A 115343-nucleotide genomic window follows, 5' to 3' on the forward strand; every position below is an offset into this window, starting at 1 on the left:
CCGGAGATGAAAAACTGATGCTTCTGGATAAGACTACTGACCAAAAGTCAATTTTAAAACACTTTAAGTGATTATGGGTGTCCCAATGATGAAGTCAGGTGACCAGAAAAATTAGTTTTTATTGTAAAAAAAAGCCATGAAACACTGTTTCATAGCTTTAGTCAATTAACAATAAACCCAAAATAACCTGCTGTAGGAGAAGGAGTCGAACCTCCACGGAGCAGTTAGGCAAAATACGAGCTCGCTATTTGCTTTTTCCTTTGACCTCCACCCCCGAGACAGGAGGGCATGTCTGCCAGTTTCATCATCCTACTGTATCTTGTCAAATATCCCGGTAGCCAGAAGTTTCTTTGCTTCACCAGGTCAAGACCAATTGTCTTTAATCGATGTTTCAAAGTTAATAAAGAAGTAGGTTTAATAAAAATGATTAAATTTTACATTTATTTTATTTTTTGTGTATTTTAATTAAATAAAATGTAATTGAGAAGCTGTATAAAACGCTGTTGATTGCAATTTTTTTAATAAAATAAAATATGGGTTATCTCGAGGGTTTAATATCCTTCAGTATTCGAATCCACCCTGCCCCAAAATGTCCTGTAGACAAAATAACTGTACAAGAGTACCAGCGGACCTCCAACGGCTACAAAACCCATCATGATTTTTAAGGTTTTGGTGGAAGCTGCAGCATTGTATATGGTAATACTATTTTCCTCAATGGAATTGGACCACAATAATCTTGGATAAAGTTCAAAAGCAACAATTACCAGCAATAATGCAATGGTAAGACTTGTGAAAATAAATGCCCAGCCATATTGTTGCTTACTCGCAAGTCTTGGTACGTTGGCAATACTCAAAAACACAAGAAGTGGCACGACAAACAAGATTCTATTTTCTAAAAAAACAACCAATAAGTGCTCCAGATTATAAAAACCGTATGCAGTAGTAATAAGGTAAGAAACGATAAAAAAGGCCATTCCTTTTTTCAAGAAACCCTCAATCCTTTGATAGAGTCGTCCCTGAGTTTTCAACAATAAATATATGGCACCGTGCATCATAAAAAGAGCCAGGCTGCTTACCCCCACCAGTATAGCAAATGGATTAAGAAATTCGAAGAAACCACGACCCGTATATTCGAAATTTTCATCAAGCGGCATGCCATTAAGGATATTGCCTAACACCACACCCAGTAAAAAAGCCAGCATGATGCTGGATATGGAATATCCCCAATCCCACATTTTTCTCCACCAGGGCATCTCCTCCATATTTCTGAATTTGATAGAAATTCCCCTGAAAATAATGAACAATAAGAAAAGTATAAATGGGGTATACATGGCAGAAAAAAGCGTTCCATAAAATACAGGAAAACCAGCAAATAAAGTGCCGCCACCTATTACCAACCACACCTCATTGCCATGCCATGTAGGGTCAATGGCTTTCAAAGCGGTTTCTCTGCTACTGTTTTTTTTAAAAAACAAATGCCATGCCCCCGCTCCGAAGTCAAAACCATCTAATATGGCATATCCGGAAAAAAGTCCTCCAACTACTAAAAACCACCAGGTGGGATAATCTAATCCAAGTAAGGTTTCCATTCGACTATTATTTTGAAATTACATTTGAAATTTCATTATTTAAACTGCCCTCATTATAATCAATATCGCTTGTCGGTCCTTTTTTTATGGCTTTGTTCATCAAATAGACAAAGAGTAAGAAGAGTACTGTGTAAACGATAAAGAATAAGATCAAAGAAAACAAAACCTGGTTGGCCTGCACACTTTTTGAAAGAGCATCTGATGTCCTTAACAGACCATAAACTACCCAGGGCTGCCGTCCCATCTCAGCAGCAAACCAACCAAACTGATTGGCCAATTGAGGTAATATAGCAGTGAACACAAAGGTCCACATCAACCATTTATTGTCAAATAGTTTTCCACGGCTCCACTGCCATAAAGCAAACATGCTCAAGGCAATCAAAAACATTCCTATGGCTACCATCAGATGGTAAAATTGGAAAACAGCATTGACCTGAGAAGGCCTGTCTTCTTCGGGAAAAGCATTGAGGCCCTTTACTGGGGTCTCAAAATCCTGATGCAGCATAAAGGTCAGCCCTGCCGGAAGTCTAAGACCGGTTACTTCTTGCTTTTCCTTATCTACCCATCCAAATAAATAGAGGTCGGCTGGTGCTGCTTCCTTAAAATGACCCTCCATGGCGGCCAGCTTAGCCGGTTGGTTTACGGCAACGCCTTCTGCAGAACGATGCCCGGTAAATAATTGAGCCAGGGATGCAACCGCGGCAACTACCAGGGTGATTTTAAAAGCTTTTTCAGACATATTAACAAACCGGCCTTTGATAATGTAATAAGCATGAACGCTTAGGATCAAAAAAGCTCCTGCCAGGAAGGCACCAAGCCAGACATGGGTAAGGCGATCTACGGCGGAAGGGTTAAAAACCATGGCCCAAAAATCCACAATTTCTGCTCTTGCCCGCATGCCTTCACCTACAATATGGTAACCAGCCGGAGTTTGTTGCCAGGAATTTGCCACTACTATCCATACCGCAGAAAACATGGACCCTAAAAACACAGCCCATGTCGCTAAAAGATGCACCCATGGTTTGACCCGGTTCCAACCAAACAACAATACCCCCAGGGCACTGCTTTCCAAAGCAAAGGCAAAAATACCTTCCGCAGCCAGTGCACTACCAAAGATGTCTCCCACATAACGGGAATAGGTAGCCCAATTGGTGCCAAATTCGAATTCCATGACAATTCCCGTGACCACCCCTATGCCAAAGGTGATGGCAAAAATCTTGGTCCAAAACCTGGCCAATACTTCATACTCCTTTTTTCTTGTGCGCAAATAGATACTTTCAAAAACAACCATTAAAAGTCCTATACCAATACTTAAAGGGGGATAGATATAATGGAAGGCTATAGTAAAGGCAAATTGAATACGAGATAAAATTTCAACATCCATGATACTTTTATAATTGGGTATGATATTTTCAACCCTGGACTTTGAAAAGAAAGCATTTCAAAAAGATCCAGGCTACTTTCAAAACTAGCTCAAATATAAGAAGTTACAGGTGACCTAACTCACATAAAAGTTGCTTTTTATTATTTGTGCTTTTTCGCTTTATTTCTGCTATTCTATTGATCTGGTTGTATGATGGAACTGGCAACTTTCCCCATAAAAAATCACAATTTCCATAAATTCATTACCCAAAAATAATTTTTATCTAAAAATCAGTATATTTTTTTTAGCCCATTCCATGAGCATTTCTGACCAACGCAGGGAGAACAAAGTACCCTGGATTACATAATGGATGTCCAATGGAAGAATGGATGCTGGCCTCAACACTATTCTATCAGAAAAGGTTATTATGAACACCTCACATTTAATGAGGGAGTGAACTAAGAGACTAAGATACGTTGGGAGGGGGAGAGGGGGTGATTTGGAGATGGGATGATTTGTACAATTGATTAACCATTAACGACAACGGTTGTTTCCAAAGTTAAGGGTGGATGCCAGACAGCCACCATGAATACCTCAGAAGGTATCTTGCCGCTTTAACCCTTAACCGACACGGATGAACCCAAATTAAGACAGGGAATCAGAGGGACAGGTGACGGAGGGAGGTCCAATGTCAAAAAAAATGCTCAGTGACCTCTGAGCCTCCTTGGTGATCTCTGTGACCAAAAAATTAGTTTTTCGATGCAAGAAAAAAGCCATGAAACACTGTTTCATAGCTTTAGTCAATTAACAATAAACCCAAAATAACCTGCTGTAGGAGAAGGATTCGAACCTCCACGGGGCAGTTAGGCAAAACACGAGCTCGATATTTGCTTTATACTGTGCTCCCCACCCCCGAGACAGGAGGGCATGTCTGCCAGTTTCATCATCCTACAGTATATGAATGACTTTAGATGCAGGAGTGAGAAGTTAAAGGAAATTACCCCTTTTTAATTGCCTGCCGTAGGCAGGTTTCATCACCCTACAGTATTGTTTCAAAACTTCTGGACTTCAGCAGCATGCTTTCTGACCAGATCAAGACCGTTTGTCTTTGTTTGATATGTCAAAGGTAAATAAAAGGACCTAAAATTAAAAATAAATCAACAAAAAGGTTTAAAAAATACATATTAATTAATTTTATTGATAAATTAATGTAAATTCCTTAAATTAAATTGTAAAAATAACTTTGTTTTTGTCATATTTTCAGTGATATAAATTAAGCTAATGCTGGTTTTAAGGTTGGGTTACCACAAGAAATGGGGAGCCAGAGAATTTTAGATTCATGCTCGAAAAAATTTACTTTTAAAATGCTAGCCTTCATGGAAAGTTATCGAAATTAAAAGAAGCATTTTCAGCCGTTAATCAAAGGTTTTGGAAGAGTCCGCCACCAGGGCATTTAATTCGTCCAGTTCTTTAGGACTTAGGTCCCTCCATTTGCCTACCGGAACGTCAAGTTGGATATGCATGATCCGGGTCCTTTTCAGGGCAACCACCTCATAGCCCAGAAAATCACACATCCTTCGGATCTGTCGGTTGAGGCCCTGCGTAAGGATGATTCTGAAAGTAAATTTCCCGGTTTGCACCACCTTGCATTTCTTAGTTACCGTATCCAAAATGGGAACCCCCTCCCGCATTTGCCGGATAAAATCCGCCGTAATGGGCTGCCGAACTTTTACCTGGTACTCTTTCTCATGGTTGTTTTTGGACCTTAGAATCTTATTCACAATATCCCCATCACTGGTGAGCAGGATCAGCCCCTCACTGGGTTTATCCAGTCGCCCAATGTGAAAAATCCTTTTCGGATGATTGATATAATCAATGATATTGTCCTTTTCCCCTTCCGTATCTGTGGTGCACACGATGCCCACCGGTTTGTTAAAAGCAATGTACACATGCGTTTCTTTTGGTGCGGCTATCAAGGCACCATCCACCCGTACCTCATCCCCGGAACTGATTTTGGTTCCCATCTCCGGAACCTTCCCATTGATGGTGACCCGACCGGCATCGATGAGTTTATCTGCCGCCCGCCGGGAACAGTAGCCCACCTCGCTCAAATACTTGTTGATCCGTACCTGGTTTTTATCCTCCATTTAGGTCCACATTTCCTCTATCAACTCGGTATAAAATTCCTTTAGTGTTTTTCCCGTTGCCCGAACCTGCTGGGAAATCAGGCTGGTTTCCGTCTGTCCGGGTACGGTATTGATCTCGATAAAGAAAAACTTGCCGGTATCCTTTTCCAAAAAATAATCCATACGCACCGATCCCTTGCAATTGAGTTTGAGGTATACCTTTTCTGCTATTTGTTTTACCCTTTCCACTTCCCGTTCCTCCATCCGTCCCGGAGTGATCTCCTCCGATACACCCGGGCTGTATTTGGCTTCAAAGTCAAAAAACTCTTTGGAACTGATGATTTCTGTAGCAGGCAATACATTCACCTGGCCTGCGGTTTTATATATTCCTATGGAAAACTCCCTGCCTGTCACAAATTCCTCTACCAAGACCTGTTTGTCCTCCTGAAAGGCCTTGCTCAAAGCATCTTCCAGCTCCTCTGTCGTTTTCACCTTGCTCATGCCAATGCTGCTGCCTCCATTATTGGGTTTTACAAAATATGGCAGGTTCAACTGTGCCAGCACTTCCGAGGCGGCTTCCGCGCCATTGGCAAAAAGCTGCAGAGAGCGGGCCATGTACAGATCGGGTATACCCTCCAGGATCGCTTTGGTATAGCCCTTGTTCATGGTAATGGAAGAAGTCAGCGCATCGCAGGTGGTATAGGGGATGCCCAGCATGTCAAAATATCCCGCCAGTTTCCCATCCTCCCCTGGTGAGCCATGGATGATATTAAAAATGCCATCAAAGGCAACTTTCTCCCCTTTAATCTCTACGGTAAACGCATTTTTGTCCACCGGCCATTGGGTTCCATCTTCTGCTTCCAGGTACCAATTTCCCGGATAGATGTGCAGGGGATACACCTCATAGCGGTCACGGTCCAGGTGTTGGGCCACCACGGCAGCACTTTTTTCGGAGACCACCGCCTCCCCCGTATAGCCGCCCATGATCAGGGCGATTTTTTTCTTAGTCATGGATAAAGATTTACTGGTACGAATTACAGGAATTTTAATTTAAAATAGAAAAGTTAATTAACGGGAAAGGAAATTAATAGCTGTTGAGGGTGTTGGAATCCCTTTAAATAGGTAAACGAGGCTTTGGCTGTCCGAGATTTGTAATGTCGGACCAAAGATAATCAGGATTTGTAATCCTGGTTTTTTTCGCTTTAAAAAATTGAAAAATTCACCTCACAGGAAGCCTGGACTTTGCCCAACCTACTCAGACATTTAGTGGTTCCTGAACTTGACAAAGGAACTGCTATATTCACTTTATATTACTTATAACCTTTACATCGTTTGGTATTTTTTATAGCAAGGGTAACAGGATGGCTTAATTATGGAAGTGTTGGAATTTTTTCCACATTTATGGCATGACTGTTCTTGATATTCCGGATTTGAAAATTGGGACCAAATAGAAAAGCAATGGCGGCAATAGGGTCTCTCAAAATCCAAAGGTATGTCTGACTTGCACCTAATACAAAATCCAGTAAGGGGTTTTTGATAGTTGTATTTACTTTGGCTATAGTCGTTAAATTTCTGAGACGCTCGTTTGAATCCATACCTTGACCAAAAACTGTCTTATTTGAACAAAAAAATTATTTAATGTTTCCGTCTACTTTTCAGAATCTCCAAGTACTCAAAATTTATCTGAATCCATCAAAATATTTTTTCTGTTAGCACCATGACGACATGAGCAAAAATATGTGCGAGAAACGCACTTTCCAATCCTTTTTTCCAATAGAGCCATCCGAAAACAAGCCCTCCAATAGTGTTGCCCAAAAGCACGTAGGTTATCATAATGATGCTGGGATTTCCTACAGTTTGAAAGACTACGGGGAAATGGCCTATAGCAAAAATAAGGGAGGAAATGATTATACCCATCCAATATATTTGGGACTTGATTCCCTTTGAAAGTTTGGCTCCCAACCAAACCAACAGCGTCATCAAACCAAAACGCATGAAGATTTCTTCCGTTATGCCACCATATAAAAACCTTGCCGGAAGTGTAAGTTGCAGTTGACCGCTGAGGAGTTCAAATTCCGAAGGAGAGAGTAACCTGAAAAGTCCGAGTAGGCTCAATATAATTCCTGTGAGAATTCCCCCTGAGATCCCAAATAAAAGTATTTCCCTAAGTTGGATGGAATCTTGTTTGATGCCCAAAAACTTCTCAATTATTGGAACGCTTAGGTTTACTTTTTGGTAAAGTAAAGTTCCCACAAGTACGGCCAATATCAAAATAATGGTAGGGTTAATCAATATCAACAGCTTAATCTGGGATGGCGTAAACTGATCCTCCAATACAGATAATATCTCCCCCGGCAATGGGATATCCATGGTCAAAATGGACAACATGCCCAACATGCCAAGGACAAATAGGATAAGGGCGAGGTAAAACTTCTTTTTTTTCATTGCTATCCATTTTTGTTACTCAATATATCATTTGAGAAAATGGTAAAACTCCTGCTGCCCCTGTCATGCAGGCACCTTTTCTGGGCTATATATTCTGCTTTACCGCAAAAAGCTGCTGAAGAAATATCATTCTTTAAATGGTCAACTCTAACCTAATAAACCCCAATTCATCTGCTATATTGGCAAAAATCCCAATATCGCCCTCCCGGACAAAGTAACGCACCGGATTAGTTACCAGTTGGGGTACAGGGGCTTCGGCCACCAAGTCAAAGTCTTTGTTGTAAACTGAAAGATATATGTTCCTATCGATAGCTTCAGGAAACAGATCACCGGCTTCTTTTTCTTCCGCAAACTCAATCTTATAGGAAAAGCGGTAATACCGCTCATTTTCATCATCCCAAACCGGTGGTGAAAAACTAACTTGTTCCAATACTTTTTGATAATCCACCATCAGTTCATCCATCGAGGCATATTCTCCCCGGTAATTCCCCGTCTTTTCATTGGCCGTCAATTGGAGTTGGTTCTTTTTGGAAATCAGTGAATCCCCAATGGGGTCGTAAAGATGGATTTCATTGGTGATATTAGTGGAAATAATCAGCTTGCCGTTTTCCGAAGATAAGAAAACATACGGTCTAAAAATAGGGTCATTGGAAAGGGCAGGCACCTTAAAAGAGAACGTTGGAAGTTTACCCTCTGCATCAATCTCAAATTTAGTAATCCGGTTTTGCCCGAAATCCATTTTTCTCAAATTATACGTCTTGTCTTTCCAGTTGGAAACCAGGACAAACACGGTTTCAGGTTGCCCGGGAATAATGATATTGCTGTGCAAATGTTCGAATTCGGTAAGTACATCCCCTTCCAGACCATTGTTTAGCAAGTCATAGGTAGCTGTTCTGATCCCATTTAAATTAAATTTTCCCAGGTTCCATTTATCTGAGAGGTAGACATGGTTTTTGTCCAGCATATTCAAATGATAGATAGGACTTACGGTTCCGTTTGGGCCCTCCTTTTCAAAGGGCAGCTTTTCCAGTAGCCGAAGTTCCTCCAGGTCTATTTTTTCCAGCGTATGGTTATACTTGTTGAAGTTATACAGGTATTTACCATCTGGGTCAAGGGCAAAATCGCCTCCTTCCAGATACAGTATTTCCTCTCCTGCATCCACCATCAGGGTGTCCACTTCAAATTTCAAACTATCGGTAGTGCTGGTTTCCGGCTTGTTTCCACAGGAAAAGCCGATCATTGTCAAAATGAGCAGCGGTAATTGTTTCATCATATCAAATTTAGGACAGTGTAAATTAAAAATACTTTATGGGAAAGCGAGGTTAAAAAAGGTTAAGATCAGGAGAATAACAGGAACCCGAATCCCTGGCAGAACAGGTAAAAAAAGCGCATCAGGAGGGATTTAATAGGTATATGGTTTGAGGATGTGCCAATGGAAGAATATGCTGATTGTGATGGTAAGATGACATTTATCGTTATTAATGCCTGGCCTTTGCAAATGACCTGATGCCATATGGTCTCCCGATTTATATTTTTGAAGGCATCCGGGGATTACAAATCCCCTTTTATCTGTCCACGGAATTACAAATTCCGAGGAGCGGGTATCAGGGATGAAATGGCAAATTTCACCCAGCACCTAATTTTCACTCCCCCACTAATCCCCTCTTAAAATTAGATCGGCATGAACCGCCTGATATCCGGTGGTATCTTGCCTAACGGCCGGTCCAATCCTTCGGATATGCACGTAATTGGCCCTGTAGTTTTTGTCTCCGGTAAACCATGCCTTTAGAGCGGTTTCACCTGGTTTTAAATGCACCAGAAAGCCGGCAGCTCTCATATCAGGATTCACTTCCGCCTGCCGCTCCTGATTGCCAATGATCAAATGGGCGGTATTGATAGCTGCTGTACCAGGATCAGCGTTGGTTTCAATACGAAAGCGATCGTCCTCCAAAGTGGATGTGGGGGAAAGGTTGTGCCGAAAAGTGGCTCCTTCATTTTCTACGATTCTCCTGCCGGATTCGATGGGCCAGCGATAAAGCTGGAACTCATACAGCCCTTCCTGATCCACATCGACCGCCCAGACCAATCCTTCCTCAGACCGGAGGGCATCATGGGCATAGATGGTGGAGGGGTTTTCATGCTCATTTCCGATAATTATGTGATTGTACCGGTCAAAATCAGTGGATATGTGCCGCCACCAGGCTTCATATTCTTTGGTCAGGGAATCCACCACATCTTTGTTTCGGCCCGCTATATCCTGTCTTTGTCCCGGATCCGATTGGATGTCATACAGTTCCTTTTTATCGCGTCCTTCCAATCTCCATTTCTCGGTCAACACCTGGAAATCCTTGTATTTTTCCGGGTATTGCAACCGTTGGTTGTGAACAAAGAGCATGCGATCTTCCCATTCTTCCTGCGAACCAGTCAACAAAGGTCGCAGGCTCCGCCCATCATGTTCCAATTCTTCAGGTGCATCCAGGCCGGCCAGGTCAATGAGGGTTGGCAGTATATCAATGTGCCCGGTAAGTTGATCCACATCCCTGCCGCCGCCAATCCCTCCCGAAGGCCAGCGAATAAAGAATGGCACCCGGTGCGCCCCTTCGTATCCCCTTATTTTTCCTCCCCGCATGCCGGCATTAAAGCCCTCCTCTACAAATAGGTCCTCATCGAGGATAATCCCTCCAAACCAGGGGCCAGGACCATTATCCGTCATAAATATCACAATGGTATTTTCCCGCAACTTCATCTGGTCTATCTCTTCTAGAAACCTACCCAGATCCTCATCGAACTTCGCGAGCATGCCGTAATAATTGGCAATCCGGTCTGACAAATCCGATTTATAAGGAGCAGAATAGGCTTCATCTACCAGTAAAGGGGCATGGGGAATATTGGAAGAGATGTAGGTAAAAAAGGGCTTGTCCTGGTTTTTTTCAATAAAGGTCAGGGCTTCCTCAAACCAAACGGTATTTGCATAGCCTTCATATTGTTTAAATACGCCGTTATGCCGGTACACATCATCAAAATAATCATTCCCCCAATAATCGGGATGGATGGCAGATGCCCCACCCCCGTGGACCAGCGTTTCCTGGAAGCCCCTGTCCATCGGGCGAAAAGGGTAATTTTCACCCAAGTGCCATTTGCCAAAATACCCGGTTTGATAGCCGGCGTTTCGGAATAGGCCAGCGATCGTCACTTTATCCTGCTGCAGCAGTGACCTGCCACCGATGGTATGCCATACGCCTGACCGGGATGAATATTGCCCCGTAATGATGGCCGCCCGGGTAGGCGAACAACTTGGGTCCACATGAAAATCCGTAAGGCGTACACTTTCCTGATAAAGCTGATCCAGATGGGGGGTTTTCAGGTAAGGGTTGCCATGCGCCCCGATATCTCCATAACCCTGATCATCATTCATTATCAAAATCACATTTGGACGCTCCTGCGCCGGGGTACTATCCGCATTATTATCCGTGCACCCGTATAAAAGCGCAGATAGCAGTCCAACATGCATAAGAAAATACAGTTTATTTACGCCAGGTTTCGTAGGCTGCATAAAATTTCTGGTTATTTAGGTTGGAAAGAAAATTCAACCATCAAGATCCCGATCAATCGTGAAAGTAGCAGTTTAAAGGTACAGCTATGCCTTTCCAACTGCCAACCAATTTGTTAACCAAATCATGTACTATGTTAGCTCCATTACAAGGCGTTTAATGTTGGTATTATATCCCGTGATGGCTTTGTGATGAGATCATGTGAAGATGTAAGTAAAGACCAGGGGATTACAAGCAATAAGAATTGAGCCAATTAGTAAGCCTTTCTCATGAATTTTTATACCTTTATCTGATAGAAGTATACATATAATGCAATTTTTAGACAGGCTATTTGTTCTATTACGAATTATAACTATAAATTAAAATATTTTCCAATATTTCATATTATAAAAATAAACAACATGAAAATATTTATAAAACATGTAGGATTACTTTTTCTCTTTGCCATAATACTCTCTTGTTCTAGTGACGATGATAACGGAAGAAACCCGCAAGATCCCACAGATGAATATTTTATAAAAGCCAATATTGATGGTGAGGAAAAGGTTTTAAATTTCGAAAATTTTATGACAGCTGAATTGGGAACGTTACCAATAAATGATCTGTATAAATTGGTTTTGAGTGCTTCAAGACCAGGAGGTTCCGGGGAGGGAATTCAGGAAAGTATAAGTATCGATTTTAGTTTGGATAATCCTATAACAGTCGGTGTTTATAATCAACCAGAAGATTTACCGGTAGGTTTTTTACACGCACTTATTAGTTATCAAAATGTTAATTTAAGTGATGAGATTGGGGAAACAATTTTTGTAACCGATATCAATAATCCCGTTTCCTCTCTTGAAATCACAGAGCTTACCGAAAATACTGTTAAAGGCACATTTTCCGGCATCGTACAAAACCCTTTAGTGGAAGGTAACATCAATATAACTAATGGTGAGTTTTTTCTAAACCTTGTCGTAATAAATGAGTAAAAAGAATTTAATCTCGGACAACTTTGATTTGAAATGATTACCGGGGCTGGATTATATTTTACACGGTAAGTTGGTCTGGCATGCAGCATATCATTGATTTTTTCGATACCATTTACAAAGTCTCTGCCGATGCAAAACAGACATTGCAGGAAATAATCAGGGAAAAGACCTATTCCAAAAAAGAAATCATTCAGGAAATTGGAAGCCGCTGCCGGACAGTATATATAGTAAAAACAGGAGGTGCTCGTATTTTCTACTACAAAGATGGCAATGACATTACCGAACACTTTGCCTTTGAAAATGACCTCATTGTGAGGGCTGAGAGCCTTTTTACCGGAAATCCTACCTCAAAAGGCATCCAGGCCATTGATGAAACCAGGATGGTGGCCATTGATTCGGAAAAGCTCTTTCACCTTTACGACCAACACAACGATCTGGAAAGGCTCTTTCGTCTCATTTTTGAGCGGGAATACGTGAATACCGTCAAGCGGCTGGAAAGCTTGCAATTTAAATCCGCAAAGGAACGGTACCTGGAACTGCTGGACACCACCGATTTTGTTCAAAAGATCCCCCTGAAGTACATCGCCTCTTACCTGGGAATCACCCAGGTGTCCCTCAGCCGCATCCGTTCCGGTCTGGGTTGATCTGTGCCGACCAAACCAATCGTTTGGGATGGGGCTATGCCTGCCAAGATGCCGCAAAGCTGTCTGCCACCGGTAAGACTGAAAAAAATCAAACCAATGATTCGGATTTATGAAAAACGTTTGTATCTTTGTTAGTGATTATTCACTTACATATGGAATTATCTGACAGACAACTGGAAATCATCGAAACGGCGGGTAAAATTCTGGCTAGTTCCGGATTGAGTGGGTTAACCACCAAAAATCTGGCCAGGGAAATCGGTTTCTCGGAAGCCGCATTGTACCGGCACTTCGCCAGTAAGGAAGAGATCATTCTGGCCCTGCTCCGTTTCTTACATGCCGATATGGATCAGCGCCTGAGAAACGTCTACCGAGCCGATCAAGACCCTGTGGCCAACTTCAGGGCGCTCTTTGAAAGCCAATTCCATTTCTTTTCCCAAAACCCCCATTTTGTGGTGGCCGTTTTTTCGGATGGCCTATTGGAAGAAAGCGAAAGCATCAATCAGGCCATTCTGAAGCTCATGCAGGTTAAAATGAACTACCTCATGCCTATCATAACCCAGGGCCAACAACAGGGAATATTTACCCAAGCACTCGGCAGCGAGGAACTCATCCATATCATCATGGGCTCCTTTCGCTTGCAAATGTACAAGTGGCGAATCGCCAACTTCAAATTTGATATACTCCGGCAGGGAAAATACATGCTCGAAGCCTTACTAACCCTCTTGAAACCATAAAAAAATTTATCCTATTATGTTAGTAAACATTCACCTACATTATCTGACTTGGATTATTTTATTCCTGCTTAGCATTCAGGTCCAGGCACAGGCTCCCGTCTGGTCACTGGAAGACTGTATCGACACGGCTTTGTCGCACAACAAAACCATACAGATCGCTCAAAACCAGGGGAAAATTGCCCGGCTTAAAAACCAGGAAGCCAACGCACAACTTCTCCCCAAGCTTTTCTTTCAGGGGGACTACCGGTATTTTACTGAATTGCCTTATCAACTGATGCCCCAATCGGCATTCGGGGGTCCGGAGGGGGTCTTTCGGGAGGTGCAGTTTGGGGTACCGCATAACGTCAGTGCCAACCTAAGCCTTAAAATGCCTTTATACGACCCTCAGGTCATGGGCAGCATCAAGGCTTCCCAAACCTTCCAGGAGCTCAGCCTGCTTCAGGAAGCCAAAACCAAGGAACAGGTGTACCTGGAAGTAGCCAACTTGTATTACAATGCCCAGATTTTGAAAAACCAGTTGGCCTTTATCCGTGAAAACCTTGTCAACAGCCGAAAACTGGAGAAAAATACCCGACTCCTTTACGAACAAACCCTGGCGCAGCGTACAGATTGGGACAAGGTGCTGCTGCAAAACCAACAACTGGAAAGCAGCGTGACGCAGGTCGAAAGTCGGTATGAAACAGTCCTGAATGCCTTGAAATTTGTGATGGGGCTACCCCTGCATTCCCCAATAGACGTTGCACTTGATATTAGCCAGACCGAGAAGGAAGCGGGTTCCACCCGGAGCACCCTGGATGAACGGGTGCAGGAGAAAAAACAGCAACTAGCCCTGCAGGAACTTTCCACCCTTAGACACAGCAAGATTCCGTCCCTGTCCCTTATTGGAAATTACGGTCGCACGGGATTTGGCTATACCGGTAATCCGGAATCCTTCCTGAATTTCTATCCGGTAAGTTTTGTAGGAGTCCAATTGAGTGTCCCGCTCTTCAACGGGACTGTAACCAATAAAAAGGTCAATCAAAAGAAAATTGAAGTGCAAAATAGCCAGTTGCAACAGGAGCTAATCACGGAACAAGCGCACATGGCATACCAAAATGCCTCGCTGCAAAGCCAGGTAGCTGAAAACCTGCTACACACCAGTCAACAACAAATCGACCTGGCCGTTTCCGTTTACCAAAAAACCCTAATCCAACAACAAGAAGGTATGGTAAGTCTGACCGAGGTACTTTTGGCAGACAATGCCTTGCGGGACGCCCAGCAACAGTACCTGAATGTTTTGGTAGACTACCTCAAAGCAAATCTCGAACGCAAAAAAAACAGTGGAAACCTCTTGAATTGATACCCCATGAAAAAAATCCTATATATCCTGATTCCATTAGTCCTGCTGGGCCTGGTAGTGGCCAAACTACTTTCCAACAAGCAAATCGCTGAAGCGCAGGTTTACCAGTATGACCGGGAGCAACCTATACCAGTCAGTATCCTGCAGGTCGAAATGGCAAAGATCCAATCTGAATACGCTTTTACGGGCACCTTTGCCCCGGATAAAGAAAGCCGACTCAGTGCCGAAATGCAGGGCAAAGTCAACCGCATACTGGTAGACGCAGGGGCAACGGTCAAAAAAGGACAGGTGTTGATTATGCTGGATGATGCCTTATTGCAATGGCAGCTTAAAGCTGCAGAGGTACAGGTAAAAGGCCTGGAAGCGGACCTCAACCGGTACACCATTTTGGTAGAAAACGAAGCCATACAGGGTATACAGCTCGAAAAAACGGCATTGGCTTTGGAAACGGCCCGGGTACAGGCAGGTACCCTCCGGGAACAAATCAACAAGACCCAGATCCGGGCTCCCTTCGATGGCATCGTCACGGCCCAACTTACCGAGGAAGGGGATTTTGCGGCACCAGGAAAACCCCTGTTACAGCTTACCGACATTGGCCGCATCAAATTGGAGATTCAGGTAACGGAACAGGACCTGAAACTTTTCGAAGTGGGCAAAAAATACCTCGTCAGTATTCCTTCCCTTCCAGCTGAACTTACCGGTACAGTCCACATGATCGGTAGTCGGGGCAATGCCGCCAATAGCTTTCCGGTGGAAATCGTCGTTGCGAATATGCCAGAAAAGGAAATTAAAGCAGGCATGTTTGGTCAACTGAACCTCCACACGAATACCGAAATAGAAGGAATAATGATTCCTTCCTCAGCCATACTTGGCTCTGACCTGGCACCACAGGTCTATGTGATCAAAGCCGGAAAAGCAATCATCCGGGACATTCACATCGAAAAAAGAATGCAGGACAAAGTGCTTGTCCGATCCGGCCTCGGGGAAAAAGATACCCTCATCGTAGGAGGCCTGATCAATGTCTTTGACGGTGCCTCTGTAATTGCCAACCACTAAACCAAAAGTCATGAACATTACCTCCATATCCATCAACAGGCCTTCGCTGATCATTGTCCTTTTCAGCCTGTTCATCCTTCTGGGCTACATTGGCTTCACCAATTTATCCTATGAATTGATGCCTGATTTCAACCAACCGGTGGTGGTAATCAAAACGGTTTATCCTGGGGCCGAACCGGAAGAAGTGGAAAGTTCTGTTTCCCAAAAGATTGAAGATGCACTTTCCAACCTGGAAGGCGTGGATTACCTGGTTACCAAGTCCCTTCCCAATGCTTCAGTAGTGATTGCCAACATGAAATACGGTGTGGATTTGGATCAGACCATGCTGGATGCCCAGCGATACATCGACAACATCCGAAAAGATTTACCCGAGCAGGTGTTGTCGCCCGAAATGAGCAAGGTTTCTCCAAACGACCTGCCTATCCTGTCCATCACAGCGACCAGTAGCCTGAGCAGTGCGGCCTTTTACCAAAACCTGACCGATGACTACCTTCCCCAGATCCAACAGCTCAAAGGAGTCGCTGAAATCTCCGTATTGGGCGGTGAGCAACGAGAGATCCAGGTAAAGGTGGATCAGGAAAAACTGCGGCACTACCAGCTATCCCTACAGCAGGTGGTAGAAGCCATCAACCGCTCCGGTTTGGACATTCCCGCCGGTTTGGTTCAGACGGAAAAGAATCAACAAGCAGTACGGCTGACTGGAAAATTCACCAAACTGGAAGATATTCAACAGGTTCAGGTGGCCATGCCGGTACCGGGAAGTCCGGTCTATGTGCGGGACCTGGCCATCGTAAAAGACGGTATCCGGGAAATCACTTCTGTAAGCCGCTATAACGGGCAGGAAGGAATTGGCCTGATGCTTAAAAAACAAGGCGATGCCAACGCAGTGGATGTGTCCCGGGCCGTTCGGGAAAAATTAGCGCAAATCGAAGAACTGCATGCTGCCGATGGGATTCAATTTATCATTGCCGATGACAGCACAGACAACACGATTGCTGCCGTTAACTCGGTGGTGTTTGATTTGATTCTTGCGGTAGTATTGGTTTCACTGGTGATGTTGTTGTTTTTGCGAAGTTTCAGGAATTCCCTGATCGTTCTGGTCGCCATTCCTACCTCTCTGGTAACAGCATTTGCCGTGATGTGGATTTTGGGTTATACGTTAAACCTGATGACCTTGCTGGCCATGTCGCTGATCATTGGGATCCTGGTGGACGATGCCACCGTGGTATTGGAAAACATCCAGCGACACCTGGACATGGGCAAAGAAAGACGCAAAGCCGCCATGGACGGCAGGATGGAAATCGGATTTTCCGCCCTTTCCATCACCCTGGTCGACGTGGTAGTATTCCTGCCCATACTCTTCCTGCAGGTATTTGTGGCAGACATGCTCAAGCAATTTTCCGTGGTGGTCATCACCTCCACCCTGACCAGTTTGTTGGTTGGTTTTACCCTGACCCCCTGGATGGCTTCGCGAATAGGTAAATCCGAAGACCTGCAACCCAGTACCGCATTCAACCGTTTTTTGATCTGGTTTGAACACCAATTGGATCGCTTTATCGCCTGGTACGGCAGGCAACTGGCATGGGTGCTGGATCACAAACTGGCCTTTGCCGGCATCATTCTGGGGCTTTTTGCCCTTACAGGCGTCATTATGCGACAAGGAATCATCGGAAAGGAACTGATTGCCACGGGTGATCAGGGAAAGTTCCGGATGTACCTGGAATACGACAAGTCCACCAGTATCAAAGAAAACAACATCCGTACCCTGGAAGTAGAAAATTTCCTGCTTCAGCAGCCCGAAGTAGCTACCGTTTTCAGCAATGTGGGCGGACCATCCACGGGTATAGGAAGCTTGGGGGTCGGTTCAGCCTATAAGTCAGAATTGACAATTCAGCTAAAAGCGTCCAACGAACGAAATACGGTACCGACTGAAACGTACATGAAAAATGTACGGGAAGCACTTAAAAAAGAGTTTCCCGGGTCCAGTTATTCCATGGCGGCTTTGGGTCTTGTTCCCCGGTCTGCACCTATAGAACTGACCCTCAGCGGTCCGGACCAGGACAGGGTACTGACCGAAGCAAAAAGTTTAAAAACAACCATTGAAAACATTCCGGGTGCAGACCATGTCAAATTATCTGTAGAAGAAGGAAGCCCTGAATTTCAGATCATTCCTGATCAGGATAAATTACAACGTCTGGGATTGACCAATGCCTACCTGGGACTAAACGTCCGCAATGCCCTGACCGGAAACGACGATGCTACCCTCACCCAGGCCGGGACGGAATACCCGATACGCATTCAATTGGATAATTTTAACCGGCAAAATTACGATGATGTCAATCGATTGATCCTGGTAAATCCCATCGGCATGCCCATCACGCTGTCCCAGGTGGCAAAGGTCGTACAGGACAAATCCCCCTCCTTGCTAGAGCGAAAGGACAGGCAGCCTGCAGTCACGATCACGGCCGATGCGCTGGGACGACCTTCCGGAACCGTAGCCGATGATGTGCTGGCCTATTTCAAGGAAAATCCGCTTCCCGAAGATATCAGCTATGTTTGGGGCTCGGATATCAAAAGGCAAAACGACAGTTTTGGCGCACTCGGTTCCGTTTTATTGATTTCCTTCCTTTTGATCTACCTGATCATGGTGGCCTTGTATGACAGCTTCATCTATCCTTTTGTGGTTTTATTTTCCATTCCAGTAGCCGTTATTGGCTCCTTTCTCGCACTGAATCTATCCATGAACCACCTCAGTTTATTTGCACTATTAGGGCTGATTATGCTAATGGGATTGGTCACTAAAAACGCCATTCTGATTGTGGATTTCACCAATCAGCTGAAAGAAAAAGGTCTTCCGGTAAGAGAGGCCCTTATGGAAGCAGGAAAAGGCAGGATGCGGCCTATTCTGATGACTACTTTATCCATGGTATTTGGCATGCTTCCCATAGCCCTGGCCGCTGGAACGGCATCGGAATGGAAAAACGGACTGGCATGGGTAATTATCGGAGGGCTACTTTCTTCGCTGATATTGACGGTTTATTTGGTGCCGGTAGTATATGAAGCAATGGAACAACTCAAACAGTGGATCCAGGGAAAACCAAAACCAGCTATCAGGGCAAAATTTCCATTAACAGACTCCTAAATTATCTCCAGGCAAATAAATCTATCTTTCTGAGCCCCTGTGATTGGATTAATTCTGCGCCTGAGCCTGTGGAGATCTAACCCTACCTTTACCAGCTACGGACTTAAACTTTAGCCGTATTCGATTTTTTAACATTTGTAAAAGGTATTGTCTCCCCATCGCCTGACCTTTGTCAGACTAATTATGCGCGAGATGAATACAGATAGCATACAACTTGGATTAAAAGAAAACTGGAAACAGTTTACCATTCTGGTCATTGTAAACGCCTTTGTGGGTGGGATGATCGGCATGGAAAGAACCATCATTCCCCAATTTGCGGAGATGGAATTTGGTATTGCTTCAAAAACAGCCATTCTTTCCTTTATCACGGCCTTTGGTATCACCAAAGCCATTGCCAATTATTATACAGGACGACTTGCCAACCGATTCGGGAGAAAAAATCTGCTTTTGTTTGGTTGGTTCCTGGCCATGCCCATACCGTTTATGCTGATTTATGCAGGCAGCTGGAACTGGGTGATTTTTGCCAACGTACTGTTGGGGGTAAGTCAGGGACTCACCTGGAGCAGTACGGTGGTCATGAAAATTGACCTGGTGGGTGAAAAGGACAGGGGCCTTGCCATGGGCTTAAACGAATTTGCCGGCTACTTTGCCGTAGGGCTGGTAGCCTTTCTGACAGGCTATGTAGCCAATAAATACGGCATTACGCCCTATCCCTTTTACATTGGAATCTTTATCTCCGTGATCGGATTTGTGTTGACGGCCCTCTGGCTGAAGGACACCCGGGCATTTGTGCACAAAGAGACTGCTATCGATACTACCGAACAGCTGAAAAATGTTTTTGTGGAAACCACCTTCAAAAACAAAACCTTAAGTTCCGTGACCCAGGCGGGGCTGATAAACAACCTGAACGATGGCATGATCTGGGGCTTGCTTCCGATCATTCTGGTTTCACTGAATTACAACAATGAAAACATAGGCATCATTACCGCCATTTACCCAACCGTTTGGGGTATAGGGCAACTTTTTACCGGTAAAATGTCCGACCATTATTCCAAAAAGGCCATGCTCTTTTGGGGCATGCTGGCGCAGGGCCTGGCCATTTTACTGATTCCCTACAGCAGTGAATTTTACGTGTTGGCTTCCCTTTCAGCCATTTTAGGATTGGGAACGGCACTGGTATATCCCACCTTCCTCTCCACCATTGCCCAGGCGAGCAGTCCCAAACAGCGGGCTGAAAGCATCGGAACGTTCCGGCTATGGCGGGACCTGGGTTATGCCTTCGGAGCGGTAATTTCAGGAATCACAGCGGACCTATTTGGCATTGACTACGCCATATTACTTATTGGGGTACTGACCATTGGTTCATCCCTTGTTATTAAATTCCGTATGCCGGAGAAAATTTCTAACAACTAAGGACCTTAACGGGTGCCTTAGCAGAGCCGAAGGCATGGTTTAATGGAAGGATGTGCTACTATTTTGAGGTGTTGATATGACTTTTTTTATTGCACGGAGAACGACGCAGGCTTTGATAAACTTTCAAATGGCATATGATTGATAAAATCATTATATTTAGAGGCAATGATTAACTCCTTTACCATTGAAAATTTTAAAAGCTACAAAAAAGCAGCGTTAAAGTTAGCTCCGCTGACCGTAATGGTTGGTGCCAACGCTTCTGGAAAAAGCAATGCCTTAGAAGCCATCCGATTTTTAACTTGGATGGCTCAGGGACAGAAACTATCGTCATTACAGTTTGAAGTGAATCAAAACAATGCTGCCATCCGTGGGCAAATCAAAGATATTTTTTTTAAGGGGAATAGCGAGCTCAAATTAGGTTGTCTCATGCAGGATTCAGGTTTAGGTCATTCCTGGGAACTCCAGATTACACTAGACCATAGGCTGGGAAAGGAAATTCACATATCTAAGGAGTCGATGATAAAAACCAATTCCGAAGAGATCCTTTACGAAACCACAAAACCTACATCTGGCCTGGCCACGGATATTTCTGTTGCTTTTAACAATTTTGCCAGGGGAGGGAAAAAACCACAGGTCACCTGTTCAGACCAACTGGGTATTTTTACCCAAATGAGCGCCCCGGGAAAAATTAACCCCAACTACAAAAAATCAATCCAACATGTTGGAGAGCTATCGCGTTATACAGAATCCCTTCTTTCCAGAATATTATTCCTGGATCCCTCACCACAATCCATGAGGAACTATAGCTTTATCTCAGAGTCAGCACTTCTAGGAAATGGATCTAATATTTCAGCCGTCCTATATAACTTAGTGAACGTCGATGACAATCCATTCGATGATGAGCCTGGAAGGCTAAAGAAAGAAATCCTACAATTTATTGAAAGCCTGCCTGAACAAGACATTACAGATATCGACTTTTTGGAAGGTCCAAGAGGAGAAGTGATGGTCGTTTTGACCGAGACCTTTGGAAATGAAAACCGAAAGATGGATGCGGGAGTCCTCTCAGATGGAACACTCAGGGTATTGGCAATTGCCGCAGCATTACTTTCCGCTCCGGAGGAAAGTATCGTCATTATTGAAGAGATTGATAATGGTGTTCATCCAAGCCGAGCAAAACAATTGCTTAACCAAATTAACAAAATCGCTGTGAAAAGAAGGCTACAGATCGTATTAAGTACACACAACCCGGCATTAATGGATGCGCTTCCTGATGAAGTTATTCCAGATGTAGTATTCTGCTACCGGGATAAAAAAGATGGTAGTTCTAAATTGATATCACTAAAAGATGTTCCTGATTACCCCGAATTGATTTCCCAAGGAAGTTTGGGTGACTTAGTCACAGAGGGGGCACTTTCCAATTTTGTGAAAAATTACGAAGGTCCGGATGCAAAAAAAGAAAAAGCTTTGCAATGGCTGGAATCAATAAAGTAGTTTTTAGGCGATGTCTAAACACACTATTTGGATCATTGACACTTCTGTATTTTTAAATATTCTTGATATTCCTGGTTACAATCAAAAACGAAAATCCATTATTTCAGATTTTAAAATATATATAAAAAATGGGGATACCTTCTTTCTTCCTTATTCGGCTCTTTTAGAAACAGGCAATCACATCGCCCAGTTAAATGGGAATATTAAATTTGTAAAAGCGAAGGAATACGTAAAGCAAGTTAAATTAGCTTTGGAGGACAAAGCCCCCTTTAAGCCACTTAAATTTCCTGAAAAGGAGGATCTTTTCAAGTGGATTGATGGTTTCCCAGAGAAAGCAGGCAAGGGCATAGGCTTTGGCGATTTTTCAATAATAAAAGACTGGGAAGAGCAGGTGAAAAAGTATCAGGGTTGGTCAGTTAAAATTTGGTCTTTGGACCGCCACCTACAAGGATATCACAAGTAGCATTTGCTTTATTTACGGTAGGGAAATGTTCCACTAAAGACATTTCATTACCCTGCTATTCGACATTTGTAATGTCTAACGAAAGATAAACAGTATTTGCAATCCTATTGTCGTTCACTCCCGGTGATTATAAATCCCCTATATCTGGGCCACGAAATTGCAAATTTCGCGGAGCTGTGCTGTTCGACATTTGTAATGTCGAATCACAGATAAGCTGGATTTGCAATCCCGATTTCGAGAACTTCCGGACAATGAACCTTCCTACCTATTCCTTGTGTATCTCTACGTTTCGGAACGGATAGGGATTGTCGCTGAGACGTAATTCCTTGCCACTTTCCGTGGTCACATTTTTCAGGATCACTTCTTTGGGCCGCACATGGGGGTACTTTTCCACATACGTATCGTCCGTCATTTCGGGATTGAAATTGCCGAAAATCGCCGGCCCCTGGTAATCTTCCGGATGGTTGGAATCTTTTATGTGCAGGTTTTCAATGACAATCCTTTCCGGCATATAGGTGGTGTAGCCAAAATCATGCTGCCCCGAATTGGAGCCGCCGATAAGACTGGCACTGGTGGTCCTGCCTCCTGCAGGAATGAACACGCAATCCCGGATAATGAATTCTCCCTCCCAGGTACTGCCGTAATCAGAACGTAAATTGATTAGCGTCCTGCCGTTCAGGGTGGAGTTTTCCACCAGAAAGGTGCCTGTACCGATGGCATTGATGCCCATGTGACCCAAGGTAGAATGGCGCACAGTGGCATTGGCCACGCCCATGTGGGCGTCGAAACGGGAAAAGGTGCAATGATCCAGAATCAGATTTTTGCAAAAATTAGACCCCATAATGCCCCAATAGGTGCGGTCATTGATGTCATTAGTCTGGCTGCAGTGCTCAAAGGAAACATTCAGCGAACGGCTCAAGGAGATGTCGTAGCTGCCCATAGAAACTGGTACACCAGCCGAACCGATGGTCCGGTAGGTTTTGTGTCCTGTCAATACCGTATTGCGAACCGTTACATACGCACAGTCCCGGAAATTAAGAAAGCCTCCGTAGGGAGCACCCTGTTCTCCTTCACCTGTAACCCGGTGCTCCAGGCCATCCAGCAGCACATTTGATCGCCGGATAGCAATGCCACGGCTATAATAGGTGTATTTCGATTCGTCCTGGTTGGCAATGGTCATAAAACGCCCTCCCGTAATGCTGAGCTGCTTTTCGTCCATAGGAAGGGCTGTAATTTCCGTTATCTGATCAAAATCCCAGATTATGGGGGCATCCGCATCCACCTTTCCATTCTTATCAACGATAAAAATATCGGTCTGCGGGGAACCGTCGTTTTGGTTGGGCCCATACCGAATATACCGTCGCACATTGGCATCGGTGACGGTTACCAGGCAGGAGCCAGGCAAATCGGCCTCAATTTTGTCCTGGTTCCTCTTGAGGGAAGTTACTCCTTGCAAGTCAAATGAACGCAGGGTGGAACTGACCAAAAACACATGTTTGGTTCGGTCTTCCACATTGGTATCGTCTATGATAAATTCAGCTTTTCCAAAATCGGTGTCGGTCTGGATTACTGCGGTACGCAGTTTCCCGCTAATGTAGTAAGTGTATCCATCATCTGCCTTTACTGGCAGGCCTTCCTGATTGGCCAGCGCATGGGTAGCGGCGATGGCATCCATATCGTCCGATTTGCCATCTCCTTTGGCACCCAAATCACTGTAGCGAACATGTCCCTGATTTTTTATGGCACGCAAATCCTCAGAAGAAACGTTGACCACTAATTCACCCTTTTCATTGGCATTTACCTGGGTTTGACCCGTGTTATTGGTAATCAAAACACTTTCGTGGGGGCTTGTTTCCTGGGCTTTGGCGGGCAGCAAGCCTTGAAGGGTGCATAAGAAGAGGATGATCAACAGGTTTTTCATGGCAATTGGGTTTAATGAAAATAGCAAAACGGGACTCCATTCGCTTTTGACTATAAGCTGTTCAAAATCTAAAGATTTTACGGCGTAAACCCAAAGAAATTTCGACCAGCGGAAGAAAATCCAATACAAAGGCCTATTTCACCATTGAAATAGGCCTTTACCTAAATTACTACATTTACCGAAAGTCCCCGGTTTCTCTTTTTTTATGACAATAGCTAATTTTCAAAGGGCTTCAATACGATCTATTTTTATTCCCCTAAAACAATCATCGACACAATTATTTTCCACATAGCCGCAAGTGGAGATCATCCCGTTGTTCTCTCTCTCAAAATAGGTTTCGGCGTTTTCTCTTGCCACCACCCATTCTTGTTGGGCTTTTGTATATACTTCGTCCAAGGTCATCGGTTCGGCACCTTTTTGATGGCTGCCCAGTTCGCTTTCGTTTTCCGTCCATTCCAATTCCTCTGCTGGAATCTCCTCTGACAGGTCTTCTGGTAATGTCGTATATTTAAAATGTCTTTTAGTAATGGACCCATCGATTACAGTTAGCGTGGTTTCCCAAGAAAAACCCACCCAACTTCCAAAAACGACGGTGTAGGTATAGGAATTGCCCGACGATTCCTTAAAATCCAACCAGGCTGTTTGACTTGCTTCGAATTCGTTTTGGTGTTCCAGATCATCTGATATACAAGATGAAAGCAAGTTTCCGATTAACAAAAGGGCTATAAAGTAAAAGGTGTTTTTCATTTTTTTTACACGTTTTTATAAATGATCGTTTATTCAACATTGACTGCGGTATCCGTTATTCCGGGCTTAAGTGGTTACGCGGGAATATACCGGAGTAGGGGCACACATAGACAATAACACATCATTGCATTCCGTAATAACGGCCAATTTTGATCCGTTTTCCCTGTATTCAAGGCTGGAGATTACTGGCTGGGAATCGGCATTGATTTCCATTTCAATAAGATCATCCATGGTTCCCCACGCCGCATCGTTACCGATAAAAAGATCTTGTTCAGCCTCAAAAGCAATCGTTTCTCCCTCAAGTGAAAAGCTTCCCTCCTGAAAATGGTAATAGCCAACCATGTCGCCTGTTTCAGGATCTCGATAGGTAATGGATCTTTGATAACTCCCATCCCTGTTTAGTACCAGGGAATTGACCAGGTCCAATTCATGGTCCTCATGGAAATGAATCATTTCCCAGGATCCGTATAAACCTCCATGATTGAAGTCATCCCCTGAGTCGGTACATCCCAGAGTAAGCACCGAAACAAGTAGCATAAAAAGGATAGCAATTGGTTTTTGTTTTAAAATTGGAATGAAGTTTGGTTTTTTAACCATACGTGATCAACGGTCCTTTTGTCCTGATCTGGAACTAAAAAGTTGATTATTTATAACTATTGTGGAAATATCACTGATTCCTTCCCATAAAGGTTAGCGAAAACCCAACCAATAGATACCGGCCCTTGGAATATCCGGTAGCTGGTTTCCTATAGATACCAAGAAAAAGGGTCAGACGGTTCTAAACCGTCAGACCCTTTGTTTTACATTACCAGACCCCTTCTTACAAGTTTTTACACTCGCTCCAACTTCACCGGATAGGTTTTTTGGGAAGCCCACTGGGGTACGTAGATGTTTTCATCCCGGTCCACCCAGTCCTGATTATACAAAACGGTAATGTATCCCGAATTAGAAAAGGTTTGCGAGGTGCTACGGTAAATAGCCGCATACATGTTATCACCTCGCAACACTGGTCGGATACAAGATAACGCCAGATTCGGTTAGTATTCTTTGCGGACGTGTGACTAATGTCATAAAAATCACCCAAAACATTATGTACTTTTCGGCAACACCTTGGTTCATTTAATGCCGAATACCATGCCAAAAATCAGAAAAAATATCGCCATAAGTGAATCGGGATTCGTCTTTGATCCGCTTTCGGGAGAGTCCTATTCTTTAAATCCTCTTGGATTAGAAATTATTCATTTGATCAAAAATGGGCAATCCTATGAAGATTTGTCGGAGGTACTGCTAGCGAAATATGAGGTGGACCAGGAAACGTTCGACAGGTATTTCTATGATTTTGTAGCTACACTCAAGCAATTTAACCTATTAGAAGTGGAAACAGATGCCTAAGCTCACAATAGCCCTTTCCGGGCTCAACAATATCGACAGCCCTGGCCCGGGTATTCCTGTCATCCGAGGCATCCGGGACTCCAAAATCCTTGATGCCAGAATAATTGGCCTGGCCTATGAAAATTTGGAACCTGGCGCTTACATGCATGATTTAGTGGATAAAACCTACAAAGTCCCTTATCCTTCCGACGGAGTAGAACCTTTGCTTGAGCGCTTGAAGTACATCCACGAAAAAGAACAAATAGACGTATTGATCCCCAATTTTGATTCGGAACTTTTCACCTTTATGAAGTCTGAAAAAACACTTCGGGAAATCGGAATCACTACCTTTCTACCCACGCTCAACCAATTTGAAGAAAGACATAAATCCAACCTTCCGGAGTATGGGAAAAAGTACGAGGTCAACGTACCGTACAGTGAGCCCATCAGCAGTGTGCAGGATTTTTTGCAGCATAAGGAAAAATTCGAATTTCCTGTAGTCGTAAAAGGAAAGTTCTACGATGCATACATGGCGTATGATCTGGATCAGCTCGGAATGTATTTCAACAAAATCGCCTCCAAATGGGGACTTCCCATCGTTATTCAGGAATTTGTCAAAGGCACTGAAGTCAACGTCGTGGCGTTGGGAGATGGCAACGGAAACACCATTGGGGCCGTACCCATGCGTAAAACGTATATCACGGACAAGGGGAAAGCATGGGGAGGAATTACCTTGGAGGACCCTTCAATGCTGGATCTGACCGATAAAATTATCTCCCAGACCCATTGGAGGGGAGGCATGGAATTGGAACTGATTCGCACGGCCAAAAATGAATTATACCTGATCGAAATCAATCCCAGATTGCCTGCATGGGTTTACCTGGCTGTTGCGGCCGGACAGAATCTACCCGAAGCTTTGGTTCGGCTGGCGTTGGGAGAAGAGGTAAAACCTTTTCAGGGGTATGCTTCCGGAAAAATGTTTATCCGGTATTCCTTTGACATGATTACAGACTTAGACGAATTTGAAAAACTGTCCACCAAAGGTGAACTGTAACCCCTAAAAAACCAAACCGCCATGGAAAAGCTACCATTTGAAAGACCCACAATTCAAAAAATCAGCGCTGGTATACCCAGCAAACACGGTATTTCAAGAAAGCTGGAACCGCTATCTCATATAGACGGCCTGTCCATCAAATCCCTGATTAATGATTATGGCTCACCCTTATTCATCTTATCAGAATCCAGCATCAGAAAAACCTACAAGGAAGCTTACAGGGCCTTTAGTTCCCGGTATCCCAATGTGCAATTTGCCTGGTCGTACAAGACCAATTACCTAAATGCCGTTTGCAATGTGTTCCATCAGGAAGGAGCCTGGGCAGAGGTGGTTTCTGGTTTCGAATATGACAAGGCGGCGGCCAACGGCGTTCCCGGCGAATCGATTATTTTTAATGGCCCGGATAAAAGCAAAGAAAACCTGAGAAAAGCCATTCAAAACAGTTCCCTGATCCATATCGATCACTTTGACGAACTCTATGAGATCATCCACCTATCCAGGGAGATGGACGAGAGGCCAAAAGTTGCCATTCGAATCAATATGGATGTAGGCATTTATCCAAAGTGGGATCGGTTCGGTTTCAATTTTGAAAATGGAGAGGCCTGGGATGCGCTGAACAGGATCAAGGCCAGCAAAAATCTGGATCTGATCGGGCTGCATACCCATATCGGTACCTATATGATGACGACCCAAGCCTATAAAATTGCAGCGTCAAAACTTGCCCAACTGGCTGTTAGCCTGGAAAAAAAACACGGGCACGTCATCCAGTATATAGATATAGGCGGGGGTTTTGCTTCTAAAAATACACTCCGTGGAGCCTATTATCCTGGCACAGATACTACGCCTTCTTTTGATGATTTTGCAGAGGCCATCACTTCTGCTTTGATGAGTTCTGAAATCAAACCAGATCACCTACCCATGCTCATACTGGAAACTGGTCGGGCGTTGATAGACGATGCCGGTTACCTGGCAGGCACTGTATTGGCTAACAAAAGACTATCTGACGGACGAAGAGCAACCATCATTGATACAGGGGTTAACCTGCTCTTTACGGCATTCTGGTACGAACACGATATCCGCCCCATCGAACCCATTTCAGACCAAATGGAGGATACGACCATTTATGGGCCTCTTTGTATGAATATCGATGTCATCCGGGGAAACGTCATGTTTCCCTTGCTCAAAAAAGGCGATCACTATGTGGTAAGGCGTGTAGGCGCCTACAATACCACCCAGTGGATGCAATTCATCAACCTTCGTCCCCAAATTGTGATGCTGGACATGAAAGGCAAAGCTCATCTGGTTAGAAAAGGCGAAACCCTGGATACTATTAACTCACAGGAAATAACACCGGAACATCTCCAGAATTTTAACCTCTAAAAGGCCCGGATCCATGAAGAAGCTGGAATGGTTTCCACATGCCCTGTTCAACAGTTATGCTCAGGTGTTTTTTTCGAACAACAAATGGTTTGGAATCATCTTGTTGCTGCTCACATTCGTGGACTTTTATGTGGGAATCTATGGCTTGCTATCCGTATCCACAGCCCTCCTTACCGGCTATTTCATTGGGCTAAGTGAGTACCCGATACGTCAGGGGTACTATGGATTCAATTCGCTGCTGGTAGGAGTCGGTCTGGCAATTTATTTCCAGCCAGGTCCTCTGCTTTTGTTCCTAATATTGATTTCCGGGGTATTAACGCTCTTTATTTCACTGGCCTTTGAGGGCATCTTAGGAAAATACGGTCTTCCATTTCTTAGTATGCCTTTCATACTGGTGTTTTGGCTGCTCCGCCTGGCTTCCAGACAGTTTGAAGCCCTCGGGCTAAATGAAAGAGGCATTTATGTGCTGAATGAACTTTATCTTCTGGGAGGCAATCAATTGGTGAGTCTTTATGAATGGTGGAACCAATTTCCTTTTCCTTCTTCCCTAAAAACCTATTTCCTCTCTTTAGGAGCCATATTCTTTCAGCAAAATGTGTTTGCCGGGGTATTTGCGGCAATCGGCCTGCTGATATATTCCAGAATAGGTTTCACGCTTTCCCTATTAGGATTTTACATAGCCTATGCCTTTTATTTGGTGTTAGGGGTTCCTTTTACGGGAATCTCCTACAGCTTTATAGGCTTCAATTATATCCTTACCGCAATCGCTCTGGGGGGATTTTTCATTATTCCCAACAAAAGCTCTTTTGCCAGTCTATTGATCATTATCCCGATAGTTGCTGTCCTGAGTATTTCCCTACAGGAAATCTTCAACCTGTTTTACCTACCTGTACATTCCTTCCCTTTCAATCTGGCCGTATTGACTTTCCTGTATGGGTTAAAGTTTCGGATGGACAACCGCATAGGCCTAAGCACCATTTTCTGGCAACAGAATTCCCCTGAGAAAAATCTATACAACTATCGCAACTTTATGGACAGGTTTGGTAAGGACAGTCCTATTCCTATCTACCTCCCCTTTTTCGGGGAATGGGCAATTACCCAAGGCCATAAGGGATCCTACACCCACAAAGATGAGTGGAAGCATGCCTGGGATTTTGAAATCAAAGACGAAGAAGGAAAAACCTTTAAAGATGAAGGAGACTATCCTGCTGATTATTACTGCTTTGACAAAAACGTTCTTGCACCTGCCTACGGCACGGTAGAAAACGTGGTGAACGATGTGGATGAAAACCCTATCGGGAAAAGAAACCTGGAAAAAAACTGGGGCAATACCATCGTCATCAGGCATTCGGATTTTTTATTCAGCCAATTAAGTCATTTACGAAAAGGAAGTATTGTCCCGCAAATAGGAGATAAAGTCAAAAAGGGGGACATCATTGCCCGATTGGGCAATTCTGGAAACTCTCCCTATCCACACTTGCATTTTCAGCTACAGTCTACTCCCCATATCGGTTCCAAAACAATAGATTACCCGATTTCGGATGTTTGGATGCGTTATCAGAATAAAGACTCCTTGTTGTCGGTAGCCACTCCACCTGTGGGAGCGATGGTGTCCTCATTGAATCCGCATTCAGCACTGAAAAACGCATTTTCATTTGTTACCGGTGAGCAATTAATATTTAAAAGTAAGGATGAACAGGAAATTACCTGGAATGTAAAAAAGGATTATTCACTAAACCGGTATCTGGAGTGCGAGCCGAGTGGATCCAAGGCCTATTTCAAACTGGATGAGGCCATGCTGCATTTTACTCATTTTGAAGGAGACCGAAGATCGACCCTATACCGATTTTATTTGGCTGCATACAAAATCAGTTTCGGTTTTACCAATGGCTTAGAGTTGAGGGATAGCTTTCCGATAAATATGGTCTTCCATCCCAAGAAAATCTTCTTGCAAGATTTTATCGCTCCCTTTCTCAGATATCTGAGGGGGGAATACAGACTTCGCTATCCTGAAAAAGGAAAAGGACTTTCCCTCAAGCCTATTGAATTAAAAGGAGAAATCATCAAAAGTTCTTTCGGCAGAAAACTGGACACGTATTACTTTGAATTCCTTATCGACAATACTGGAATCAGAAGTTTTCATTTTCAATCCGGAAATTCAAACTTAGAAACGACATGGATAGAATCATTATCAGCATAAGCATTATTTTGGTGCTATTCGGGTCCAATTTTGTAAATGCCCAGGAACAAAAAAGTCTACCTGAAACTGACAGGCTCACCTATGTATTATTCCAACAAAAAAATTGGGATGGATTGATCTCTGAAGGTCGAAAGGCCTTGAAATCTGGTATAGACTATTATTACCTGAGGGTCAGATTGGGCTTGGCTTATTACGAAAAACAAAATTTCCATCTGGCGGCCAGGCATTTTGAAAAAGCGTTAAAAATGAACGATTCCGAAGCTTACGTCGGCGAATACCTGTATTATTCGTATTTGATGGCGGGCAGACAGGCTGAAGCCAGTTTGTTGGCTGCTGGGTTCTCGCTAGAACTCAAGAGAAAAACAAAAACGGAAAAACGAAACTTCATTTCTGGTTTGGATCTGGCTTACAACTACACGGGAATCACTGAGACGGGTGTTTTGGACAATTTTACTACCAATATCCCCTTGGATAAAGACGGTACTCAATTCATTCCAAAACAGCATCATTATTTTTTCCTGGGCCTTCAGCATCAAATATCCTCACGTTGGTCTTTCTACCACGGATATTCCAACCTTCAAGTTAATCAACTTCGGTACACCCAGGCTTCCAATGAGTCCAAGTTGGAGAATGATTTCCAATCGGAACTGCATCAATATTACAGCCAAATGAGTTTTTTGGTTACTAAAGGACTTACCTTGTCCGGAGGCTTACATTATGTCAATTCAAAGTACCAGACATTGACTGAGGTATTGACCGGATCTCCTGGCCGGCCTTTCGTTCGCAAAGTTGCTACTACCGTCAACAATAATAATTGGGTTGGTTTTGTCTCGGTTTACAAGCGATTTGAATACATCAGCCTCGGAGCTAGCTATTATAGAGGAAACATTTCCGATTTCATTCAAAATCAAACTGACTTTAAACTGATCACCTATCCCTTGGGCAACCTCCATTTATACACCATTACAACAGCCTCTTTTCAAAACCAGGACTTCATAGACGGAAGCAATAATAACAGGCTGGTCATTGATCAACAATTGGGATTGAAGGCGACTGAATGGCTTTGGTTGGAAGCCTATGGCACCTTTGGGGAAATCGAAAACTACTTTATGAAAGACGGGTTGGTCATCTTTAACCGCATGGATTTGGTCAAGCAAAGGTTTGGTGGACGCTTAATCTTTCAAGCCACGCCTAAATGGTCCTTTACAGTGGATTATACCTACTTGAAGAACCAAAGCCAGTTTATTCAGACCCCCTTAACAGGAGAAACTTTCAATCAAAAAAACTATCAATTACATTCCCTAACTGCAATTACATCATGGAGATTTTAACATTCCCCCGCAAGAAAGGCGTCCTGGCAGCTTCAAGGCCCTTAATCAAAAGCTACTTACTGGCTTTTATGCTTTTGCTATCTTTACAAGTGCATGCGCAGGATAATGTCATCAATGCTTTCAAGCAAAGTTATGCGCTTGAAAAAACTGGGAATTACAAGGCAGCGGCAGAAGCGTTACAAGCTATCTACCAATCAGACGGCTATGAGATCAATTTGAGACTGGGTTGGCTCCAATTCCAGGCAGGGCAACTCGAAGAATCCGTGAATTATTACCAAAAGGCAGTCAACTTGAAGCCTTATGCCATTGAACCAAAGTTGGGTTTGGTTTTACCCTTATCCATGCAAGGAGACTGGAATCAGATCATAGGGATATATCAGAAAATCCTGCAATCAGATCCGCAAAATTCCCTGGTAAACTACAGGTTGGGGCTAATAAATTACAATCAGGGAAATTTTGACAAAGCGGATCCTTATTTGGAAAAGGTAGTCAATCTTTACCCCTTTGATTACGATGGTTTGATTCTTTTGGCTTGGAACAAATTAAATCTCCAAAAGACAAGAGAGGCTTCAGTACTTTTTCAAAAGGTACTGATGAACAATCCTGACGACAAATCAGCCCTGGAAGGGTTGAAATTGATTAAATAGCTTTTTAAAAGTTCAGTTGATACATTTCAGCTTATTTTCGAATAAACCGGATCGGGTACACACATAGCTGACATTACATCATTGCATTCCGTAATAATGGCCAATTTTGATCCCTCTTCCCGATATTCGAGTGTCGAGCTTAAAGGCTGGCCCCCGGAATTGATTTCCATTTCAATAAGGTCATCCATGTTGCCCCATGCCGCCTCATTACCGATATATAGGTCCTTTTCAGCTTCAAAAGCGATCGTTTCTCCCTCAAGTGTGAAGCTTCCCTCCTGAAAATGGGAATAGCCAACCAGGTCCCCGGATTCGGGATCACGATAGGTAATGGATCTTTGATAACTCCCATCCTGGTTTAGCACCAGGGAATGGACCAGGTCCAATTCGTGATCCTCATGGAAATTAATCATTCCCCAGGATCCGTAAAGACCTGCATGATTGAAGTCATCCCCAGAGTCGGTACATCCCAGAGTAAGCACCGAAACAAGCAGCATAAAAAAGATAGCAATTGGTTTTTGTTTTGACATTGGATTGAAGTTTGGTTTTTTAACCATACGTGATCAACGGTAATTTTGTACTGATCAGGAACTAAAAACTTGAATATTTTGATCCACTATTAAATTGACAGGCATTTCAGACAGGGGCCTGATTCGAAAAAGGAAAGCGGTTTGCCGGGAAGGGCAGCCTGCAGGAAAATAGAAAAAGGGTCAGCATATCGTAACCATACTGACCCTTTGATGCGGTGATTTTTGCAACTCTTGACTAATACATTACACCCGCTCCAGCTTCACCGGATAGGTTTTTTGGGAAGCCCACTGGGGGACGTAGATGTTTTCATCACGGTCCACGCAGACATCATGCGGATGCATAAAGCCCTGGAAGCTCAGGTCTTTTCGCTGTTCCTGCAGCTTGCCTCCGACATATTCGGGTGCCGTACCTCCGGGGGTGGATACTACCTTGTCATTGGCATCCAATACGGTAATGTAGCCGGAGTTGGGATAGGATTGTGAGGTACTGCGGTATACAGCGGCATAGACATGCTGTCCTCTCAGTACAGGCCTGCAAACAAATGAGCCGGGCATGGGAATGGTTTTGATGTATTTTCCATCCAGGGTAAACCGCTTATATTGCATATGGCCCCGGTCTGTAATCAGCAAGGTGGGATTGGCTTTGTCCCGGGTATCTACCAGGATACCATGACAGCAGTTGAAGGTTTCGTCTGTTTCCCCGGAACCGCCAAATTGCCGGATCAGTTTTCCTTTGGCATCATACTGGGTAACATAATTTCTGCCATAACCATCAACGATATAAATGTCTCCATTGTCCGGATTGATGGCCGTTTCGGTAGGCACAAACTGGCGCGGATAGTCGTAGTTCCCGGTTTCTTTGGGATAATCCAGCACCATGATTTCCTTTCCTTTCAAGTCGGTTTTGATGACCTGATTGCGGGTATTGTCTGCAATGTACAAGAACTCTTCTCCACCTTCATCACTGATGGTAAGCCCATGCGCACCGGGATAGCTGTTTCCCCAGGTTTCGATCAATTTGCCTGATTTATCATAAATAATGACATTATTCTTGGTCTCATTGGTCAAAAGTATCAGCCTTCCTTTGGCATCTTCTACCATTTCGTGGCAATCGTTGACAGGATTTTTTGAAGGATCCAGGTCTCCCCAGCCTTCAATGACCTTATACCGATGAGTTCCGTGTCCTAAAATGGTTTCTTTTTTCATGCCGTAGGTTTTATTGATAATGATGTTGGGAACCACAGCTCCCGCCAGGACAGAGAGGCCGGTTTTCCTGATAAATTCCCTTCTTGGGTTTAATTTGTTTTCCATTTTTTTTTATTAAGCCAGTAAATCCATTTCTGCCACTCCATCACCGTCCGGAGTGGTATAAAAAGGTCTCTTTTCGATCTCATAATTGGTCTCGGGATCTATGCCCAGTGCATGGTAGATGGTCTGGTGAAGGGCAGCAATTTTGATGGGCTTTTCTATGCTTTTACAAGGCCGCTCGTCTGCAGTTTTACCATACACATGACCCCTTTTGATACCTCCACCAAACATCAATACAGAACAACCATCCGTAAAATGCCGGTGCATGCCGTAATTTTTCATGTCCTGAATGATATCGGGTACTTCCACCTGATCTTTCACTTTGGCTCCTGGCCTGCCTTCTGTAAGCATATCGCGGCTGAATTCACTGGCCACAATCACCATGGTCCGGTCCAATTTACCACTTTCATCCAGGTCTTTGATCAATTGCGCTATGGGAGCATCAATGAGCTTTTTCATGTCCTTGAGCCGGGTATGCCCATTTTCGTGGGTATCCCAGCCCATAAATGGCTCATATTCAGATGTTACACTGATAAAACGGGCACCCTGATCTACCAACCGTTTAGCCATCAGGCAACCCAGCCCAAACTTTCCTGTATTGTAAGTGTCATATTTTTCTTTTGGCTCCTGACTGAGGTCAAAAGCCTTGGCTTCAGGAGAATTCAGCAGCATATAGGCTTGCTCCATGGACCTTTTAAGGGATTCCTTCTGGTAATCTGATCCAAATTCACCCATGGCACTTTCCTGTACCAGGCGTTCGTACAACTGATTCCGGGCTTCAAATCGTTTATTGGACATGCCCACCGGGGGCCTCACACTGTCCAGGCCGGAGGTAGGGTCAGGGATCAGAAAGGGTCCGTATTCACTTCCCAAAAAGCCGGCACTGTGGAAAGCCTTCAACTCTTCTCCTTCTCCAACCGTGAATCGCTGCCCGATATTGATAAAAGGAGGGATTACAGGATTGACAGGGCCCAGCTCTTTGGCCATCCAGGACCCCATATGTGGAACTGTCACAGATTGGGGTGGCTCATAGCAGGTATGCCAATGGTATTGGTGCCTGGTATGCAGGATATGCCCCAAATCCGCAGCTACATAGGAACGGATCAGGGTACCTTTGTCCATCACCTGACCGATATTTTCCAGGCCTTCAGAGAATGATATCCCATCCAATGCTGTCGGTACAGCATCGAAAGTACTCAATACCTCTTTGGATTCCATTCCTTTACGGAAGGGCGTATATTTTTTTGGGTCGAAAGTCTCTGTGTGGGCCATGCCTCCAGCCATGTATAACAGGATAACCGTATCGGCCGTGCTTTTGATCTTTTCCTTTGTAGAACAGGAAGAAAGCAGACCCGACATGGGTACTCCTGCAGCCATGGCGGCCATGGTCGCTGCACTTGTCTTTTTAAGAAATTCCCTTCTTCTCCAGTTATAATTCATCGCTAATTGCTTTTGATCAGTAAATTAATTGAAATTCAGGCAACAACAAAACGGCCCAGAAAAAATCCTGAATAGCAGCAGGTTCCGGATCTTCTCCCAAAACCTCCATGGCTACATTGAATTCATTTTGGTGCGGCTCTCTGCCCAGTAGCTGCCGGTAGGTTTCATGAACAATAATGTCTCCATCACCGTACTTTTCCTTCCATCTCAGGGCCCCTTCCTGCAGTGCCTCGTTCAGGGTTTCTCCATTGGTGAGCTCCAGGGCCTGAAGCAAACTGGCCTGGCTGTCCCTGTTGGTAGAAACCACTTCCCGGTTGGGTCTGCCCAGTGCTTTCAGGAAATCATTGTTGGCCACCAGGGATGCCCTGGCAAAAGTCATGGTGGACTGCTCGGAAACGGCCAGTTCATTGGGATTGTATTGGAGTTCCTCCATCTCAAATAGCGGATGAATATTTTGGCTCACCCCATCTGCAAATTGCTCTGCCGTCAGCCTTTTGGTCACCACTCCCTCAAACACAAAATCATCATCTGTCAGGATCTGAGGATCTTCTATCGCCACCGCAGGCTGCTGATAGGCCTGGGAGGTGGCTATTTTATAAATCAGGTTTTTCAGGTCATAGCCATTGTCTTCAAAATCAGTGGCCATCCAGTCCAGCAAGTCCTGACTCCAGGGAACATTATCCATTTCATCAGCCGGTTCTACCAGCCCTCTTCCCATCAGCTGTTTCCAAACCCTGTTCACTATGGTTCTGTACATCCTGCCATTTGCCGGCTGAACAAGGTATTCTGCCAGTTGCTCCAGCTTTTTGTCCCTGTTGGCTGTGCTGTCAATTTCTCCCAATTCCTCCCATAGAATTTTCGTGCTTGCCTTCTTTCCTATGGGGGTTTCACACCTGCTTACTTCAAGGGTGGTATCTGCAAAGATATTCGCAAAGGCATAGGCCTCTTCCAGCTTCCAATCGCTGATAAAACTGTCATGGCAGGAAGCACATTTCAGATTCAGGCCCAGGATCACCTGCCCTACGTTTTGGGCGGCCTGCATTTCTGTGACCTGACTGGCATTGACATCCCCTCTCCAGCGAATCCCCTCTATAAATCCTTTGGATTTTTCATCCGGATTGAGCAATTGTTTGACAAACTGATCATAGGGTTTATTTTCTCTGAGTGAGGTATATAACCAGTCCGTAATGGCAAACCTTCCCTTGGTAATGTAACCGGTACCTGTATAGTCATTCCTAAGCGCATCGTTCCAAAATGTCATCCAATGGGTAGCATAATCATCGTTTCGATTTAACAATGCTTCCACCCAGGCAGCCCGCTTATCAGGACGGGTATCTTCCTCAAAAGCCTTGTAGGTTTCCGGATCTGGCTGAAGCCCGATGATGTCCAGGTAGATCCTTCTCAAATAGGTCCTATCGTCTACCGGGTCCTTCCAGCTCATGTCTTGTTCCTGAAAATATTCATCCACCCAAATATCTATGGGTTGATCCAATCCTTTCCTCGCAGCGGGAACATTGGGTCTTCTGGGTTCAAGAGCCGCCACTCGGTATTCACTCACCTCACTGGCGGCATCTGGCCAGGGTGCACCCCTATCGATCCAAAAAGAGATCAAAGCAATTTCATCCCCGGACAATACCTTGCCTTTGGAGGGCATGGCTTCTTCATGATCTTTGGGTAGATTGATCCTTCTAACCAATTCGCTTTTCCCCGAACTTCCCGGAACGATCACCGGGCCGGATTCTCCTCCTTCAAAAACATATTCCCTTTCATCCAGCCTCAATTCACCTTTGATCTTGGCATCACTGTGGCATTTGTAACAATTATGAGCCAACACAGCCCTTACTTTACCTACCAGCTCCACCTGCTTTTGCTCACTGAGTTCTCCCTCCTCTCCGAATGCCACCAAATCTATGTTCAGATTTTCTGGAGAATAGCTGTCTTCGTTCCAGGGAAAGGTACTGGTAAGGTAATCTTCGCCATGCGTCAGGGAAGCTCCAAAATGACCGGCCACCGATACTCCTATGGCTGAGACAAATAGTACAGATCGAAAAGCCTTTACTGACTTTGGGTTACGACCCCCCTCTGTCTTTCTTAAAAAATATATCAGCAGCAGGCCAATGATAGCAGTAGCTATACCTGTCCATTGGTGCACATCCAGGGTGCTGCCTCCATAATCTTCCACCGTTGCCAGTATCCATCCGAGACTCGCAGCCAGAACTGCCCCGGCCACCCCAGCCCAAACCAGCAAGTCAATGCCCGGTCTCAGCTTATGGTTGAAATTTTTTAAGGTAAACAATTCCAACAGGGCTGCAAACAGCAATAAACTCACGGGAAAGTGAACAGCCAGGGGATGCAGGCGTCCCAAAAACTTCCATAGCCAGAAGGGTTCAGTACCCTCCGCTTGTTCCTGAAGTCCTGCAGCCAATAATCCATCTCCCAGACCGACACAGAGCAAAAGAACTGCGGTCACCCAAAAAATGGCCGTGCTTTTATATTTCATTTTGTTCATATCTTTTTACAATATCAATTGTTTTCAATCCGCCTACAGGCAACATCCCAAATCATGGGGAACGGAAAAGACGCTTCACCACTTCCGAAATCGGGATCCATGCCTCACAATAATAAATAAATTCATTAAAATTACTAGCCTGTACTATCCTGCCTATAACTCAAAATATAAATAAAGTAACATAGAATAGCAAACTGTTTTACACCTGGACTACAGTACAGTACAGGATTGGGCTTTGAAAATGATGGTATAAATTACTACTTTTAAAATCTGTGCAGAAACAAATTAGATGAAGAGCCGTAATCTGTTATTTGTATTACCCATTTTAGCGTTGGCTATTTATTGGTCATGGCCCAAGGATGACCTGGTAAGTTACAACCGTGACATACGCCCCATAGTCAATAATAAATGTATATCCTGCCATGGCGGGGTAAAGCAATCCGGAGGTTTTTCGCTGCTGTTTGAATCTGAAGCAAAAATGGCTACCGAATCCGGCAAACCTGCCATTGTTCCGGGAGATGCAGGAGCCTCTGAAATGGTAAAGCGGCTCAGCCACCATGATCCGGAGATGCGCATGCCACTGGGCAAGGAGCCCTTATCCGATCAGGAGATTGAGCTGATAAAAAAATGGATCAACCAGGGCGCCATCTGGGAGAAACATTGGGCCTATATCCCTCCAGATGGCGACATTGTCCCTCCCAGCCTTCCTGAAGAAGTTGACGCCAATAACAAGATTGACCATTTTATTTTCAGTAAACTGAAAGAAATGGAGCTCCGGCCCAATCCGGAAGCTTCCAGAGAAATCCTCCTGAGGAGATTGGCACTGGATATCACGGGCATTCCTCCGAGCCTGGAGGATTATGCTTCATTTAAGGAGGACGACTCTCCCGATGCATATGAAAAGGTGGTGGACCAATTACTCGACTCCCCCCATTTCGGTGAAAAATGGGCAGCCTTTTGGATGGACCTGGCCCGGTATGCTGACTCCAAAGGATATGAAAAAGACCTGCACCGGGAAATCTGGAAATACCGGGATTGGCTGATTGAGGCTTTCAACGATGACATGCCGTATGATGCCTTTTCCATTGCCCAAATCGCCGGGGACTTGTTGCCCAATGCCGGTGAAAAAGACCTGCTGGCTACTGCATTTCACAGAAACACCATGGCCAATGATGAAGGAGGAACCAACGATGAGGAATTCAGGGTTGCCGCTGTTATGGAAAGGGTAGGCACCACCTTTGAAGTATGGCAGGGCACCACCATGGCCTGTGTACAATGTCACAGCCATCCATACGACCCCATCCGACACGAGGATTTTTATAAATCCATGGCTTTTTTCAACAATACCCGCGACAAGGATCTGTACAACGAACAACCCAAGGTATTTACTTATGAACCCGCCGAAAAGGAAAAAGTCAAAAAACTCCTGAGCTGGGTAAATGATCGGCTGCAGCCTGAAAATAAGTTAAATGCTGTCTCTGATGAATTTCTACACCAACAGAAAGAAGAGCTGCTTTATCGGCTGGGTCACCGCAGGGTAGAAGCAGAAGAGTTTCAGGACAAGAGCCGCTTCATTGAACTGGTGGCTCATGATCAGGCCTCTATTTGGCAGGTGCAGGACAGTTCCTGGATCATGTTTGAGCAGGTAGACCTGGCAGAGGTGGAAGCCATTTCCCTGAAGTATGCTTCTCTTACTGGAGCCAGGGTAGAAATCAGACTGGACTCCATGCTGGGTGAAAAAATAGGCGCAGGCGTTTTTGAAGTAACTGGTAAAGGCTTTCCCGGCAACCGTCCGGAGCAATGGAAAACTTTACATATACCCATCAAACCGGTAAACGGGAAGCGTGATGTTTTTTACTATTTTAAAAAAGACAGGATTTTTGCTCAGGATCTGGTAAGGGTAGACTGGCTCTATTACCATGAAAAGTCAGCCGCAAAAGACCGGTATCCAGTAGCCGTGCAGCAAAAACTGGATGAATTATTGACTGTAAATCCAATCCAAACACCAATTTTACGCGATCTGCCGGCAAATAAATCCAGGCAAACCCGCATTTTTGAGCGTGGAGACTGGAGATCCACTGGTAAGGAGGTCGAGGCAGGTATACCAGAAATCATGGGCAGTATCAGCGAACCAGACCCGGACAGGATGGATTTGGCCAGATGGCTGGTCAGTGAGGAAAACCCCCTGACAGCCCGGGTAATGGTAAACCGGATCTGGGAACAGTTATTTGGCTTTGGCATTGTAGAAAGTATGGAAGACTTTGGCAGCCAGGGAATACCACCTACCCATCCCGAACTTCTGGATTACCTGGCAGTGACCTTCAGAGAGGACCTGAACTGGTCCATGAAGTCCCTCATCAAAATGATCGTGATGTCGTCAAGTTACCGTCAAAGTTCCCTCTCCAGCGATGAAAAACTAAACAAAGACCCCTATAACAAATACCTTTCCCGGGGATCCCGTACACGGCTACCTGCGGAAACCATCAGGGATCAGGCATTGGCGCTTAGCGGTCTGTTAAACAAGAAGCTTTATGGCCCCAGTGTCATGCCCTACCAGCCGGAAAATATCATCAGCTTTGGGGGCCGGTTTTGGTTTGAAAGCGAAGGACCGGACAAGTACCGGAGAGCAGTTTATACCTACTGGAAAAGAACCCACCCCTATCCCTCCATGGTGACCTTCGACAGCCCTTCCAGGGAAGTTTGTACTTCCAGAAGGGTGAGAACAAACACTCCCCTGCAATCTTTGGTTTTGCTGAATGACCCGGTATATGTAGAAGCAGCCAGTGCCTGGGCACAGAGGATATTGGAGGAATCAGGAAAGGATATCAAGGGAGGGATTCAGAAAAACCTGCAACTGGTCACTGCCAAACCTCCTGAACAGGAAAAAGTGGATGTTTTACACCAGCTTTACGAGGAATCTCTGGCCTATTACAAAAAGGAGGGGAAAGATTTGGATTCCAATCCTCAACTCGCTGCCATGCGCTTGGTGAGTAATGCCATGTTGAATTTAGATGAATTTATAACCAGGAGATAAGATGAACATTTGGGAAGAAGCTTTTATCCGCAAGGCACAATACAACAGCAGGAGGCATTTTTTAAAAAAATGTACCTCTGGTTTGGGGGCTTTGGCTCTGAGCTCGCTGATGGGATGTGGAGAACAGCCTACTGGGGCTAAGGTGTCACCAGGACTGGCAGGAAAAGGGCCGCATTTTGCGCCAAAAGCCAAAAGTGTGATCTTCCTCCACATGGCCGGTGGGCCCTCCCACCTGGAACTTTTTGACTTTAAGCCTACCCTACAAGAGCTGCATGGCAAAGCTACGCCCAAATCCCTTATGGAAGGGAAGGAATTTGCCTTTTTAAAAGGAACTCCAAAACTACTGGGACCCCAGGCTCGTTTTGCCAGACATGGACAGTCAGGGGCTTATGTCTCCGATTACATGCCGGAATTTGCGCAGATGGTGGATGAGGTAAGTTTGCTGAAGGCCATGCATACCAATGAATTTAACCATGCCCCTGCCCAGCTATTCATGCATACCGGCAGCCCCAGGTTAGGCAAACCGAGCATTGGTGCCTGGTCAGTTTATGGCCTGGGATCTGAAAACAAAGACCTGCCGGGCTATGTGGTGTTGACTTCAGGGGGAGGGGCCATCAGTGCCGGTAAAAGTGCCTGGGGAAGTGGGTTTTTACCGACCGTTTACCAGGGCGTGCAATGCCGCTCAGAAGGAGACCCGGTACTCTTTTTGTCCAACCCGAAATCAATAGATGCCCCCCTGCGGAAAAAATCGATTGAAGCCATCAACCGGATCAATCAAATGGAATATGAGCAATCCATGGATCCAGAAATACTCACCCGGATATCCCAATATGAATTGGCCTTTCGCATGCAGAGCTCCGTTCCGGAAACCATGAATATCAATGACGAGCCGGAATATATCCATCAGATGTATGGCACCTCACCGGGCAAAGCTTCCTTTGCCAACAATTGTCTGTTGGCCAGAAGATTGGTAGAAAAAGGGGTACGGTTCATCCAGCTGTTTGACAACCGCTGGGACACCCATGGGGTGGGGGCCGGAAACGGTGTAGGAGAGGGGATGCGCCGATCCTGCAAGGCCATAGACCAGCCCATCGCTGCCTTACTCAAAGACCTGAAGCAAAGAGGCCTTCTGGAAGAAACACTGGTAGTCTGGGGAGGTGAATTTGGCCGTACACCCATGATGGAAGCGAGAACCGGCGAAGGCTTTGACGGAAGAGACCATCACCTGGAAGCTTTTACCATGTGGATGGCCGGCGCTGGTGTCCAGAAAGGAAAGGTGCATGGGGTGACGGATGAAATCGGCTATTATGGAATAGAGGGGCGCACCCACGTACACGACTTGCAGGCCACCATTCTGGAAAGGCTTGGATTCGACCATGAACAACTGACTTATGAATTTCAAGGCAGAAATTTCAGATTAACCGATGTGCATGGAAAAGTAATCAGGGAAATCCTATCCTGAACCTACACCTTAATTATCAGCCGGGAGCTGACTTCCAAAAATCAACTTCAGAAAGCAAGAATGGAGCTGTTGGGCGCCTGTGCTTGTTCTCTCCCTGGTTTTGCAGGGCTTGCCACTGTCCGGAAAAGGCCTTGCTCATCAGCGGGAAGTGATTCAGCCCTCTGAGTCAACACTTTCCCCTGACCGCTAAGCATCATCCCGTTGATCGCCATTAATTCGCCTTCTTTATCATCCATCAAAAAGCTGAAATGGTTACCTCCTACCCGGATAACATAATTGACTTCCTTACTGGCTTTCTGCAGTTCAATGGCGGATTGTTTCTGCACAGGGCGGTGTCTTTTCCTGAAATCACTTTCGGAGATAATTTTCCCATCCGCTACATGTCCGGATTCCCAGAGCAACTCTCCCTCTGCATTGAATTTGCTCAGGTAAAAACCGTTGTATTTTTGTGCTTTGAAATGAAAAGGGTTCTTTCCAAAAGAATCCTCTCCGGAAAGCCCGCTGAGATAAAAAGCGCCCGTCTGTTCATCAAGGGTAAAACCAAAATAGGCACCTATCCTATAGGCATTTCCTGATGGAGCCGGGCCAAAGGAAGCATAGCCAGGGTAATTATAGTCGGTTGCCAGGAGAAAGTTTCGGTCATTTTCGTCTACATGAAAAGAGGGGCGTATGGCTTGCGCTTCAGGTGTATAATCCAACTCAAAATTCCGGATCAACTGACCATCCGGATCAAAGCTCGCCACCTTGCAATAAAGGCTATTGGAGACCAGGTCCGCATCTTTCAGTACCATGTATTTTTCCTGACCCACCTGCCCGGCAAAGGTCCATTGTGGATTCCACTTAGTTTCGGCAATTTCAGGCAATTCAACCTCCACCTGGTCAAAGAAAAGGTCTCTTATCCGGAAGCGATTAAGCAAAAAGTTCATTTTGGGCGACTTGCCCAACCTGAATTTATCCGGGTTTTGATCCGCCGTCAAAAAATACAGGAAGGATTCATCTGCAAACACCGCATGCAGAGATTCCCCCATCAGTTTTTGCTGGTCCTCAAAAGCCAGGCTTCGGATTAGTTTTCCATTTTGGACCTGTTGAATGCGTGCTGTGCCCGGGCCTTTGAAGGAAGGGCTAAAGCCTAACACAAAAACATTTTGCCCATTCGGTGAGGCAATCAAATCAAACCTTGTATTGGCAGATCCAGCCGGGAGATGAAGCTCCCAAAGTTTGTCTCCCAGTTGGTCGTAATGAATCAGGGTAAACTGCCCCTTTTCCGCTGTAAAACCCTCCAGGATACCTTTTTGGCCCAGATCTACTGCCTTTCGCTGAGCAGCCATTGGATTTACGCTGCAGGCCATCTGCCTGGCACTCAACCAGGAATTGCTTACCAAAAGAAAAATCAAAGTAAAAATTACCACCGCCCTCATATGCTGTCTATTGCTGTCTAATAAAATACCATGGTTCAAATTACATAATAATTTATTTGAAATACAAATTTTTATGCATAAAAATGCTTTTTACGGTTTGAAAAATGCACTAGTACCATTGGCTCTTCCTTTTCTAAAGCAACAAATGAAAACAAAGCGGGGTATACTCAGGTTTAAAAAAAAGTGGGTTTGAAATGAAAATATGACTTTTTTTATTTATTTTTATTCAATACCATAACCATAATCGATTCACAGTTCATTCAATTATCTCTAAATAACCAGGTTTAATGTCTGAAAAGCGATTAAAAAAAACCTTACGGCTTTTTGATGTGTATGCCATCAGCACGGGAGCCATGTTCAGTTCGGGATTTTTCTTATTGCCCGGGCTCGCAGCAGCCATGACTGGCCCATCTGTGGTGCTGGCCTATCTGGTAGCCGGTTTCATGATGTACCCCACCATGCTGAGTGTAGCAGAATTGGCCACGGCAATGCCAAGGGCAGGAGGGGCGTACTATTTTATAGACCGGAGTCTGGGTCCCTTATTCGGAACCATTGGGGGCATAGGATCCTGGTTTGCACTGATCTTCAAAAGTGCCTTTGCACTCATCGGTATGGGAGCATACATTGCCATATTCATTGATGTGCCCATCACACCGGTAGCCATAGGATTAACCCTCACTTTCGGGTTTACCAATATCATCGGTTCTAAAGAAGCAGGATGGCTCCAAAAGGTTTTGGTGGCTACCCTGGTATTGATCTTAACTTTTTATGCCATTCAGGGATTGGCAAGTGTATTTCAATATGACTTTTTTACCCATTTGAGGGAGGAATATGATGTATTTTTCCTGAATGGAACGACCGGTTTTTTTGGTTCCATTGGCCTGGTCTTTGTTTCCTATGCAGGCCTGACCAAGGTTGCCAGTGTCGCTGAAGAAGTAACAGACCCGGATAGAAATATTCCCCTTGCCATGATGTACTCACTGGCAACAGCCACTATCATTTATGTGATCGGTGTGTTTATCATGGTTTCTTTATTGGATAAAGACGTTTTCTTTTCTGATTTGACTCCTGTGGCCACAGCAGGAGAGGTATTCATGAATTGGCTTCCCGGGAAAATGGGGCTGATTCTGGTGGTCATTGCGGCCATAGCGGCCTTTGCCTCCACTGCCAATGCAGGAATCATGTCTGCGGCCAGGTACCCGCTGGGCATGGCAAGGGACAAATTGATTCCTGCCTATTTTGGAAAACTGGGCAAATTCCAAACTCCATTTTATGCCACAGTTGCCACTACGGGCTTGATGGTCTTTTTACTACTGGTTTTTAACGTCGAGTCGGTAGCCAAAATCGCTAGTACCTTTCAGCTCATGCTGTTTGGATTATTAAACATCTGTGTGATCGTCATGCGGGAAAGTGAATTGAAAGGATACGACCCTGGATTCAGGTCGCCGTATTATCCCTGGGTACAGATCACCGGCCTGTTATTCTCCTTATTTCTAATTATAGAAATGGGTTTCCTATCGCTGTTTTTCACTTTTTTAATCATCGGGGTAAGTATCTTCTGGTATTTTAGTTATGCCAAGGATAAGGTTAAAAGGGAAGGGGCCATGTTTCACGTTTATAGCAAACTGGGGCAGAGAAGGTATGATGGTTTGGAAATGGAACTCTGGAACATGATGAAGGAGAGGGGACTGAGAGCGGAGGATCCCTACGAAAGGGTGATCAGCAGGGCCCTGATCCTGGATGCCGGAGCGGATGAATACAACTATGAGCAATTGTTGGACAGGGTATCTGATCATTTTACCAGGAAGACGGGTTTGAAAAGAAAAGCCCTGATAAAGGCCTTACAGGATGAAAAAGAAGAGGGATTGATTGCTATCGGAAAAACCACCGCTTTAAAGCATGTCAGATTTGAAGAAGACATTGATTCAGAGGTCGCCATTGCCCGCTTCAAAGATGGGATTCCGGTTAAGTTCGGGTATTTTGAATTATTCAGGGCAAAGAAAAGAAATTGGCACAAGAAATTGCATGCCGTGATTTTTCTGATCAGTTCCAAAAAACATTCCGGTCAGCACTTGCGAATGCTGGCCCACCTGGCAGAAATTCTGGACAATGAAAACTTCCCTGAGAGATGGCTGGCGGCTAAAGATGAAAACGAGCTGCGACAGATTTTGCTCAGAGATGAACGCTTCATTAACATCCTGCTGGAAGAAGGTAAGCCCTCTGGCATACTTATCGGTAAGATGATTCAGGAATTGCGATTACCGGAGAAATCCCTGATCACGGTTATCAAAAGAGGAGGAAAAATAATCTTTCCCCATGGAAATTCAGTATTGAAAGCAAAAGATGAATTGTCAATCATAGGAGAAAAGCAGGAAATTGACGAAATTCGCAGCCAATATGAGGCCAATCCCCTGACTACCGAGGAAAAAGCTTCAGGATAGGGGTCTTTTTTCCATTTGCAGTTCAGCTTTTATGATTCAATTGAAGGACAAATCCAGCAATAGCTGGCTCATTGTAGGCATTTTGCTGGTGTCTTTTAACCTACGCCCCTCCATTTCTGCTGTGGGGCCTCTGATTCCCTTCATCCGGGAAGACATGAACCTCTCCAACGGACTCGCAGGTTTTCTCACTACCCTTCCTTTACTTACATTCGCCACTTTTTCCTTGTTTTCCGCTGCCATCGGCAGGCGTCTGGGCAAAGCAAAAGCAGTTTTTCTGGGATTGTTGATTTTAGGCTCCGGATCAATAATGCGGGTATCTGCAGGACCTGTTACGCTTTACCTGGGAACAGCCCTGACCGGTATTGGGATTGTTATCTGCAATGTACTGATCATCCCATTGATAAAATCCAGGATGCCCTCCAAAACCGGAAAGGTAATGGGCATGTTCAGCGCAGGTATGACCCTGATGGCCGCCATTGCTACAGCCGTCAGCGTCCCCCTGGCCACAAATTTTGGTTGGAGAGGATCCTTATTGTTTTGGACCCTATTCCTTTTTCTGGCACTGTTGGTCTGGTGGCCACAATTAACCCTATCCCCCAAACCTGACAATCAAAAACAAGAAGCTGGAAAATCCGTTTGGCGCTCACTACTCGGCTGGCAGGTAAGTCTGTTTATGGGCGTGCAATCCCTGCTTTTCTTTACCCTGATCACCTGGTTACCAGACATGATGATAGCACGGGGCCTGAGTGCCACACAGGCAGGGTTGCTGGCATCACTGATGCAAGTGGTAGGTCTTATAGGCACCCTCTTCTCTCCGGTCATCGCTACCAGGTTCAGCCAGCAATCAGGAATGGCCCTGGCCATTGGACTGATATATATACTGGGCTTCAGTAGCCTTTTCTCCCATGAAATCTGGTTGAATGTACTGGGAATAGGAATGGTGGGATTGGGCATGGGTGCCAGCCTGAGCCTGGCCTACACCCTGATTGCCCTGCGAACAAAAAATGACCTGTATACTTCAGGACTTTCGGGAATGGCACAATCCGCTGGTTATTTTCTGGCTGCGCTTGGTCCCATGCTTTTTGGAATTGCCTTTGACCTATGGCAGGATTGGAACCTGCTCATTTACCTGATGCTGGGGGCATCGTTTGTTTTCATGTATTTTGGTTATTTTGCCGGTAAAAACCGAACCATATAATCTGATACAAGAATTTTCATAAAATTGCCGTAAATCACAAGGTTTACTTAATTTTGTATCGGATAAAACTATTTCATTTTATGCAGGAATTCTTTGCGTCTTTTGGCATTACGCAGCCCATTTTTGATTATCTGCTCATGCCCTTGTTTATTTTTCTGGCCAGGGTAGTGGATGTTTCCATCAATACCCTGAGAATCATGTTCGTACTGAATGGTAAAAAGACCGTTGCTCCGGTACTGGGATTCTTTGAGGCACTGATCTGGCTCCTGGCCATCGGCCAGATTTTTCAGAATATCAATAACCCCATGTCCTACGTTGCCTACGCAGGGGGATATGCCATGGGAACCTATGTAGGGATGGTGATTGAGGAGAGACTTGCTTTGGGCAGGGTCCTGGTAAGGATTATCACTCCGGAACCTTTACCAGAGTTGGTAGAGTACATGAAAGATAAGGAATACCGTTTTACATCTGTAGGGGCGGAAGGCAGGTATGGCAAAGTAATTTTAATGTTTACCGTGATCAAAAGAGAATATTTGCCGGGATTTATCGGTAAGCTGAAGGAGAGCAACGAAAAGGCTTTTTACACCATTGAGAGTGTCAAAAGGATTTCTGAAGATGACCTGAACGTCATGGAAGACCGTCCCAGGTTCACTACCCGACTCCGGAATCTCATCAGAAAGTAAATTTATTTGCTGAGCTCCAACTCACCCAGATTATTCATGTTTCTCAAGATCCAGTTTTGCCTCCCTCTTATATAATTTGTGGGTTGGTCTGGCCGCCACCTCAAAGGATTAGGTAAAACGGCTGCTATCAGGGCGGCTTCCCTTTTGCTCAGGTCCGCAGCTGACTTACCAAAATACAGCTGTGCTGCGGCCTCAGCTCCGTAGATACCATCTCCCATTTCTATCACATTCAGGTAAACTTCCATGATCCTTTCCTTAGACCAGAAAAATTCTATCAGAAAAGTAAAATATGCTTCCAGACCTTTCCTAATCCAATTTCTTTGGGGCCATAAAAAGACATTTTTTGCCGTTTGATTGCTGATGGTACTTCCCCCTTTCAGGCTTTTACCAGTACGATTTCCTTCAAATGCCTTTTGTATGGCCTCCCAGTCAAAACCATGATGCTCCAAGAATTTCTGGTCTTCAGCGGCAATCACTGCCAGATATAAGTGTGGCGATACCTCATTGATAGTTACCCAATCCTTTTTCAAACGGAAATCCCTGCTTTCATCAAAGGCTTGCTCAAATGTGCGGACCGCCATTAATGGGGTAAAAAAAACAGGGATGCTGCGATAAAGGATTACCGTGAATATAGAAAGCAGGAAAAGCCCAATCAGGATATAGGCGATCCAATGAAATACTTTTTTTGCCTTTTTTTTCACATCACAAAGGGAAGATTCGTTTTAGTAAAGTCCAATTGGTTACAAGACCTGTTGTATTCCCGGTAAATTTACGGATAAGCCGGGTCGAAAAACCAACATTTGTTAAAAAATTAGGTTGAACCCCGCACTTTGCCAGCAGGCCCCTGAAACCCCGGGCAGGTATTCTTCCTGCTTCCTTTATTTGAATTTTTAAACCGGAGAATGCCGATAATGTGGCCCAGAAATCCTTCCCTCCTTTTTTTTAATCCAAGGTAATCCTTAATTTTCCAACCGCAAATGGAACATTCTACAGAGTCCCAGATCAAAAACCGCCTGCCAGAAACATTTCTGGATCAAATGAAACAGCAGCTTGGCCAACGGGAGCTGGAGCAATTTTTACAAGCGCTGGAACAAAAAACGCCAGTAAGTCTGCGGCTTAATCCAAAAAAATGCCAGACAAGCCCTTTTGAGGGCAGTCCCCTTCCCTGGTGCCCGCAAGCATATTACCTTGAAGAACGACCCATTTTTACCATTGATCCCTTGTTCCATTTAGGCGCTTACTATGTTCAGGAAGCCTCGTCCAACTTCCTATGGCAGGCATTACATCAGTTGGATTTACCTCATTCTCCTCTGGCATTGGACCTATGTGCTGCCCCCGGTGGAAAATCTACCCTGATCAGCAGCTTTTTGGGTGAAGAGGGTCTATTGGTGGCCAATGAAGTCATCAAAAGTAGAAATCAGGTTTTGAGAGAAAACCTGATCAAATGGGGCCTGGGCAATGCCATCGTAAGCCAAAATGATCCCTCCCATTTCTCAAACCTGGAGAATTCATTTGATTTTGTACTGGTAGACGCTCCCTGTTCCGGTGAAGGCCTATTCAGAAAGGATCCTCAGGCCATAGCGGAATGGTCCCAGGAAAATGTGCATGTCTGTAAAGGGAGGCAGCTGAGAATCCTTCAGCAGGCAGCCGGCCTGCCCAAACCGGGGGGATACCTGATATATTCCACCTGCACCTATAATTGGCAGGAGAATGAAGAAAATGTTCGCTACCTGGTAGAAAACTTTGGATACGAAAAAGTAATCGTACCGATCAAAAACAGTTGGCATATCACACAAAGCGAAATAACCGTTTCTTCACAAACCATTCCCTGCTATCGCTTTTATCCGCACAAAGTAAAGGGGGAAGGCCTTTTCATGGCCATCTTGCGAAAACCGGCTTCCGGAGAACCGCACAAACCTTTGCGGGAGGGCAGGGATTTCAATCATCCCCACCTCAAAAGGTTTTCCATTAAAAATTCTAAACGATCAAAATTCCCTGAGCTGAACTTCCCTCTTGAAGTAAAACTTTACCAATATGACAAACATGTTTTTGCTTTACCAGAAAAATGGAGCCCTGTGTTCGAAAAAGTAGCCACACAATTGAATGTACAGTACTTTGGTGTTGAACTGGGAGATTGGACAAAAGAGCAATTTTTCCCGGCTCATGCCTGGGCCATGGGCATTTATCCCATTTCCGACTATCCCTCGGTAGCATTGTCCCGGGAAGAGGCGATTCAGTACTTAAAAAAAGAACCCATCACCCTCTCTATTAAAGAAAGGGGATGGGTGTTGGTCAAATACAAGGGTTTGAATCTCGGTTGGATCAAAAACCTGGGTAACCGATCAAACAATTACTACCCTAAAGAGTGGCGCATAAGGATGAAATGATCATTCTTCCATCCCAAAGCCGGATAGATCGAAAACCTCATCTTCCAGATAATGGGGATAAATTTTTTGATGAATCTTTTTCACCTCAGAGGTAATTACTTTCCTGAATCCAGCAATATTAGTGCCGTTGCCAGCTGCCATAAACACTGGTTTGATCTCAGATTTCTTGGTATAACTTAGCTCCAGCTTTTCAAAATCAATAAAGTTGGCACTTTCTACCTCATGTTCAGACATCAGCATCCTTTCGGCCTCCGAGGGCATTTTAGGTGCAATGTCAATTTTATTAAATACCATGATCACTGGTTTATCTCCAGCCCCCATTTCATTTAAGGTCTGATTCACTACTGAGATCTGATCCTGGTAACCGGGGTGGGATAAATCCACTACATGAACCAATAGATCTGCTTCTTTAATCTCGGCAAGGGTGGATTTAAATGATTCGATCAGGTGGGTGGGCAGTTTGCGGATAAAACCTACCGTATCGGAAATCAGGAAGGGAATGTTTTCCAGAACAACTTTCCTGACGGTAGCGTCTACGGTAGCAAATAGTTTATTCTCAGCAAGTATATCTGCTTTTGTCAAGAGGTTCATGAGGGTACTTTTGCCGACATTGGTATATCCTACCAGGGCTACCCTGACTATGCCTTTTCTTCCTTTCCGCTGTGTATTTCCCTGTTTTTCTATTTTTTTCAGCTTCTCCTTGAGCAAGTCAATTTTTTGCCGGATATCCCTTTTATCTGTTTCGATTTCCTTCTCACCGGCACCACCACGGGTTGCCGTCCCGCCCCTTTGCCTTTCCAGGTGCGTCCACATCCGGGTAAGTCTGGGCAACAGGTACTGGTACCGGGCCAACTCTACCTGGGTTTTGGCCTGGGCGGTTTTTGCCCGGCTCAAAAAGATATCAAGGATCAGCATGGACCTGTCGTACACCTTTATTTTAAGCTCATTTTCCAATATTTTAACCTGAGACGGACTCAAATCTTCGTCAAAGATCGCCATATCCACCCCAAAATATTCTATATAAGATTTTATCTCTTCCAGTTTTCCTGAGCCTACGAAAGTACGGGCATCCGGCTTTTCCATTTTCTGTGTAAAGCGATGGATGGCCTTTGCTCCGAGTGTCTCTGTCAGGAAAGCCAGTTCATCCAGGTGCTCCTGCACCACCACATCTGACTCATGCTGGTGAATCAGTGCCACCAAAACAGCTGTTTCCTGCTTGGGCTCCGTGTCTGTTAATTTTGCCAGTTTTCTGCTGTATTTACTCATTCAATGGGATTAATCTAACTTCAACTCCTTTTCCGGAAGATTATTAACGTAAAGGGCCAAAAATAGATTCATTATCAAAATGAATAATCAGACCCAAAGTGCAGTAATTATTCCTTTGGCAGGTCTTCCCTATCCTACTGGCTACAGAACTTGTTAAAATTCGTTTAAAATTGGTATATTTTCAGTTCTTATTTGCCAAATTGCAGCGTTTTCAGACACCAAAGACAGCAAACATGGAAATCAGGAGCACGCCTATCAAAGACGTTTATGAAATCTACCCAAAAATTTTTAAAGATGCAAGGGGATATTTTTTGGAAAGTTACCGGGAAGACTTGTTTGAATCGCATGGCATGAACACCAGATGGGTGCAGGACAACCAGTCTTATTCCACCGCTGGAATCGTGAGGGGCCTGCATTTTCAAACAGGCCAGCATGCCCAGGCCAAATTGGTGCGCGTCATATCCGGAAAAGTCCTGGATGTATGTGTAGACCTTCGCAAGGGTTCCCCTACCTTCGGAAAGTACCATGCAGTGGTTTTGGATGAATCCCTGCAAAACATGCTCTATGTTCCTACGGGTTTTGCGCATGGCTTTGCGGTTTGGGAAGATGCCGTTTTCACATACAAATGCTCCAGCCTCTACCATAAAGAAAGTGAAGGTGGAATCATTTGGAATGATAAACAGTTAAACATTGATTGGGGGGTGGATGATCCGCTCCTATCCGAAAAGGACCAGGATTGGCCTGATCTGACAAAATTTGAAAATACAAGCAGAGGAGGACTTTAATGTCTCTATTCAATATATTCAATAAATTACAAAAATCTGACGATAGCCAAAAGCTGGACCTGGAGTGGATGCATGCTGACATGCACAGTCACCTGATTCCTGGTATTGATGATGGCGCACAAACAACCGAAGAATCGCTGGTCCTGATTGAGAGGCTGGCTTCCTACGGGCTAAAAAAGCTGATCACCACTCCACATATCATGAGTGAATTTTTCAGAAATACCCCCGAAACCATTTCAAGCGGGTTAATGGAACTTAAAAAAGCCACGGAGGCTGCGGGAATAAACATTGAACTGGAAGCTGCAGCGGAATATTACCTGGACGAGATCTTTTTTGAAAAGGTGGAAAAAAACGAGCAGCTACTTACCTTCGGCAGTAATAAAATGCTGCTTTTGGAAACCGGATTCATGAGTAAGCCTCACATTCTTCTGGAGACCTTTTTCCAACTGGAAATGTCGGGGTACCAACCGGTGTTTGCACACCCTGAAAGGTATATTTATTTGCACCAGGAAAGCCATACGTTGGAAGCCCTGGCAGATCGGAACATCCCTTTTCAATTAAATTTGCTTTCCCTTACCGGATACTACTCCAAAGGCGTGAAGAAATTTGCTGAAAAAATCATCGATATGGGCCTGGTTAAGCTGGTCGGGACAGATTGTCACAATGAAAAATACCTGGATGCACTGGAAAGATTGCCCAGGGAAAAATATTATGAGAAACTAAAGGAATTGGACCTTTGGAACAAAAACCTATAATCCTATAATTCAACCCATTAGCCTATTGTACCTGTGAAAAAAATAATGATCACCGGCATTACCGGACTTTTGGGAAGCTACCTGGCCAAAAAGTTGGCCAGTGAAGCGCAACTATCGGGAATAAAAAGGCCGGGTAGTTCTAAGCGCTTACTGGGTGGATTGGCGGAAGACATTCATTGGAAGGAAGGGGAAATCACCGATGTGGAATTCTTGGCGGAGGCCTGCAGGGATCAGGATATAGTGATTCATGCTGCTGGTTTGGTTTCTTTTGACGATTCTAAAAAAGAAGCTTTGTTGCAAACAAATACCTATGCTACAGCCTGCCTGGTAAATGCCTTGATTTCTCTGAAAAAACCCAAATTGGTCTTCATCAGCTCTGTGGCTGCACTAGGGAGAGAGGGCAATGAATTGCCGATCAATGAAGAAAAAAAATGGGTCAATTCTGAATTGAATACACCCTATGCCATATCCAAACACCTGGCTGAACTCGAGGTATGGAGAGGCGCACAGGAAGGATTGCAGGTAATGGTATTTAATCCATCCGTCCTGTTGGGGAAGATTTCTGATGCAAGAAGCAGCAGTCAGATCTACCGCTACGTATTGGATGAAAACAAGTATTATCCGAAAGGAAATGTGAATTATATCGACATCAGGGATGCAGTAGACGTAATGATCCATCTGATAGATAAAGGGGAATGGAATGAGCGTTATATCATCAACAAGGAAAGCCTTTCTTATGAGATTTTTTTCTCTGAAATGGCTGCCATATTCGGAAAAAAAGCACCTGAAAAACCACTTAACGGCTGGCTTTCGGGTTTAGTGCTAAGTTGGGCCAGCTTGCAGAATAAGTTCAGCAAGAACAAGATCCCTATCAGTAGACAGACCATACGAGCTGCTCAATCCAAGGTCGTTTATGACAATTCAAAAATAAAGAATATTACTGGTTTTCCCTTTACCCCATTAAAGGACACCTTACAATGGGCGATGGACAAAACCTGAACAAAAATTTTTATCAATGGATTGTAAATTAAACCGGAGAATAATACCGGCATTGAAAATAATTGGTATCTTAAGCGTAAAATTTATATCAAACCTATGACAGGAGATTTTGACAATCATTCGGATCAGGAAAAGGAATTGGTACAAAGGTTTGAAAATTCCCTTAAATCAAACCTTGATATTTTTTTTGGGGAGGAGGAATTGGAAGATATTGTCAGGTATTACCATGACCATTTACTTTATAAGAAGGCTTTCAAGACCTGTGAATGGGCACTTCAGAAGTTTCCGTTTTCTATGGAAATCAAATTATTGATGGCCCAATCGCTCCTGTTCATGGATGAGATAGAAGAAAGTTTGGATATACTTGAAAACCTGAATAATCTTTCCCCAAACAATGAGGAAATTATTTTGACCATGGCCAATGCCCTTTCTCTTCTGGACCAAAGTGCAGAGGCCATTCAACTACTCAATGGGTTTCTGCCATTGGCTGAGGACAAGGCGGAAGTATATTATCTCCTGGGTAACTTTTACCGCATAGAGAAAAAGGACAAAGAGGCCATTGCCTGCTTTAAAGAAGCGGTGAAATGCAAAATCAATCATGAAGATGCCTTGTTTCAACTGGCCATGATGACAGAGGAAGAAGGTTCTTTTGATGAAATTTTGAAATTTTACCAGGAATTTATTGATCAGGACCCCTATAACGCCAATGCCTGGTACAATTTGGGAGTGGTTTACAACAGGCTGGGAAAATTTGAAGCAGCCATTGAAGCTTATGACTATGCCCTTTTGATAGATGATGCCTTTGCCTCTGCCTATTTCAATCTGGGTAATGCCCTGATGAATACCCATCAATACGAGAAGGCATTGGAGGCTTATCAAAACACCATCAATTGTGAGGGAAGCAATGCTGAAAATTGCTGCTACCTGGCAGCTTCCTATGAAAAGCTGGACCAAATTGATATGGCATTCAAGTATTTCAAAAAATCTGCCAAATTAGATCCGGAATATGATGATGCCTGGTTTGGCCTGGGCATGTGCATGATCAAGAAGAAAAAATATTTTGAAGCGATTCACTATTTTAAAAAAGCCCTGAAATTGACCTCCGAAAACGCCAACTACTGGGTAGGGCTGGCTGGTGCAGAGTACCAGTTGGGCAATCTTCAGGCCAGTTCGGAAGCCTATGAAGAGGCCATCAACCTGGAACCGGGGATCATAGAAACCTATATCAATCTCTCCTTGATCTATTTTGATCAGAATCGTTTTGAAGAAGCGGAGGACGTGATCAAGGAAGGTATGGAAGAGCTACCTGAAGAAGCAGAGCTGTATTATCGCCTGGTGGTTTACCTGATTAAAACAGGGAAATACAAAGAAGCCTTTTCAATTTTGGAAAATGCATTAACTTTGGACTTTGAAAAACACGTATTGCTTTTCGATCTGATGCCTGAACTGGAACAACAGAAAGCAATTTACAAAATAATTAATCAGTATAAAGAGGATTTAAAAGGATAAAATCCTTGTTTATCTATTTTACCAAAATTTTGTTGAATGAATTACATGCTTAAAAGCATCCCTTCGCGGACAGTCAAACCCAGAAATTCAGGATTTACAATGGCCATGGATAAAGGTTTGAGCCTGCGTGAAGTGGAAGATTTTATTGATGCCAGCGGAGATTTTATTGATATTGTAAAATTGGGATGGGCTACTTCTTTTGTCACCAAAAAGCTCAAAGAGAAAATAGAGATCTATCGATCTGCTGGAATTCCGGTTTACTTTGGCGGGACGCTATTCGAAGCATTTGTCATCAGAGACCAATTTGAGGATTACGTTAACCTATTGAATAAATATCAACTTACTTTTGCGGAGGTTTCTGATGGATCCATTACACTTGATCATGATATAAAATGCAAGTACATCGAAACTTTAGCCAAGGAAGTTACCGTCCTTTCTGAGGTGGGATCAAAAGATGCCGCTAAGATCATTCCTCCCTATAAATGGATAGATCAAATGCAGAAAGAACTCAATGCTGGTGCCTGGAAAGTGATCGGAGAGTCCAGGGAGGGCGGAACTGTCGGCCTTTTCAGGGATTCGGGCGAAGTAAGACAGGGACTTGTAGAAGAAATTCTTACCCAGGTACCGGAAGAAAAAATCATTTGGGAAGCGCCACAAAAGGAACAACAGGTTTGGTTTATCAAGTTGCTGGGATCAAATGTCAATCTCGGAAATATCGCCCCGAATGAAATCATACCACTTGAAACCCTGAGGCTGGGGCTTCGGGGGGATACTTTTGATTTCTTTCTGAACAAATAAATAAAGCTGATTTTTATCCTGTAAACAATAGGCCAGGTAATGAAAAGGATAGGTGAGAGGATTATTTTATTCCTTAAGGGAATGGGCATGGGTAGTGCAGATATTGTGCCGGGGGTTTCAGGAGGTTCTATTGCACTGGTAACCAAAATTTATGAAGAATTATTGGAAAGCATCAATTCCTTTGACCTTGATGCCCTGAAGTTATTGCTACAGTTTAAAGTTATTGATTTCTGGAAAAAAATCAACGGCGGATTTCTACTTCCCCTGGTACTGGGAATTTTTACCAGCATATTTGCCTTTTCAAAAGGCATAACCTTTCTCATTGAACATTTTCCTATTCCACTCTGGTCCTTTTTCTGCGGATTGATTCTGATCAGCGCCATTATCATACTCAGGGACATCAAACGCTGGAACCTCATGGCCATTTTAATGTTTCCCCTGGGAGCCGTATTGGCCTATTTCGTTACTGAATTGCCTCTGATGGCGCTACCCAACAATATCTGGATTACCTTCCTATCGGGTGCCATCGCCATCTGCGCCATGATATTACCAGGAATTTCAGGTAGCTTTCTGCTACTTATATTGGGTAAGTACGAATTCATATTGATGGCAGTAAATGACAGGAATATCCTGGTATTGGCCGTCTTTGCCCTGGGATGTATTACTGGCCTGTTGCTCTTCAGCCGGATAATTTCCTGGTTTTTAAAAAACTATCATGGGCTAACCCTCTCTTTACTGTCAGGTTTTATGATAGGCTCAATCAATAAAATCTGGCCCTGGAAAAAAGTCCTTACCTACAGAATATCCAGCAGCGGTATACAAAAGCCCCTATTGACTGAAAACATCCTTCCTCACGTTTACTTTACTGAGACCGGAGAAGAACCTGCTTTTTTGATCGCCATACTTGCTTTTCTAATCGGCGTAGTCCTGGTAGTAGGAATTGAAAGGCTGGCCCAAAGCTTTAACAAAGAATGAAAAAATACGGTCTGATAGGGTATCCATTAACACATTCCTTTTCCAAAAAATATTTCACAGAAAAGTTTGAACGGGAAGGGAAAACAAGTTGCCAATATGATTTGTATGAAATTCCGGATATACAGTCATTCCCTGCGATATTGGCAAAGGAGCCATCACTTATAGGGTTGAATGTCACCATCCCCTACAAAGAACAAGTCATACCCTTTCTGGACAGGTTGAATCCGGCTTGTAAGGCCATCGGAGCGGTAAACTGCGTCAAGATTACTCCTACAGAACTGATCGGTTTCAATACGGATTATTTCGGCTTTAAAACTTCTTTGATAAACTGGCTGGGAAAGGAGAGGCCAGCAGCACTGATCCTGGGAACAGGTGGTGCCTCCAAAGCAGTAGCCCAGGCCCTGAAAGATCTCAATATGAGGTTTGTAAAAGTTTCCAGGCAAGCTAAGGCAGATCCCGCAAGCACCACCATTACCTACCAAACACTCGGTAAAAAACCGGAGCTGATGCATGATTTCCCATTGATCATCAACACCAGTCCCCTGGGCACTTTTCCCAAAACTGAGGCCATGCCAGAAATACCGCTGGAACGCATCAACCAAAGTCATTGGGTGTATGACCTGGTCTATAATCCTACCACTACTACCTTCATGCGTGAAGCTGCACTCCGTGGGGCAAAAACGAAAAATGGATTAGAAATGCTTCACTTGCAGGCTGAAGCTGCCTGGGAAATCTGGAATGAGTGAATCAGCCACTCCATTACGGTATGACTTTACTTCCAAAAAATCAAATGGTAGCATTATAAGATAAAATACAGCGGATTAACAGGTTAGCGTTTTATATCAATTTAGGATTATAATTCATTCCATTAATTAAGATGATTTCTTTAAGCAATTTGGATTAAAATAATTATTATTAAGCCTCATTCAACTTCAGTCAGATTTTATGGTGAAGAAAGCAGCTAGTCCTTCCAGAAAAATTTTCGTACTTGACACCTCAGTCATCCTGTACGATCACCATTCCATCATGAACTTTGCAGAGCATGATGTGGTCATCCCCATAACCGTCCTGGAAGAATTGGATCAATTTAAGAAGGGTAGTGACACTAAAAATTTTGAGGCCAGGGAATTTATCAGGCTTTTGGACAAATTGTCAAAAGACCAAATGATCCAGCATTGGACGCCACTGAATGGGAAAAACAAGGGGGCCTTCAAGGTGATGATGAATCCCGATAACGCTTTGAATGCAAACGAGATATTTGGAGAAGAAAAAAATGACCACAAAATCCTGAATGCGGCTTTAAGTTTAAAGCAAACAGAAAAAAACAGGAAAGTGATTTTGGTCAGTAAGGATATCAATCTCCGCCTGAAAGCGAAATCACTGGACATTTTGGCGGAGGATTATGAAACCGGCAAGATCAAAAACATATCGGAAATAGAGAATACAGGCAAGGAAACCCTGGAAAACGTTCAACCGGAAACGATCAATGACCTGTATGAACAAAACACACTGGACGCCAAGGCCATTTTTGGGCGAGGCAAAAAAAATATTCCTCCAAACAATACTTTTTTCATTCTGAAAGGTCTCTCTCATAATGCTTCCATACTGGCTTTCTTTCAGGCGGCAGAGAACTGTTTCCACAAAATATCAAAATCCAGGGCCTATAACATCAGCCCCAAAAATGCGGAGCAGGCTTTTGCTCTCCACGCCATTTTGAATCCGAATATCAAGCTGGTAAGCATACAGGGGGTAGCGGGAACGGGAAAAACCCTTTTGGCACTGGCCGGAGCTTTAGAGCAACGCAGCAATTTCAAACAGATATTTCTTGCCCGACCGATCGTCCCGCTCAGCAATAAAGATATCGGATACCTACCAGGTGACATTAAATCCAAGCTTAACCCCTATATGGAGCCATTATGGGATAACCTTAAATTCATTCAAAATCAGTACAAAGAAAGTGACAAGGAATATCAGCGGATTACTGACATGGTCAATCAGGAAAAATTGGTCATACAGCCTTTGGCCTATATACGTGGCCGTTCGCTATCCAATATTTTCTTTATCGTAGATGAAGCCCAGAACCTTACCCCGCATGAAGTAAAAACCATCATCAGCAGGGCAGGGGAGAACACAAAAATAATTTTTACAGGTGACGTATTTCAAATAGACACTCCTTATCTGGACAGCCAAAGTAATGGGCTGTCCTACCTCATCGACCGGGTAAGAAATCATCCCCTTTATGCCCATATCAAACTGGAAAAAGGGGAGCGTTCCGAGCTGGCCAATCTTGCGAATGATCTTTTGTAATTCCGGTGGATATTAACTTTCTGTAATGGTATTGAGTTTGGCCAAAAAGCTGTTGTAGTATTGCCTTCCGACCTGTACCACATCCCCCGTTTTCAGGTTGATTTCCTTGGTATTGAAACTCTCTATCTGGCCCAGCTGTACGATGTATGATTTTTGCACCCTGAGAAAGAGATTGGCAGGCAGCTTCTCTTCCATGTCCTTCATGGATTTACGAATGGTGAAATTTCTGTTTTTGGTAAATATGGTCACCATGTTACCATTGGCCTCCACATAATAAATATCCCGATAATCCACCCGCTCAAAACTATTGTCAGCTTTGATATAAACTGCGTCTACGACCAGATAAGGACTTTCTACAATCTTGGTACTTACTCCCTCAGACAAAGCCGGCCTGGTTCTTTGGTTGTAAAGTACGATTTCCACCATGGCATGGATATCGTTGCTGTTAAATGGTTTTACGATGAAACCGGCAGGATGGGTTCTTTTTGCCCTTTCGATAATGGCAGGGTCACTGTAAGATGTCACGTAGACAATAGGGGCATCTACCATCTGTTGAATGATCTCTCCCAATTCAATGCCATCTTTATCACCTTTTAATTTGATGTCCATAAACACCATGTCCGGCCGGTATTTCTTGACCACCTTGATGGCCTGATTAGCAGAATTGGCAATATCGATATTTACATAACCTAAAAGTTGTAAAATTTCCTCAATGTTTTCGGAAATATTGATGTCGTCTTCTACAATCAGTATCCTTTCTTCTTTCATGGTTTGATTATTTGATGGAAAAATTTAAATAAAAGCTGTTTTGACGAATTTACAAATTAATATACAAACTAATGCAAAGAATCATGGGTAAACTGCACAAATTATTATTTGATTTTATAAATATTAGGCCTAAAGGCTCATCAAATCTTTGAATCTGGCGGCCTGTCTTCTGCTGACCTCTATTCTCTCACCGCCTTTTAAAGTAACAACCAGGCCTCCATTAAACCAGGGTTCTATGGTCTCCACCCAGCTAAGGTTAATGATGTGCTTCCTGCTGGCCCTGAAAAATGACTTTTCGTCCAACCGTTCATCCAGGGCATTGAGGGATTTGTGAATCATCGGTTTGTTGTTTTCAAAATAAACTTTTATATAATTGCCGTCCGATTCAAAAAGCCTCACATTAGACAGTTTTACAAACCAGCACTTGTCACCATCTTTAACAAAGACCTGATCATTCAATGAAAGTTTGGATTTAGGAGTATCATCAGTCGTCTCTTCTTCCTTTTTAAGGTCCTCCAGCTTTTTTTCCAGCTTTTTGAGTGTCTCTGTTAACCTTTCAGGTTCTATGGGCTTTAGCAGATAATCCAGGGCATTGACTTGAAATGCCTGTAAAGCAAATTCATCATAGGCGGTGATGAAAACTACCAGCGGCACGTGATCCAGTTCTTCCAGCAAATCAAATCCGGTTTTTTCAGGCATCTGAATATCCAGAAAAAGTACCTCAGGTTGCAAGGACTCTATTTTTTCCTTCGCTTCATCTACATTAGCGGCCTCTCCCAAAACTTCAATATTCTGATTTTGATTCAAGAGGTTAATGAGTTCTTTCCTGGCCAATCTTTCATCATCTACTACTAATACACGCATATCTCTTTTAATTTTAATCTAAATTAAGGCTTTGTTTTGGTATTTTTATTTCTGTCACAACAAATTCGTCTCCATAATTGAATATTTTAAAACTGGCGCGGTTTCCGTAAATCAATTTTAACCGCTGTATGGTATTGGAAAGCCCATGTCCTTCTCCTTTTTTCCTGGAGGAACCATCCTGATTGAGGCGACCACTATTACGAACCCAAATATACAAATCATCGAGCAATCCGATCGTGCATTTAATTTCTATCAAACCACCTTTGATCAAATTGGAAATGCCATGTTTGATCCCATTTTCTACGATGGTCTGCAGCATCATGGGTGGAATTCTGAATTGATAGGCCTCTTTCTCTACATCATAAATCACCTTCAACCGCTCCTCAAACCTTATCGATTCCAGGTTCAGGTAATCCCTAACTGTATTCATTTCCTCTGAAAGCGGTATGGTCTTGTGCTTGTCCATGATAAGGGAGTACCGCAGGATATTGGACAGCTGGGTGATGGCAGATTTAGCCTTGATGGGGTTCTCATCCACCAGGGCCCGGACACTGTTTAAGGCATTAAATATAAAATGAGGGTTCAGTTGGTTTCTCAGGTGAATCAATTTAATTTCATTGATTCGGGCCTGATATTTCAGGCTGGAATTGTAATTGTCCAGGAAATAAAACAAGAAATACATCAATGACCAAAGGGAATAGTAAAGAAAACTGGTGAACAGATTGGCAAGCAAGACCAATGGCCTGAAATCCTCCAGCACATGTAAGGTGCCAAAAATCCAGTTAATGATGATCTGGGCAAATGTATTTAAAACACTCAGGAGCAATACAGCGATCAGCACATGACTGATCAATTTGGTCAGCGGATATTCCAACCAATTTCGGTTTTTGATCAAAAACCTGAAAAAATGGGTAGAAAGGAAATAAAAAATGGCCAATGAAAAATAAGCCCCAATTTGGATGGGGGTTATCCCCCTGGCCAGAGACACAAAAAACAGGTTGATCAGAGCAAAACTCAACCAACCAAAAATTTGTAGCAACCAATATAACTTATATTTCTCCATTCACTTCCCTTACAAGTCCAGACCCTATCGGATACCTATGGTCTTATTCAGGGGTATTTTTTCCAGAATTTTGTGGATCAGATCCCTTGTGCTTACATTATCTGCTTCAGCTTCATAGTTGAGAATAATCCGGTGGTTCAATACATCTTCTGCAACCGACTTGATATCTTCAGGAAGCACATAATCCCTGCCATCCAGAAATGCAATGGCCTTGGCCCCAAGGTTCAGGTTGATGGAAGCCCTTGGAGAGGCCCCAAACTGAATGTACTTTGCCTCTTCCTGCATGCCGTATTTTTCCGGAAATCTGGTAGAAAAAACCAATTCAATGATATAATTTTCCAAGGCTTCAGCGATTTGAACCTCATTGATGGCATTCCGAATGGCAAAAATATCCTCCTTATCCAGAATGGGATTAACCTCTGAGGCAAAATGCGCATTGGTCATCCGGCGCATCACCTCCAGCTCATCAATCTTTGATGGGTAATCAATATTTACCTTCATCATAAACCGATCCACCTGTGCTTCTGGCAGTGGGTACGTACCTTCCTGATCTACCGGGTTTTGGGTAGCCAATACCAGGAAAGGTTTGTCCAAGGTAAAAGTCGTTTCACCGATGGTCACCTGCTTTTCCTGCATGGCCTCCAGAAGTGCAGACTGTACCTTGGCAGGTGAACGGTTTACTTCATCTGCCAAAATAATATTGGAAAAAATAGGTCCTTTTTTTACTTCGAAATTGGCATTCTGCTGGTTGTATATCATGGTCCCGACCAGATCAGAGGGCAAGAGGTCAGGAGTAAACTGTATCCGCTTAAAATCAAGGTGCAACACCTTTGAGAGGGTATTCACAGTCAGGGTTTTGGCAAGACCGGGCACGCCTTCCAACAGGATGTGTCCATTGGTAAACAATCCAATCAATAGCCGATTCACCATTTTGTCCTGACCGACAACTACTTTCTTAACTTCATTGATAACTTCTTGTATCTTCTCCTGATGCATAATGGATCCTTATTGTTTCAGAGTATGGTTTCTGCCTAAATTTTTATCTGGCCTGTAAAATTGAAGCCTAAATTAGAATAAATCATGGTCTATACCAATTCAGAACCTTTTCTTCTTTTTTGTTTTATGAAATTTGGGTCGATGTCCGGGCAGGCTTCTGCTTTCGGGGTAGGGAATACCCAGGGAGCCGTAGATTATCTCCTGCTCCAACTCCTGAACTTCACCCACCTGAAAACCTTCCAGGCTCAGTCCTTCAATCGCCCATCTAACCAAACGAAGCGTGGGGAAGCCTACTGCTGCCGTCATCTTGCGAACCTGCCGGTTTTTACCTTCCTTTAAGGTCATGGCAATCCAGGATTCCGGAATATCCTTTCGGTAACGTATGGGAGGATTCCTTTCCGGTAAAATCGATCCCGCACGGGCTTCTTTACTGACCCTGGCCCTGGCCGTGTGGTGTACCTTTCCATTGATGGAAATACCCAGACCATTTTCAAGGGTCTTCACTGCTGTAGGAGTGATTTCTCCCTCTACTTGCACCCAATAGGTTCGTTCATGACCAAATACCGGATCCAGTAAGCGATGGTTAAGGTATTTGTCATTCGTCAATAACAACAAACCCTCACTGTCTTTGTCCAAACGACCCACAGGGTAAACATCATCCGGAAAATCTGCAAGTTCTCCCAAGGTGTGGCCCTCACCGCTGAATTGACTCAGCGTACCGTAGGGTTTGTATATCAAATAATAACTGTACTCCATCCTACTTCTCTATTGCAACAATTCAAACAATTCTTTCAATTGAGGAGTGAGGATGATTTCTGTCCGTCTGTTCTTTGCCCTTCCCTCTTCCGTCTCATTAGAAGCTTTTGGATAATAGAAACTTCTACCAGCAGCTATAACCCTCTCCGGGATCACATCATAGGTATCTGTCAATATCCGCACGATAGCCGAAGCCCTTGCTGTACTCAAAGCCCAGTTATCTTCAAACCTTCCCTGTATGGGTACATTGTCCGTATGTCCCTCCACCATTACCTGGATATCAGGATTACTGTTCAATACTTCCGCCAATTTACCCAATGCTTCTCTTCCATCTCTGTTTACAGTAGCACTTCCGGAAGGAAAGAGCAATTTGTCTTGCATAGACACATACAATTTTCCGTCCTGTTCATAAACCCGTAATTCATCAGATTGATATTGGACCAGGGCCTTGTCCATGGTTGTTTTTAAATTTTCCATAATGGCCCTTTGCTCATCCAGTAGCTTTTGGAGCATATCCAGGGTTTCCTGTTGCTCCATCAGTCTTTGCTCCTTATCGGATAGTTCCTGGCGAACAGAGGAGGAAGTGGACATGGCATTTTCCAGCCTGGAAGCCAATTCTGCCTTGGCCTGCTGTTCTTTGGCCAAAGAATCCTCCAGGTTGACCATAAGTTCCTGAAGCTGCTTCATGCTTTGTTGGGTACTATCCAAATCATTTTCCGTAGCCCTTAAAGAACGCATCATTTCTGCATTCCTTACATTGACTTCATGGTATTTTTTCTGGGGCACACAGGAGTTGATCAGAACTATCCCAACAAAAATCCCACTGATGATGATACTATTCCTCATAATTTATCCAGACTTTAACCATCCTGTACTAAAAACATACCAATTTAAGGCCTTCCCATTAATTTCTACTGCTTTAGGAAAAAATAGTTCAGGAAATCCTGCTCCAATTCAACTCATTCTTCCTGAGACGGGATACCTGATCAGCAATCGGACTGTTTTCCGGATGAACCAGTCCAGGGTCTGCTTCCAGTATGGCCTTGGCTGAGGCCCTTGCCTGCGCCAGAATTTCTCCATCCTTCCCCAAATCTGCCAGCTTCAGGTCCATAATGCCGGATTGTTGGGTTCCGGAAAGGTCTCCTGGCCCCCTTAAGCGCAAATCTACATCAGCAATCTCAAAACCATTATTGGTTCTGACCATGGTTTCCAGTCTCACCCTGCTGTCTTTTCCCAGTTCATACTTGCTCATTAATATACAGTAGGATTGGTCAGATCCCCGGCCTACCCTGCCACGCAATTGGTGCAATTGCGAGAGACCAAAACGCTCCGCATTTTCAATCACCATCACCGAGGCATTGGGTACATTTACACCTACTTCTATGACAGTGGTTGCTACCATAATTTTGGTCTCCCTTTTAACAAAACGTGCCATCTCAAAATCCTTGTCCGAGGCCTTCATGTTCCCATGCAATATGCCCACCGGAAGCCCCGGAAAAGCCCTGCAAATGCTCTCGTACCCATCCATCAGGCTTTTCAAATCGCTCTTTTCGGACTCCTCTATCAAGGGGTATACAATGTATACCTGCCTTCCCTTGGCAATTTCCTTCTTAAGGAAACCAAAAACTTTTAGCCTGTCCTTGTCATACCGGTGTACGGTTTGAATGGCTTTCCTGCCGGCAGGTAATTCATCTATTACTGAAATATCCAGGTCTCCATATAAGGTCATGGCAAGGGTCCTGGGGATAGGGGTGGCGGTCATCACCAGCACATGGGGGTAAAAATCCTTGTTTTTGGCCCATAATTTGGCCCGCTGTGCCACTCCGAAACGGTGTTGCTCATCAATTATGGCCAGACCCAATTGCTGAAAAACCACCACATCCTCCAAAAGCGCATGAGTCCCTATTAACAGGTGAAGAGCTCCGGAGGCCAGGTCGCGGTGGATCAGCTCCCGTTGCTTCTTATTACTTGACCCGGTCAAGATCGCAATTTTGAGCCCCATCTGTTCAGTATAAGGCTTTAAACCCTCAAAATGCTGGTTGGCTAATATCTCTGTAGGTGCCATCAGGCAGGTCTGGTAACCCGAATCCACTGCCACCAAAAGGCAAATAAAGGCCACAATGGTCTTGCCGGAACCTACATCCCCTTGTATGAGGCGATTCATTTGCATCCCTGATTTGAGGTCAGCGTAGATCTCTTTGATGACCCTCTTCTGTGCCTCTGTAAGTTCAAATGGCAGGTGTTTCTGGTAAAATTGAGTTAACAATTGGGTCTGCCCGAGCACTTTACCCCTGAACTTCTCAGTCCTTGCCAGTTTGAGCTTTAATAAACGGAGCTGCAAAAAAAAGAATTCCTCAAATTTCAACCGGTAGCTGGCCTTTCTGAGATTTTCCGGGCTGGAAGGAAAATGAATTTCCCTTATGGCGACTGATCTGGAAACCAGCTGCAAAGACTGACAAAGGCTGGAAGGGAGGGTTTCCGGGATCTTTGAAAAAGCCAATGGCAGCAAGGCAGCCATTATTTTGGATATGCCCCTGCTGTCCAGAAATCTATTCCTCAACTTTTCCGTGGTAGGATATACCGGCTGAAAATAAGGCCCCTTATCTTGCCTTCCGGAAAGGGGCTCAAGCTCGGGATGCGCCATGCTGAACCGACTTCCAAAAAGCTGGGGTTTACCGAAGGCTACCAGCGCTGCTCCCCTTACCAATTTTTTGCTCACCCATTGAATGCCTTTGAACCAGGTGAGTTCCATGCTGCCAGTCTCATCGGCAAATTGTGCCACCAACCTTTTTTTTCTGCCCTCTCCAATGGTCTGTACAGACATGATCCTGCCAATCACTTGCACCTGCTGCAAATCAGGTTGAATTTCCCTTATTTTATAAAACCTGGTTCTGTCTTCATACCTGAAAGGATAATGCTGCAACATTTCACCAAAAGTGAAAATTTCTAACTCCTTGTTGAGCAAGGCGGCCTTTTGTGGCCCCACCCCTTTGAGGTATTCGATTTTGGTTTCAAAAAATCCAGTCAAGATTTACAGTTTTCGGCCCCTACTTACAAAGATAATTTATTCTTCAACTTTTTTTCCAGGACTTCTATCTCTCCCCTTTTGGCTATCAATGCCCTAAGAAGGGCTGCCTGATTTTGTGCCCGGTGCAGGTTTTGTTCCGGATAAGCCACCTGATAATACACATTCCCCATGAGGTGATCTGTCAAAAATCGGAGCCCCATGATCAGTGTCATCATCTCTCCTCCAAAAGGAAGGGATTCCAGTTCCCTTTGCTGAATCTTACCCCCCAATACACTATAAAATCCCTCCAACAAGCCTTCATATTTATTCATATCCACCTGAATCTTGTCCCATTCCAGGGAGGATTCATCCTTGGTACAAGCCACTGTGCGAACCAGATCCCCAAAGTCGTAAAAAACGAAACCAGCCATAATGGTGTCCAGGTCTATCAGCGCATTTACCTTTTCCATATCTTCGCTAAAAATCAGGTTGTTGATTTTTGTGTCATTATGGGTCACCCTAAGCGGAAGTTCCTTCCGGTAAACCAGGTACTTTTCCAGTAATTCCCTCATTCCATGGTAAAAACCAATCATTTCCTTTGTAGCGCTATTTACCTGAACATTTGGAGATTTCAGCGCTACATCAAACTGCTCAAACCGCTTTTCCAAATCATGAAAATGCACGATGGTGTCCATTAGCCTTTCTGCATCGGCCTGCAAAAAAATCAGAACGAAGTGGGCAAAAGCCTCTGAGGCTATTTTTGCCTGGCCTGCCTGCTCGATGGCATCTTTTGTGATTCCATTGACAAAAGGAAATAAGCGGTACAATTCCCCTCCCAGATGGGTAAAAAATGTTCCCCTGTCATTGACTATGGGCAATGGAAGTGAAAAAGGCAAATCCTTTGGATCAAATTGATCCAACAAATATTGTTGATTTGCAGATATATGCTCTGGAAATTTGAATACCTGATCATTAAAGGCTTGTAAAATATAGTCCTCGGAACCTGTATCCACCCGATAAGTCTTGTGAATATGGCCGGAACCAAACCGCCTTACATCGAGCCTTTCAACACCTAAACCATAAGCTGCTTTCAATGCTTCCAAAATACCTTCCTCCATATCATGTAATTGGTTGGATTATTTTTTTCTTTAATTTCAAATTTAATGCGCAATGATTTGGTAAAATTACAATACTTTTAAATATATATTATTGAAAGGCTTTATATTTACCCCTCCGCTGAATGAGCGTTATCCAAATAGAAGCCAGAAATCTGATATATCAAATTTTACCTGAATTATTTAAAATAATTGAAAAAGTTTTATTTATTTGAGAAAATTTTCCCAAAACTTAATAGAAGTTGTTTTAAGGAGCTACCTGGGGTAATATCGAACATACATTAAGCTAGTTAACCATGAATATTTCAATCATCGATTGGGCCATCATCATTCTATTTTTTGTCATTTCCATGCTGATAGGGGTAATTGCCTCCAGGACAGCCGGCAAAAATGCAAAAGAGTTTTTCCTTTCCGGGAGAAACATGCCCTGGTGGCTTTTGGGTGTCAGTATGGTGGCCACCACTTTTTCAGCAGATACGCCAAATTTGGTTACTGATATTGTCAGAAAGAATGGTGTGTCAGGTAACTGGGTATGGTGGGCATTTCTATTGACTGGTATGCTCACTGTATTTGTATATGCTAAATTGTGGAGGCGATCGGAGGTAACCACTGATTTGGAATTTTATGAATTGAGATACGGAGGAAAAGGGGCTGCTTTTCTCCGGGCCTTCAGGGCAATATACCTGGGGGTATTTTTTAACGTGGTGATCATGGCCACCGTTTCTCTGGCAGCCATCAAAATTTTCGGTGTCATGTTGGGCTTGAGTTCCTGGGAAACCCTGCTGGTCGTTTCAGTAGTCACGGTGATTTACAGTTCCTTAGGAGGATTAAAAGGAGTACTATTGACAGATTTTTTTCAGTTTTTCTTTGCCATGGGAGGTGCTTTTGGGGCGGCGATTTATGTGGTTGGTTTACCGGAAATCGGCAGCCTGAATAACTTGCTCACCCATCCCAATGTGGTCGGCAAATTGAACCTGATTCCGGATTTCAGCGACTGGAATTTACTGATCCCACTATTTATCATGCCTTTGGCCGTGCAGTGGTGGGCTACCTGGTATCCTGGAGCTGAACCAGGAGGCGGGGGGTACATTGCCCAAAGGATGTTATCAGCCAAGGATGAAAAAAACGCTATTGGGGCCACCCTACTCTTTAACATTACGCACTACGCCATCAGGCCCTGGCCCTGGATCATCATTGCGCTATCGTCCCTCATCCTATTTCCCCAATTGAGTGACATGCAGGAAGCTTTTCCAAACATTGAAGAAAGCAAACTAGGTGATGACCTGGCTTACTCAGCCATGTTGACCTTTTTACCCTCTGGCCTGGCCGGGGTAGTACTTGCTTCCCTGATAGCTGCTGTCATGTCAACCCTATCCACCCACCTCAATTGGGGCTCTTCTTATGTGGTCAACGATTTCTATTCCAGATTCGTCAAACCTGAAGCCAGCGATAAGGAATTGGTAGCAGTAGGACGGATATCCACTGTGGGTCTGATGGTATTGGCGGCTTTGTTGGCTACGGTGCTTTCCAACGCCCTGGAAGCATTTAATATATTATTGCAGATCGGTGCAGGCACGGGGCTGATATTTATCCTCCGCTGGTTTTGGTGGCGGATCAATGCTTATACCGAAATTTCCGCTATGATTGTTTCATTCATAGTGGCCATATATTTTGAATCCATTCATAATAAGTTGGGCTTTTGGCCTATTCCCGACGACATGGCTTATTTGAAGCTGGTCTTTGGGGTTTCCCTCACTACCCTCACCTGGGTGGCGGTCACCCTACTGACCAAACCGGAAGATGATAAGGTGCTTTTAAGTTTTTACAGAAAAGTGAGACCAGCATCCTGGGGATGGAAAAAGCTACTGGCCAAATACCCTGAAGAAAAAGAAGAAGTAGGGCAGCTGCCTATGGAGATCGGACTCATGCTTATCGCATCCATTATGGTTTATGCGGCATTATTTGCGGTGGGATTCTGGATCTATGGACAAACCATTGCAGCATCCGCTGCTACACTTATAACAATCATTGGAGGGGTTCTTGTATTCAAAGCATGGAAAAAAATGAAATAATTCCCTTGACCGGCCGGAAATAACGGGAATTATTCTTTGATAAAACAAGTTTACCATAGGAAACCGGAACTCGGATGGATGGAATGAAATTTATCGCAGTAAACCTGATCTGATGGCAATTAAAACAGCTGATATATTAAAGGATAGTAATTTAAGGGTTACCAGTTGTAGAAGAGATGTTTTAAAAACCTTTCTGGGCAGGCGAGTGGCGTTATCCCACGCTGATCTGGAAGAAGCCCTGAAAGAAAGCTTTGATCGGGTCACGATCTACAGAACCTTAAAAACTTTTTTGGAAAACGATTTGATACATAAAGTACTGGATGATACAGGTGCAGCAAAATACGCTCTTTGTAACCATAATGCTGAAGAACCGCACCATGATCACGAACATGTGCACTTTAAGTGTGAAGTCTGTGGGAATACGAATTGCCTGGAGGAAATCTCCTTGCCTAAAATCAACCTCCCCAAGGGCTATATTCCAAAAGAAATGAGTTTATTGATTCAGGGGACTTGTAAAAATTGCAGTTAAATATTACAAAATAACTGGTTTTTTAGGCTTCTCTGTATCTTCACCAGGCCATACAATGCCAGGTGGCAGGTCTATTTTCGGCGGAGTGAGGTCTTCTACTCCCCCATCGCCATCATCATCATTGTTTTTCCTGTTTCTGTTTATTTTTGCTTTTGTAAGGGTAGCCACAAAATAAATCAGAACCACATAGGCTACTCCACATAATATCAAATCGATTACCAGGCTACTCATCATTCCTAAAGATTTCAATCAAATTACAATATAATTTTTAATAAATCAACAAGTTAACCCGGAGATTGGTCACATTGTTGGAAAAAAATAAAATTCCAACGGGAAACAAAATAAACTTGCTATCTAAAGGATTAGATAAGATATTTGCCCATCAAATTGAATAATGAATAATGATTGTCAAAACAAAAAAATATAAACTCGAAACCGGAACCTATATCAAACAGGGATTAAAGAATATTTTAAAGGAACAATGGTGGGTAGCCCTTATTGCCATTGCGATTGCCTGTGGTTACTTTTGGATACCTTCCTGGTGGTGGATTAGCATGGCACTACTGGCCTACGCACTTTATTGGCTTTTCTGGGTAATCCAGTTCGCAGGGGTGACCCAAATGGAGCAAAACAAGGTCATGTTTGAAAAGCTGTCCTATGAAATTGACAGCCGTCAAGTCATGATGAAAATCAATTCCAAACAGGGAATGCCCATAAAATGGGAAATGGTCAAAGATGCTCAAGTCAAAAAAGATGCCTATATCCTTGTTTTATCCAAGGCCCAGTTTATTCACCTGCCGTTTAAAATATTTAACAGCCCGAACGAAATAAAATTTGTAGAAACCATCCTCAAAAGGAAAGGTTTTCTGAATTAAAATAGATTTTCAAACAAAAAGGGAAAGGTATGGTACCTTTCCCTTTTTTATTTATATACTATATATTCCAATTAAAGAAAACTGTCTGCCTTTCTATAGGCTTCAATCACCGCTTTTTCCCCTTCTAATCCGGGGTTTGCATTGCCGTGTTCCATCCCACAAACGCCTTTAAACCCTTTTTCATACAAGTATTTAAATACATTCTGGTAATTGATTTCTCCGGTGCCCGGTTCTTTCCTTCCGGGATTATCTCCAATCTGTATGTAAGCAATCTCCTCCCAGCACAAGTCCATCAGGGAAATCAGGTGCCCTTCATTCTTTTGCTGGTGGTAAACGTCATAAAGGATTTTACAACTGGGACTATTGACTCCTTTACAGATCAGGTAGGTTTGGGGAGAATACCGCAAAAACAGGTTGGGGGTGTCACTCAAGGGTTCCAATACCATGGTCAGTCCATGTGGTTCAAGGATTTCAGCCCCCTTCCTTAAAGCTTCGATAACATGAGCCGTTTGGATATCCAAAGGTAAATTTCTCTGGTAATCTCCTGGAACCACTGTGGTCCATTTGGCATTTACCCGTTTGGCTACCTCCACGGCCTTCCTGCATCCATCCAGAAAAATATCCACGTGCTCCTGTTTGCCGGCTGCCAGGGTGTTGGCTCCATTTCCTCCTTTATCCAGAACAAAAACTCCCATGGTCATACCCAGTTTGGCCATGTGGTTGGCAATTTTCTCCTGCATTTCAGGAGTTCTTCTCATCATGCCATTATCCTCCAAGCTACGAAAACCCATTTCATGCATAAAGGTAATCTGGTCCAGCAGGTCCTCTCCTGCATGATGTTTAAACATGCCAAAATGTGGTGCATAATCCAGATTAAAGGTTTCTTCTGCCTTTTTCTGTACTGATTGTCCCGCCTGTAAATCACTTATTCCAGCTATTCCGGCTGCTGCTGTTCCCAGGGAAACATTCCTGATAAATTTTCTTCTTTCCATAAAACTTAAACTACTTTGGTTTTTCCTGGAACGGCAAATGCATAATAACCTTCCTCATCAGGAACAACCTTAGGCATGGCATCCCAGGCCAGGCGTTCCGGCATCAGGCTGATCTCCGAGTTGATGGCCTCATCCCAGGTTACCACTTTGCCAGAGTAGGTTGCATTCCTTCCCAGCAAGGAGGTCATGGTACTTTTGGCCGCATTTTCAGCATCTGCAAATTTGTATTCTCCTTTGACAATGGCGGCAAAAAGCTGGTCGTGCTCCACCTGATAAGGGTTGGCATTGTTTTCTCCATCATGCTCATAAAGGCTATTGCCTTTATAATCACTTAGCCTTCCGGTATGCCCCGCATTCATGTAGGCTCTTCCCTTTGTTCCCTGGAATCCTTCATCTACCTTGTTGGCGGCTCCCGGAAAATGCCGGCATTCGCTGTGGATCACCGTACCATCTTCGTAGGTAAACAAAACTACATGGTGGTCAAATATTTCTCCATGGTCCTTACCCCTGCGCACGGTCCTTCCACCAGTACCTTCTGCCTTTACAGGATAGCCTTGCTTCACCCAGTTGGCTACATCAATATTGTGCACATGCTGCTCCGTAATGTGGTCCCCACAAAGCCAATTGAAATAATACCAATTTCTCATCTGGTATTCCATCTCTGTCTGTCCTGGCTGTCTTTCCCTTACCCAGACCCCGCCGTCGTTCCAGAATACCTGCCCGCCGATGATGTCACCTATGGCTCCATCATGGATGCGGTCAATGGTCTGGATGTAATTGTCCTGGTAATGCCGCTGCAATCCAACCACCACATTCAATTTCTTTGCTTTGGCGATTTCTGCAGCTGCCAAAACCCGGCGTATCCCTACCGCATCAGTAGCGACAGGTTTTTCCATAAAAATTTGCTTCTCCTGCTTTACAGCTTCTTCAAAATGATCTGGCCGGAACCCCGGAGGTGTAGCAATGATCACTACATCTGCCGCTTCCATGGCTTTTTTATAACCGTCAAATCCAACCAACTTCATTTCCTCAGGCACAACTACTTTGTCTTTGCCATACCGCTTGAAAATGCGTTCGTAACTTTGATCGAGACGGTCTTTAAATGCGTCCGCCATGGCTACAAGCTTGATATTGTGTCCCGTTTCAAAGGCTTGAAAAACAGCACCCGTTCCTCTGCCACCACATCCGATAACGGCAATTTTAATGGCATCATCACCTGCAGCATAAGCTCCGGGGAGCGAAAAAGGACTTAACATTGCCCCTCCTGTTATGAGGGCAGAAGTTTTCAGGAAATCCCTTCTTTGGTTATTTTTGATAATTTTCATATTATTTTGAGTTAGGTAATTAATAATCTTCCATTGGCGTGGTGCCATAATATTTTTCTATTTCTTCAGGACTGGGCGTATCGAGTGGCCTTACCAGGCGCATGCCCAGGAACGGGGCTTCCGGAAACCACCATTGACTTTTCGGGATTTGTGGATCAATTCGCTTCCATTCTGGTGTACTGGCAAAGCGCTTGCTGGTCCTAAGCATTTCCGGCTCACTTTTGTAACTACCTCCACGGATTACCTTAGGGTACAATTCCTCGGATTCATACAAGGGATTGGAAGCTTTATTTCCCCTTATTTCATAGGCATCCGGCTGATAGTGATCTTGCGTCCACTCATTGACATTTCCCAAAATATCATACAGGCCCCAGGGGTTGGGTTCCTTCTGACCCACTTTATGTGTGGTCCCATCACTATTGGCAGCATACCAGGCATACTTTTCAAGGTCTCCCGGATCATCTCCAAAAAAATAATCTGTATCTGATCCGGCTTTAGCCGCATATTCCCACTCTGCTTCCGTTGGAAGTCTGTAAAATATACCCGTCTTCAGATACAACCACCTGCAAAACTGAATCGCTCCATATTGAGTCATGGCAATGGCGGGCTTATTTTCCTTCCCCATCCCAAAAGTCATGTCCAGGTATGGAATGGATGGCCTGCTCAATCCATCTACTTCCGGATTCAAAGGTCCTTCACTGATCGACTCCTCAAAGCCCTTGTCTAAAAACAATTCGAACAAATCCCAGGTAACTTCATGTGAAGCCATCCAGAATGGGGCAATTTCTACTTCATGAACCGGGCGCTCATCCGGTTCTCCTGTACTATTTCCCATTTTAAACGTACCTTCCGGAATAGGAACCATCCCGAATGACAAACCGGTATCTGGGATTTCTTGTTGATACGGGTCAAAAGACACTTCATCCTGATAGGTACTGCCAAGAAGCAATGTCAAACCCGATGCTCCCAGGACAATTGTTGATTGCAATATTTTTAACATGAATGAACTTATGAAATGCTTGTGTTGCGTTTTTGTGAATTAACCTTTCCCGTATTTTCTTATCGGGTGGGGAATTTACTGTTAATTTTTAATAATTGAAAGCCCATTCATAAGGACGGTAATAAGCCCCCTTTTTACGGTTCATTGTCGGAAAAAAATTTCCTTTTAATTAAAGTTAGATAGCCGGGAATCAATTTCTTTGTAAAATATGGAATTTTTTGGAGAATAGGTTCTGATCTCTTTGTGAATCATCCGGGCAATTTCATTTGTAAAGTGCACGGGATCCCTAAAATTATCTTTATTCCTCGTCAAACTGGACTTTTCATTAAAGTTAAATACATCTCCCAGGCTCCTCAAATCAGAAAGAAATCTGTCATCATAATCCTCCAATTCATATCGGTCTACCAATTCCTGGTAATCCTGGTGTAATGGGGGGATCCAAAAAATAAGTTTGATGTCATTTTTCTTGCAGTAGACTGATATCTCCTTCAGTTGACTAAAATATTCATCCGGATAAGCCATCTTTCCGTAAAACTTATCCACTCCCTTTAGTTTTTGCTCCCAAAAATAGATTTTATCTGCTGAATCGTCAGCTTCGGGAGCGGAATCTCCAGCCTGCTCTCCGGCCATGACTAGCGAATAGGCGGCCTTAAAAGTGTAGTTGTTAAATGCATAAGAGAAAAAATTACTTTTTCTGCTAATGGTCTCCTCTACCCAAAACCTCTTATTGTATTTGTTGTAAAGGCTTAGATTAATACCCATCAATACCGTATCGGGCTGATGAATCGAAGTTGCCCACCAAAATGACTGTATCATTTCCTTCAAACTTGCCCCCCCGTAAGCCAGGTTGGACCAGTTTTCGTGATTCATCACTTCATACAACCCATTAGTCCTGGAGTCTCCTATGACCCAATTATTTTTAGGTGCATTTCGAAAAGCTATCATTTTATAAAGGTGAGGTTCAATGTCCATGGCCACTGCTTCCTTTTGCTCATCGGAAATCAAGCCAGAGCGGTTCAAGTAATTGAAAGGATCAATCAGAATGATCCACAAACAATAAAGGCAGAAGGGAACCAGAAAAATAAGGGAATTGATGATAAACCTTTTCATTTTACTTAAAATTGAAAATAAATAAACTCCTGTTGGACACCATTCATAAGAAAGCAAAAGATAATCACTGCATAATAAGCACTCCATCTAACCACTTTGGGCACCCTGCTTACATCAAATTCCAGACCATGGTTCTTTTCACGCTGAAGCCATTCGACCAATACAAATCCTATGATAAGAAAGAAAAGGTATATCAGGTGGTTTCCGGTATTCATGGTCCAGAAGTCCTTGACCGGAAGCTCCAAAAGGCTAGCTGAAAAAATGATAGACAGGTAATCCAGGGCCATGCTTATGCTATCTGCTCGAAAAAATATCCAGGCAAGGGATGTCAGCATAAAGGTGGTACCCATTTGAAAAACCTCTTTTGCCGAAGGCAGTAGCCTTCCTGAAGCTACTGTATCTGAAGTATATTTCCGGTTATTTCTGGTCAGCAGTAATGGCAGGTAGAAAGCAGCATGCAAGGCTCCCCAGAAAATAAAGGTCCAGTTGGCCCCATGCCAGAATCCGCTCACAATAAAAATAATGAAGATATTCCTGATGGTTTTGATTTTATTCTCCTGGCTTCCTCCGAGAGGAATGTACACATAATCTCTAAACCAGGTAGATAGGGAGATGTGCCACCTTCGCCAAAATTCAGCTATGTCTCTGGAAAAATAAGGGAACGCAAAATTCTTCCTTAACTCAAAGCCAAACAAACGGGCCGAACCAATGGCAATATCAGAGTAGCCAGAGAAGTCCCCGTAAATTTGTAAGGCAAAAAGTACCGCACCCAGAAACAAGGTGCTGCCTGAATAATCTCCATAATTCGAGAAAATATCATTGACATAGATGGCACAATTGTCAGCTATAACAATTTTTTTAAACAATCCCCACAATATCTGACGCATCCCATCATTTGCTTTTCCCAATTCAAATTCCCGCATCTTGAAGAATTGAGGCAATAAATGGGTAGCCCTCTCTATTGGCCCTGCCACCAGTTGGGGAAAAAAACTCACGTAGGCAAAGAATGAAACAGGATCCGTGGAAGGAGCCAGCTTTTTCCTGTAGACATCAATGGTATAACTCATGGTCTGGAAGGTGTAAAAACTGATGCCAACCGGTAAAACAATTGAAAGCCTGTCAGGATCCATGGGTCTGCCCAGGAGCGTAAAAGCATCAGCAAAGCTCTCAGCAAAAAAATTATAATACTTGAAAAAGCCTAAAAACCCAATGTTCACTGCAATGCTGGCAAACAACAAGGCCTTGCGCTGTAGCGGCTTATCCCTGCGGTTAAGCTGAAGCCCTATCAGGAAATCGACCAAGGAACTGAAAGCTATTAGTGACAAAAACCGGTAGTCCCACCAGCCATAGAAAATATAACTGGCCACCAATAACCAAAGATTCTGGACCTTTATATCTTTATTGAAAACAAACCAATAAAGAATAAATACCAGAGGTAGAAAGATCAGGAATTCAATGGAATTGAATAACATGACAATGAATAAAATATGTAGGGTAAAAATTTATCACAGCCTAATCCCCTTGAAACAATTATGCCAAAACAGGTACTAAACTATGATTCCGAACAAATTTAGAGATAAAAAACATAAAAGTGATACTTAATCACAAAAAATTAATTTTAACTGGGATGAGAAAAATATTTAATGATCAATTTCTGCCTCATCCGTAGCCATTTTTCCCCAGTTCTTTAAGAAATATCCCGGTAAAATTCTCTTCCATTTGGATCAGGTCTTCGGGTACGCCTTCGAAGGTAACCTGCCCCCCTTTTTCTCCTCCCTCGGGACCCAAATCAATGACCCAGTCTGCTGCACGGATCACCTCTGTGTTGTGCTCGATGATCAAAATGGTATGACCCTGATCAATCAGGGCGTTAATGGAATGCAAAAGTTTTTTGATGTCGTGAAAATGAAGGCCTGTGGTTGGTTCATCGAATATGAACAGTATTTTATCCTTAGCCCTTGTATCATTTTTTCCTAAAAATGACGCCAATTTAACACGCTGCGCTTCTCCTCCGCTTAGGGTGTTGGAGGATTGGCCCAGACCTATATATCCGAGACCCACTTCCTGAAGGGGCCTTAGTTTTTGAATGATCCCATTAACACCTTTAAAAAATTCCATGGCTTCATCTATGGTCATGGCCAGCACATCTGCTATGTTTTTTTCTTTATACCTGATGTCCAGAATTTCATTCTTAAACCTTTTTCCTTTACAGGACTCACAGGTTAGGTAAATGTCTGCCATAAACTGCATTTCAACCTTTTGAGTACCTTCTCCCTGACAAGCCTCACACCTGCCTCCATCTACATTGAAGCTAAAAAAGGCAGGTTTATAGGCTCTTTGCCTAGAAAGGGGTAGGTCTGCAAACAATGACCTGATGCCGTCATAAGCTTTGACGTAGGTAACCGGATTAGACCTGGATGATTTTCCAATTGGATTCTGGTCCACAAATTCCACCCTGTTGATTTGTCTGTAATCCCCCTCCAGCTTTTCCAGTTTGCCTGACTCGTCTGTTACTGTTCCCAATATTTTCCCTAAAGCGGGATACAGCACTTTTTTGACCAGGGTGGATTTACCCGAACCACTTACTCCTGTGACTACTGTAAGCACTCCCAGGGGTATTTTCACGCTGATGTTTTTAAGGTTGTTTTCCCTGGCCCCCTTGATTAGGATGTGATCCTTCCATTTCCTGTTTTCTGTTTTCAGGCTGATTGACTCCTGCCCATTGATATACCGGGAAGTATGGGTGTTTCCGGCCTGCAGCAATTCACTGAGGCTGCCTTGAAAAACAAGTTCACCCCCGTGAATGCCGGCATCAGGCCCTATATCAATAACCTGATCAGCAGACCTGATAATTTTCTCCTCGTGTTCCACAACGATCACAGTGTTTCCCAGGTCACGAAGGGTTTTCAATACCGCAATCAGGCGCATGGTATCTCTGGGGTGAAGGCCTATACTGGGCTCATCTAGAATATACATGGAACCCACCAAGGCACTTCCCAATGAAGTGGCCAATTTGATCCGTTGAAACTCTCCTCCTGAAAGGGAAGAGGTAAGCCTGTTTAAGGTAAGGTAACCCAGACCAACCTGGTCGAGGTATTCAAGCCTGTTGATGATTTCCTTCAATAACCTTTGGGCCACCTTTTCCTCTGCGGAAGTAAGCCTGATGTTCTCAAAGAAATGCAAGGCCTGATCCAATGGTAGAAGGACAATGTCGGTGATGGATTTGCCATCAATTTTGACAAAGGATGCGTCCTTTCTGATTCTTGTTCCCTTACAATCAGGACAGCTGGTTCTACCCCTGAATCTGGAGAGCATTACCCTGTATTGGATTTTGTGAAGCTTGCTTTCTATGAAGGCAAAAAATTCATTTATACCTTTGAAATAAGAATTTCCAGTCCAAAGCAACTCTTTTTCATTTTCGTTCAAATCTTCATAGGGCCTGTGAATAGGGAAATCAAACCTGATACCGTTTTTTAACAAAGGTTCCAACCATTTTTTGGTTGTTTCACCCCTCCAGGGAGCAATGGCTCCTTCAAAAATGGAAAGGGTCTTATCGGGGATTACCAAATCCGGATCAATTCCTAAAACCGAGCCAAATCCCTCGCATGTCCGGCAGGCACCATAGGGGTTATTAAAACTAAAAAAATTCACTGAAGGCAGTTCAAACCTGATCCCGTCCAATTCAAACTTATCACTGAAAGTCTTTTTAGCCCTATCCGGAACGACGATGGTACAGGCACCATGGCCTTCAAAAAACGCTGTCTGAACACTGTCTGCAATCCTGAACTGATTGTCTTCGTCTTCAATTTTAACGGAAACCCTATCTATCAGAATCTCATAGTCACCTTCGGGAAAATCTTTATTCTCCAGGATTTCCTCTACAAAATAAGCCTGTCCATCGATTAATATCCGGGTATAGCCTTTTTGTAACAGTACTTCCAATTCCTTTTCCTTACTTCTTCCTTCCACGAGGTGAAGGGGGCAACTGATCATCACCTTTTCACCTTCTTCAAATCCATGAATAAAATCTACCACATCAGTTACCGTATGGTGTTTGACTTCTTCCCCGCTAACCGGAGAAAAAGTCTTTCCAATCCGGCTGAAAAGTAGCTTCAAATAATCATACACTTCGGTAGTAGTACCTACAGTAGATCTGGGGTTTTTGGTGTTCACATTTTGCTGGATAGCTATGGCCGGGGAAACGCCCCTGATGTATTCTACTTCAGGCTTTTCCATTCTCCCTAAAAACTGTCTTGCGTAGGAACTCAGGCTTTCGACGTACATGCGCTGCCCCTCGGCAAACAGGGTATCAAAAGCCAGTGAAGACTTTCCTGAACCTGACAATCCGGTCACCACCACTAATCTGTTTCTTGGAATGGCAATGCTCAGGTTTTTTAAATTATTTACCCGGGCATTCTTAATGATGATAAAGGATTTAGGATCCAGTTTATCCAGGTCGGTAGTATTCTCGGTATGCTTTGTCCCCATATCTTGCAAAGATACCAACCCAACCCTAGAAATGATAAATTGTTATTAAAAATTAAGTCTCTGACTATCCCTGAATATGCTTTTGGTCAACGCTTCATTATTTTATAAACACTTGTTTCCTTGTCCGTTTCAAGGATTAGCATATAGTGAGCTACCGGAAAGTCTCGTATATCTATGCTGTACCTGTACTCCCCTGTTCGCTCAATTTTTGGTTCCCTACTTATCCGCTGATCCTGGCTGCTCAACCTAACCCTAACGACCTCTTCCTCGGTTTCAAAATGGACAAAATCAACCGTCGGGTTTGGAAATGGCAGCAGCTTCTTTCTTAGAGAGTTGTTTTCTACCCTGATCACCTCGGAATGGCTGAAATCACCATTCAAATCCACCTGGCTAATCCTGTAAAAAGCTTTTTTATCCGTTACCAAACTATCTTCAGCCTGGTAAGCCCTGGTGCCGCTACTCTGCCCGCTTGCAGGAACAGACCCTGGCAGGGCTTTCCATTGATGCCCATCTGGGGATTTTTCAACAACAAAATGACTGGTGTTTTTCTCTTGAACTGTAGTCCAGTATAGACAATTGCTTTCTCCGCATGACTGTCCGGAAATTTCTCCCCACCGCAAAGGCAGGATTAAGCTGGCCATGTCATAATAGAAATCAATTGAATTTCCTCCCGTAACTTCGAAATACTCCATCACTAAATCCAGGGTCTCCATACCTGCAGGCACATCATACTGTGCTGTATAGGTGGTTCCCGCACTACCTCCGGATTCCCACTGCCCGGAAAGCAACCAGGTAACGCCTCCATCCACACTTAATCTAAATCCATCATCGGCTCTCACATTGAAACTCAAGGTACCCGGCTCTACGTCCATCCTCATCTTATAGCGTATGGAGAACCGGTCGGTGAGAAAAGGGCAACCGTAGTCAGGGCTAAAGGTTACCGGAGAGGAGGGTAACCCATTGTAGTCAAAATCCTGAAGAAAGATGTCCTGTTCAACCATTCTTCCCAGGTAATCCTCAGAATCAAAGTTTTTTTCTCCGGAATAAATATGTCCGATCCACTCATTGTTACCATATTCACTTTGATCCAAATCATCTATCACGTTGATGTTCACTTCCAGGATATTGGAGGCAAAAGAATTGATTAGGGTATTTCCTTCCCCATCTGTAACGGTATTTTCTGCCTTCCTTCTATAATACCTGGTACCTGTCCAGTTATTGTCCGGATCATTTTCATCGTACTGGGGCAGGTCGTAGGTCAGGCCCGTAGCATTGGAAATATCGATCCAATCCCCCTCCACGGGATTGGGAAGGGTAGTATACTGCCACTGGTATTCCGGAGCCGTTCCCTCAGCAAAAACGGCCGGACCCAGGGATTCAAATGGTTCGGGATCAGGGGCGATACCACAATATGACCGAACACCCATCGCACTTCCGGGATTGGCAATTTCTCCAGGCCCGAAATACAATTCAAAGTTAAAGCTTAACCGGTTATTGCCTTTTTTCTCAAAATAATACAAGTCCATCCAAATTGACTCCCCGCCATTAAACGGAATGTAGTAATTCCTGATATTTTGATTATACACAAAATTATACAATCCATCACTCCCGTCTTTATACCAATTGTCATGTATAACAGGATCGCCATTTATATCTAAAGTTGGATTTGAATTATTTCCTGCTTCATACATTTTAAAATAAGACCCGTCGTCACTACCAATTCTTACCCGGTAGATTCCAGGCTCTTCCATGACCTTTCTGCTACGCATGATGACACCAAAATCTTGTAATTGGGTATCGCAACCTCCAGCTGAATAGGGATCAACTCCGGTCGAAAAAAAGTTTTCATCATTTGAAAACCCATCGATGGATCCATCTCCAAAAGTTGTATCAAAATTTAGTGAATTACTGGGCAGAAAATGACTTCCTCCTCTCATCAAAACACCCTTGAACTTTTTATCTGCCTGACTGTAATCTACAAATGATCTGTTATAATCAAGGGTTGGCCGGTAATCGGGTGACAATTGATACACATAGGCATACCAGGTCGAATGCCGGGAAAATCCACCTCCCGGAATCGGACTAAACTCGCAATCAAGTTGGGCATATGTTTGTCCAATGCTTCCTGCGATAATTCCAATTAATACCAATAATCTGGCAAGATTATTTTTTTGCTGTTTATCATCTCTCAAAGCCCCTCCTCTTTAAAAATACAATTTTTCGAAAAGCACTTATATTGCTGTCAATTACAAATTTATATATTTAAAATTGTAACTCCAACAAGTTTGAGAAAAAAATATCAGCTAACAGCCTGGCCATCAACGTTGATTTCCCTACTTCCTCTTATGTCTTTCCTCCAGCCAGGGCTTTATCAAAAGAAACTGCTTCCATTTGGCATAAGCCGTAATGTCGTGAATTTCCTGAACGGCTTCAAAAATTCTTCTTGCCTTATCAAAATTTCCTTTTCTGTACGCGTGGAGGGCATAGGGAAGGGATGACAAGGCCCTTTGTAACTTCAATTCTTCTTCAATCTCTGTTTCTTCATGCCGTTGCAAGCTGAAATTAAGGCTATCCTGACTCACCTTTACACTTTGCATGCCGATAGGTGCTTTCAAGACCAAACCGTCCAGATCTGTACAGCGGCTGAGCGCCACGTATACCTGTCCCGCTTCAAAAGATCGTCCGATGTCAACGATGCATTTGTCAAAAGTCAGACCCTGACTTTTGTGCACGGTAATGGCCCATGCCAGCTTTAAAGGAAATTGGGTAAATTTCCCGACCTCTTCAGCATCTACCCGCTGCTCTTTTTCATTGTAGCGAAAATCTACGTTTTCCCAAACCTCTCTTTCTACCTCATAAAAAGCACCATTATTTCCTTCTACCTTGATTCTATTGGCCTCCAGCTCTACTACTTTACCAATCATGCCGTTATAGTAATTCTTATCGCCATTGTTTCGCATAAAAATCACCTGAGCACCTACCTTTAGGGTAAGGTCAATGGGGTCAAAAGGAGCCATTGAGGGCGGGAAATCACCTTCAATGCTGGCCTTATATTCCCGGGAAGGAGATGTCAACAATTCCAATTTCTGCTGATTGATTTGAGAAATGGAATGGTTATGGGTACCCAACAAAATATATCCCTGATCCAATAGATCAAAATGATAGGCTTTTGCCCTTTCATTTAAAAAGCGAATGTCATCATAGGTATGCCGGCTTTCCCTGATCCTGTTTAACATATCTTTGAACATCCCGTCCTTTTGCCGGTAAATTTTCTGCAGGGCAATATGATAGGGACCGAGTTGCCTAAAAGCGTAGGAACTAAAAAAAAACCTGGTCTCATAATGATTGGAAAGGAAGGGCCAGTCCGCCTCTCTGACGACCGGCGGTAATTGAAAGGGGTCACCTATCAGAATGAGTTGCACTCCTCCAAAGGGCAGGTGCATCTTTTTCCTGAAAACCCGAAGTATCTGGTCCAGAATATCCAACATTTCCACCCTCACCATGGAAATTTCATCAATAACCAGAATATCCAGACTTTTGATAACGTTTAACCTGCTTTTGGAATATTTAAAGGTGTCATAGATGGATTCCTTGTTTCCTTTCGCTTTGGGCTGTAACCTGGGATCTCCCGGTAAAAACAATTGCCTGGGATTAATCTGGAAAAAACTGTGGATGGTCTTCCCCCTGGCGTTTATGGCAGCCACTCCGGTAGGTGCTACTACAGCCATGTTTTTTGTGGAATTTAACTTCCTCAAGGTATGTAAAAAGGTAGTTTTTCCGGTACCTGCCCTGCCGGTAAGGAAAAGGGATTTATGGGTATACAGGGCTATCTCCAGCGCCTGTATAAACGGCTCATTGGACATGTCCAATCCCCTGGATTCAAACTCCTGCCTGAAAAATGTTTTTAAAAAATTCATTGGCCCTTAAATTATTGATTTACCCGATAAAATTATAAATTAATCTACGGTTTTCGCATATCTTGTAAATAATTAGAATTCAAAACGACTTTAAAAGGTATTAAAAATCTGTTTTTAGTATGGAATTAGCCCTCACCATAGGCAGGATTACCCTAAGCTCCCTATGCATATTGGCGGTAATCGCTTCCAAAATCAAATTAGGCAACTGGTGGATCAGGGTTTTTGATTTTCCCAGAATTCAATTGCTGACCCTCGCTACTATAGCCATTGTTTTATTTTTTATTCCTTCCCTGGAAGTCAAAACATGGAATTTGATCCTGCTCTCCCTGGTAGTTTTCAGCTTTTTCTTCCAGGCCAAAAAAATATCTTCCTATACCTTTTTTGCTAAAAAAGAGGTCAGGCGCTTTCAGGGTATAGACCAGGAAAACGAAATTGCCTTACTGGTCAGCAACGTTTTGACCCCAAACCGGCAGGTACAGAAGCTGATCGATCTGGTCCACCAATACCAGCCCAACCTGGTTCTGACCCTTGAATCGGATAAATGGTGGGAAAATCATTTGAAACCACTGGAAAAAGACTTTCCCTATCAGGTAAAAATACCACTGGATAACCTCTACGGCATGCATCTTTATTCCAATTTGCCATTGGAAAACACCAAAGTCCATTATTTAGTAAAAGATGATATCCCTTCCATTCATTCAGAAGTGGTATTGCCTTCCGGAAAGAAAGTACAAATCCATTGCGTGCACCCGGAGCCACCCAGCCCTACAGAAAGTGACACTTCGGTACCCCGGGATGCCGAACTGCTGATTGTGGGAAAAAACGTTAAGAATGCCGACCTACCGGTTTTGGTCTTCGGAGACCTTAATGATGTGGCATGGTCCCGAACCACGCGGTTGTTTCAAAAAATCAGTGGCCTGCTGGACCCCAGAAAGGGGCGGGGTTTTTACAATACCTTTCATGCCAGGCACGTCATGTTGAGGTGGCCGCTGGACCATATTTTTCATTCAGATCAATTTCAGTTGAAAAAAATCAAACGGCTCCCTTCCATTTCTTCGGACCATTTTCCCATGTTTATTCACCTGGTGCTTTCTCCCGAAAATAGACAGGAGGACCAGGAAGAAAAACTGGATCAAGATGAGAAAAGATGGACCAAAAAAACCATTGATGATGCCAATCCCAATATCCTCACCATCTGATCAACCAAAGGGGATAAATTGTCTCAGGTAGTTTCTTGAGGCCAAAATGGCCATTCTAACGTCTTCCTCAGACTTTTCAAATGCCTTGTCTTCCACTTCTATGCAGCAAGGACCCCTGTACCCCACATCGGTAAGCGCAGCGAAAAACCTGCCCCAGGGCACATCTCCCAATCCGGGTATTTTAGGGGAATGGTACTCCAGCGGGTTGGCCAGAATCCCTACCCTGTTGAGCTTCTCCCGGTATACTTTCACATCCTTCAGGTGTATATGGTGTAAGCGGTCCTTGAATTCATAAAGGGGAAGTACCGGATCCATTTGCATCCAGACCAAATGAGAAGGATCGTAATTCAATCCAAAATTTGGATCCGGAATAAGATCAAACATTTTCTCCCAAACTGCAGGAGAGATGGCCAGATTTTTCCCTCCCGGCCACTCGTCATTGGTAAAAAACATGGGACAGTTCTCTATCCCTAATTTTACGCCTCTTTTGGATCCATAAGCCACGATTTCGGGAAATCTCTCTGCAAACATCTTAAAATTATCCTCTATGTTTAACGAAGGATTCCTGCCGATGAAAGTATTGACCACAGGAATACCGAGTTTTTCAGCCCCATCAATTACTGCCTTGATATGCGTAATTGCAGCCTGGGCCTTTTTATCATCGGGTTCCATGGGATTCGGGTAATAGCCCAAACCGGATACAAATACTCCTTTTTCCCTTTGATAATTCCTGATGTACTTCACTTTATCATCATCCAGGGTCTCCACATTGATATGGCTTACTCCAGCGTAGCGTCTTTCTGCTTTGCCTTTGGGCCAGCACATGATTTCAACACAGGAAAATTGCTCCTTTGCAGCAAAATCAATTACTTCTTCGAAAGTTTTTTCAGGTAAAATCGCACTAACAAATCCTAATTTAAGCATGTGTTTTAATCTTTAAAGTTTGGACAGAATCTCTCCGGCCTTATCCAGAATTTCATCGTCCTTTGCAAAACAAAATCTCAATAATTTATCGTCTTTCTTATCCTTGTAAAACACCGAAACCGGTACGGAGGCCACTTTACATGTTTTCGTGAGTCTGATGGCAAGGTCATAATCATACTCCTCCGTGATGTTGCGGTAAGAAGCGATTTGGAAAAAACTTCCTTTGGAAGGACTAAAGGTAAAACGGGAAGCTTTCAACGCTTCATTAAACCGATCTCTTTTTTTCTGATAGAAATCCCCCAGGAGCAGGTAATGCTCAGGGAGTTTCAGAAAATCTGCCAGGGCATATTGCATGGGGGTAACGGTACTGAAGGTAATGTATTGATGGATTCTCCTAAATTCTTTGGTCAAGGCCTTTGGTGCCAGGCAATACCCGATTTTCCACCCCGTAGTATGGTAGGTCTTGCCCACAGATCCACAAATAAAAGTGCGCTCCTGCAATTGGGGATGAGTCATCATGGAATGATGGACTTCCCCGTCAAACACAATGTGTTCGTACACCTCATCGCTGATAATGTAGATATCCCTGTCCTTGACCAGCTCAGCCAGTGAATCAAGGTCTGCTTTACTGAAAACCGTTCCGACCGGATTGTGAGGGGTATTGATCATAATGGCCTTGGTTTTGTCGGTTATCCTGGCCCTGACAGCCTCCCAGTCTATTTTAAAATCAGGCGATTTCAGGGTAACATATACCGGAATCCCCCCATTCAAATCTATGGCTGGCACATAACTGTCATAGGCTGGCTCCAAAACGATCACCTCATCTCCCGGGTATACCACAGCCGTTACGGCACAAAAGATCGCTTCCGTCGCTCCGGATGTAATGGTCACCTCCGTTTCCGGATCATAATCTACAGCATAGACCAGGCTGGTTTTTTCAGCCAGACTTTCCCTGAAGGCAGGGACACCGCTCATGGGTGCATATTGGTTATATCCGTTTTTTACATAATGACTGACCAGTTCACTCAATTTGGGAGAACAGTCAAAACTGGGGAATCCCTGGGATAAATTGTAGGCTTTCTCATCTGTGGCCAGTTTGGACATGACGGTGAAAATGGTCGTTCCTACATAGGGCAGTTTTGAGGGTAAAATTTCTTCCTTTTGCATATATAAAAAAACAGCCCAAAAGGGCTATCTCATCTTGTCTGTATTCAATTTTATTCAAATGCGGCCAATCCTGCTGCAGCGATGATACCATCCTGGGCAGAGGTAACCCCGCTGACCCCAATGGATCCAATCACTTGTTCCCCCGCCTTGATGGGAAGCCCTCCTTCCACGGCCACCACCCCGGGCAAACTCATAATGTGCACATTCCCGGCCTGGACTCCATCCTGAAAAACCTTGGTGGGTCGTTTGAATTTCAATGCCGTAGTGGCCTTTTGAATGCCTACATCTACGCTTCCAATCTGGGTACCATCCATGCGACGCAGGGCGATCAGGTGACCCCCGGCATCAAGAATGGCAATCACCACATTCCAATTGTCCTGTCTGGCCCTGGCTTCTGCAGCATCAGAAATATTTTGGGCATCCTCCAGCGTCAACATCCGTGTCGTTTCCTGAGCCAATGTGGGAAAATGCGTGGATCCCACCATGACTAGCAGCAAGAAGAATAAAGAAAGTTTTTTCATTTTTCGGTGTCTTTAATGGTTTAGACTTAAATATAAAGAAATAATGGGTATTCTTAAATTTTTTACCTTTGAGAAACCATCAAAAGCAGATAAAGCGATGAAAATTTTTCAAAAAGAATTGGCTTTGCCTCCCTTCCGTCGAGGGTTTCACCTGATCACCGGACATATTGTGGATAACTTTCCCAAGATAGGGGAAATAGAGGCGGGAATGCTGCAAGTCTGGATCAAACATACTTCTGCCGGCCTGACCATCAATGAGAATGCTGACCCCACTGTTCGGAAGGATTTCGAAACCTTTAGCAACGACCTGGTGCCGGAAGATTATGCACATTTTATCCACACCTATGAAGGCCCTGATGACATGCCTGCGCACTTGAAATCAAGTATTTTCGGAGTATCGGTGCAAATTCCGATAAGTAGTGGAAAACTCAACCTGGGCTCCTGGCAGGGGATTTACCTGGGAGAATTCCGAAATCATGGAGGACGCAGAAAACTGGTACTGACCGCCTGGGGAGCATAAAGTTTCTACTTAAAAGAAATTAGCGGCTTTAAACAACTTTTGAGTAAGTTATCCACAGGTTTTTCCACAAAGACACAACACTTCATGCTCTATTTATTGACCAGGCAGGGCAATCCCCTTTACCCTGCGATACAGGGACAACGCATACTTGTCCGTCATGCCGGAAATAAAATCCAAAAGCTCCCGGATGATCGTGCTGGCGTCCTGCTTTTCCTGCAAGGCATAGGAAGAAGGAAGCAGCCTCAGTATACTTCTGTGGTGCCCGGAAAACTTTTCCTTTTGGAAATGATGCGCATAAAGAGCTCCGGCAAAAGTTTCCAAAAGTCCTTCCAATACCTGATAACCGGCAGCTTCTTTTTCCAATACCGGCTGAGAACGGTAAATTTGTTTTACGGAAAGGGCGGTTATTTCTTCTAATGGACCTGCAGAAGGAATGATGTCGGTCAGTGCCCGGTCAAATTCCCCAGACAACAATCGTGGTTCCAATTCCTCAAAAACCAATGCCGTTTCCTGTATCAGCTGGTTGATGGCCATGGCACGCATGATGGCCAGTTTTTGCCTGTTGCTGTCATACTTCTCCAGTTTTTCAGGATCAAATCTTTTGCCTATAATGGCTGCCAGAAGGGCAATGGTTTGCTCCAGGGAAACCAGCCCAAGCGTGCAGCCATCCTCCAGGTCAATGATGCTGTAACAGATATCATCGGCGGCTTCCACCAAAAAGGCAAGGGGATGTCTTATCCAGCAGGCATCCGCAATGCTGGGAATAGCCATCATTTCGGCAAGTTTTGTATAGTCCTCCAGGTTACCGGAAAAAAAGCCGAATTTCTTCTGGCTCCGCCGCTTTTGATCCCTGGCCGCAGTCCAGGAGGGCCTGGGATATTTGGTAAAGGCAGCAAGCGTAGGCGGAGAAATAAAGATCCCGTTTTTCTTGTCGACCAACATGCGAAAGCCTTGGGCATTGCCTTCGAAATGGGCCAGGTCTTCCCAGTCTTTGTCAGGGCATTGCCCTTTCCATAATTGCCCCAGGGTGTTAAATTTAAAAAAATCCGAGATGGCTTCCTCTCCGGCATGCCCAAACGGGGGATTGCCAATATCATGGGCCAGGGAAGCAGCTGCCACTATTCCCCCGATATCAAAAGGCTGCAATTGCTTAGCTGCCAGTCCGGGATATTTTTCCAGCAGGAACTTACCTGCGGATTTACCCAATGAGCGGCCTACACTGGAAACTTCCAGGCTATGTGTCAGCCGTGTATGCACAAAATCGTCTTCCGGCAGCGGAAAAACCTGGGTTTTGTCCTGCAGGTTCCGAAAGGGTGCAGAGAAAATGATGCGGTCATAATCCTTTTCAAACTGACTCCTTTGTCTGTCTGCCTCAGCAGATTGAAGGCCTTTCGGCAATAATAATTTTTCCCAATTCATCATGCAACCTCAAAAATACGAAGTGAAGTGCTGGGGAAAAAGAATTTCCGCCCTATTTCCATCCCCCACCCAAAGCCCGGTACAAGTCTACCACCGTGAGAAACATCTCAATCCGGGTATTGGTTTTACTTAATTCTGCTTCCAAGACCCTGGATTGAGCGGTAATCACCTCCAGATAGGAGGCATACCCCCCCCTGAATAGCTCATTGGAGGTGGATACGGCATTCAGCAATACAGCGGTTTCCTCATCACGGAGACTGTACACACTCCTTAGATTATCCAGCCTTTGCAGTTTACTGGATACTTCCTGGAAACCCTCCAGAATACGCTGCTGGTAATTGTAAAGGGCAATTTTATTGGTGGCTATGGCCTGGTCAAAATCTCCCTGAATCCTGTTTTGAGCAAAAATGGGAGCAGTCAGTCCTCCCAAAAGACCAATGGTAAGGCCTCCCGGCATTTTTAAAGCCGCAGGAAGGCTTCGATCATTCAATCCCGCATAGGGAGTCAGGCTAAAGGAGGGGAAAAATTCCTTCCTGGCTGCCTCCACATTGAAGTTGGCCGCCCTGAGCTCATGCTCAGCCTGTTGAATATCCGGTCTCCGGAGCAACATATCGGAGGGAATGCCCACTTCCATGCCATAAGGCAATTTGATCTCCAAAAGAGATGAAGCCCTGGATATGGGCTGCGGAAACCTCCCCAATATAAAATTAAGGTAGTTTTCCGTTTCAATGATTTCCTGTCGCTTTTCAAAAGCCAGGCTTTTGGTGGACAGCAATTGAGCGGAAAACTGCTGGACCGCTAACTCGGTGGCCCTTCCCGCCAACTTCTGAATTTTTATCAATTCCAGAGCCATTTCCTGAAATTCAATGTTTCGCTCTATGGTCTCCAGCTCAATGTCCATACCCAGCAGTTCATAATAAAACTTGGCTGTTTCAGCGACCATATTGGTTATCAACAGGTGCCTGCCCTTTTCCGTGGCAAGGAATTCTTCAAAATTGGCCTCTTTTCGATCCCTCAACTTACCCCAAACGTCTATTTCCCAGGTACTTTGAAATCCGATAAAATTGTTTTCCAGCCGGTTCACTACGTTTCTGTCACCGTTTATGGTTGACCCTAGCAAATTTGGGCGGATATCACCAGACCTGTACCGGACAATACCATCCATGGTAGGGTATATGGCCCCCTTGCTGATCTGAAATCTGGCTCGGGCTATTTCAATCCTTTCCAGGGCAGTAAGCAAGTCCAGGTTATTTTCCAGGCCTTCCTCTATGAGATAGACCAGATTGGGGTCATTGAAGAATTCCTCCCAGGAAATATCCCCGATACTCGATGAATCAGTTATGTCCAGAAAGGCATCAGGTACTGGTTCCATTTCCGGAAGCACGGGAACGTCTATACTTTTACAAGCGTACAAAGTCAGCATAGCCCATGCGGCTACAGCCAGACGTACGAAAAGTTTATTTTTTAAAAACATGAATGAATATCAATTATTGGAAAAAGATACGGGTGCCTCTTCCTCTAAAGGCAGTTCCGGTTCTGTTTCAATTTTTTTAAAGGTGAAGTGGGCAAAAATCACATACAATCCCGGTATGATGATCAATCCGAAAATGGTCCCGATAAACATGCCTCCTGCAGCGGCGGTACCGATGGACCTGTTGCCCAAAGCTCCTGCACCAGTAGCCATGGCCAGCGGCAACAAACCGGCAATAAAGGCAAAGGAAGTCATCAAAATAGGCCTGAGCCTGGTGACAGCTCCCTCTACCGCTGCCTGGATAACACCATGTCCTGCATCTCTTTTTTGAATGGCAAACTCAACAATCAAAATGGCGTTTTTTCCCAATAAACCTATCAACATGATCAGGGCCACCTGGGCATAAATGTTATTTTGCAGGCCTACGAGATACAAGGCGAAAAAGGCACCAAAAACACCTACAGGAAGAGAAAGGATAACTGGTAGCGGCAATAAAAAGCTTTCATACTGAGCTGAAAGGATCAAATAAACGAAGAGCAGACAAATCAGAAATATGATGATGGCCTGGTTTCCAGAGCCCACTTCTTCCCGGGACATGCCATACCAGTCGTGTCCGTAACCCTGCGGAAGTTTTTCGGCGGTGATACGCTCGATCGCAGCTATGACATCTCCACTACTGTATCCCGGGGCCGCTGCACCTTTTACCGTGGAGGAGTTGTACATATTAAATCGAGTCAGCTGCTCCGGACCGTAGGCTTTTTCCATGGTTAGGAAGGAGGAAATGGGTACCATTTCTCCTACATTGTTTTTGACCTGCAGGTTCATTACATCCTCTGGCTTGGCCCGGTATTCCGGCCCGGCCTGTAGCATCACATCATACATTTGTTCAAACCTGACAAAATCGGAGACAAACATACCACCTAGCAGTACCTGCATGGTGTTCAGTGCTTTGGAAATGGTAACCCCGTTCTTGGCGGCCATGTCCTGATCTATGTGCACGATAAACTGGGGAAAGGTAGGATCAAAATCAGTAAACGCATTGTTGATCTCCGGCGAAGCTTCCAATTCAGCTACCAGTTCATTGGTAATGGTTGCCAGTCTGTCCAGGTTTCCGGTGCCCGTTTGATCCAGGACTTTCATCTGAAAACCACTGGAATTGCCAAAACCCGAAACAGTAGGTGGCAAGAAGAAGTCGATTTTGGCATCCGATATGCCTTCTGCCAAATCCCTGAATTCATCCAGGGTTTGTTGGATAGGAAGCTCTTTTCTTTCATCCCAGGATTTCAAATTGACCATGGCCATTCCATAAGAAGCTCCTGAAAGTCCGTTTCCAAGGGAGTATCCTGCCAGACTGGACACCGACTCGACTGCCTCATTGCCCTCCAGTCTAATGATCAATTCGTCCAGTACCTTTTCCGTTCTTTCTACGGTAGCCCCTACCGGGGTAGTGACATTGACATATACCATGCTTTGGTCTTCGGTGGGAATAAAACCAGTGGGCAGGATTTTGCTGATGCCCCAGGTGGCAAAAAAGAAAAAGAGTAATATAAGGGTTGTTACCCCTCTTCTGGGAACGATATAGGTGATGTACTGATAGTATTTGTGTTCAAAGAAATTATAAAACCGGTTAAACCCATCAAAGAATCTTTGCAGCAAGGTTCGCTTTTTCTCCTGTCCGTAGTGGTTTTGAAGCAGTATGGCGCAAAGCGCCGGAGTAAGGGTAAGGGCATTGATACCAGAAATAAAAATAGCAAATGCCAATGTCAGTGAAAATTGCCTGTAGAAAATTCCCACCGGTCCGGACATGAAGGCCACCGGAATAAATACCGCTGACATCACCATGGTAATGGCAATGATGGCCCCGCCGATTTCCTTCATGGCAGCAAAGGTAGCCGGTCTAGGTGCCAGGCCTTCTTTTTCCATTTTGGCATGCACCGCTTCCACGACCACAATGGCATTGTCCACCACAATGCCTATGGCCAAAACCAGGGCAAAAAGGGTGAGCAAATTGATAGAAAAACCGAGCCACTGCATAAAAAACAAGGTCCCGATCAAGGCTACCGGAACCGCCAGGGTAGGAATCAGTGTGGACCGAAAGTCCTGAAGAAATATAAATACAACGATAAAAACCAGAATAAAGGCTTCCACGAGGGTTACCAGCACTTCCTGAATGGAGGCATTGAGGAATCGGGAGACATCGTAGGAAATCTTATAATCCATTCCTGAGGGGAAATTATTCTCCTTGATAGATGCCAGTCGTTTTTTGACATTGGCAATGACTTCACTGGCATTGGACCCGGGTCTCTGGATCACCATGATAGATGCGGCAGGCCGCCCATCCAGTTTGGAGATTCTGCCGTAATTCAGGTTTCCAAACTCAATATCTGCTATATCCTTCAGGCGAAGAATAGATCCATCAGGATTGGCCCGAACCACCAGGTTTTCGTATTGCTTGGGTTCGAAAAACTTACCGGAATATTTCAGGACGTATTGCAGCATCTGCATGCTTTTTCCAGAACTGATCCCCAGTTGACCCGGAGCCGCTTCTACATTCTGATTCCGTATGGCATCCACCACATCATCCGTGGCTACTTTATAGGCGGTCATTCTGTCCGGCTTCAACCAAACCCGCATGGAGTAATCCTTCGTACTCATGATCTCGGCAAAGCCCACGCCGTCTACCCGGCGCAGTTCTTGCAGTACGTTGAGATCTGTAAAATTGTAAATAAAGGTTTCATCCAGGCTTACATCTTCACTGGCCACATTGATGTACATGAGCAAGCCTTCCACTTCCTTTTCTACCGTAACACCTGCTTTCACCACTTCTTCAGGCAAATCGTTAACCACAGTAGAAATCCTGTTTTGCACTTCTACAGCTGCCAGGTCCGGATCAGTACCTGCTTCAAAATACACCTTTATAACGGTAGTCCCCCGGTTACTGCTCACAGAAGTCATGTAGGTCATCCCAGGAACTCCATTGATTACTTTTTCCAGAGGGGTGGCAACTGTTCTGGCACAAACTTCAGCATTGGCCCCCCTATACTTTGCCTTAACAGAGACCGAGGGTGGGGCAATATCCGGAAACAGTTCAACCGGGAGCGTAAAAAAAGACAACAAGCCCAACAGGACGAAAAAAAGAGAGATAACCAGGGATAATACCGGTCGCTTGATAAATAAATTAAACATGACTGAATTCGCTTAAGGGATCTGCACTAATTCGGCTACCGTATTATCCTCCTGAATAGATGGATCTACCTCTTCATCAGTGGCGACAATTTTTGGTTGGATGGTCATACCATTTTTGATGTTTTGTATGCCTTCAAACACCAGGCTTTCACCGGCTTCCAATCCCGATTCTACGATGTAGTAATGAGAAAACCGGGCCCTGGGAATAAAACTTCTCATTTCCACCATATTGTCATCCCCCACGACGTAAACAAAACTTCTGTCCTGGATCTCAAAAACCGCTTTTTGTGGAATAATGATGGCATTCCTTATCCGGTTGGTAAGGATAATTTTTCCGGTAGAGCCATGTTTTAAAATCTTGTTGGGATTGGGAAACCTTGCCCTGAAGGCTATCGATCCCGTATTGGCATTAAATTCACCCTCCATGGTCTCAATCATACCCTTAAAAGGGTAGGGCGAACCATCTGCCAGAACCAATTCCACCACATTGTTTTCTTCCGTCTCATCCTTGGCCTTGATATATTCCAGGTATTCCCGCTCTGAAACATTAAAATATACGTGAACGGAACTCACATCCGATACCGTGGTCAATAGGCTGCCCGGATCAATCAAACTTCCTGTGCGCAAGGGAATCCTATCTGTAGTACCGTCAAACGGTGCACGGATTTCGGTATAGGACAGTTGTACTGCCGCATTGGCTTCTGCAGATTTGGCTTCCTCTATTTTGGCCATCACTGCATCGTATTTCGCACGGGTAAGGTTCAGTTCAGATTCTGAGATCACATTGTTGTCCACCATGATCTTCAGCCTTTCCACCTCAAATTCCATCACCTTGGCTTCTGCTTTGGCACTTTCCAGGTTTGCCCTGGCTTTGGCCAGATCAGCCTTGTATTCCTGATCGTTGGTCTTGAAGAGCAACTGCCCCTTTTTTACTTCCTTTCCCTCGTCTACAAAAACCCGCTCCAGAAAGCCTTCCACCCGGGCTCTTAATTCCACATTTTGGATGGCTTTGATGTCTGCCACATAATCCCGGTGCAAAATAGTATCTTTGGCCACTACCTTGATCACGGGAAATTCTTTGATTTTAGCTGCCGTATCACCCGTTTGATTTTCTTTACTACATGAAAAAAATATGCTTCCGATTAAAAGAAAAACGAATATCCAGTTTTTACTCCATTTACCTCTGTTCATTGCCAATTCTCCTACAAATTATACCTACGTTAAAGCATTAAATTACCTGAGTATTATACTTTAATAACAAACATAATTACTAATTTTTATCAGTTAAACCAAGTGAAAAATTACCCAGGCCTGCCTTTCATAAGATCAACGGGTAAAATCTGGTATGAACATTCGTCTTTTTAATTAATTTTCTGAATCTTATCTCCCGTAATCAACCTGAAAAAAATATCATTGCCCATCTTGTTGTATATTTGTTTTCCCTGATTAAAAAAATATGCATAAAATAATTACCAGCTGCCTGATCATGGCTTTCCTAAGCCTGCCCACATGGGCACAGCCAATTCCCGCACCAAGAAATTACATGGCTTACCAGGTGCAGGAAAAATTAATAATGGATGGCCTACTTGAAGAATCCGCCTGGAAAAATACTCCCTGGTCAGACGCCTTTCAGGATATTCAAGGAGAGGAATTTCCTGAACCCGGACAGCTTACCCGGATGAAAATGCTGTGGGACAAGGACAACCTGTATATTGGGATCCGGTTGGAAGAAACCCATATCTGGGCCACTTACACCGAACGCGAATCCGTCATCTTCCAGGAAAATGACATAGAAATTTTTATCGACCCAGATGGTGACACCCACCATTATTATGAAATAGAAATCAATGCTCTGGGAACACTTTGGGATCTATTGATGACCCGGCCCTACAAAAATGGAGGCAAACCTATTAACGGCTGGAACATCAACGATTTTCAATATGCCGTGCACCTGGAGGGAACCTTAAACGACCCCTCCGATACGGATGAATTTTGGATCCTTGAAATGGCCATTCCGTGGAAAAGCCTTTCCCAGTCCGGGCCCCGGTATAGTGCTCCTGAACCTGGGGAACACTGGAAAATAAATTTTTCGAGGGTACAATGGCAAATTGAACCTGAGGGAAAAGGATATGCTAAAAAAACCAACCCCGACAGCGGGAAAGCCTACCCGGAGGACAACTGGGTTTGGTCAGCCATGGGCCAGGTCAACATGCATATTCCGGAACGCTGGGGCTATGTGCAATTTTCGGAAATGACCGCCGGGGAAGGTACAGCATCATTTCAGATCCATCCGGACGAAAAAGTCAAAAACGAATTGAGAAAATATTATGAAGCACAGCGGAAACTATTTGCCAGCTCCGGGCATTACAGTAAAGATCTTGCTGAGCTGGACATTGCCAGCGATTTAACGGACCTTTCCTATGAAGTCAGTGAAAGCAGGTTTAAAATTTCGGCTGCATCAACTATAGCTGAAGCCGGCCGTTGGTATATCACTGAAGACAGCAGAATATGGCAGGAATAACAGGGAAGTTCGTGGTTCATTTGGGATATAATTCGTACCAGCGTATAAAATCGTAATCGAGGTGATGAATAAATTGTATTTGTTTTTATGGATGGGTATGTTTTCGGGACTATGTATGAGTTGTGACGATGCTGCTTCTGAAAACCGTTCCCTCGTCAATATACTTTTAGTAGATGCGCCAGGGGATTTTGATCAGGTCTGGATAGAGGTGCTGGGCGTGGAAATCTTGCCGGCCGGTAGCAGGGGTAATGCTGAAAATGCCAGCTGGGTCAACATTCCCTACCAGGCAGCCAGCAATATGGTCCGTATAAGTGACCTGGTTAATGAAGAAAGGTTATTGATAGGTAGAACCGAAATTCAGTCGGGCACCGTTTCAAAGATCAGGCTTTTGCTGGGAAGCCAATTGTACCTGATACAGGATGAAAACCGCATTGACCTGAGCACAGATTCGGATTTCGAAGAGAAACTGGAAGTAGAAATTAATGTTAACGCCCTGCCGGGAAATTCCTATGATATTTACCTTGACTTTGACCTGGCGCGTTCAGTGGTAAATACAGGCAATGGCAACTTCCTGCTGGATCCCAGGATCCGGGTTTTTGAGTCTGCTGTTTCAGCTGTTATCCGCGGTAGCATTTTACCCAGAAATGAAAGACCTCATGTTTATGTAAGCAGTAACACCGATACCCTGACCACCCTTACAGGAGAAAATGGTGGTTATTACCTGCAAGGGCTTCCTCCCAATGATTACCGGATCACCATAGATGCGCCTTCCAACTATCTGGATACGGCCTTCAATGTCTCGGTAAAGGAAGACACACTACTGACCATTCCTGCCATCACCCTAAGACCGCAAATGCCCTGATGGAAGCTAAAACCCGGACTTTATCTGAAGATGAGACTTTCATGCAAAGAGCCCTGGACCTGGCTTCCCTTGGTGAAGGCCGGGTCAGTCCCAATCCCATGGTGGGATGCGTGATCGTTTTGGAAAATGAAATCATAGGTGAAGGCTACCATGAACAGTATGGGGAAGCCCATGCAGAGCCCAATGCCATCAAAACCGTCAAAGACAAAAGCCTGCTTCAAAATGCCACCCTTTATGTCAGTTTGGAACCCTGTGCTCACCATGGAAAAACACCCCCCTGTGCCGAATTGATTGCCAGGCATCGGTTGAAAAAAGTAGTCATCGGAGCTTTGGATTCCAACCCCCTGGTAGCAGGTAAAGGAATTTCCCTCCTGAGGGCTGCCGGAATTGAAGTGGTCTCCGGGGTACTGGAAGAAAAGGTTAGGCTGCAAAACCGCAGGTTTTTTACCCGTATGGAAAAAAAACGCCCATACATACTATTGAAATGGGCACAGACACAGGACAGGTTCATTGCCAGAACCAATTTCGACAGCAAATGGATCAGTTCCGCCCTTAGCCGCCAGCTGGTTCACCGGTGGAGGACGGAGGAAGATGCGATTATGGTGGGCACCCATACTGCTCATTATGATAATCCCCGGTTGAATGTTCGTGACTGGACCGGAAAAGATCCCATACGGGTGCTTATCGACAGACAGCTCCGGCTTTCCCCCGAACTGAACCTTTTTGATGACAGTCAACATACCCTGATTTACAACTATAAGCAGGAAAAAACGATTGGACAAACCTATTGGATACAAGTAAAAGAGCCATTTGGCCTCCATGCCCTTTTAGAAGACCTGCAGCAAAAGGGCGTGCAGAGCCTGCTGGTGGAAGGGGGTGCGGCCTTGTTGCAGGACTTTATCCGAGAAGAACTGTGGGATGAAGCAAGGGTTTTTACCGGAAACCTTCGGTTTGGCCTCGGTATTCCAGCCCCTGTATTACCTGGTTTGCCCGAAAAGCGTATTTCTTTGGAAACAGATGTTTTAGAAACCTATTTCAATCATGAGTGAAAATATTGTCCTGCCTCCCCAGGCCGGCAAGGCTGAAAAATACGAAGCATTGCTTCCTCAAATGGAAGCCCTGATGGCTTCAGAAACGGATTTGATTGCCAACATGGCCAACATGGCAGCGGTTTTAAAAGAAGTTTTTGGTTTTTTCTGGGTAGGATTTTACCTGGTCAAAAAAGAGCAATTGGTGCTGGGACCATTTCAGGGTCCGCTGGCCTGCACCCGTTTAGGCTATGGGAAAGGTGTTTGTGGCAAGGCCTGGGAAACCAAACAAACCCAGCTAATCCCAGATGTAGATGCTTTTCCCGGTCATATTGCCTGCAGTTCTGCCAGCCGTTCAGAAATTGTGGTACCCATTCTGAATGCCGGGGTTGTCCTGGGTGTATTGGACATAGATTCCGATAGGCTGGCGGACTTTGATGGCATAGACCAGAAATACCTGGAAAAGATGGTCTCCCTGATCCCTGTACCTGTAGAAGATTAACTTTTCCCATTTTCCACCACTAAAGGTATCAAAGTCATTTGGAGGAGCAGAAAAAAACCGAAGGATAGAGGGATTTACAAAAAGCTCCGTTAATTTCACCCTATGAAAATTTGTTTTGCCTCCAATAATCCCAAAAAGCTGGAAGAAATCAGGGCTGCATTGGGAAATGAGTTTGAAATTGTTTCCTTAGCTGAAATAGGATGTAAGGAAGAATTGCCAGAAACAGGGGATACCCTTGAGGCCAATGCTTTACAGAAAGCCAGGTATGTCAAGGATCATTTTGGGGTAGACTGTTTTGCAGATGATACCGGCTTGGAAGTAGCAGCTCTTCAGGGGGCACCCGGAGTGTATTCAGGAAGGTTTGCCGGAGAGCCTAGAAGTGATGAAAGAAATGTTTCCCTGCTGCTCGAAAAAATGCAGCAAATAGACCACCGAAAAGCGGCTTTTCGAACCGTCATAGCACTGATCATAGCGGATAAATCCTTTTCCTTTGAAGGTAAAGCGGAAGGAAGTATCACCGAACAACGTTCAGGAAATGGGGGCTTCGGCTATGACCCCGTTTTTCAACCCGAAGGCTACAACAAAACTTTTGCGGAATTGAGCATGCCCGAAAAAAATGCCATCAGTCACCGAGGGAAGGCAGTGAGAGAGCTGGCCGCCTTTCTACAGGAGCATTATTCTTAATCATGGCCACATGAGTATCACCCAGAACCCCATGAAGAAACCATTTATCATAGGTATCACCGGTGGAAGCGCCTCGGGAAAGACGCATTTTCTGGATAAATTGTTACATGCCTTCGAGCCGGAACAGGTTTGTTTGATCTCTCAGGACAACTATTACAAACCCAGAAACCTGCAACCCCTGGACGAAAGGGGCATACATAATTTTGACACCCCCCATTCCATAGATTTTGAACAGTATGCTTCAGATATCAGGGATATTCAGGAAGGAAAAACCATTACCCGTCAGGAGTATACCTTTAACAACCCCAACAAGAAATCCAGGATCCTAACCTTTAAGCCGGCACCAGTGGTGGTGGTAGAGGGCATTTTTGTGTTGTACTATCCTGAGCTTGCCAACCTGCTGGACCTTAAAGTATACATTGATGCCAAAGACCATATCAAGCTAAAGCGAAGGATTGTCAGGGATAAGGTAGAGCGTGGATATGATTTGGATGATGTACTGTACCGGTATGAACAACACGTGATGCCTACTTATGAAAAATACATTGCTCCATTTAAACATGATGCTGACCTGATCGTGCCCAATAACCACGGATTTGAAAGGGCATTGGAGGTAATCAAGGTTTTTCTACGGGAGAAAATCAAGTAAAAGTGAGCGGGAGTCAGACAAAATTCCCTGGTGAAAGCTACTAATTGTACTTTTTTGAGTCTCAAATCTTTCTAAAATGCTGATTAGCAAGTGCTTTGTCGTGTCAATTTATTTCATTAATAACTGCAATTTTCAAAATTCTTTTCTATATTTGCGCCCCATGGGGAATAATTGGAAACATAACAGGTTGATACACGAAAGGCTGTCCCTTCTGGTGGTGATGCTGTTTTGTGTATTTGTGTCTTCCTCCGAATTTACCCTTGACCTTGATGTAAATGCCTCTGGTATTGACATACAACTCGATTTAAGCGAAAATCAAGGGGATGAGCCCTCGCCAGGCGAGGATAAAACCTTTATCCATACGGCCATTGATGCGGTAGTGCCCTTTGTTTTGGTGGTATTTGACCACGCTTACCATTTCATTTATGAGATTACAGGTGCAGAAAATCCCAAAATCAATTTTTATTTAGACGTAGAACCCTCATACAATCATTTATTTGAAATACTTTTTGAGCAGATCATTTCTGTAAATGCACCCTGAGTAAACTTTTCTCTTTCTGTAAATCTATTAGCGGCAAAACTATCAAGCCGTAATCATTTCCTTAGTTTGTAATCAAATATTTAATCAATAACCATGAAAAATAAAGGTATTATCGTTTTTTTGACGGTGGTCGTTACGGGCTTATGTCTGTATTACCTGTCCTTTACCCTGGTATCCAACAGTGTTCAGGATAAAGCCACTACTTATGCAACCGATGAAACGGGCAATATAGACTTTGACAAAAGGCAGTCCTACCTGGACTCTGTATGGAGGGAGCCTGTGTACAACTTTCTCGGCATTCCTTTTACCTATCAGGAGGTTAAAAACACCGAACTGGGTCTGGGACTGGATTTACAGGGAGGCATGCATGTGACCCTGGAGGTATCCCCCATTGAAATCGTGAAGGGTTTATCTGGCGGTAGTAAGGATCAGGAATTTAACCAGGCAGTGGAAAAAGCAAGTGAGCGGGCCAAAACAGAGAATGACCTGTTTGTCAACATCTTTTATCAGGCCTGGCAGGAAGAAGCCGGAGACAGGCAGTTGAACACCATCTTCGCCACAGCAGCCAACAGAGGCAGGATTTCTTTGGAATCCTCAGATACGGATATTCTAAACATCCTGGACGATGAAATAGAAAATGCCATTGACCGCTCCTTTAATATTTTAAGGACCCGGATCGACCGCTTTGGTACCTCCCAGCCCAATATACAGCGGATTCAGAATACCGGCAGGATTCAAATTGAACTACCGGGTGTAGACAATGCTGAGCGTGTGAGGAGCCTGTTACAGGGGGTAGCCAAGCTTCAATTTTGGGAAGTAGCCGAAATAGATCAATTTGGGGATGCCTTGCAGCAAATCAATTCATTTCTGGTCGAAGAAGCTACCAGTCAGCAATCTCAGGCAAGTGCATCAGGTGATGAAACGGATGCCCTGTCAGATACCACGGATTTGGAAAGTGACCTGGCGAGGCAATTGGCAGAAGGGGGTTCGGATACTGATTCCCTGGGCAACGAAGTTTCCCCGCTTTTTTCCTTATTGAAGGCCAATTATGGACTGGTATATGAGGTAAGGGATACCATGACCATCAACCGGGTTTTCAAAAGGGAAGATGTACAGGCATTATTGCCAAGAGACATTCGTTTCATGTGGTCCGTAAAGCCCCAGGTTCAGGACGACATGGAATTGTTGGAATTACATGCCATCAAGGCCCCAAGGGGGACAGATCAGGCTCCATTGGAAGGTGATGTGATCACAGATGCCAGGCAATCTCTGGATCAAACTTCCAGGCCTGCCGTAAGCATGCAGATGAATGCCGAAGGAGCCAGAAACTGGAGAAGGCTAACTGCCGAAAACATTGGTAACAGGATCGCAGTAGTGCTGGATGACTATGTCTATACCGCACCTACGGTACAGGGTGAAATTCCTTCAGGACAATCAGAAATCACGGGTAATTTCACCATGGAAGAAGCCAAGGATTTGGCCAATATCCTTAAATCCGGTACGCTTCCAGCTCCAACGAATATTGTGGAAGAAGCCATCGTCGGACCTACACTGGGAGTGGAGGCAAGAAATCAGGGTATCAATTCCATGATTGCCGGACTGGTGCTGGTTGTATTGTTTATGGTAGCTTACTATTCCAAAGGCGGATTGGTTGCGATTGCTGCCTTGCTTTTCAACATCTTCTTTATTTTGGGTATTCTCGCGCAATTGGGTGCCGCACTTACCCTGCCAGGTATAGCAGGTATCGTTTTGACCATTGGTATGTCCATTGATGCCAATGTATTGATTTTCGAAAGGATCAAAGAAGAATTAAGGAATGGCGCAGGAATATTGCAAGCCATCAGCAGTGGTTATGACAAGGCGTTCAGTGCCATTCTGGACTCCAATGTTACCACTTTTCTTACCGGAGCCATTTTGTATGCATTGGGTCAGGGTCCGGTTAAAGGTTTTGCCATTGTTCTGATGATTGGTATTGCTTCTTCCTTTTTCTCGGCGGTTTTCATCACCAGGGTAATTGTCTATTGGATGAGCAAAAAAGGAGAAAAGAGCAGCCTTTCTTTTGCGACTCCATTTACAAGAAACTTATTGTCAAACCTCAATATAGACTTCCTGGGCAAAAGAAAAGTAGCCTACCTGATTTCAACTTCCATCATAATCATCGGTATGATCCTGGCGCTTACATCCGGATTGAAATTTGGTGTGGATTTCACCGGGGGCCGGTACTACATCGTAGAATTCAACGAACCGGTTCCTGCCTCTGAATTGAAAGTAGGCCTGGATAATGAATTTGGTGGTTCGGTAGAAGTGAAAACCTATGGCGCCAACAATATCCTGAAAGTGACCACCTCCTACCTTGTCAATGAAGACAATGAAGAGGCCAATAGGGAGGTAGAAAGCAGGATCAAGGAAGGTATTGCCACAGTAACCGGGTTTAACTTTATTGAGGATGCCAATCAAATGTCGGAAGGGGCATTTGCTATTACTGGTTCCAATAAAGTGGGCGCCACTGTTGCTGATGACATTAAAAACTCCTCCATGGAAGCCATGTTCTTTTCTTTGGTTGCCATATTCCTGTATATTCTGCTGAGATTTAGAAAATGGCAATTCTCCCTGGCCTCCATCGTGGCCTTGATACATGATTCCATGTTTGTGGTTGCAGCTTTTGCTATTGCAAGTGCCTTTGGTGCCACCTTTGAAATAGACCAGGTATTTATAGCTGCCATGCTGACGGTGATCGGTTATTCCATCAATGATACCGTGATTGTATTTGACCGGATCAGGGAAAATATTGAGAACCGGGGTACCGGCAAGCTGGTTAAAATGTTCAATGATGCCATTAACCAAACCATGGGCAGAACACTGATCACCTCTGCCACGACGTTGATTGTGGTATTGGTGCTGCTGATATTCGGAGGAGAAGTTTTAAGAGGATTTTCATTCGCCTTATTGATCGGTGTATTGGTAGGTACCTATTCATCCATTTACATTGCTACTCCTGTAGTGGTGGACCTGATGAAGCGGGAATTGGCCAAGGAACCTGAAACCCCAAACCCGAAGAAAAAAGTAGCCTAATCCATTAATAGGTCAGAAAAATTAAAGTCAGCCTCTCCGGGGGCTGACTTTTTTATTGGTTCGAAATGCAAAATAAATACCCTAAACAGGGTATTGCCTGCACTTTTCTTTGCATTTAAATTGCATAAAATTAAAAATCTACCAATGCAACTGTCCTTCTATTTAATTGCCATTATTTTAGGAACCCTGTTTGCCGGAATTTATCTGCTGTCTCAGTCCGGCCAAAAAGAGTACAAGAGGATCAGCTCCCTGGTGTTATTGATCCTGATCACCGGATTGCTATCTGAAGCCATCTGGAACTATACGGTGGCTTACGGAAAAAATAATTGTCTGCTATACAATATTTTATACCTGTACCTGAGACCCACGGCAATGTTGTTACTTTACAGCCAATTGCCCTACAGTTGCCATTTGCAAAAAAAGGTGTTGCCCACTATTGCCGGCTTTTTACTACTTGGACTGCTTAACAGCTTGTTTTTACAGTCCATTTTCACCGATATCCAGTCCTATACCTATCTTATCGGACATGGGTTGGTATTGTTTTACAGTCTGATTTTTTTCAAGGATATTCTGCGGCAGGGCCAATTCAAGGACACCAACCTGCTTTCCCTTCCCTATTTTTGGATGGCCAGCCTGGTGTTGTTTTCCTTTGGAGAAAGTTATATTTTTTTCATTCTCACTTATTATTTCCCTAGCTTGGGCACTTATGGTATGGGTCATGTTTTTCAATGGGTGCAGTTTTTTGGAGGAATAATGTACCTGTCTTTTGGTCTTTCCTTTTATGCTCCCATGATTTTTAACAGGCGTTACAGCTATTAAGTCAGTCCTAAGTGAAAAAATAGTTTTTAATTTTAGCCATTAGATGTAGATTTACGGCTAAATTTTAAAAAAGCTTTGTATGTCATATTTATTTACTTCGGAATCGGTTTCCGAAGGGCACCCCGATAAAATTTCAGATCAGGTATCAGATGCCATCATCGATCATTTTTTAGCCTTTGACCCCAACTCCAAAGTAGCCTGTGAAACCCTGGTGACTACAGGTCAGGTCATTCTGGCGGGAGAGGTTAAATCCAACACCTACCTGGATGTACAAAAAATTGCCAGAGATGTTATCAACCGCATAGGCTATACCAAAAGTGAATACATGTTTGACGGCAGTTCCTGCGGGGTTTTATCAGCTATTCACGAACAATCTCCTGACATCAACCAGGGAGTGGACCGCAGTGATCCCGAGGAGCAGGGCGCAGGTGACCAGGGCATGATGTTCGGATATGCCATCAATGAGACGGAAAGCTATATTCCCCTAGGCCTGGACCTCTCTCACAAGTTATTGAAGGAATTGGCCGCTCTTCGCAGGGAGAATGACCAGATCAAATACCTTCGGCCAGACTCCAAGGCCCAGGTTACCATTCAGTACGGTGATGACAATGTCCCTGAAAAGATCAATACCATCGTGGTTTCTACACAGCATGATGATTTTGATGAAGAAAGCCTGATGCTGGAAAAGATCAAAAAAGATATCATAGAAATCCTTATTCCCAGGGTAAAAGCACAATTACCGGCAGCGATTCAGAAGCTGTTTACCGACGAGATCATTTACCATATCAATCCAACGGGGAAATTTGTCATTGGGGGACCTCATGGAGATACAGGCCTTACGGGAAGAAAAATCATTGTGGATACCTATGGTGGCAAGGGAGCGCATGGAGGCGGAGCCTTTTCAGGCAAAGATCCTTCCAAGGTAGATCGTTCCGCTGCCTATGCAACCCGACACATTGCCAAAAATATGGTCGCTGCAGGGCTGGCAGACGAAGTTTTGGTACAGGTTTCCTATGCCATTGGTGTAGCCAGACCCATGGGCTTGTATGTAAATACCTACGGGACTTCAAAAGTAGCTTTATCCGATGGTGAAATAGCCAAAAAAATAGAAAAATTATTTGATATGCGCCCTTTTGCTATAGAAAACCGCCTGAAACTGAGGAATCCCATTTATGAGGAAACCGCAGCATACGGTCACATGGGTAGGCAAAGTGAAGTCGTTTCCAAAACATTTTACTCCCCTGACAAGGCCTCCATCACATTGGATGTGGAGCTGTTTACCTGGGAAAAACTGGACCATGTACCAGCCATAAAGAAAGCCTTTGACCTTTAGTTTAAAGGAAATTTTCTCAAATGAAGGCAGCTGTTCAGGTTGCCTTTTTTTTATTCAAATAATAGGGTAAATTGATCTGTAATTCAATATTTTCCGTTTTACTACCTATTTAAGTATGGATCCCATCAAAGACTATCTGGAAAGTACTGTCAGCCTCTTCCACACCTACAAAAGCCTGGGGGAAAAAGCTTTGGCGCAAGTCCCTGAGGAAAAGCTTTTTTGGCAGTTTAACGAAGACAGCAACAGCATGGCAACCCTGGTCAAGCACCTGTCAGGCAACATGCATTCACGCTGGACCAATTTTTTGACCACAGATGGGGAAAAGCCCTGGCGAAAACGGGATGAGGAATTTGAAAATGACATCAAAAACAGGAGGGATATGATGCAGGAATGGGAAAAGGGTTGGAAGCTGCTTTTCGATGTGCTGGATTCCCTATCTGAAGAAGACTTTGAGAAAACCGTTTACATCCAAAACAAGGCCCACACGGTAATGGATGCCATCAACAGGCAACTGGCCCATTATGCCTCCCATGTCGGTCAATTGATCTATTTGGGTAAAATGCTGGTCGATGGTCCCTGGAAAAGCCTGAGCATACCCAAAGGGCAATCCAAAACGTTCAACAAAGGTTAAAACAGGCCATTCGAAAAGTCTTTTTATCCAGCTACACCTAAATCATTTCGGCTACCATGTCACCTATCGAATCCAATCCTGAAAAGCTCTATGAAAGCCTGGCCTACCGGGACATGATGATTTGGTTACAAAAAACAAAGAAAAAACCCTCCCTGCTTAACCGTGTGACCAAAGGAACCCAAAGGTCCATCAATAACCTCATCCCTGAAAAGATACACAAGGCCATAACTTATGCCATAGAGAAAATGGTCAAAGGAGTTTTGACCGGTAACGAATATATAGGAACCAAACCATATACCGTAAACAGATTAAGTTTGAGGGAGTACAAAGCCCGCAAAAGCATTCGCCTCTATACCAGAACTGCTTCTGTGGAGGGGGCGGTAACGGGAGCCGGAGGTATACTGATGGGTTTTGTGGACCTGCCTGCTTTCCTGGCGATAAAAATGAAAATGCTCTTCGAAATAGCCGCTGCTTACGGCCACGATGTTAGGGACTATAAAGAACGGGTATTTATCTTGTATATATTTAAACTAACTTTTGCCAGCCAAAAAACCAGAAATGAAACCATCGCTTACCTGGAAAACTGGGCCAGTCATGCGCAGACCCTTCCTGAAAACCTGACTGATTTTGATTGGCGCAACTTTCAGTTAGAATACAGGGATTACATGGACCTGGCCAAATTGGCCCAGTTAATTCCCATTATTGGCGCTGGGGTAGGTGCCATTGCCAATTATAAATTAAGTCAACAATTGGGTAAAATGGCCATTCATGCGTATCGCCTGAGGTATTTCCTTAAAACAAATGCGATTAAGAAATAAGCTTATTTCAAATAGATCCGCTCCCCTTTTTTCGCACTTTCCTTTGCTGCATCCAGGATCTCCACCACCACCATGTTGTTTTCCAGGGAAGAAAGGTCATTGGCACTGACCTTAACCTTACCACGGACCACAGCGGCCAGGTAGGAAAAGGGGTCATCAAAAGGATACGCCCTTTGAGAAAGGGTTTCTGATTCTTCCTGGCTTTCACCAGTTTCTCTGCTGACCAAATGCGTGTTGTTCTTGGCGATATAATAGCCTGTGCTACCATATACTTCCATATCCTTTCGGCTAAAAGGCCAATTCCAGGAAGCCTGAATCACTCCCTGGGTTTTGGGGTATTCCAATAGAATGGTGGCTTCATCATCCACTTTGGGGTAGATGTCTGGCTTGATTTGTTTGAGTTCTGCCGTGACAGACAGTGGCTTTTGACCATCCATTAGCCAGGTCATCAGATTGGCACCATAACAGCCAAAATCTATCACTGCCCCTCCACCATTCAATACAGGATCTGTGAGCCAATCCAAAAACTCCTGATTGACGCCAATCTCCTTGGGGCCTTCATGCCCATCATTGATCACCACCCTGCGCAAGGAACCAATGGCAGAATGATCAGCCAGCCGCTTTTTTACTTCATGGTTACTGGCATACCAGGTCGTCTCATAATTGGTCAGTAAATGTATCTTATGTTCCCTGGCCAGAGCCTCCATTTTCCTGGCATGTTCCATACTTACTGCCAAAGGCTTTTCTACCATCACATGTATTCCCCGGGGTGCGCAGGCCTGTACCACTTCCAAATGCTCGTAGATAGAACCAAAAGCCGTTACAGCTTCCGGGCTTACCTTTTCAAAAAGGCTTTCCATATCATTGAAAACCAAATCCATGCTCAGGCCATGTCTGGTCAGGTACCTCTCTGCCAGACCTGTATTGGGCTCCACTATGCCTACGATTTCAATATCTCCTATATCTTCCCTCCCCAGGATCCAATTGACATGTGAATGGGTAAGACCGACCACGGCTATCTTCACAGGCTCCTGCGCAGACAACTGCTGAAGGGAAAGCAAGGTGGTAATCATTACAATGATCAGTTTTCTCATTTTTAGTTATTTTTTAAGGGTTTGGTAATATTTTGAAAAAATCCGTTTCCTTCCTTTTTCCTTTTTTCTCTTGCCTTTTTCCGGCGCTTCTTTTGCTGCTGCTTTCCTTTGACCAATACAGAACGGGCAGATATGCCCACCTGACCATTATACCAGGGCTGTCTGCCGACAATATTAATATTGGGCTTATAATCCACGGAAAAATTCACACCTAAAATCGTTAATTCCAATCCGGCAATCAAGTCAACACCAATGAGTGCATTGCCGTAGGTCTGGATCATCTGCATGCTTTCCGGAATTTTCTCCCGGCTTTCCCCTATCCCCATAGAAATACCTGCCCCATAATAGTAGTTCAGCCTTTTGGATAGCAGGGGCTTGTGCTTTTCAAGCAAGGCATGAAAGCTGGTATTCACATTGAAGTCTGATTGAAGGATTCCCTCTGCCGTAAGTCCTTTGTGAATGCGTTGCTGAACGGTAAGGCCAATCATTCGGTATTGATTGGTATTGCCGAGTCGCAGACCCAGGGCACTGCCATAACTTTGACCATATGAATTACCAGAGTAGCACAAAAGTATTAAAACAAAAGCCAGAAAATAATTTTGCATGAGTTGCCGGTAAATTTGAAACTTATTCATCAAAAAACCAGCCAAATGAATAAACAAATTCAAAACCTCTGCCATACTCATTTCCCAAATTCCTGATTGAAGTGCTTGAATTTAGGAAGAATTGTTTTCATGGCCAGCTTTATAAAGGATTCCCTTGGGGAAGTATTGCGAAAAGCAATTAAATAATTAAATTTAAGACCATCTTCAAAAATACCCGTCCTATGAAAACCTTACTTTCAATATTCCTTATTGCTTTTGCCACATTCACACATGCTCAGGACCTGGAAGGTGCCTGGAAACTAACCCATCAAAACGGTGAACCAGTAAAAAACAGGGAATTTATAAAAATCTATCAAGACGGCTATTTTGCTTTTGGAGCCAAAGAAATTGAGGGAAATAAATTCCTTATGGCGGGTGGTGGCAACTACCAATTAGAGGGAAATAGGTATGAGGAAAGCCTGGATTTTTTGACCCTTGACCCCGAACAGGTGGGCACCACCAACAGCTACACCCTGGATTTTGCCAATGAAAAGATGGTCATTTCCGGAAAAATAAAAGGTGAAGACCTGATTGAAATATGGGAAAAAATATCTTCCAAAGAAGATGACCTCACCAGAAATTGGGTGATTACAGGAAGAAAGAGAGATGGTGAGATATCAAAAATGACACCGGGAGCAAGGAGGACAGTAAAAATATTAAGTGGAGGTAGGTTTCAGTGGATCGCTTTCAATTCTGAAACCAAGGAATTTAGTGGCACCGGAGGAGGCAATTACGAGGCCATTGATGGAAAATACACGGAGCATATCACCTTTTTTTCCAGGGATGACAGCCGGGTAGGGGCATCCTTAAATTTTGACTATGAAGTGATCGACGGAGAATGGCATCACAGTGGTTTAAGCTCCACCGGTAACCCCATTTATGAAATATGGTCACCTTACGAGGACGCCTACAAGCCCAAAAAATAATTGATGCAAGTTTTTTACAAATCAGGAAATTTTAATGGTTCAGTGGTTCTCAAACGATAAGAACAAGTTTCTTATTTCCAATTTGTTAAAAGGGTTTTTTTATCTGGCCATTTTATTGGGTCTTTTTCTATTGTTGAGGCAATTTAGTAGTGAAGAGCAAAGGTACGCCTGGTTTGGTAGTATTTATGATGATGCAGTATTGGTAATGGGTATTTTTGTGCTTTCAGAAATACTTTTTGGCATCATTCCTCCTGAAGTTTTCATGTTATGGTCCCTGGAAACCTCCCTGATAGGCTCCTATCTCCCAAGCATTGGGATCTTGTCGGTCATTTCCTATGGTGCAGGTTTTTTTAACTTCAACCTGGGCAAGTGGATAAAAGACAAAAAGTGGATCAGTGGGGTACGTTTCCCCCGGTTTTATAAATATTTGGGCCTATTTGAAAAGTATGGCGGTCACCTGGTTGTTGTGGCTTCCATCAGTCCTTTGCCCTTTTCTGCTATTTCCCTATTGAGTGGTATGGGTGGACTGCCAACAAAAAGGTACCTGCTGTTAAGTCTTTTCAGAATTGTGCGGTATTTTGTTTACGGCATCGTTTTGATAGGTATTGATCAGCTTTGAAGCCCTCCTACGGATTCCAACTTACCTACTTGCCGATAGTCCGGTATATTTTCGACCCTTTTTTCATATTTAATGGCCTTTGGAAAAATTCTTTCCTATTTTCGAGGCACATTTAAACTATGAAGAAAAAACGAATCGCGGTAAATGGCTGTGGTAGAATCGGCCGTTTGACCATCAAGTTGATTTTGGAAAGCCCCCACCTGGAGTTGGTAGCTGTAAATGACCTCACGGATCCAAAAACACTTGCTCACCTGCTGCAATACGACTCCATTCACGGCAAATATGGTCAACGGGTTGTGGAAAGAGAGGGCAATATTCAGGTAGGAGACAAACTCATTCGCATTTTTGCAGAAAAAAACCCCCTTTTAATCCCCTGGAAAGAACTGGACATAGATGTGGTCCTGGAATCTACGGGGAAATTTACCGACAGCACAGGTGCTGGAATGCACCTTAGGGCTGGTGCGAAAAAGGTAATCATCACCGCACCACCAAAATCACAGGATGTACCTATGGTGGTATTGGGTGTGAATGAGGAGATTTTGAAGGGGGATGAAGACATCATTTCCAACGCCTCCTGTACCACCAACTGCCTGGCCCCGATGGTAAAGGTCTTGGATGACACCTTTGGAATTGTCAAAGGATTTGTCTCCACTGTTCATTCCTATACCAATGACCAAAACCTGCATGATGCTCCCCATAGGGATCTTCGCAGGGCAAGAGCTGCTGCCTATTCCATCATTCCTACCAGCACCCATGCTGCAAAAGCCATGGAAGTCGTTTTGCCCGGACTTCAGGGAAAAATTGAGGCATCAGCCATGCGGGTACCTGTACCGGACGGTTCATTGACAGATTTAATCGTACTATTGAAACAGGATCCTGGTGCCGCATCCATCAACGAGGCCTTTCTGGAAGCTTCTCAAAACAGGTTTAAGGGAATCATCGAGTATGCAGAAGATCCCATCGTATCCATCGATATCGTAGGCAACCCTCATTCCTGCATCCTGGATTCGGGATTGACTTCTTCCATGGGAAACCTGGTAAAGGTCGTAGGCTGGTATGACAATGAATCCGGGTATTCCAATCGGCTGGTGGAACTGGTAGACCGGTTATAGCGACTACTTAAGTCGGTTTTCCAACCAGAGAAAGGGCAAGGAGCCGTCCACCCATTTATCAAAGTAATCAGAATAATCTGTACCAAACACCATGGACCCCAGCAGGATATCCAGGTCTCCGTCTCCATCCATATCCCCCACATCCATGGCCATCCAGCGCCCATCAGCTGCTTCTTCAAAGGTACTGGCTTCAAAGGTCATGTCTCCCTGGTTTTCCAAATAAAGGAAACTTTCCTCAGGAGTATTTTCATAATCAGGAAAAAAGGAAATGGCGGCAATGTCTATGTCTCCATCCTGATCAAAATCGGCTGGCACGGCCTTGTAAGCTCCATTCAAAGGATAGAAAAACGTTTCTTTGAATCGGTTGTTGCCATCATTGAGGAATATTCGTACGCCATGATAGGGTTTGGCTATAGGGTCATAATCCGCATTGTCTCCGTTGGTATAGATGATATCGGGATGACCGTCCTCATTAAAATCAAACAATTCAAAATAACTGGAGCCGTAGCTGGGGGGAAACCTCAGCACAGGTTCGGCTACAAAGTTCCCATTACCCTGGTTGTAATAGATAAATATGCCCTCATCACCCTGCCCAAACAAGGCAATGATATCATTTCTTCCATTATTGTTGAGGTCCCTGATGTAAGCTTTGGTAGCCCCGGGCTTCTGCCGCAAAACCTTCTTTTGGTAGTTTCCATACTGGTCTTGTTTCCACCAGGCAAGGCTACCGGTTTGTTTCCCATATTCACAAATGACCATGTCTTCCAGGCCATCCCCATCCAGGTCTCCCCTGTCCATATGTACCGGGCGCTGGAGGTTTCGGGCCAGAATAGGAGTAGGCTGCCCCGGTCCATCCGGGAGCCGCATCACAAATCCCAAATCCATATCTGTGGGATTGAAGGTGCCGATGACCAGGGCATAGTCGTGCTGAGCACCCTCATGTATCCAGACAGTCCCCTCCGGACTGGGTGCCGTCTTTTGTACCTTAAACTGGCTATTCATAATCGCCAGGGAGGACCTGCCCACATCACTGATGTAAAAGCGATCCGGTTCACTGATGTGTACCATTAAGGTCATGGGGTTTTTTGTGCGGTTTTCTGGTTTCCGCAATGTAAAACCAGGCATGCCTATCCGGATTTCCTTTCTTTCCGGTGGGGACAATTTTACCGGAGCTTCCTGAAGAAAATAGGCTGAAATTTTATTGAAAATCAAGGTGTCTATAACAGGCGACTCCGGAAAAATATTGCTTCTATTTACTATCAGCCCTGCTCTTCCACCTTCCATTAACCAATCCCTGGTGGTATCATCTGCATAAATGCCATAATAGTGGCCCATTCTGGGTAAAATGGTTTTCCAGGTTTCCTTGTCAAGGAAGGCGGGATCAGGATACAGGTGACAACTTGTACAATAACTTTGCGCCAGGGT

The 115343-nt window shown here is 44.2% G+C and carries 95 protein-coding genes (1 of these 95 running past the window's edge); 50 read left to right on the forward strand and 45 right to left on the reverse strand.

Annotated features, from left to right (window positions below; translation table 11 throughout):
- Positions 1-551: 551 nt before the first annotated feature.
- Both cydB and GL182_RS14605 read right to left on the reverse strand, forming a co-directional pair.
- Positions 552-1589, reverse strand: coding sequence for a cytochrome d ubiquinol oxidase subunit II (gene cydB, locus GL182_RS14600; protein ID WP_163380474.1), 1038 nt, complete (start codon positions 1587-1589; stop codon positions 552-554).
- A 7-nt stretch (positions 1590-1596) separates the two neighbouring features.
- Positions 1597-2973, reverse strand: coding sequence for a cytochrome ubiquinol oxidase subunit I (locus GL182_RS14605; RefSeq protein WP_163380476.1), 1377 nt, complete (start codon positions 2971-2973; stop codon positions 1597-1599).
- Positions 2974-3306: 333 nt separating this feature from the next.
- Between GL182_RS14605 and GL182_RS24505 the strand changes: the two genes are divergently transcribed.
- Entirely contained in the window at positions 3307-3414 is a 108-nt protein-coding gene (locus GL182_RS24505; RefSeq protein ID WP_410265838.1) for a pectate lyase, read from the forward strand.
- A gap of 953 nt (positions 3415-4367) precedes the next feature.
- Here the strand turns inward: GL182_RS24505 and rluF are convergent.
- The 5 genes from rluF to GL182_RS14635 form a co-directional block, all read right to left on the reverse strand.
- On the reverse strand, positions 4368-5099 hold the full coding sequence (gene rluF / locus GL182_RS14615; protein WP_163380480.1) for a 23S rRNA pseudouridine(2604) synthase RluF: 732 nt from the start codon (positions 5097-5099) through the stop codon (positions 4368-4370).
- Positions 5100-6089, reverse strand: a complete 990-nt coding sequence (locus GL182_RS14620) for a D-alanine--D-alanine ligase (RefSeq protein WP_163380482.1) — start codon at positions 6087-6089, stop codon at positions 5100-5102.
- Between the two features lie 681 nt (positions 6090-6770).
- On the reverse strand, positions 6771-7523 hold the full coding sequence (locus tag GL182_RS14625) for a CPBP family intramembrane glutamic endopeptidase (RefSeq protein WP_163380484.1): 753 nt from the start codon (positions 7521-7523) through the stop codon (positions 6771-6773).
- A gap of 133 nt (positions 7524-7656) precedes the next feature.
- Positions 7657-8796, reverse strand: a complete 1140-nt coding sequence (locus GL182_RS14630) for a DUF4221 family protein (RefSeq protein WP_163380485.1) — start codon at positions 8794-8796, stop codon at positions 7657-7659.
- 381 nt (positions 8797-9177) lie between these two features.
- Positions 9178-11076, reverse strand: coding sequence for an arylsulfatase (locus tag GL182_RS14635; RefSeq protein ID WP_163380487.1), 1899 nt, complete (start codon positions 11074-11076; stop codon positions 9178-9180).
- A gap of 399 nt (positions 11077-11475) precedes the next feature.
- On the opposite strand from GL182_RS14635, the gene GL182_RS14640 reads away from it, so the two are divergent.
- From GL182_RS14640 to GL182_RS14680, 9 genes are all read left to right on the forward strand, one after another.
- Positions 11476-12045: a hypothetical protein gene (locus GL182_RS14640; RefSeq protein ID WP_163380488.1), complete on the forward strand. Its 570-nt coding sequence runs from the start codon at positions 11476-11478 to the stop codon at positions 12043-12045.
- An 80-nt stretch (positions 12046-12125) separates the two neighbouring features.
- Positions 12126-12689, forward strand: coding sequence for a Crp/Fnr family transcriptional regulator (locus GL182_RS14645; RefSeq protein WP_163380490.1), 564 nt, complete (start codon positions 12126-12128; stop codon positions 12687-12689).
- A gap of 152 nt (positions 12690-12841) precedes the next feature.
- Positions 12842-13423 (forward strand): TetR/AcrR family transcriptional regulator, encoded by a 582-nt coding sequence (locus tag GL182_RS14650; RefSeq protein WP_163380492.1) that lies wholly within the window; start codon positions 12842-12844, stop codon positions 13421-13423.
- Between the two features lie 16 nt (positions 13424-13439).
- Positions 13440-14762 carry a TolC family protein gene (locus tag GL182_RS14655; RefSeq protein WP_163380493.1) on the forward strand — a complete coding sequence of 441 codons (1323 nt, stop codon included), beginning with the start codon at positions 13440-13442 and terminating at the stop codon, positions 14760-14762.
- Between the two features lie 6 nt (positions 14763-14768).
- Entirely contained in the window at positions 14769-15818 is a 1050-nt protein-coding gene (locus tag GL182_RS14660; RefSeq protein ID WP_163380495.1) for an efflux RND transporter periplasmic adaptor subunit, read from the forward strand.
- A 10-nt stretch (positions 15819-15828) separates the two neighbouring features.
- Positions 15829-18960, forward strand: a complete 3132-nt coding sequence (locus GL182_RS14665) for an efflux RND transporter permease subunit (protein WP_163380496.1) — start codon at positions 15829-15831, stop codon at positions 18958-18960.
- Between the two features lie 192 nt (positions 18961-19152).
- A complete protein-coding gene (locus GL182_RS14670; RefSeq protein WP_163380498.1) occupies positions 19153-20373 on the forward strand; it encodes an MFS transporter in 1221 nt (406 codons plus the stop codon).
- A gap of 138 nt (positions 20374-20511) precedes the next feature.
- On the forward strand, positions 20512-21864 hold the full coding sequence (locus tag GL182_RS14675) for an AAA family ATPase (RefSeq protein WP_205603666.1): 1353 nt from the start codon (positions 20512-20514) through the stop codon (positions 21862-21864).
- A 10-nt stretch (positions 21865-21874) separates the two neighbouring features.
- Positions 21875-22327, forward strand: coding sequence for a hypothetical protein (locus GL182_RS14680; protein WP_163380499.1), 453 nt, complete (start codon positions 21875-21877; stop codon positions 22325-22327).
- A gap of 265 nt (positions 22328-22592) precedes the next feature.
- Here the strand turns inward: GL182_RS14680 and GL182_RS14685 are convergent, their stop codons facing one another.
- The 4 genes from GL182_RS14685 to GL182_RS14700 form a co-directional block, all read right to left on the reverse strand.
- Positions 22593-24248, reverse strand: coding sequence for a hypothetical protein (locus tag GL182_RS14685; RefSeq protein ID WP_163380501.1), 1656 nt, complete (start codon positions 24246-24248; stop codon positions 22593-22595).
- Between the two features lie 222 nt (positions 24249-24470).
- Entirely contained in the window at positions 24471-24995 is a 525-nt protein-coding gene (locus tag GL182_RS14690; RefSeq protein WP_163380503.1) for a hypothetical protein, read from the reverse strand.
- 66 nt (positions 24996-25061) lie between these two features.
- Positions 25062-25532 carry a hypothetical protein gene (locus GL182_RS14695; protein WP_163380505.1) on the reverse strand — a complete coding sequence of 157 codons (471 nt, stop codon included), beginning with the start codon at positions 25530-25532 and terminating at the stop codon, positions 25062-25064.
- Between the two features lie 293 nt (positions 25533-25825).
- Complete coding sequence (locus GL182_RS14700) at positions 25826-25984, reverse strand: hypothetical protein (RefSeq protein ID WP_317167811.1); 159 nt, start codon at positions 25982-25984, stop codon at positions 25826-25828.
- A 145-nt stretch (positions 25985-26129) separates the two neighbouring features.
- Here GL182_RS14700 and GL182_RS14705 point away from each other — a divergent pair, with 145 nt between their 5' ends.
- Genes GL182_RS14705 through GL182_RS14730 form a run of 6 tightly spaced genes read left to right on the forward strand, consistent with a single transcriptional unit; the run spans position 26130 to position 32978 of the window.
- A complete protein-coding gene (locus tag GL182_RS14705; RefSeq protein WP_163380507.1) occupies positions 26130-26387 on the forward strand; it encodes a PqqD family protein in 258 nt (85 codons plus the stop codon).
- Entirely contained in the window at positions 26380-27420 is a 1041-nt protein-coding gene (locus tag GL182_RS14710; protein ID WP_163380510.1) for an ATP-grasp domain-containing protein, read from the forward strand. Before GL182_RS14705 ends, GL182_RS14710 begins: the two co-directional genes overlap by 8 nt.
- A gap of 21 nt (positions 27421-27441) precedes the next feature.
- Positions 27442-28800 carry an alanine racemase gene (locus GL182_RS14715; protein WP_163380512.1) on the forward strand — a complete coding sequence of 453 codons (1359 nt, stop codon included), beginning with the start codon at positions 27442-27444 and terminating at the stop codon, positions 28798-28800.
- 13 nt (positions 28801-28813) lie between these two features.
- Positions 28814-31000: an urea transporter gene (locus GL182_RS14720; RefSeq protein WP_163380514.1), complete on the forward strand. Its 2187-nt coding sequence runs from the start codon at positions 28814-28816 to the stop codon at positions 30998-31000.
- The gene (locus GL182_RS14725) at positions 30976-32331 is read left to right on the forward strand and encodes a hypothetical protein (protein WP_163380516.1); all 1356 of its coding nucleotides are present in this window, start codon (positions 30976-30978) and stop codon (positions 32329-32331) included. The genes GL182_RS14720 and GL182_RS14725 overlap by 25 nt, the downstream gene beginning before the upstream one ends.
- Positions 32319-32978, forward strand: a complete 660-nt coding sequence (locus GL182_RS14730; protein ID WP_240469845.1) for a tetratricopeptide repeat protein — start codon at positions 32319-32321, stop codon at positions 32976-32978. The genes GL182_RS14725 and GL182_RS14730 overlap by 13 nt, the downstream gene beginning before the upstream one ends.
- A 26-nt stretch (positions 32979-33004) precedes the next feature.
- On the opposite strand, the gene GL182_RS14735 is transcribed toward GL182_RS14730, so the two are convergent.
- The 4 genes from GL182_RS14735 to GL182_RS14750 form a co-directional block, all read right to left on the reverse strand.
- A complete protein-coding gene (locus GL182_RS14735) occupies positions 33005-33505 on the reverse strand; it encodes a hypothetical protein (RefSeq protein ID WP_163380518.1) in 501 nt (166 codons plus the stop codon).
- 243 nt (positions 33506-33748) lie between these two features.
- On the reverse strand, positions 33749-34816 hold the full coding sequence (locus GL182_RS14740) for a 6-bladed beta-propeller (protein ID WP_163380519.1): 1068 nt from the start codon (positions 34814-34816) through the stop codon (positions 33749-33751).
- 9 nt (positions 34817-34825) lie between these two features.
- Entirely contained in the window at positions 34826-36253 is a 1428-nt protein-coding gene (locus GL182_RS14745; protein ID WP_163380521.1) for a DUF1501 domain-containing protein, read from the reverse strand.
- 16 nt (positions 36254-36269) lie between these two features.
- Positions 36270-38753, reverse strand: coding sequence for a DUF1549 domain-containing protein (locus GL182_RS14750; RefSeq protein ID WP_163380523.1), 2484 nt, complete (start codon positions 38751-38753; stop codon positions 36270-36272).
- 298 nt (positions 38754-39051) lie between these two features.
- Here GL182_RS14750 and GL182_RS14755 point away from each other — a divergent pair, with 298 nt between their 5' ends.
- Together GL182_RS14755 and GL182_RS14760 are read left to right on the forward strand one after the other, a co-directional pair.
- Positions 39052-41796 carry a DUF1553 domain-containing protein gene (locus GL182_RS14755; RefSeq protein WP_163380525.1) on the forward strand — a complete coding sequence of 915 codons (2745 nt, stop codon included), beginning with the start codon at positions 39052-39054 and terminating at the stop codon, positions 41794-41796.
- Position 41797: 1 nt separating this feature from the next.
- Complete coding sequence (locus GL182_RS14760; protein ID WP_163380527.1) at positions 41798-43258, forward strand: DUF1501 domain-containing protein; 1461 nt, start codon at positions 41798-41800, stop codon at positions 43256-43258.
- 47 nt (positions 43259-43305) lie between these two features.
- On the opposite strand, the gene GL182_RS14765 is transcribed toward GL182_RS14760, so the two are convergent.
- A complete protein-coding gene (locus GL182_RS14765; RefSeq protein ID WP_163380529.1) occupies positions 43306-44676 on the reverse strand; it encodes a hypothetical protein in 1371 nt (456 codons plus the stop codon).
- A gap of 287 nt (positions 44677-44963) precedes the next feature.
- Here GL182_RS14765 and GL182_RS14770 point away from each other — a divergent pair, with 287 nt between their 5' ends.
- The 3 genes from GL182_RS14770 to GL182_RS14780 all read left to right on the forward strand — a co-directional run bounded on the left by GL182_RS14770 (position 44964) and on the right by GL182_RS14780 (position 48998).
- On the forward strand, positions 44964-47117 hold the full coding sequence (locus tag GL182_RS14770; RefSeq protein WP_163380531.1) for an amino acid permease: 2154 nt from the start codon (positions 44964-44966) through the stop codon (positions 47115-47117).
- A 31-nt stretch (positions 47118-47148) separates the two neighbouring features.
- Entirely contained in the window at positions 47149-48315 is a 1167-nt protein-coding gene (locus GL182_RS14775) for a CynX/NimT family MFS transporter (protein ID WP_163380533.1), read from the forward strand.
- Positions 48316-48395: 80 nt separating this feature from the next.
- Entirely contained in the window at positions 48396-48998 is a 603-nt protein-coding gene (locus GL182_RS14780) for a DUF2179 domain-containing protein (protein WP_163380535.1), read from the forward strand.
- A 2-nt stretch (positions 48999-49000) separates the two neighbouring features.
- Here GL182_RS14780 and mtgA read toward each other — a convergent pair whose 3' ends face one another.
- A complete protein-coding gene (mtgA, locus tag GL182_RS14785) occupies positions 49001-49699 on the reverse strand; it encodes a monofunctional biosynthetic peptidoglycan transglycosylase (protein ID WP_163380537.1) in 699 nt (232 codons plus the stop codon).
- A 276-nt stretch (positions 49700-49975) separates the two neighbouring features.
- Here mtgA and GL182_RS14790 point away from each other — a divergent pair, with 276 nt between their 5' ends.
- Positions 49976-51385, forward strand: coding sequence for a methyltransferase RsmF C-terminal domain-like protein (locus GL182_RS14790; RefSeq protein WP_163380539.1), 1410 nt, complete (start codon positions 49976-49978; stop codon positions 51383-51385).
- Here GL182_RS14790 and hflX read toward each other — a convergent pair whose 3' ends face one another.
- Complete coding sequence (gene hflX, locus GL182_RS14795; RefSeq protein ID WP_163380541.1) at positions 51386-52651, reverse strand: GTPase HflX; 1266 nt, start codon at positions 52649-52651, stop codon at positions 51386-51388.
- Positions 52652-52884: 233 nt separating this feature from the next.
- On the opposite strand from hflX, the gene rfbC reads away from it, so the two are divergent.
- From rfbC to GL182_RS14835, 8 genes are all read left to right on the forward strand, one after another.
- On the forward strand, positions 52885-53436 hold the full coding sequence (gene rfbC / locus GL182_RS14800; protein WP_163380543.1) for a dTDP-4-dehydrorhamnose 3,5-epimerase: 552 nt from the start codon (positions 52885-52887) through the stop codon (positions 53434-53436).
- A complete protein-coding gene (locus GL182_RS14805; RefSeq protein ID WP_163380545.1) occupies positions 53436-54191 on the forward strand; it encodes a tyrosine-protein phosphatase in 756 nt (251 codons plus the stop codon). Before rfbC ends, GL182_RS14805 begins: the two co-directional genes overlap by 1 nt.
- 33 nt (positions 54192-54224) lie before the next feature.
- Positions 54225-55190 carry an NAD-dependent epimerase/dehydratase family protein gene (locus GL182_RS14810; RefSeq protein WP_163380547.1) on the forward strand — a complete coding sequence of 322 codons (966 nt, stop codon included), beginning with the start codon at positions 54225-54227 and terminating at the stop codon, positions 55188-55190.
- Positions 55191-55286: 96 nt separating this feature from the next.
- On the forward strand, positions 55287-56699 hold the full coding sequence (locus GL182_RS14815) for a tetratricopeptide repeat protein (protein WP_163380549.1): 1413 nt from the start codon (positions 55287-55289) through the stop codon (positions 56697-56699).
- 36 nt (positions 56700-56735) lie between these two features.
- The gene (locus GL182_RS14820; RefSeq protein WP_163380551.1) at positions 56736-57497 is read left to right on the forward strand and encodes a phosphosulfolactate synthase; all 762 of its coding nucleotides are present in this window, start codon (positions 56736-56738) and stop codon (positions 57495-57497) included.
- A 39-nt stretch (positions 57498-57536) separates the two neighbouring features.
- Positions 57537-58472 (forward strand): DUF368 domain-containing protein, encoded by a 936-nt coding sequence (locus GL182_RS14825; protein ID WP_163380553.1) that lies wholly within the window; start codon positions 57537-57539, stop codon positions 58470-58472.
- Entirely contained in the window at positions 58469-59218 is a 750-nt protein-coding gene (locus tag GL182_RS14830; RefSeq protein WP_163380555.1) for a shikimate dehydrogenase family protein, read from the forward strand. Before GL182_RS14825 ends, GL182_RS14830 begins: the two co-directional genes overlap by 4 nt.
- A gap of 199 nt (positions 59219-59417) precedes the next feature.
- Positions 59418-60779, forward strand: coding sequence for a PhoH family protein (locus GL182_RS14835; RefSeq protein WP_163380557.1), 1362 nt, complete (start codon positions 59418-59420; stop codon positions 60777-60779).
- A 12-nt stretch (positions 60780-60791) separates the two neighbouring features.
- On the opposite strand, the gene GL182_RS14840 is transcribed toward GL182_RS14835, so the two are convergent.
- The 8 genes from GL182_RS14840 to GL182_RS14875 all read right to left on the reverse strand — a co-directional run bounded on the left by GL182_RS14840 (position 60792) and on the right by GL182_RS14875 (position 69351).
- Entirely contained in the window at positions 60792-61547 is a 756-nt protein-coding gene (locus tag GL182_RS14840; RefSeq protein ID WP_163380559.1) for a LytR/AlgR family response regulator transcription factor, read from the reverse strand.
- Between the two features lie 129 nt (positions 61548-61676).
- Entirely contained in the window at positions 61677-62411 is a 735-nt protein-coding gene (locus GL182_RS14845; protein WP_163380560.1) for a LytR/AlgR family response regulator transcription factor, read from the reverse strand.
- A 13-nt stretch (positions 62412-62424) separates the two neighbouring features.
- Positions 62425-63474, reverse strand: coding sequence for a sensor histidine kinase (locus GL182_RS14850; protein ID WP_163380561.1), 1050 nt, complete (start codon positions 63472-63474; stop codon positions 62425-62427).
- A gap of 24 nt (positions 63475-63498) precedes the next feature.
- Entirely contained in the window at positions 63499-64470 is a 972-nt protein-coding gene (locus GL182_RS14855) for an AAA family ATPase (protein ID WP_163380562.1), read from the reverse strand.
- Positions 64471-64569: 99 nt separating this feature from the next.
- Positions 64570-65226: a pseudouridine synthase gene (locus GL182_RS14860; RefSeq protein ID WP_163380563.1), complete on the reverse strand. Its 657-nt coding sequence runs from the start codon at positions 65224-65226 to the stop codon at positions 64570-64572.
- Positions 65227-65235: 9 nt separating this feature from the next.
- Complete coding sequence (locus tag GL182_RS14865; protein WP_163380564.1) at positions 65236-66072, reverse strand: OmpA family protein; 837 nt, start codon at positions 66070-66072, stop codon at positions 65236-65238.
- 88 nt (positions 66073-66160) lie between these two features.
- Positions 66161-68254: an ATP-dependent DNA helicase RecG gene (gene recG / locus GL182_RS14870; RefSeq protein ID WP_163380565.1), complete on the reverse strand. Its 2094-nt coding sequence runs from the start codon at positions 68252-68254 to the stop codon at positions 66161-66163.
- 23 nt (positions 68255-68277) lie between these two features.
- Complete coding sequence (locus tag GL182_RS14875; RefSeq protein ID WP_163380566.1) at positions 68278-69351, reverse strand: phosphotransferase enzyme family protein; 1074 nt, start codon at positions 69349-69351, stop codon at positions 68278-68280.
- 293 nt (positions 69352-69644) lie between these two features.
- Here GL182_RS14875 and GL182_RS14880 point away from each other — a divergent pair, with 293 nt between their 5' ends.
- A complete protein-coding gene (locus tag GL182_RS14880; protein ID WP_163380567.1) occupies positions 69645-71420 on the forward strand; it encodes a sodium:solute symporter family protein in 1776 nt (591 codons plus the stop codon).
- Positions 71421-71532: 112 nt separating this feature from the next.
- Positions 71533-71949: a Fur family transcriptional regulator gene (locus GL182_RS14885; RefSeq protein ID WP_163380568.1), complete on the forward strand. Its 417-nt coding sequence runs from the start codon at positions 71533-71535 to the stop codon at positions 71947-71949.
- Between the two features lie 3 nt (positions 71950-71952).
- Here the strand turns inward: GL182_RS14885 and GL182_RS14890 are convergent, their stop codons facing one another.
- Entirely contained in the window at positions 71953-72180 is a 228-nt protein-coding gene (locus GL182_RS14890; protein ID WP_163380785.1) for a hypothetical protein, read from the reverse strand.
- A gap of 170 nt (positions 72181-72350) precedes the next feature.
- Here GL182_RS14890 and GL182_RS14895 point away from each other — a divergent pair, with 170 nt between their 5' ends.
- Positions 72351-72824, forward strand: a complete 474-nt coding sequence (locus GL182_RS14895) for a YcxB family protein (protein WP_163380569.1) — start codon at positions 72351-72353, stop codon at positions 72822-72824.
- 71 nt (positions 72825-72895) lie between these two features.
- Here the strand turns inward: GL182_RS14895 and GL182_RS14900 are convergent, their stop codons facing one another.
- The 8 genes from GL182_RS14900 to GL182_RS14935 form a co-directional block, all read right to left on the reverse strand.
- Positions 72896-73816 carry a hydroxypyruvate isomerase family protein gene (locus tag GL182_RS14900; RefSeq protein ID WP_163380570.1) on the reverse strand — a complete coding sequence of 307 codons (921 nt, stop codon included), beginning with the start codon at positions 73814-73816 and terminating at the stop codon, positions 72896-72898.
- Positions 73817-73821: 5 nt separating this feature from the next.
- A complete protein-coding gene (locus GL182_RS14905) occupies positions 73822-75141 on the reverse strand; it encodes a Gfo/Idh/MocA family protein (RefSeq protein ID WP_163380571.1) in 1320 nt (439 codons plus the stop codon).
- A 19-nt stretch (positions 75142-75160) separates the two neighbouring features.
- A complete protein-coding gene (locus tag GL182_RS14910) occupies positions 75161-76141 on the reverse strand; it encodes a formylglycine-generating enzyme family protein (RefSeq protein ID WP_163380572.1) in 981 nt (326 codons plus the stop codon).
- Positions 76142-76306: 165 nt separating this feature from the next.
- Positions 76307-77251 carry a hypothetical protein gene (locus GL182_RS14915; protein WP_163380573.1) on the reverse strand — a complete coding sequence of 315 codons (945 nt, stop codon included), beginning with the start codon at positions 77249-77251 and terminating at the stop codon, positions 76307-76309.
- Between the two features lie 5 nt (positions 77252-77256).
- Entirely contained in the window at positions 77257-78723 is a 1467-nt protein-coding gene (locus GL182_RS14920) for an MBOAT family O-acyltransferase (protein WP_163380574.1), read from the reverse strand.
- Positions 78724-78910: 187 nt separating this feature from the next.
- Positions 78911-81739, reverse strand: coding sequence for an excinuclease ABC subunit UvrA (gene uvrA, locus GL182_RS14925; protein WP_163380575.1), 2829 nt, complete (start codon positions 81737-81739; stop codon positions 78911-78913).
- Between the two features lie 86 nt (positions 81740-81825).
- Complete coding sequence (locus tag GL182_RS14930; RefSeq protein ID WP_163380576.1) at positions 81826-83931, reverse strand: hypothetical protein; 2106 nt, start codon at positions 83929-83931, stop codon at positions 81826-81828.
- Between the two features lie 141 nt (positions 83932-84072).
- Positions 84073-85656: an ATP-dependent RecD-like DNA helicase gene (locus GL182_RS14935; protein ID WP_163380577.1), complete on the reverse strand. Its 1584-nt coding sequence runs from the start codon at positions 85654-85656 to the stop codon at positions 84073-84075.
- 119 nt (positions 85657-85775) lie between these two features.
- Between GL182_RS14935 and GL182_RS14940 the strand changes: the two genes are divergently transcribed.
- On the forward strand, positions 85776-86855 hold the full coding sequence (locus GL182_RS14940; protein ID WP_163380578.1) for an endonuclease/exonuclease/phosphatase family protein: 1080 nt from the start codon (positions 85776-85778) through the stop codon (positions 86853-86855).
- Here the strand turns inward: GL182_RS14940 and GL182_RS14945 are convergent, their stop codons facing one another.
- Genes GL182_RS14945 through GL182_RS14955 form a run of 3 tightly spaced genes read right to left on the reverse strand, consistent with a single transcriptional unit; the run spans position 86856 to position 89467 of the window.
- On the reverse strand, positions 86856-87779 hold the full coding sequence (locus GL182_RS14945) for a sugar phosphate isomerase/epimerase family protein (protein ID WP_163380579.1): 924 nt from the start codon (positions 87777-87779) through the stop codon (positions 86856-86858). It abuts the gene before it with no gap.
- 12 nt (positions 87780-87791) lie between these two features.
- Positions 87792-88946: a methionine aminotransferase gene (locus GL182_RS14950; RefSeq protein WP_163380580.1), complete on the reverse strand. Its 1155-nt coding sequence runs from the start codon at positions 88944-88946 to the stop codon at positions 87792-87794.
- 50 nt (positions 88947-88996) lie between these two features.
- Complete coding sequence (locus GL182_RS14955) at positions 88997-89467, reverse strand: GlcG/HbpS family heme-binding protein (RefSeq protein WP_163380581.1); 471 nt, start codon at positions 89465-89467, stop codon at positions 88997-88999.
- 97 nt (positions 89468-89564) lie between these two features.
- Here GL182_RS14955 and GL182_RS14960 point away from each other — a divergent pair, with 97 nt between their 5' ends.
- Complete coding sequence (locus tag GL182_RS14960; RefSeq protein ID WP_163380582.1) at positions 89565-89987, forward strand: secondary thiamine-phosphate synthase enzyme YjbQ; 423 nt, start codon at positions 89565-89567, stop codon at positions 89985-89987.
- Positions 89988-90080: 93 nt separating this feature from the next.
- Here GL182_RS14960 and dgt read toward each other — a convergent pair whose 3' ends face one another.
- Genes dgt through GL182_RS14980 form a run of 4 tightly spaced genes read right to left on the reverse strand, consistent with a single transcriptional unit; the run spans position 90081 to position 97254 of the window.
- A complete protein-coding gene (gene dgt / locus GL182_RS14965) occupies positions 90081-91409 on the reverse strand; it encodes a dGTP triphosphohydrolase (protein ID WP_163380583.1) in 1329 nt (442 codons plus the stop codon).
- Positions 91410-91458: 49 nt separating this feature from the next.
- On the reverse strand, positions 91459-92880 hold the full coding sequence (locus GL182_RS14970; RefSeq protein ID WP_163380584.1) for a TolC family protein: 1422 nt from the start codon (positions 92878-92880) through the stop codon (positions 91459-91461).
- A gap of 9 nt (positions 92881-92889) precedes the next feature.
- Entirely contained in the window at positions 92890-96063 is a 3174-nt protein-coding gene (locus GL182_RS14975) for an efflux RND transporter permease subunit (RefSeq protein ID WP_163380585.1), read from the reverse strand.
- A 12-nt stretch (positions 96064-96075) separates the two neighbouring features.
- Positions 96076-97254, reverse strand: a complete 1179-nt coding sequence (locus GL182_RS14980; protein ID WP_163380586.1) for an efflux RND transporter periplasmic adaptor subunit — start codon at positions 97252-97254, stop codon at positions 96076-96078.
- 265 nt (positions 97255-97519) lie between these two features.
- On the opposite strand from GL182_RS14980, the gene GL182_RS14985 reads away from it, so the two are divergent.
- The 12 genes from GL182_RS14985 (at position 97520) to GL182_RS15040 (ending at position 109523) form a co-directional block, all read left to right on the forward strand.
- Entirely contained in the window at positions 97520-98584 is a 1065-nt protein-coding gene (locus GL182_RS14985; protein WP_163380587.1) for a carbohydrate-binding family 9-like protein, read from the forward strand.
- A gap of 64 nt (positions 98585-98648) precedes the next feature.
- Complete coding sequence (locus tag GL182_RS14990) at positions 98649-99446, forward strand: DUF4382 domain-containing protein (protein WP_163380588.1); 798 nt, start codon at positions 98649-98651, stop codon at positions 99444-99446.
- Complete coding sequence (ribD, locus tag GL182_RS14995) at positions 99446-100495, forward strand: bifunctional diaminohydroxyphosphoribosylaminopyrimidine deaminase/5-amino-6-(5-phosphoribosylamino)uracil reductase RibD (protein WP_163380589.1); 1050 nt, start codon at positions 99446-99448, stop codon at positions 100493-100495. Before GL182_RS14990 ends, ribD begins: the two co-directional genes overlap by 1 nt.
- Positions 100488-100976 carry a GAF domain-containing protein gene (locus GL182_RS15000; protein WP_163380590.1) on the forward strand — a complete coding sequence of 163 codons (489 nt, stop codon included), beginning with the start codon at positions 100488-100490 and terminating at the stop codon, positions 100974-100976. The genes ribD and GL182_RS15000 overlap by 8 nt, the downstream gene beginning before the upstream one ends.
- Positions 100977-101078: 102 nt before the next feature.
- Positions 101079-101660: a non-canonical purine NTP diphosphatase gene (locus GL182_RS15005; RefSeq protein WP_163380591.1), complete on the forward strand. Its 582-nt coding sequence runs from the start codon at positions 101079-101081 to the stop codon at positions 101658-101660.
- Positions 101661-101691: 31 nt separating this feature from the next.
- Positions 101692-102309 carry a uridine kinase gene (udk, locus tag GL182_RS15010; protein ID WP_163380786.1) on the forward strand — a complete coding sequence of 206 codons (618 nt, stop codon included), beginning with the start codon at positions 101692-101694 and terminating at the stop codon, positions 102307-102309.
- A gap of 160 nt (positions 102310-102469) precedes the next feature.
- Positions 102470-102850, forward strand: a complete 381-nt coding sequence (locus GL182_RS15015) for a hypothetical protein (protein ID WP_163380592.1) — start codon at positions 102470-102472, stop codon at positions 102848-102850.
- A gap of 93 nt (positions 102851-102943) precedes the next feature.
- Positions 102944-105922, forward strand: coding sequence for a protein translocase subunit SecDF (secDF, locus tag GL182_RS15020; protein WP_163380593.1), 2979 nt, complete (start codon positions 102944-102946; stop codon positions 105920-105922).
- A gap of 144 nt (positions 105923-106066) precedes the next feature.
- Positions 106067-106741: a hypothetical protein gene (locus GL182_RS15025; RefSeq protein ID WP_163380594.1), complete on the forward strand. Its 675-nt coding sequence runs from the start codon at positions 106067-106069 to the stop codon at positions 106739-106741.
- Between the two features lie 79 nt (positions 106742-106820).
- The gene (gene metK / locus GL182_RS15030; RefSeq protein WP_163380595.1) at positions 106821-108074 is read left to right on the forward strand and encodes a methionine adenosyltransferase; all 1254 of its coding nucleotides are present in this window, start codon (positions 106821-106823) and stop codon (positions 108072-108074) included.
- 115 nt (positions 108075-108189) lie between these two features.
- Positions 108190-108705 carry a DUF1572 family protein gene (locus tag GL182_RS15035; protein ID WP_163380596.1) on the forward strand — a complete coding sequence of 172 codons (516 nt, stop codon included), beginning with the start codon at positions 108190-108192 and terminating at the stop codon, positions 108703-108705.
- A gap of 56 nt (positions 108706-108761) precedes the next feature.
- Complete coding sequence (locus GL182_RS15040) at positions 108762-109523, forward strand: EcsC family protein (protein WP_163380597.1); 762 nt, start codon at positions 108762-108764, stop codon at positions 109521-109523.
- 2 nt (positions 109524-109525) lie between these two features.
- Here the strand turns inward: GL182_RS15040 and GL182_RS15045 are convergent, their stop codons facing one another.
- Both GL182_RS15045 and GL182_RS15050 read right to left on the reverse strand, forming a co-directional pair.
- A complete protein-coding gene (locus GL182_RS15045; protein ID WP_163380598.1) occupies positions 109526-110617 on the reverse strand; it encodes a Gfo/Idh/MocA family protein in 1092 nt (363 codons plus the stop codon).
- A 2-nt stretch (positions 110618-110619) separates the two neighbouring features.
- Entirely contained in the window at positions 110620-111252 is a 633-nt protein-coding gene (locus tag GL182_RS15050; protein ID WP_240469846.1) for a hypothetical protein, read from the reverse strand.
- Between the two features lie 191 nt (positions 111253-111443).
- On the opposite strand from GL182_RS15050, the gene GL182_RS15055 reads away from it, so the two are divergent.
- From GL182_RS15055 to gap, 3 genes are all read left to right on the forward strand, one after another.
- On the forward strand, positions 111444-112187 hold the full coding sequence (locus GL182_RS15055; RefSeq protein WP_163380600.1) for a hypothetical protein: 744 nt from the start codon (positions 111444-111446) through the stop codon (positions 112185-112187).
- A 34-nt stretch (positions 112188-112221) separates the two neighbouring features.
- Positions 112222-112806, forward strand: a complete 585-nt coding sequence (locus GL182_RS15060) for a VTT domain-containing protein (RefSeq protein WP_163380601.1) — start codon at positions 112222-112224, stop codon at positions 112804-112806.
- Between the two features lie 119 nt (positions 112807-112925).
- Positions 112926-113918: a type I glyceraldehyde-3-phosphate dehydrogenase gene (gap, locus tag GL182_RS15065; protein ID WP_163380602.1), complete on the forward strand. Its 993-nt coding sequence runs from the start codon at positions 112926-112928 to the stop codon at positions 113916-113918.
- A gap of 3 nt (positions 113919-113921) precedes the next feature.
- Here gap and GL182_RS15070 read toward each other — a convergent pair whose 3' ends face one another.
- A protein-coding gene (locus GL182_RS15070) for an FG-GAP repeat domain-containing protein (RefSeq protein ID WP_240469847.1) crosses the window boundary here: on the reverse strand, positions 113922-115343 show its 3' portion. Its footprint extends 219 nt past the window's final position; 1422 of the gene's 1641 nt are visible here — the last part of the coding sequence; the start codon falls outside the window, past its right edge; its stop codon occupies positions 113922-113924.

It is taken from the genome of Cyclobacterium sp. SYSU L10401, from assembly GCF_010993705.1.
In the GTDB taxonomy this organism is placed as follows: Bacteria; Bacteroidota; Bacteroidia; order Cytophagales; family Cyclobacteriaceae; genus Cyclobacterium.

What these genes read in the sequence shown, in the direction of transcription:
- GL182_RS14690 (WP_163380503.1), bottom strand. Translation starts at nt 24,995, where the DNA reads ATGAAAAACACCTTTTACTTTATAGCCCTTTTGTTAATCGGAAACTTG.
- uvrA (WP_163380575.1), bottom strand. Translation starts at nt 81,739, where the DNA reads ATGGGGACAAAGCATACCGAGAATACTACCGACCTGGATAAACTGGAT.
- GL182_RS14685 (WP_163380501.1), bottom strand. Translation starts at nt 24,248, where the DNA reads ATGAAAAACCTGTTGATCATCCTCTTCTTATGCACCCTTCAAGGCTTG.
- GL182_RS14975 (WP_163380585.1), bottom strand. Translation starts at nt 96,063, where the DNA reads ATGTTTAATTTATTTATCAAGCGACCGGTATTATCCCTGGTTATCTCT.
- GL182_RS14855 (WP_163380562.1), bottom strand. Translation starts at nt 64,470, where the DNA reads ATGCATCAGGAGAAGATACAAGAAGTTATCAATGAAGTTAAGAAAGTA.
- GL182_RS14845 (WP_163380560.1), bottom strand. Translation starts at nt 62,411, where the DNA reads ATGCGTGTATTAGTAGTAGATGATGAAAGATTGGCCAGGAAAGAACTC.
- GL182_RS14760 (WP_163380527.1), top strand. Translation starts at nt 41,798, where the DNA reads ATGAACATTTGGGAAGAAGCTTTTATCCGCAAGGCACAATACAACAGC.
- GL182_RS14770 (WP_163380531.1), top strand. Translation starts at nt 44,964, where the DNA reads ATGTCTGAAAAGCGATTAAAAAAAACCTTACGGCTTTTTGATGTGTAT.
- GL182_RS14780 (WP_163380535.1), top strand. Translation starts at nt 48,396, where the DNA reads ATGCAGGAATTCTTTGCGTCTTTTGGCATTACGCAGCCCATTTTTGAT.
- cydB (WP_163380474.1), bottom strand. Translation starts at nt 1,589, where the DNA reads ATGGAAACCTTACTTGGATTAGATTATCCCACCTGGTGGTTTTTAGTA.
- GL182_RS14750 (WP_163380523.1), bottom strand. Translation starts at nt 38,753, where the DNA reads ATGAAATATAAAAGCACGGCCATTTTTTGGGTGACCGCAGTTCTTTTG.
- GL182_RS14825 (WP_163380553.1), top strand. Translation starts at nt 57,537, where the DNA reads ATGAAAAGGATAGGTGAGAGGATTATTTTATTCCTTAAGGGAATGGGC.
- GL182_RS14635 (WP_163380487.1), bottom strand. Translation starts at nt 11,076, where the DNA reads ATGCAGCCTACGAAACCTGGCGTAAATAAACTGTATTTTCTTATGCAT.
- GL182_RS14875 (WP_163380566.1), bottom strand. Translation starts at nt 69,351, where the DNA reads ATGGAGGAAGGTATTTTGGAAGCATTGAAAGCAGCTTATGGTTTAGGT.
- GL182_RS14715 (WP_163380512.1), top strand. Translation starts at nt 27,442, where the DNA reads ATGGAAAAGCTACCATTTGAAAGACCCACAATTCAAAAAATCAGCGCT.
- GL182_RS14850 (WP_163380561.1), bottom strand. Translation starts at nt 63,474, where the DNA reads ATGGAGAAATATAAGTTATATTGGTTGCTACAAATTTTTGGTTGGTTG.
- GL182_RS15055 (WP_163380600.1), top strand. Translation starts at nt 111,444, where the DNA reads ATGAAAACCTTACTTTCAATATTCCTTATTGCTTTTGCCACATTCACA.
- GL182_RS14885 (WP_163380568.1), top strand. Translation starts at nt 71,533, where the DNA reads ATGGCAATTAAAACAGCTGATATATTAAAGGATAGTAATTTAAGGGTT.
- GL182_RS14860 (WP_163380563.1), bottom strand. Translation starts at nt 65,226, where the DNA reads ATGGAGTACAGTTATTATTTGATATACAAACCCTACGGTACGCTGAGT.
- gap (WP_163380602.1), top strand. Translation starts at nt 112,926, where the DNA reads ATGAAGAAAAAACGAATCGCGGTAAATGGCTGTGGTAGAATCGGCCGT.
- dgt (WP_163380583.1), bottom strand. Translation starts at nt 91,409, where the DNA reads ATGATGAATTGGGAAAAATTATTATTGCCGAAAGGCCTTCAATCTGCT.
- GL182_RS14660 (WP_163380495.1), top strand. Translation starts at nt 14,769, where the DNA reads ATGAAAAAAATCCTATATATCCTGATTCCATTAGTCCTGCTGGGCCTG.
- GL182_RS14865 (WP_163380564.1), bottom strand. Translation starts at nt 66,072, where the DNA reads ATGAGGAATAGTATCATCATCAGTGGGATTTTTGTTGGGATAGTTCTG.
- GL182_RS14730 (WP_240469845.1), top strand. Translation starts at nt 32,319, where the DNA reads ATGGAGATTTTAACATTCCCCCGCAAGAAAGGCGTCCTGGCAGCTTCA.
- GL182_RS14755 (WP_163380525.1), top strand. Translation starts at nt 39,052, where the DNA reads ATGAAGAGCCGTAATCTGTTATTTGTATTACCCATTTTAGCGTTGGCT.
- GL182_RS15045 (WP_163380598.1), bottom strand. Translation starts at nt 110,617, where the DNA reads ATGAGAAAACTGATCATTGTAATGATTACCACCTTGCTTTCCCTTCAG.
- GL182_RS14640 (WP_163380488.1), top strand. Translation starts at nt 11,476, where the DNA reads ATGAAAATATTTATAAAACATGTAGGATTACTTTTTCTCTTTGCCATA.
- GL182_RS14960 (WP_163380582.1), top strand. Translation starts at nt 89,565, where the DNA reads ATGAAAATTTTTCAAAAAGAATTGGCTTTGCCTCCCTTCCGTCGAGGG.
- GL182_RS14920 (WP_163380574.1), bottom strand. Translation starts at nt 78,723, where the DNA reads ATGTTATTCAATTCCATTGAATTCCTGATCTTTCTACCTCTGGTATTT.
- GL182_RS14645 (WP_163380490.1), top strand. Translation starts at nt 12,126, where the DNA reads ATGCAGCATATCATTGATTTTTTCGATACCATTTACAAAGTCTCTGCC.
- GL182_RS14605 (WP_163380476.1), bottom strand. Translation starts at nt 2,973, where the DNA reads ATGGATGTTGAAATTTTATCTCGTATTCAATTTGCCTTTACTATAGCC.
- GL182_RS14955 (WP_163380581.1), bottom strand. Translation starts at nt 89,467, where the DNA reads ATGAAAAAACTTTCTTTATTCTTCTTGCTGCTAGTCATGGTGGGATCC.
- GL182_RS14835 (WP_163380557.1), top strand. Translation starts at nt 59,418, where the DNA reads ATGGTGAAGAAAGCAGCTAGTCCTTCCAGAAAAATTTTCGTACTTGAC.
- GL182_RS14710 (WP_163380510.1), top strand. Translation starts at nt 26,380, where the DNA reads ATGCCTAAGCTCACAATAGCCCTTTCCGGGCTCAACAATATCGACAGC.
- GL182_RS14950 (WP_163380580.1), bottom strand. Translation starts at nt 88,946, where the DNA reads ATGCAAAAGGAAGAAATTTTACCCTCAAAACTGCCCTATGTAGGAACG.
- GL182_RS15060 (WP_163380601.1), top strand. Translation starts at nt 112,222, where the DNA reads ATGGTTCAGTGGTTCTCAAACGATAAGAACAAGTTTCTTATTTCCAAT.
- GL182_RS15040 (WP_163380597.1), top strand. Translation starts at nt 108,762, where the DNA reads ATGTCACCTATCGAATCCAATCCTGAAAAGCTCTATGAAAGCCTGGCC.
- GL182_RS14900 (WP_163380570.1), bottom strand. Translation starts at nt 73,816, where the DNA reads ATGGAAAGAAGAAAATTTATCAGGAATGTTTCCCTGGGAACAGCAGCA.
- GL182_RS14775 (WP_163380533.1), top strand. Translation starts at nt 47,149, where the DNA reads ATGATTCAATTGAAGGACAAATCCAGCAATAGCTGGCTCATTGTAGGC.
- GL182_RS14695 (WP_163380505.1), bottom strand. Translation starts at nt 25,532, where the DNA reads ATGCTACTTGTTTCGGTGCTTACTCTGGGATGTACCGACTCAGGGGAT.
- GL182_RS14720 (WP_163380514.1), top strand. Translation starts at nt 28,814, where the DNA reads ATGAAGAAGCTGGAATGGTTTCCACATGCCCTGTTCAACAGTTATGCT.
- GL182_RS14740 (WP_163380519.1), bottom strand. Translation starts at nt 34,816, where the DNA reads ATGGAAAACAAATTAAACCCAAGAAGGGAATTTATCAGGAAAACCGGC.
- GL182_RS14805 (WP_163380545.1), top strand. Translation starts at nt 53,436, where the DNA reads ATGTCTCTATTCAATATATTCAATAAATTACAAAAATCTGACGATAGC.
- GL182_RS14935 (WP_163380577.1), bottom strand. Translation starts at nt 85,656, where the DNA reads ATGAATTTTTTAAAAACATTTTTCAGGCAGGAGTTTGAATCCAGGGGA.
- ribD (WP_163380589.1), top strand. Translation starts at nt 99,446, where the DNA reads ATGGAAGCTAAAACCCGGACTTTATCTGAAGATGAGACTTTCATGCAA.
- GL182_RS14990 (WP_163380588.1), top strand. Translation starts at nt 98,649, where the DNA reads ATGAATAAATTGTATTTGTTTTTATGGATGGGTATGTTTTCGGGACTA.
- GL182_RS14680 (WP_163380499.1), top strand. Translation starts at nt 21,875, where the DNA reads ATGTCTAAACACACTATTTGGATCATTGACACTTCTGTATTTTTAAAT.
- GL182_RS14630 (WP_163380485.1), bottom strand. Translation starts at nt 8,796, where the DNA reads ATGATGAAACAATTACCGCTGCTCATTTTGACAATGATCGGCTTTTCC.
- GL182_RS14830 (WP_163380555.1), top strand. Translation starts at nt 58,469, where the DNA reads ATGAAAAAATACGGTCTGATAGGGTATCCATTAACACATTCCTTTTCC.
- GL182_RS14745 (WP_163380521.1), bottom strand. Translation starts at nt 36,253, where the DNA reads ATGAATTATAACTGGAGAAGAAGGGAATTTCTTAAAAAGACAAGTGCA.
- GL182_RS15015 (WP_163380592.1), top strand. Translation starts at nt 102,470, where the DNA reads ATGGGGAATAATTGGAAACATAACAGGTTGATACACGAAAGGCTGTCC.
- rfbC (WP_163380543.1), top strand. Translation starts at nt 52,885, where the DNA reads ATGGAAATCAGGAGCACGCCTATCAAAGACGTTTATGAAATCTACCCA.
- GL182_RS14905 (WP_163380571.1), bottom strand. Translation starts at nt 75,141, where the DNA reads ATGAAAATTATCAAAAATAACCAAAGAAGGGATTTCCTGAAAACTTCT.
- GL182_RS14940 (WP_163380578.1), top strand. Translation starts at nt 85,776, where the DNA reads ATGGAATTAGCCCTCACCATAGGCAGGATTACCCTAAGCTCCCTATGC.
- GL182_RS14840 (WP_163380559.1), bottom strand. Translation starts at nt 61,547, where the DNA reads ATGAAAGAAGAAAGGATACTGATTGTAGAAGACGACATCAATATTTCC.
- GL182_RS14700 (WP_317167811.1), bottom strand. Translation starts at nt 25,984, where the DNA reads ATGTATGCGGCTATTTACCGTAGCACCTCGCAAACCTTTTCTAATTCG.
- GL182_RS14620 (WP_163380482.1), bottom strand. Translation starts at nt 6,089, where the DNA reads ATGACTAAGAAAAAAATCGCCCTGATCATGGGCGGCTATACGGGGGAG.
- rluF (WP_163380480.1), bottom strand. Translation starts at nt 5,099, where the DNA reads ATGGAGGATAAAAACCAGGTACGGATCAACAAGTATTTGAGCGAGGTG.
- GL182_RS14815 (WP_163380549.1), top strand. Translation starts at nt 55,287, where the DNA reads ATGACAGGAGATTTTGACAATCATTCGGATCAGGAAAAGGAATTGGTA.
- GL182_RS14890 (WP_163380785.1), bottom strand. Translation starts at nt 72,180, where the DNA reads ATGAGTAGCCTGGTAATCGATTTGATATTATGTGGAGTAGCCTATGTG.
- GL182_RS14985 (WP_163380587.1), top strand. Translation starts at nt 97,520, where the DNA reads ATGCATAAAATAATTACCAGCTGCCTGATCATGGCTTTCCTAAGCCTG.
- GL182_RS15025 (WP_163380594.1), top strand. Translation starts at nt 106,067, where the DNA reads ATGCAACTGTCCTTCTATTTAATTGCCATTATTTTAGGAACCCTGTTT.
- GL182_RS14725 (WP_163380516.1), top strand. Translation starts at nt 30,976, where the DNA reads ATGGATAGAATCATTATCAGCATAAGCATTATTTTGGTGCTATTCGGG.
- GL182_RS14625 (WP_163380484.1), bottom strand. Translation starts at nt 7,523, where the DNA reads ATGAAAAAAAAGAAGTTTTACCTCGCCCTTATCCTATTTGTCCTTGGC.
- GL182_RS14650 (WP_163380492.1), top strand. Translation starts at nt 12,842, where the DNA reads ATGGAATTATCTGACAGACAACTGGAAATCATCGAAACGGCGGGTAAA.
- GL182_RS14895 (WP_163380569.1), top strand. Translation starts at nt 72,351, where the DNA reads ATGATTGTCAAAACAAAAAAATATAAACTCGAAACCGGAACCTATATC.
- GL182_RS14670 (WP_163380498.1), top strand. Translation starts at nt 19,153, where the DNA reads ATGAATACAGATAGCATACAACTTGGATTAAAAGAAAACTGGAAACAG.
- hflX (WP_163380541.1), bottom strand. Translation starts at nt 52,651, where the DNA reads ATGAGTAAATACAGCAGAAAACTGGCAAAATTAACAGACACGGAGCCC.
- GL182_RS14790 (WP_163380539.1), top strand. Translation starts at nt 49,976, where the DNA reads ATGGAACATTCTACAGAGTCCCAGATCAAAAACCGCCTGCCAGAAACA.
- GL182_RS15000 (WP_163380590.1), top strand. Translation starts at nt 100,488, where the DNA reads ATGAGTGAAAATATTGTCCTGCCTCCCCAGGCCGGCAAGGCTGAAAAA.
- GL182_RS15035 (WP_163380596.1), top strand. Translation starts at nt 108,190, where the DNA reads ATGGATCCCATCAAAGACTATCTGGAAAGTACTGTCAGCCTCTTCCAC.
- GL182_RS14880 (WP_163380567.1), top strand. Translation starts at nt 69,645, where the DNA reads ATGAATATTTCAATCATCGATTGGGCCATCATCATTCTATTTTTTGTC.
- GL182_RS14735 (WP_163380518.1), bottom strand. Translation starts at nt 33,505, where the DNA reads ATGTCAAAACAAAAACCAATTGCTATCTTTTTTATGCTGCTTGTTTCG.
- GL182_RS14915 (WP_163380573.1), bottom strand. Translation starts at nt 77,251, where the DNA reads ATGAAAAGGTTTATCATCAATTCCCTTATTTTTCTGGTTCCCTTCTGC.
- GL182_RS14910 (WP_163380572.1), bottom strand. Translation starts at nt 76,141, where the DNA reads ATGTTAAAAATATTGCAATCAACAATTGTCCTGGGAGCATCGGGTTTG.
- GL182_RS14970 (WP_163380584.1), bottom strand. Translation starts at nt 92,880, where the DNA reads ATGTTTTTAAAAAATAAACTTTTCGTACGTCTGGCTGTAGCCGCATGG.
- GL182_RS15050 (WP_240469846.1), bottom strand. Translation starts at nt 111,252, where the DNA reads ATGAATAAGTTTCAAATTTACCGGCAACTCATGCAAAATTATTTTCTG.
- GL182_RS14655 (WP_163380493.1), top strand. Translation starts at nt 13,440, where the DNA reads ATGTTAGTAAACATTCACCTACATTATCTGACTTGGATTATTTTATTC.
- GL182_RS14980 (WP_163380586.1), bottom strand. Translation starts at nt 97,254, where the DNA reads ATGAACAGAGGTAAATGGAGTAAAAACTGGATATTCGTTTTTCTTTTA.
- secDF (WP_163380593.1), top strand. Translation starts at nt 102,944, where the DNA reads ATGAAAAATAAAGGTATTATCGTTTTTTTGACGGTGGTCGTTACGGGC.
- GL182_RS15005 (WP_163380591.1), top strand. Translation starts at nt 101,079, where the DNA reads ATGAAAATTTGTTTTGCCTCCAATAATCCCAAAAAGCTGGAAGAAATC.
- GL182_RS14705 (WP_163380507.1), top strand. Translation starts at nt 26,130, where the DNA reads ATGCCAAAAATCAGAAAAAATATCGCCATAAGTGAATCGGGATTCGTC.
- GL182_RS14665 (WP_163380496.1), top strand. Translation starts at nt 15,829, where the DNA reads ATGAACATTACCTCCATATCCATCAACAGGCCTTCGCTGATCATTGTC.
- GL182_RS14765 (WP_163380529.1), bottom strand. Translation starts at nt 44,676, where the DNA reads ATGAGGGCGGTGGTAATTTTTACTTTGATTTTTCTTTTGGTAAGCAAT.
- udk (WP_163380786.1), top strand. Translation starts at nt 101,692, where the DNA reads ATGAAGAAACCATTTATCATAGGTATCACCGGTGGAAGCGCCTCGGGA.
- metK (WP_163380595.1), top strand. Translation starts at nt 106,821, where the DNA reads ATGTCATATTTATTTACTTCGGAATCGGTTTCCGAAGGGCACCCCGAT.
- GL182_RS14820 (WP_163380551.1), top strand. Translation starts at nt 56,736, where the DNA reads ATGAATTACATGCTTAAAAGCATCCCTTCGCGGACAGTCAAACCCAGA.
- GL182_RS14945 (WP_163380579.1), bottom strand. Translation starts at nt 87,779, where the DNA reads ATGCTTAAATTAGGATTTGTTAGTGCGATTTTACCTGAAAAAACTTTC.